Here is a 113,298-nt window from a genome sequence, read left to right as displayed (position 1 = left end):
AACGGGGGGGGGGCCCCCACCCTCTGGCCCCCCCCCCGCCCTCATTTCCGCGTTCTCTCGTTCCGCTCAGCGCATCTTTCCGCCGCGCGGCATCCGCATGCCCTTCGGCATGGGGCCCTTCGGCAGCGGCATGTTGCTCATCAGGTCGCCCATCGCACGCAGCCGGTCGTTGGCGGCCGTCACCTGCGGGCCGGTCAGGACGCGCGGCAGCTTCAGCATCTTGGTGCGCACCTTCTTGAGCGGCACCTGGCCCTCGCCGTTGCCGACGATGATGTCGTGCACGGGTACGTCGACCACGATGCGGGCCATCTTCTTCTTCTCGGCCGCCAGCAGGCCCTTCACCCGGTTCGGGTTGCCCTCGGCGACCAGCACGATGCCCGCCTTGCCCACGGCACGGTGGACGACGTCCTGGCTGCGGTTCATCGCGACCGCCGGCGTCGTGGTCCAGCCACGGCCCACGCGGTCCAGCACGGCCGCCGCGGCACCGGGCTGGCCCTCCATCTGCCCGAAGGCCGCCCGCTCGGCACGCCGCCCGAAGACGATCGCCATCGCGAGGAGAGCGAGCACGAAGCCCAGGATGCCCAGGTAGATCGGGTGGTCGATCACAAAACCGATCGCGAGGAGGACACCGAAGGTGACGATTCCCACACCCGCGACGACAAGACCGATCTTCGAGTCGGTCCGCCTGGTCATCTTGTAGGTCAGGGCGATCTGCTTGAGCCGCCCCGCGTTCTCGGCGCTGTCCGCGCCTTCAGTGGTTTTTGCCTTCCTCGCCATGCAGTGAAGTTTACGTGGCCTAGGAACGGTGGTCGGCCACGGCCTCCAGTACGTACTCGGACTCGACCCGGTCCTTGGCCCGGCGGCGGTCCTCGAGGACGGCCGTCCAGGCGTTGCGGCGGGCGGTTTTCTGGCCGCTGCTCAGCAGCAGCGACTCGACGGCGCGGAGGGCGTCGGTGACGGACGGAAGGGCGGTGGCGCGTACCGGCACGGCCTGCATCGTGGAAGTCCCCTCGGAACGGATGCGATCGCCGGACGGTGCCCGGCGGACGGAGTGTGCTGCGCGGACTGGATACGGGACGCGGGGCGACAGCGGCCCCTGCGAGCCACTGCGCTGCGTGCATCCAGGGTCACTGTTCGGTGTTACCAGCGCATGACCTGGCGGTCAAACACCAATGAAACCTTGTTATCGGCGCCGCGCACGTCGACGCGGCCCATACGCGCCCGCGACCTGCGAGGAGCGTACGGGCCGCGTCGATTCAGCCATTACTGTTCAGTAGCTTCTTGTGCCCGAATTCACACAGTCCGTGCTACGCGGTCGTCGCCGGGGCCACCGCGCCGCGCCGCTCGACCGCCTGCTGGAACAGCCGGCCCGCGCGGTACGAGGAGCGGACCAGCGGGCCGGACATCACGCCGGAGTACCCGATCTGATCGGCCTCCTCCTTGAGCTCCACGAACTCGTGCGGCTTCACCCAGCGCTCGACCGGGTGGTGGCGCGGGGAGGGCCGCAGGTACTGCGTGATCGTGATGAGCTCGCAACCCGCGTCGTGCAGGTCCCGGAGCGCCTGGCTGACTTCCTCGCGGGTCTCGCCCATGCCGAGGATCAGGTTGGACTTGGTCACCAGGCCGGCCTCGCGGGCGCGGGTGATGACCTCCAGGGAACGCTCGTAACGGAAGCCGGGACGGATCCGCTTGAAGATCCGCGGCACCGTCTCCACGTTGTGCCCCAGCACCTCGGGGCGCGAGGAGAAGACCTCGGCGAGCTGCCCGGGCTCCGCGTTGAAGTCGGGGATCAGCAGCTCCACCTTGGTGTGGCCGCCCTCCCGCTCCGCCGTCATCGCGTGGATCTGGCGGACGGTCTCCGCGTACAGCCAGGCGCCGCCGTCCTCCAGGTCGTCGCGCGCGACGCCCGTGATGGTGGCGTAGTTCAGGTCCATCGTGACGACGGACTCGCCGACGCGACGGGGCTCGTCCCGGTCCAGCGCCTGCGGCTTGCCCGTGTCGATCTGGCAGAAGTCACAGCGCCGGGTGCACTGGTCGCCGCCGATGAGGAACGTGGCCTCGCGGTCCTCCCAGCATTCGAAGATGTTGGGGCAGCCGGCCTCCTGGCACACCGTGTGCAGACCCTCGCTCTTCACGAGCTTCTGCAGCTGGTTGTACTCGGGGCCCATCTTCGCCCGGGTTTTGATCCACTCGGGCTTGCGCTCGATGGGGGTCTGGCTGTTCCGGACCTCGAGGCGCAGCATCTTGCGCCCGTCGGGTGCGACAGCGGACACTCCGGCACTCCCCTTTGCTTTCGCTGCATTGGATTCTTCGGCGAACACCAGGGTACGCCCGTTGTTCAAACGGCTTTACGTCTGCCCAACCTGTGGCCGGCAGGGCCTATTCCCGCAGAGGTGTTCCGAGGGTCACGCCGTGGCCACGGCATCCTCCGCGCGCTCGACGAGGCGCGGGGCGAGCTCGGCGTTCTCCAGGATGTCCCGGAGGTGCTTCTCGACGACCGGGAGCACCTCCGCGATCGTGATCTCGCGGCCGAGTTCGTAGCTGAGCGAGGTGACGCCCGCGTCCCGGATGCCGCACGGCACGATCCGGTCGAACCAGGTGTTGTCCGGGTTCACGTTGAAGGAGAAGCCGTGCATGGTGACGCCCTTGGCGACCCGGATGCCGATCGCGGCGAGCTTGCGGTCCTCGCGGCGCTGGCCGGCGTTGGACGGGGCGTACTCGGGGCCGTTGAGGCGGGCGTCGAACTCCTCGTCCCGCAGCCGGGGGTCGAAGTCGAGCGAGAGACCGCCGATCGCCGGGCGCTGCTCGACCGGGTCGCCCAGCACCCAGACGCCGCTGCGGCCCTCGACCCGGCTGGTCTCCACCCCGAACTCGGCGGCCGTACGGATCAGCGCCTCCTCCAGCCGGCGGACGTGTGCGACGACGTCCACCGGACGCGGCAGCTTCTGGATCGGGTAGCCGACGAGCTGGCCCGGGCCGTGCCAGGTGATCTTGCCGCCGCGGTCCACGTCGATGACCGGGGTGCCGTCCAGCGGGCGTTCGCTGTCGGCCGTGCGCCGGCCCGCCGTGTAGACGGGCGGGTGCTCCAGCAGCAGGCAGGTGTCGGGGACGGTGTCCTCGAACCGTGCCGCGTGCACCTCGCGCTGCTTCTGCCAGGCCTCCTGGTAGTCGACGGCGTTCTCGCCGAATCCCAGACGGACGAACCGAAGCTCAGTCACGACAGCAGCCTCTCTCCTCGCGGTGCCGGGGGCCGGGGTGTCCCGTCATCACGTCACCATGCACCGAATCGCGCCTTCGGCCACTGTACGACCGGCGTCGGAGCGGGGGCCCGGCAGGTGGTTCCTGTCAGCGCCGCCCCCAATCCTCACACGATCGGATGAATGTGAAGCGAGAGTGGCCGGGGCTGCCCCGGAGGCCGCTAAATTCGCGCCGTCCCCTGGGGCGTGCGTGCCCAGCACCGTGACCCGGCGGGAAGACTCCAGAGCAGGCCCTCAGGGCTGCCCGCCCGGCCCCGAAGGCAGGAGACCGTACAGCTGATGTCGGAACGACCTCCGCAGCGCACCCCCAACCGCCGACTCGCCTCGCTCATCACCGAAGCCGGATTCTCCAACGCCGGTCTCGCCCGGCGGGTGGACCAGCTCGGCCTCGAACACGGCCTCGACCTGCGGTACGACAAGACCTCCGTGACCCGCTGGCTGCGCGGCCAGCAGCCACGGGGCACCACCCCCGCGCTGATCGCCGAGGTCTTCACCCGGCGGCTCGGCCGCCGGCTCTCCGCGCAGGACCTGGGCCTGGACGCCTGCGCGCCCGTCTACGCGGGCCTGGAGTTCGCGGCCACGCCCGCCGAGGCGGTCGACATCGTCAGCGGACTGTGGCGCAAGGACTCCGGCAGCCACGCGGAGCTGCGGAAGATCGCCTTCACCCCGGCGGGTCTGGTGGTCCCCAGCCGCGACTGGCTGATCGGACGGGCGGACGAGTGGGTGGGGCGGGCGGGCGAGGCCGCCTCGGTCGCGGGCGGGGCCGGCAGGGCGCACGCGGCCGCCCAGGCGCACGCCGCCCCGCGCACGGCGCCCGGCCCGCACGGGACGTACGGCGGGGCGGTGAACGGGCAGCACGGCGGCGGGAGCGGCCTCCACGGACCGGGCGGCGGGCCCGTGCCCGGGCTGCCCGAACAGAGCGGCCTGCCCGGGCACGGCGCCCGGCACGGTCTGCGCGGGCCCACCCCGACCCGCCCCGCCGGACCGCACGCCCCCGGCAGCCCCCCGGCCGCCCTCGTCCCCGGCGGCCCCGGCGTCCCCCGGCAGCGGCAGACCGAGCGGGGCTCCGGGCTGAAGGTCAGCAGCGGGGACGTCGCCGCCCTGCGCTCGGTCGGCGAGCTCTTCCGCACCCTGGACAACGCCTACGGCGGCGGCCACGCCCGGCAGGCCCTCGTCCGCTACCTCGAACACGAGGCGGAGCCGATGCTGCGCGGCACCTACGGGGAAGCCACCGGGCGGCGGCTGTTCGCCGCCGCCGCCGATCTGACCCGGCTCGCCGGCTGGACCTCGTACGACATCGCGGCGCACGGGCTCGCCCAGCGCTACTTCGTCCAGGCGCTCCGGCTGGCCCAGGCCGCCGGCGACCGGGCCTACGGCAGCTTCGTCCTGATCACCATGAGCAGGCAGGCCGTCTACCTCGGGCACGGCCGGGAGGCGGTGCAGCTGGCGCGCGTGGCCCAGCAGGGCGTCGGCTCGTCCGCGCCCCACACCGTCCTGGCCCTGCTGCACGCGGTCGAGGCACGCGGCCACGGCGTCCTCGGCGAGGCCAAGGCGTGCGCCGCCTCGCTCGCGCGGGCGGAACACGCGCTGGAGGCCTCCCGCCCCGGAGACGAGGTGCCGCACTGGGCCCGCTACTTCGACGAGGCCCAGCTCGCCGACGAGTTCGGGCACTGCCACCGCGACCTCCAGCAGTACCGGGCCGCCGCCCAGCACGCGGAGCGCTCGCTCCAGCTGCGCGCCCCCGCGTACGCCCGCAGCCGGCTGTTCTGCCGGGTGGTCCTGGCCTCCGCCCGGCTGGGACTCGGCGAGCTCGACCAGGCGTGCCGGCTGGGCGCGGAAGCCGCGCAGCAGGCCGCCGAGATGCGCTCGGTGCGCGCCACGGAGTACGTACGGGACTTCGAGCGGCGCCTCGAACCCTTCCGCGACGCCGCCGCGGTGCGCGGCTACCGCGAGCGGGTGGCCGCGCTGGGATGAGGCCGCGCCCGGCAGGGGGCGCGGCCCCGGATCCCGGTGGCTACGCCGCCTCGGGGAGCACCGTGGCGTCCTCCCGGGCCGGCCGCACGCCCAGGTCGGCGAGGATCGCCCCGGCCGCGCGGCGGCCGGAGGAGAGGGCCCCCTGGACGGTGCCGGTGTCGCGGTGATCGCCGCACACGTACAGGCCGGCGAGCAACCGCACCGGGCGGCGCGGGTCGTGCGGCGGCGGCATCGCGGGCACCGCCTCCGGGTCGTGGTGGGCGGCCAGCAGCTCCCAGTCGTCGGTGGGTGTTCCGTAGAGCGCCGCGAGGTGCGCGCGGACCGTGCGGTCCAGATCGGGCGGCGGGGTGCCGAGCACCGTCGAACTGATCAGGACCCGGCCGTGCGGGGCACGTTCCGGGTCGACCTCGCTCATCACCGCGGTGTGGGCGACCGGGCCCGAACGGTCGGCGTCCAGGAGCAGGGAGGCGCCGGTCGGAGGGGGAGCGGGGGCGGTGTGGTGGAGCACCGTCACCGGGTGGAAGGGCGGTACGCGCAGACCGGGCAGCAGCTCGGCCGCGGCGCCCGCGCCGGTCGCCAGCAGCAGGGAACGGCACCCGAGTTCGCCGTGCTCCTTGGTGCGCACCGAGGTGATGTCCGCCGCCGTGACGTGCACACCGGTCCGTACGGTGCCGGGCGGCAGCGCGGCCGCCAGCAGATCGGGCAGGCTCGCCGACCCCCCGGACGGTACGCAGAGCCTGCCGCTCGCGTAGCCGCGCAGCGCGAGGTCGGCGCACCGGCTCGACGTGGTGAGCGCGGGATCGCTCAGCAGCGCCGTGAGCAGGGGGCGCACGAAGCCGTTGAGCGTCCGGGAGGACAGGCCGCGGCCGGACAGGGCGTCGAGCGCCGCCCGTTCGGGCCGGGCCAGGACGCGGGCCCGCGGGGTGGCGGCGAGCCGGGCCAGGGCCACGCCGAGCCGGGCCTGGTCGATCGCCCCGCCCATGGCGCCGGTGAGACCCCCGCCCGTCATCCCGGTGAGGTTGCCGCCCAGGGGCGCGCGGGGGGCGCTCGCGAGGGCGCGCGCTGCCTTGAATGCGCCCAGCGCGCTTCGCGAGCCCCGCGGGTTGCGCGTCTCCCCGGTCCGGAACCGGCGGACCTCCCCGGTCCGGAACCGGCGGACCTCCCCGGTCCGGTACCGGCGGCCCTCGCTGTGGACGAGGACGCCGGGATCGAAGTGGCGCAGGACGAGTCCGTCGAGCCCGGGTGTCGCGTACAGCTCCGGGTACGAGGTGTTGAGAAGCGGTCCGATGTGGTCGAGGCGGAAGCCGTCCACCTCGTCGGTCATCATCCGGCCGCCGGCCCGGGGGCCGGCTTCCAGGACGCTGACGTTCACTCCCGCACTGATCAGTCGGTGGGCCGCTGACAGGCCGGCGATCCCGGCCCCGATGATGACGACGTCCGCGTGGTGTGCCGTGCTGAGCACGTGCCCCTCCCCGAGTCGGCGCAACTGGTGGGAGGCTCTTGCCCTCAACAGGCCCCCGGAATGCGCGCGTTCGCCATGAGGCTAGGAGGGTGGCGGGATCGCGCGCAGTCGCGCGCGGGCCGGGGCACCGGTGCACGGGGTCGCACGCGCGTCTGAACGGGACGACGGGGAACGGGTCATGGGACGCGGGATCAGCGCAGAGCGGCCCGGATGGCGGCATCGATCCCGGGGAAGGCGAACGCGAATCCCGAGTCCAGCAACCGCGCCGGCAGGACCCGCTGACTGCCCAGCACGTCCCCGGCGAACTCGCCCAGGGCGATCCGCAGCGCCGGCGCGGGAGCGGTGAACAGGGTGGGCCGGCGCAGCACCCGGCCCATCGCCGCCGTCACCTCGCCGTTGGTGACGGGGGCCGGCCCCGTCAGATTCACCGGCCCGGACAGCTCCGGGGTGTCCAGGAGGTGCCGCAGCGCCGCGATGTGGTCGTGCAGCGCGATGAAGCTCCAGTACTGCCGCCCGTTGCCGAGCCGGCCGCCGAGCCCCGCACGGAACAGCGGGAAGAGCCGGCCCCACGCACCGCCCTCCCGGGCGACGACCAGACCGGTGCGCGCGTGCACGGTCCGCACGCCGGCCTCCTCCGCGGCGGCCGTGGCTTCCTCCCACTCCACGCACACCGACGGCAGGAACCCGTCACCGGGCGGCGCGCCCTCGTCGACCGCGCGGGCCCCGGTGTCGCCGTAGTAGCCGATCGCGGACCCGGCCAGCAGCACCTTCGGCGGTACGTCCAGCGAGGCGACGGCCTCGGCGATCGCGGCCGTGCCCAGCACCCGGCTGTCCCGGATCTCGCGCTTGTACGCCTCGGTCCAGCGGTGGTCGCCGACCCCGGCGCCGGCGAGATGGACGACTGCGTCGCAGCCCACCAGCCCGGCCACGTCCACGTAACCCCGCCCGGGGTCCCACTCCACCTCGTCGCCCGACCGTGCCGGGCGCCGGACCAGCCGGACCACCTCGTGCCCGTCGGCCCGCAGCGAGCGCACCAGCGCCGCTCCGATGAGTCCGGTCGATCCGCTGACGGCGATACGGGAGTGCGGCATGGAACTCATCCTGCCCCATGGGCCGCCGGCGACGCGTGGCACAGTGACGCCCATGGCCGAGTCCTTCACTCCTTCCGCCCCCTTCGTCCGACCCGCCGTCCTCGACGACGACTCCGCCCTCGCGGAGCTCGACCGGAGCACCTGGTCGACCCTGCACGAGGTGGTGGAGCGTCCGCAGCCGCCGTACGCGCCGTTCTTCGACGAGCGGCACCGGCCGCAGGACGTCCTGGTGGCCGAGGCGGTGAACGCGGGCGAGCGGGTCATCGCGGGTTACGTACGCGTGGTGCCGCCCACGCCGCTGGCCTGCAACGCGCACGTCCGGCAGATACAGGGCCTCGCCGTGGCCGGCTGGGCGCGCGGCCGCGGCATGGGCCGCTCACTGATACGCGCGGCGTGTGCGGCGGCACGCGGCCAAGGGGCGAGCCGGATCACCCTGCGGGTGCTGGGCCACAACGCCCCCGCCCGTGCCCTGTACGCGTCGGAGGGGTTCACGGTCGAGGGCGTACTGCCCGGCGAGTTCTTCCTGGGCGGGCGGTATGTGGACGACGTGCTGATGGGCCGGCCGCTCAGCCCGTGACCGGGCCCCGGCCGACCCCCGCTCACCCGGCGCCGAAGCGCTCCCACAACGCGGGCAGCCGCGCCGCGAGGGCGGCGTCGTCGTCGAAGCCGAACGGGGTGCCCTCCGGCTCGGCTGCCTGGGGCGGCAGCCCGAGATCCGGCGCCACCACCCCGGTGAGCTGCTCGTACGCCTCGTCGGCGGCGTAGCCCAGGTCCTCCGCGTCCCCGTCCAGCTCCTCGTCGAAGTCGTCGAGGAGTTCGGCGAGGCTGTCCGGATCGTGCACGGCGCCCTCGTACACCTCCCGGCCCTGGCCGATCAGCCAGCAGCGGAAGTAGTCGAAGGCGTCGTCGCTCGCCCCGCCGAGCAGCACGGACGCGGCGCCCCACAGGTCCCAGCGGTACGCGCGGTTGTAGCGCGCCTCGAAGTGCCGGGCGAAGTCCAGCACGGAATCGGGGTCGAGCTGCACCAGCCGTTCGACGAGCAGGTCGGCATGGTCCTCGGGGTCGCCGTCGGCGGCCTCGCGGGTGCTGTCGACGATCTCCCAGAACTCCGTCTCGTCCATCACGGGTCCAGCATCTGCCTTGGCGACAGGCGACGCACGCGGAGACACCGAAATGAAGCCTTAAGGCCGATGGTAGAGCGCGTACAGATGTGCGGCGGCGGCCTCGAACCTGGTGCGCAGGGATGCCGGTCCCAGAACCTCCAACTCCGGTCCCAGGGCCAGCAGCTGACCGTACGCGACGTCCAGGGACTCGACCGGCAGGGTGAGCGTGGTCCAACCGTCGGGGCCGGGCGGGCCGGCCGCGGCCAGGGCGTCCTGGGCCGCGCCCCGGTCCACGGCGTGCGGCAGCCGGCGCACGGCAGTCTCCGAGAGCCGCAGCGTCACCTCGGTGCGCAGGATCGACCGTGCGAACTGGGCCGCGCGCTCGTCCCAGAAGGCGGGCAGGTCGAAGTCCTCGTCCCGGACGAAGGGGGTGTCCGACACGGTCACGGCGGTGAACCGGTCGATCCGGTACACCCGGAAGTCGTCCCCCGCGCGGGCGCAGAGGTACCAGACGCCGGCCTTCAGGACGAGCCCGTACGGCTCGAGCTCCCGCTCCGCCTCGGTGTCCCGGCCTGCCCGCCGGTAGCGGGCGCGGACCGTCCGGTCACCCCGGACGGCCTCGGCCACGGCGGGCAGGAGCTCGGGCGTGACCGGCTCCTGGTACCAGCCGGGCGCGTCCAGGTGGAAGCGCCGGCCGGCCCCGGCGGGGGCGTCGCGGAGGGAGGGGAGGAGGGCCGCCGACACCTTCAGCCGGGCGGCGGACGCGGCGTCCGCCAGGCCCATCTCGCGCAGGGCGGAAGGGAGCCCGGAGAGGAAGAGGGCCTCGGCCTCGTCCCGGGCGAGACCGGTGAGGCCGGTGCGGTACCCGCCGACGAGCCGGTACCCGCCGGCCCGTCCCCGGTCCGCGTACACCGGGATCCCGGCCTCGGACAGGGCCTGGGCGTCCCGGGTGACGGTCCGCTCGGACACCTCCAGCTCCCGGGCGAGCTCGGCGGCGGTCATGGCGGGGCGGGACTGCAGGAGCAGCACCATTCTGATGAGCCGGACAGCACGCATGCGGCCATTGTGGCCGCGGCAGGGGGCGGGCGTGGCCCGGGCCGGGTGTGCGGCCTCAAGCGGCGGCCGGGCTGGGCATGGGGCCTCAAAGCGCCGGCCGGGCTGGGCATGGGGCCTCAAGCGCCGGCCGGGCTCAAAAGAAGATGTCCTCAATCGCCGGACGGGCTTGAAAACCAAGCCCGTCCGGCGATTGAGGACAAAGCCTCTGCCGGAGCGGGGCAGACGTGCGGAGAAGGGGAGCGGGGCAGGCCCGCCCCCCGTCCTCCGGGCCGTCAGAGCCCGTAGCGCTCCCGGGCCTCCTTGACCGCCGACGCGGGCACCTCACCGCGGCGGGCCAGCTGGGCCAGGGCCGCGACCGTGATCGACTGGGCGTCGACGCCGAAGTGGCGGCGGGCCGCGTCACGGGTGTCGGAGAGGCCGAAGCCGTCCGTGCCGAGCGAGGTCCAGTCCTGCTCCACCCACTGGCTGATCTGGTCCGGCACCTGGCGCATCCAGTCGCTGACCGCGACGACCGGACCCGGTGCGCCCTCCAGCGCCTGGGTCACGTACGGCACCCGCTGCTCACCGCGGAGCAGCGCCTCGTCGCACTCCAGCGCGTCCCGGCGCAGCTCGCCCCACGAGGTGGCGGACCAGACGTCGGCCGTGACACCCCAGTCGGCGGCCAGCATCTCCTGGGCCTCCAGGACCCAGTGGATCGCCGTACCGGAGGCCATCAGCTGCACGCGCGGCGCGTCCGCCTTCGCGGGCGTGCCCTCCTTGAACCGGTAGAGGCCCTTGAGGATGCCCTCCTCGACGCCCTCCGGCATCGCGGGCTGCGGCTTCGGCTCGTTGTAGACCGTCAGGTAGTAGAAGACGTCCTCGGCGTCGGGGCCGTACATCCGGCGCAAACCGTCCTGGACGATCACCGCGATCTCGTACGCGAACGCCGGGTCGTAGTTGAGCGACGCCGGGTTCGTGGACGCGATCAGGTGCGAGTGGCCGTCCGCGTGCTGGAGGCCCTCACCCGTCAGCGTCGTGCGGCCCGCGGTGGCGCCGACCACGAAGCCGCGGCCGAGCTGGTCGCCGAGCTGCCAGAACTGGTCGCCCGTGCGCTGCCAGCCGAACATCGAGTAGAAGATGTAGAACGGGATCATCGGCTCGCCGTGCGTCGCGTACGACGTGGAGGCGGCGATGAAGTCGGCCATGGCGCCGGCCTCGGTGATGCCCTCGTTGAGGACCTGGCCGTCCTTGGCTTCCTTGTAGTACATCAGCTGGTCGCGGTCGACCGGGTCGTACGTCTGTCCCAGCGGCGAGTAGATGCCGGCCGACGGGAACAGCGCCTCCATGCCGAAGGTGCGGGCCTCGTCGGGGACGATCGGAACCCAGCGCTTGCCGGTCTCCTTGTCCCGCATCAGGTCCTTGGCCAGACGGACGAACGCCATCGTGGTGGCCAGCTCCTGCTTGCCGGAGCCCTTCTTCAGCGCGGCGAACGCGCGCTCCTCGGGCGCGGGCAGCGCCACCGCGTGCACCCGGCGGGCCGGGGCGGGGCCGCCGAGGGCGGCGCGGCGCTCCTGGAGGTAGCGGACCTCGGGGGAGTCGGCGCCCGGGTGGCCGTAGGGCACCAGGCCCTCGTCCAGCTTCGAGTCCGGGATCGGCAGGTCGAGCAGGTCGCGCATGGCGCGGAACTGCTTGCCGTCCAGCTTCTTCATCTGGTGGTTGGCGTTGCGCGACTCGAAGCCCGGGCCGAGCGTGTAGCCCTTCACCGTCTGCGCCAGGATCACCGTCGGAGCGCCCTTGTGCTCCAGCGCCGCCCGGTAGGCCGCGTACACCTTGCGGGCCTCGTGGCCGCCGCGCGAGGTGTGGAAACACTCGGCGATCTTCGCGTCGGTGAGCAGTTTCGCCAGCTCGGCGAGCGCGGGCTCGGCGCCGAAGAAGTGCTCGCGGATGTAGGCGACGTCGCGGGTGGCGTACGTCTGGAACTGCGCGTCCGGGACCTCGCGGAGCCGGCGCACCAGCGCACCCGTGGTGTCGAGCTGGAAGAGCTCGTCCCAGGCGGTGCCCCAGAGCGTCTTGACGACGTTCCAGCCGGCGCCCCGGAAGGCGCCCTCCAGCTCCTGGACCACGCGGAAGTTGGCGCGGACCGGACCGTCGAGGCGCTGCAGGTTGCAGTTGATGACGAAGGTCAGGTTGTCGAGCTGCTCACGCGCCGCCAGCGCGAGGGCCGCGGTCGACTCGGGCTCGTCCATCTCGCCGTCGCCCAGGAAGGCCCAGACGTGCGAGTTCGACGTGTCCTTGATGTTGCGGTTGGCCAGGTAGCGGTTGAAGCGCGCCTGGTAGATCGCCGACAGCGGGCCGAGGCCCATCGACACGGTGGGGAACTCCCACAGCCAGGGCAGCCGCCGCGGGTGCGGGTAGGACGGCAGGCCGTCGCCGCCCGCCTCCTGGCGGAAGTTGTCGAGCTGCTGCTCGCTGAGCCGGCCGTCGAGGAAGGCGCGGGCGTAGATGCCGGGGGAGGCGTGGCCCTGGATGTACAGCTGGTCGCCGGAGCCGTCCCCCTCCTTGCCGCGGAAGAAGTGGTTGAAGCCGGTCTCGTACAGCCACGCGGCCGAGGCGAAGGTGGCGATGTGGCCGCCGACGCCGAAGCGGGAGCCACGGGTGACCATCGCGGCCGCGTTCCAGCGGTTCCACGCGGTGATCCGGGACTCCATCTCCAGGTCGCCGTCGAAGGCGGGCTCCGCGGCGGTGGGGATGGAGTTGACGTAATCGGTCTCCAGCAGTTTGGGCAGCGCGAGACCGGCGCCCTCGGCGTGCTGGAGCGAGCGGCGCATCAGATACGCGGCACGGTGCGGGCCCGCGGCCTTGGTGACGGCATCCAGGGAGGCCGCCCATTCAGCGGTCTCCTCCGGGTCGCGGTCCGGGAGCTGGTCGAGCTCGCTCGGAAGCTTTCCTACGGGGTCGGTCATGATCGCCGCCTTCCGGTGAGGAGGGGGGTGGAGAAGTCCCTGACTGGCAGGACAGGGCGATGGGGCCGGTGGGCCCGCGAAGTGAACTGTAAGTCGCCGATCGATGATCGATCAAAGGATGAACGGCAAAACTTCTCGATATGAAGAAAGTGGCATTCGGTGCCGCGAAACGGGGCACGCAGTGACGTGACTTATCAGGCGAAAAAGGGCGCTCGCCTGCACGAACGAGCGCCTCACGCGACACATGCGTACCGCGTCCGGATATCGGCCTCAGGGTCCGGGCTCTGGTCCCAGCCGGCCCGGACCGGTCCCGGCCGGCTCGGCGCCGGTCTCAGGCGCGCGGCGCGCAGCCCAGCACATGGGCCTTGACCAGCACCCCTATGTCAGGGTCCTTCCGCAGGAACGCCTCGATGAGCGCCTCGTGCTCCTCGGCGTACGACTTCTGCACCGTGCCCAGCCAGCGGATCGAGAGCGCGGTGAACACCTCGATGCCCAGCCCCTCCCAGGTGTGCAGCAGGACGGCGTTGCCGGCCGCCCGGACCATCTCCCGGTGGAAGGCGACCGTGTGGCGCACCTGCGCCTCGCCGTCGGCCCGCCGGTCGGCCTCGTACAGCGCCGCCACGTGCGGGGCGAGCAGCGAGCAGTCCTCGCCGAGCCCCGGGGCCGCCAGCTCGGCGGCGATCTGCTCCAGGCCCGCCCGCACCGGGTAGCTCTCCTCCAGGTCGGCCGCGGTGAGGTTGCGGACGCGGACGCCCTTGTTGGGCGCCGACTCGATCAGGCGGAGCGTCTCCAGCTCCCTCAGCGCCTCGCGCACGGGCGTCTGGCTGACCTCCAGCTCGGTGGCGATGCGCCGCTCCACGATCCGCTCACCCGGCTTCCAGCGCCCGCTGACGATCCCGTCCACGATGTGCTCGCGGATCTGTTCGCGCAGCGAGTGGACGACGGGCGGGGTCATGAGGGGCTCCTTCGGGGCAAACCGGTGCTGCCTGCACCGACACGGTGGCCGGAGCGACCGGTGGTGTCTAGACAATACGGCGGCGCCCCCGTCCGGGTGTGTTCCGGACGGGGGCGCCGCTGGTGAGGCTGGTTACAGCCGCGGTGCTCAGAGGCCGAGCTCGACCTCGAACTCACCGGCCTCCAGGATCGCCTTGACCGCGGTCAGGTAGCGGGCGGCGTCCGCGCCGTCCACCAGACGGTGGTCGTAGGAGAGCGAGAGGTACGTCATGTCGCGGACGCCGATGACGGTGCCCTCGGCGGTCTCGATGACCGCCGGACGCTTGACGGTGGCGCCGATGCCCAGGATGGCTGCCTGGTTCGGCGGCACGATGACGGTGTCGAACAGCGCACCGCGCGAGCCGGTGTTGCTGATGGTGAAGGTGGCGCCGGACATGTCGTCCGGCGTCAGGCCGCCACCGCGGGCCTTGCCGGCCAGCTCGGCGGTCTTCTTCGAGATGCCGGCGATGTTCAGGTCGCCCGCGCCCTTGATGACCGGGGTCATCAGACCCTTCTCGGCGTCCACGGCGATGCCGATGTTCTCCGAGTCGAAGTACGTGATGGTGCCTTCGCCCTCGTTGATCCGGGCGTTGACGACCGGGTGGGCCTTCAGCGCCTGGGCGGCGGCCTTGACGTAGAACGGCATCGGGGAGAGCTTGACGCCCTCACGCGCCGCGAAGGCGTCCTTCGCCTTGTTGCGCAGCTTCATCAGCTTGGTGACGTCGACCTCGACGACCGAGGTCAGCTGGGCCTGCGAGTGCAGCGCCTTCATCATGTTGTCGCCGATGACCTTGCGCATGCGGGTCATCTTGACCGTCTGACCGCGCAGCGGGGACGCCTCGAGCTTCGGCGCGGCCTTCGCGGCCGGGGCGGCGGCGGCCGGAGCCGGAGCGGCGGCGGCGGCCTTGGCGGCCTCCGCGGCGGCGACGACGTCCTGCTTGCGGATGCGGCCACCGACGCCGGTGCCCTTGACCTCGCCGAGGTCGACGCCGTTCTCGGAGGCGAGCTTGCGGACCAGCGGCGTGACGTACGCGCCGTCGTCACCGGAGGTCGCGGCCGGAGCGGCCTGGGCGGCCGGAGCGGCCTGCGCGGCAGGAGCCGGGGCAGGCGCGGCCGGAGCCGGAGCCGGGGCCGGGGCGGGCGCGGGAGCCGGGGCGGGCGCGGCGGGTGCCGGTGCCGGAGCCGCGGCGGGTGCCGGGGCCGGGGCGGCGGCCGGAGCCGGAGCAGCAGCGGCCGGAGCCGGAGCAGCAGCGGCCGGAGCCGCGGCCGGGGCGGCGCCGGGGGCGCCGATGACGGCCAGCTTGGCGCCGACCTCGGCGGTCTCGTCCTCGGCGACGACGATCTCCAGCAGCACGCCGGAGACCGGGGCCGGGATCTCGGTGTCGACCTTGTCCGTGGAGACCTCGAGGAGGGGCTCGTCCTCCGTGACCTCCTCGCCGACCTCCTTCAGCCAGCGGGTGACGGTGCCCTCGGTGACGCTCTCGCCGAGCGCCGGAAGGGTGACGTCGGTGCCGGAGGCGCCACCGGCCGGGGCGGCGGCCGGAGCCTCGGCCGCGGGGGCCGGGGCCGGGGCCGGAGCCTCTGCCGGGGCTTCGGCGGCGGGCGCCGGGGCCGGGGTGGCCTCGGGCTCGGCGGCCGGAGCCGCCGCGGCGGCGGGCGCGCCCGAGCCGTCGTCGATGACGGCCAGCTCGGCGCCGACCTCGACGGTCTCGTCCTCGGCGACCTTGATGGCGGCCAGGATGCCGGAGGCGGGGGCCGGGATCTCGGTGTCGACCTTGTCGGTCGACACCTCGAGCAGCGGCTCGTCGGCCTCGACGCGCTCGCCCTCGGCCTTCAGCCAGCGGGTGACGGTGCCCTCGGTGACGCTCTCGCCGAGCGCCGGAAGGGTTACGGAAACCGACATGGTTTCAGTTGCTCCTAACGAAAATGCGGAAGTGGTCGGTCGTCGCGCCCGGTCGACTGATCAGTCGTGGGAGTGCAGGGGCTTGCCGGCCAGGGCCAGGTGGGCCTCGCCGAGCGCCTCGCTCTGGGTCGGGTGGGCGTGGATGAGCTGCGCGACCTCGGCCGGCAGCGCCTCCCAGTTGTAGATCAGCTGGGCTTCGCCGACCTGCTCGCCCATACGGTCCCCGACCATGTGGACGCCGACCACGGCACCGTCCTTGACCTGGACGAGCTTGACCTCGCCCGCGGTCTTGAGGATCTTGCTCTTGCCGTTGCCCGCGAGGTTGTACTTCAGCGCGACGACCTTGTCCGCGCCGTAGAGCTCCTTGGCCTTGGCCTCGGTGATGCCGACGGAGGCGACCTCGGGGTGGCAGTACGTCACCCGGGGGACACCGTCGTAGTCGATCGGGACCGTCTTGAGACCGGCCAGCCGCTCCGCCACCAGGATGCCCTCGGCGAAGCCGACGTGGGCGAGCTGGAGGGTCGGGGCCAGGTCGCCCACGGCCGAGATCGTCTCGACGTTCGTGCGCATGTACTCGTCGACGAGGACGTAGCCGCGGTCCATCGCGACGCCGGCCTCCTCGTAGCCCAGGCCCTGCGAGACCGGGCCGCGGCCGATGGCGACCAGCAGCACCTCCGCCTCGAAGGTCTTGCCGTCGGCGAGGGTCACGCGGACGCCGTCCTGCGTGTACTCGGCGCTCTGGAAGAACGTACCGAGGTTGAACTTGATGCCGCGCTTGCGGAACGCGCGCTCAAGAAGCTTCGAGCTGTTCTCGTCCTCGACCGGGACGAGGTGCTTCAGGCCCTCGACGATCGTGACGTCCGTGCCGAAGGAGGTCCACGCCGAGGCGAACTCGACGCCGATGACGCCGCCGCCCAGCACGATCGCGGACTTCGGGACGCGGTCCAGCTTCAGCGCGTGGTCCGAGGAGATGATGCGGTTGCCGTCGATCTCCAGGCCCGGGAGCGACTTCGGCACGGAGCCGGTCGCCAGGAGCACGTGGCGGCCCTGGATGCGCTGGCCGTTCACATCCACCGAGGTGGCGGACGAGAGACGTCCCTCACCCTCGATGTAGTGCACCTTGCGGGAGGCGACGAGACCCTGCAGGCCCTTGTACAGGCCCGAGATCACGTCGTCCTTGTACTTGTGGACGGCCTCGATGTCGATGCCCTCGAAGGTGGCCTTGACGCCGAACTGGCCGGCCTCGCGCGCCTGGTCGGCGATCTCGCCGGCGTGCAGCAGGGCCTTCGTGGGAATGCAGCCGTTGTGCAGGCAGGTGCCGCCGACCTTGCCCTTCTCGATCAGGGCGACGTCCAGGCCCAGCTGCGCTCCGCGCAGGGCCGCGGCATACCCACCGCTACCACCGCCGAGGATCACTAGGTCGAAAACGGTGCTGGCGTCGTTCGCCACGTCACGTCCTCCATGCATGTGCGCCGTACGCCGGGCCCCGTCATCGGGGTGAGACCGGCCGGTCGGCTGGTGTTCGGCCGCTTTGTCATCGGCCCTGTGGTGGGGGCCCTGTCCTGCCGAGAACCCATCTTCGCACTTGTTGACGGTGGGCGGGACGCGGGGCCCGTGTCTGGGACGGATGATCGTCCGCCCCGACGGGTTACCGCTGCGTAGGGACGTTCGGATTTCGTCGAGAGCGAAACCCGGTCCGGCCCGGGCCGCGGCATCGTGGGTGCAACGCGTGCGGCCCCGGACGTATGCCCGGGGCCGTACGGCGGCGGCCTCAGAGGCGGCCGGGGGCCCGCGGCCGGGTGGCCGGGGTCACCCGGCCGCAGCTCAGCCCAGGTCTCCGGCCGCGGTGCGCTCCGCCAGCTTCACCAGGGTGCGGACCGAGGAGCCGGTGCCGCCCTTCGGCGTGTAGCCGTACGGCGCGCCCTCGTGGAAGGCCGGGCCCGCGATGTCCAGGTGCGCCCAGGCGATGCCCTCACCCACGAACTCCTTCAGGAACAGACCGGCCACCAGGCCGCCGCCCATCCGCTCGCCCATGTTGGCGATGTCGGCGGTCGGGGAGTCCATGCCCTTGCGCAGGTCGGCCGGGAGCGGCATCGGCCAGGAGGCCTCGCCGACCTCGTCGGCGATCTCGTGGATCGAGGTACGGAAGGCGTCGTCGTTCGCCATGATGCCGAAGGTCCGGTTGCCCAGGGCCAGCACCATCGCGCCGGTCAGGGTCGCCACGTCGACGATCGCGTCCGGCTTCTCCTCGGAGGCGCGGGTCAGCGCGTCGGCGAGGACGAGCCGGCCCTCGGCGTCCGTGTTGAGGACCTCGACGGTCTTGCCGCTGTACATGCGGAGCACGTCACCGGGGCGGGTGGCGTTGCCCGAGGGCATGTTCTCGGCGAGCGCCAGCCAGCCGGTGACGTTGACCTGCAGCCCGAGGCGGGCGGCCGCGACGACGGTCGCGAACACGGCGGCGGCACCGGCCATGTCGCACTTCATCGTCTCGTTGTGGCCGGCCGGCTTCAGCGAGATGCCGCCCGAGTCGTAGGTGATGCCCTTGCCCACGAGGGCCAGGGTCTTCTCCGCCTTCGGGTGCGTGTAGGCGAGCTTCACCAGGCGGGGGCCGTGGGTCGAGCCCTGGCCGACGCCGAGCAGGCCGCCGTAGCCGCCCTTGACGAGCGCCTTCTCGTCGAGGACCTGCACCTTGATGCCGTGCTCCTTGCCGGCGGCCGTGGCCACGGCGGCGAAGGACTCGGGGTACAGGTCGTTCGGCGGGGTGTTGACCAGGTCGCGGGCGCGGTTGATCTCCTCGGCCAGCGCGACGGCGCGCTCGGCGGCGGCCTTGAACGCCTTGTCGCGCGGCTTGGCGCCGAGCAGGGCGATCTCGCCGAGCGGCAGCTTCGCGCCGTCGGCCTTGGCGCCCTTGGGGGCGAGCTTGTTCTCGCCGCCCTGGTAGGCGGTGAAGACGTACGCGCCCAGCAGCGCGCCCTCCGCGATGGCCTCGGCGTCCTCGACGGAGCCGACGGGCAGCGCGAAGCCGGCCTTCTTCGCTCCGCCGAGCGAGCGGGCGGCCACGCCGGCGGCCCGGCGCAGCGCCTCGGCGTCGTACGTGCCGTCCTTCTCCGGGACCGGGCCGAGTCCGGCCGCGATGACGACCGGGACCTTCAGGCCGTCGGGCGCGGGGAGCTTGGTCAGTTCGCCCTCGGCACCGCAGGCGCCCAGGGTCTTCAGGACGGTGGCGAGCTTCCCGCCGAACGCCTTGTCCACGGCCTCGGCGCCCGGTGCGAGGACCAGGTCCCCGGACTTGGAGCCAGCGCCCTTGGCGACGCCGACGACGAGCGCGTCGGCGCGCAGCGTCGCCGCACCGGCAGTGCTGAGAGTGAGAGCAGTCACGGTGGTGAAATCTCGCTTCCGTTGAGTTCTTTGACGGACTGTGCTGGCCGAGGGGGTGGCCGACCGTGCCCGGCGCATCGTAGACGCCGCCGCGATGTGCCGGGAATGAGCCTACGCGCGCCTTTGCTGCCCGATTACGGCGGCGGGCCGTCAGGGCGCCGGGGCGGTCGTAGGGTGGTCACCCCGGGATGATCTTCCCGGGGTAACGGACGGCGACCGCCACGGCGTTGGCGGACGAGGGGGAACGATGCACGACCGGAGGGCCGCGCGGCCGACCGGCCGGCCGGCGGCGCTGCCCGTCGCCGTACTGATTCTGTTGGTGATGCTGGCCGGCTGCACCTCGGCACCCGGCTCCGCCCCGGCGTCCGCCCCGTCCGCCCCGGCCGAGCGGTCCGCCGCCGCGCGCTGGCAGCCGGCGCCGGGAACCGACTGGCAGTGGCAGCTCTCCGGGCGGCTGGACACGACGGTGGACGCCCCGGTGTACGACATCGACGGCTTCGACCACGACGCGGCCCAGGTGGCCCAGCTGCACCGCGAGGGGCGCAAGGTCATCTGCTACCTGTCCACGGGCGCCTGGGAGGAGTTCCGCCCGGACGCGGCGAGGTTCCCCACGGCGGTCCTCGGCAAGGGCAACGGCTGGGAGGGGGAGCGCTGGCTCGACATCCGGCGCACCGACGTCCTGGAGCCGCTGATGGAGAGCCGGATCTCCATGTGCGCGAAGAAGGGGTTCGACGCGGTCGAGCCCGACAACATGGACGGTTACCGCAATCCGAGCGGCTTCGCGCTGACCGCCGCCGACCAGTTGCGCTACAACCGGCTCATCGCCCGCGTCGCCCACCGCCACCACCTGGCCGTCGGCCTGAAGAACGACCTGCCCCAGATCCCCGAGCTGGTGGGCGACTTCGACTTCGCGGTCAACGAACAGTGCGCGCAGTTCGAGGAGTGCGAGGAGCTCTCCCCGTTCGTCGAAGCGGGCAAGGCCGTCTTCCACGTGGAGTACGAGCTGCCCGTGACGCGGTTCTGCGACCGGTCCCGGCGGCTCGGGCTGAGCTCGCTGCTCAAGAAGTACGAGCTCGGCGTCTGGCGGCAGCGGTGCCCGGCGGCGGCCGGGAGCTGACGGAGGGGCGACGCGCGAACTGCCGGGCGGGGGTCGGGCTCAGCCGAGGGCCAGCCCGACCAGCATCACCGTCGCCGCCGTCTCCGCCAGCGCGCCGAACACGTCCCCGGTCACCCCGCCGAAGCGCCGCAGGCAGTGCCGCAGCAGCAGGTGGGCCACCAGGAGCGCGGCCAGGGCGGCGAGGGCGTAGCGCAGCGCCCCGTACCCCCCGAGCAGCGCGCCGGCGCCCGCGCAGGCCGCCACCCCGAGAACCGCGACCGCCGCCGCGCCGGTCACCGGGACCGTGCCCGCGACGGCGGCTCCCAGCCCCTCCGGGCGGGCCGCCGGCACGCCCCGGCGGGAGGCCAGCGTGAGCGCGAGCCGGGCGACGGCCCCGGACGCGGCGGCCGCCACCGCACCCTGCGCCCAGCTCTGCGCGTACAACTGCTGGAGGACCGCCACCTGCGCGAGCAGGACGAACAGCAGGGTGATCACACCGAACGGCCCAATGTCCGACTGCTTCATGATCCGCAGCGCGTCGTCGGCCGGCTTGCCGCTGCCCAGGCCGTCGGCGGTGTCCGCCAGACCGTCCAGGTGCAGCCCCCGGGTGAGGGCCGCGGGCACCGCCGCCGAGGCGACCGCGGCGAGCAGCGACCCCGAGCCGAACAGCAGCGACAGGCTGCCGGGCACCGCCGCGAGCACTCCCACGACGAGGCCGGCCAGCGGGGCGCACAGCATCCCGGCCCGGGCGGTCCCGCGGTCCCAGCGGGTGACGCGGACAGGGAGCACGGTGAGGGTGCCGAAGGCGAAACGCAGGCCGTGGCTGTTCAGGGAGGTCACGGCGCGCAGGCTAATCGGTGCGCGCAGCCGCTAGATTGTCCGGAACGTGATGAAGCGGGGCACAAGCGGCTTATCGGGAGTGGGTGGGATGGGTCACTGGTTCGATCGGAACATCGTCGAGCCGGGCAAGCTGCCCCTGCTCCTGGCGCTGGCCGCCTTCGTGCTGACGTTCGCCATCACCCGGGTCATCACCCGGATGATCCGGGCCGGCAAGGGGCCGTTCGGCAACATCACCCCGGGCGGGGTCCATGTCCACCACGTGGTGCCGGGCGTGGTGCTGAGCGTGGTCGGCGGGTTCGGGGCGGTGGCCAGCGGGAAGCACGGCTTCACGGCCGGGATCTGCGCGGTCGTCTTCGGTGTCGGCGCGGGACTGGTCCTGGACGAGTTCGCCCTGATCCTGCACCTGGACGACGTGTACTGGACGGAGCAGGGCCGCCAGAGCGTGGAGGTCGTCGTCCTGACCGCCGCCCTCGTCCTGCTGGTGCTCGGCGGCTTCTCGCCGCTCGGCGTGAACGACCTGAGCGACGATCAGCAACAGGGCCGGCTCGGTGTCGTCCTCACCCTCGTCGTCAACTTCTGCTTCGTGCTGATCGCCCTGTTCAAGGGCAAGGCGAGGATGGCGGTGGTCGGCACCCTCGTCCCCTTCGTCGCCCTGGTCGGCGCGATCCGGCTGGCCCGGCCGACCTCGATGTGGGCCAAGCGGTTCTACCGCAAGCGGCACCGGGCCCGCTCCCGGTCGGTGCTGCGCGCCTACCACCACGATCTCCGCTGGGCCGGACCGCGCCGCAGATTCCAGGACCTGATCGGCGGGGCGCCGGACCGGGTCCCCACCCCCTCGTCCAAGCCCTGACGGCGGCGCGCCCGGCGCCGGCCGCGCAGGGACGGGAGCGCGCACAGCGCCAGCGCCGCCGCGACGGCCGCCAGATGCTCCTTGCCCGCCAGGTTGTCCTTGACCGCGATCTCCGCCGCCATCGCCACGATCACCAGCGTCCCGGTGAACCGGGCCCGGTAGGCGCAGCAGACGCAGAGGGCCAGCGCCACCACCGCCGCGGAGGGGCCGGTGTCGACGACCCGGGCGTCGGAGCCGGGCAGGCCCAGGAACCCGTCGGGGCCCACGGCGACGCCGATCCGCGCGTACAGCGTCCCGGCCAGCGTCGCGACGTACGCGATCAGCAGCGTCCGCCACCGGCCCAGGCAGATCTCGGCGATCCCGAACACCAGCAGCACCTGGGCCAGCGCACCCCACACCGGCAGGTCGAGCGCGGGGACGAACAGCGAGAGCGGGGTGCGCAGGAGCCCCGCCCAGAGCGGATCCCCGGCCCGCACCGCCCCGAGCGTCTGCACCGGCCCGTAACCCCAAGGCCGGTTCTGCACCACCTGGAGCAGCGCCGTCAGACAGACCGCGGCCAGGGTCATCGGGACGGCCCGCGGCCCCCCGGCGCCGAGTGCGGTCCGCACGTCGCTCCCCAGCGGGCCCCACTCCCGGCGGCCCGCCCGCAGCAGCGCGCCGCCGAGCGCGCGCACCCGTCTCATCCCCGCGGTCCGAGCTTCGAGCGGTGCAGCCACTTGGGCAGTCCGGGGGCCTCCAGGAAGCCTTCGGCGCGGCCTGCGGCGATGGCGATGCGCGGCAGGTCCGCGCTCTTCTCGAAGAGCAGGTAGCGCGGTTCCCAGATCGGCCGGTACTTGGCGTTCGCGCGGTAGAGCGACTCGATCTGCCACCACCGCGAGAAGAAGCTGAGCAGCGCGCGCCACAGCCTGAGCACCGGCCCGGCGCCGAGCCGCGATCCGCGCTCGAAGACGGAGCGGAACATCGCGAAGTTCAGGGACACCTGGGAGACACCGATCTGCCCGGCCCTTTGCAGGAGTTCGATGACCATGAACTCCATCAGGCCGTTCTCGGCGTCCCGGTCACGGCGCATCAGGTCCAGCGAGAGACCGTGCGGACCCCAGGGCACGAAGCTCAGTACGGCGCGCAGCTCACCGGCCCCGCCGCCCCCGGCGGGCGCCGTGCCGGCGTCGCGGCATTCCAGCATCACGCACTGCCCGTCGGCCGGGTCGCCGAGCCGCCCCAGGGCCATCGAGAAGCCGCGTTCGGTCGCGCCGTCGCGCCAGTCGTCGGCCCGGCGCACGAGTTCGGCCATCTCGGCCTCGGGGATGTCCGCGTGCCGGCGCACCGTCACCTGGTAGCCGGCCCGCTTCACCCGGTTGTACGCCTGGCGGACGGTGCGCATCGCCCGCCCGTCCAGGGTGAACTCGGCGGTCTCCACGATCGCCTCGTCACCCAGCTCCAGGGCGTCGAGGCCGTGCCGGGCGTAGACCGTGCCGCCCTCCTCGCTCACCCCCATGGCCGCCGGGATCCAGCCGTGCTCACGGGCCTCGGCCAGCCAGGGCCCGATCGCCCCGGGCCAGGCCTCGGGGTCGCCGATCGGGTCGCCGGAGGCCAGCGAGACCCCGCCGACCACCCGGTAGACGACGGCGGCCTTGCCCGTCGGGGACCGGACGACGCTCTTCTCGCGGCGCAGCGCGAAGTAGCCGAGCGAGTCCCGCTCGCCGTGCTGGTCGAGCAGGGCGCGCAGGGCCGCCTCGTCCTGCGGGCTGATCGGGTCGACGGCCCGCCGGGCGCGGAAGGCCGCGTACACGACGGCGATCAGCAGCAGGGTGGACAGGATGTTGATGGCGACGTTCACCCACCCCGGCACCGTGATGCCGGGGAAGCGGGAGTCGCTCGCGGTGACGGAGACCAGGCGCAGCACGCCGTAGCGCCAGCGGTCCGGGAACGTCGAACGGTAGTCGTCGTGCGCGGTGTTGGTCAGCGTGACCAGGCCGGCCGCGATCAGCGAGGTGACCAGCAGCCCGCCGACCGCCACCAGTGCGGCCAGCTTCGGGTTGGACCGGTCGCCCTTCGCGTAGAACTCGCGCCGGCCCAGGGCGAGCGCGAGGACGAAGGCGGCGGTCAGCGCCAGCGAGATCCAGTTCTGCGGGTACCGCCGGACCTCCGGGTAGCCGATCACCGCCGCGAAGAGCAGCAGCGTGAGACCGCTCAGCACCATGTTGACGATCCACGCGGCCCGTTTGCGCCGCCGCATCGTGACCGCGAGGAACAGGGCGACGACCCCGGAGGAGAAGCCCGCGGTGAGCAGGTAGGGCGTGAAGTAGTTCTCGGTGTTGTGGCGCCGGAGGTCCTGTCCGAAGGTGACCCAGACGGCGCTCAGGAAATTGATGAACGACACGACGCGCAGGTACCCGATGGCGAAGGCCGCGCCGCGTCGCGACCGTTCGCTGCTCTGCGGCCGGGCTGCGGCCCGCCCGGTTGCTTCGCTGGCCAATCGGACCTCTCCCATGAAAAGCGATCATATGGGGCATCGCGCTTCATGGAAGGGGCCGCGCTGCGGCCGGTCCGGACGGCCGCGCTCCGAAGGGTCAGCTGCCGCTCGTCACTCCCCGGCCGGGTCGCCCGGGCCGGCCTCTCCGTCGGCGGACGCCTTCTCGCCGTCGTCCTTCGTGTCGTCCTCGTCGGGTTCCGGTGCGCGTTCGGGCAGTTCCGCCGCCAGCGCGGCCGCGGCCTGGACGAACGGAAGCGCGAGCAACGCCCCGCTTCCCTCACCGACGATGACGCCGTGGTCCAGCAGCGGGTTGAGCGCCATCCGGTCCAGCGCCTTGGCCTGGGCCGGTTCACCGCTCAGCTGGCCCGCCAGCCACCAGTCCGGGGCCCGGAACGCCGCCCGCTGACCGACCAGGGCCGCCGCCGCGCAGACCACCCCGTCCAGGATCACCGGGAGCCGGCGCACCGCGCACTGCAGCAGGAAGCCGGTCATCGCCGCCAGGTCCGCCCCGCCCACCGTGGCCAGCAGCTCCAGCTGGTCGCCCAGCACCGGCCGCGCCCGGCGCAGCGCGTCTCGGACCGCCGCGCACTTGCGCATCCAGGCCAGGTCGTCGATCCCCGCGCCGCCACGTCCGGTGACCACCGAGGCGTCGGTGCCGCACAGCGCGGCGACCAGGGTGGCGGCGGCCGTCGTACCGCCGACGCTCAGATCACCGAGCACCACGAGATCGGTGCCCGAGTCGGCCTCCTCGTCGGCGATCGCCATGCCGAGGCGCACCGCCTGCTCGGCCTCCTCGACCGTCATCGCGTCCTCGACGTCGATCCGGCCGCTGCCCCGCCGCACCCGGGTCCGGACGACCGCCTCCGGCAACAGCTCGGGCGCGCAGTCCAGACCCGCGTCGACGATCCGCACCGGTACGGCGAACCGGCGGGCCAGCACGGCGAGCGGCGTCGAGCCCTCCAGCGTGGCCCGCACCAGCTCGTGCGCGGTGCCTGCCGCACGGCCGGACACCTTCAGCTCCGCCACTCCGTGATCACCGGCGAACAGCACCACGCGGGCCTGCTCGACCGGCCTCACGGGCACGGCCTGCTGGGCGGCCGAGAGCCATTCGCCCAGCTCGTCGAGGCGGCCGAGAGCACCCGGCGGCACGAGGAACCGCTCCCGGCGTTCCTCGGCATCACGCCGTACACCGCCGTCGGGGCGTTCGATCAGGTCGGAGAAGTCGTCCAGATTCACGGGGGTCTGCCTCGCGGGTCGATACGTGGTGGGGGCCGGTCAGCCCGGCGGCGGGCTCGGAGGGTCCGGCCATCGGGAAGGGGCGGAGGCGCGGGGCCGGGCATCCGCAACCACGGCGTCGTCGTCCCTCACCGTGGCTCCGTCGTGCTCGAACCGCGGTCCGGGGCTGCGCGTACCCGGCCCCGCTCCTCCGCCTCTTCCCCATGGCCGGACCCTCGTACTGCGGAACAGTACCTGCCGTGATTTCCGGCCCCCTCCCCGCGCCGTCGGGTGCCCGAGCCGCGGTGGGGCGATCGCGCGTGCGAGGGCCCGCAGCCCGGCGAGCCGGGCCCGGAACCCGCTCGGCCCACCCGTGGCGCAGAGTGCACGGGGAGTGCGACAACCCGCCCGTCGCGCGGGGTTCGTGCGGGGCCGACAACCCACCCGTGGCGCCAGGGTTCGCGCGGGGCGCGACAACCCACCCGTCGCGCCGGATTCGTACGGGTCAGGGTTCACATCAGCCCATCCGTCGCGCCGGGTCGGCGCGGATCAGGAGTCACATCCGCCCGCCCGTCGCAGGCATCGGCACGGCGGGCACGGCTCCCGCACCTGCGTGTGCCCGGACCCGCCGTTCCGTTCCGTACGTACGCGCCGTCGGGCGGGCCCGCCCCGGATCCGTCAGCCGCGCAGCGTCAGCGCCTGCCCGGCCACCACCATCAGCACCTGCTCGCACTCGTCGGCGACCGCGGCGTTCAGCCGGCCCAGCTCGTCCCTGAACCGCCGCCCGGCGGCGGTCGCGGGCACCACGCCGGAACCCGTCTCGTTGGTCACCAGGACGACCGTGCGCCGCGTCCCGCGGACCGCGGCGACGAGCTCGGCGGTCCGCTCGCGCAGCGCGCTCTCGCCGCCGCCCGCCCACGCCGCCTCGTCCCAGGCGTCCACCCGGTCCATCGCGTCCGTCAGCCACAGCGACAGGCAGTCGATCAGCAGCGGCGGCCCGTCCGACGTCAGCAGCCCCGCCAGCTCGCACGTCTCCTCGGTGCGCCAGGCCGCCGGTCTGCGCTCCCGGTGCAGCCCGATCCGGGCCGCCCACTCCGCGTCGCCCTTCCGGCCGCCGCCGGTCGCCACGTACACGACCTCGGGATACGTCTCCAGCCGCCGCTCGGCCTCGACCGATTTCCCGGACCGGGCGCCGCCGGTCACCAGCGTGCGCCGGGGGACGCCCGGTCCGGCGTGGTACCCGCCGACCGTCAGCGTCGTCCCGTCCGGCACGGCCCGGGCCCCGGCCGCGGCGAGGCGGCGGTCGAGTTCGGGGCCGGACGGCGCGTCATGGTCCAGGTGGACCGCGACCACTTCGGTGGCCGGCCCGATCGCCTCGACGGCCCGCAGCCGGGCCACCGCGTCGGGCCGTCCCACGACGTCGGCGACGACCATGTCGTACGGCTCCGCCATCCGGTCGGCGAGACCGGCCGGCGCGGCGCCCGGCGGCAGGTAGAGCAGCCGCTCGCCGTCCGGCGACGTGACCTCGTACCCGGTGCCGGGCGCGTCCATCGGCACGGCCCGCACCCGGTGCCCGCTGATCAGCGTCAGCTCCCGCCCGTCCGGCACCCGGCCCGCCGAGGGCAGCCCGGCGGGCAGTTCGACGGCGGGGCCGTCGTGCGGATGGGTGAGCAGCACCTGCCGTACGCCGGTGAGTGAATGCCCCGCGCGGGCGGCGGCGAAGACCGCCCCGGGGGTCAGATCGAGCAGCAGCGCGTCGTCGACCAGCAGTGCGGTCGCGGCGCGCGCCCACGCCCCGCGGGCGGTGGCGCAGGCGGCGCAGGGGCAGTCGGGCCGCGGCAGCCCGTCGGGGGCTCCGGTGCCGAGCAGGGTCAGTTCCACGCCCCGATCCTCCCGCGTCCCCGCACCGGGTGCGCGACGTGGGTGCGGCCGGGCGTACGCGGCCCCTTTCCGGGGCAGGTCCGGAGCACGGGCGCCGCTCCCGGCAGGCCTCGCCCCGGCGCACCGGTCCCGCCGTGAGGAGCGCGCGTGCCGGGCGGCGCGCGACGGGGCCGGGCCCGCCGGGAGGGGCACTAGGCTGCGGACGGAACAAAGTGACCCAGGAGGCGGACATGGCGTGGACGTGGCGGTTCGAGAAGTCCGACGGTACGGAGACGGAGCCGGCCCTGCAGCCGGAGGAGTTCACGACACAGGGCGACGCGGAGTCCTGGATCGGTGAGTACTGGAAGGAACTCCTCGACGGCGGGGCGGACCAGGTGACGCTCTTCGACGACACGACGAAGATCTACGGCCCGATGAGCCTCCAGGCCGAGCAGAGCTGAGCGGGACGACGGGCGCCCCTCCCCGGTCTGCGGGGAGGGGCGCCGGCGTTCCTGGCCCTCAGATCTCGCCGAGCGTGACCTGGGCCGTCTTCTTCGCGCCGCTGCGCACATACGTCACGGTGACCTTCTGGCCCGGCTTGTCCGGGGCCAGGGCCTCCGAGAGGGACGTGATCGTGGTGACGGGCGCGTCCCCGACCTTGGTGATGATGTCGCCGACGCGCAGCCCGGCCTTCTGCGCCGCGCCGCCCTCCGACACGCTCACGATCGCGACTCCGGCCGGCTGGTAGCTGTCGTCGACGACCGTGCGGCCGGTGATGTTCAGGGCGGCCCGGCCGGAGTCGGTGACCTTGCCGTTCTTGATGATCTGGTCGGCGACGGTCTTCACCATCGAGACGGGGATCGCGAAGCCGATGCCCGGCGCCGCGCTGTCACCCATCTGGGGGTCCGCCGCCGCCAGCGTCGGGATGCCGATGACCTCGCTGTTCAGGTTCACCAGCGCGCCCCCGCTGTTGCCCGGGTTGATCGCCGCCGAGGTCTGCACCATGTTCGCGATGGTCGCGCCGGTGCCGCCGCCCGCGCTGCTCTCGCTCACCGTCCGGCCGAGCGCCGAGACGATGCCCTGGGTGACGCTGCTGGACAGCCCGAGCGGTGAGCCCATCGCCAGGACGATCTGGCCGACCTCGACCTGATCCGAGTCGCCGAACTTCGCGGCCTTCAGGCCGTCCGGGACGTCGTTCAGCTTGATGACGGCCAGGTCCTGGTCGGGATAGGCGGCGACCAGCGAGGCGCTCAGCACCTTCTCACCGGTGGCCACGGTGACCTTGAACGTCTTCTCGTCACCGACGACGTGGGCGTTCGTGACGATGTGGCCCTTGGCGTCGTAGACGATGCCCGAGCCCAGACTGTGGGAGGCGTCGATCTGCACCACCGACGGAAGCACGTCCTCGATGACGGCCTGGTACTCGCTCTGCAGATCACCGGTGGCCTTCGAGGCCGAGCCCTGCTGGGTCGATCCGGACTCCGTCGCGGCGGCGTCCGGGGTGGGGGGATTCGAGTCGGAGCAACCGCTCACCAGCGCGATCGCGCAGACACCTGCGGACAGGGGCAGCAGCAGCCGGCGCGCGAGGCTGCGGGGGTGGAAGGCATCCATGTCCGGATTATTACGTTCCGCCCCCTTGGCGGCCCGTCGAGCGCGCCCGCCCGGGGCCTCCCCGCGCAGGCCTCGGGCACGCCCGGGTCCGCGCCGGAACCCGCGACCCGGCCTGATCCGGACAAGACGCCGAGAAGCGGCCCAGCCCCGTACCCCGCACGGACACAGCAGCGTGGGAAGGACCTAGCCCCGCGCGGACACAGCAGCGTGGGAAGGACCTAGCCCCGCACCCCGCACGGACACAGCAGTGCGGGAAGGACCTAGCCCCGCACCCCGCACAGGTGCAGCAGCGCGGCCACCCCGCGGTACGGATCCGTCCGCCCCGCCCGGTCCTCCGCCGACAGCACCCGCTCCAGCACCGCCGCGGGCGGCAGTTCCACGTCGTTGCCCACGTTGTCCGTGAAGACGCGTACCCCGTACCAGGCGTGCAGGGGGGCCGCGATCCCGGCGAGCGTGGCGGTGAGGGCGTCGAGCCGGTCCGCGCGCACGGAGAGCCCGAGACGGTTGGTGTACCGGTCCGTGTCGAACGCGGCCAGTGCCGTGTCCCAGTCCCCGGCTGTCCCCGGCCGCATCGCCAGCGCGTCGGCGTTGCGCACGAGCAGCGACAGCAGGCCGCCGGGCGCCAGCATCCTGGCCAGACCGGCGAGCATGGCGTCCGGTTCCTGGACATACATCAGCACGCCGTGGCAGAGCACCACGTCGAAGCTGCCGGGCAGGAAGTGGACCCCGGTGTCCTGGCCGTTGCCCTCGATGAACCGGACCCGCTCACGGATGCCCGCCGGCTCGCCGCCGAGCGCCTCGCGGGCGACCCGCAGCATCTCCGCGTCGGACTCGAGACCGGTGACGGTGTGGCCGGCCCGCGCCAGGCGCAGGGCCTGCGTGCCCTGGCCCATGCCGACGTCGAGGATCCGCAGCCGCTGCCCGACGGGGAAGCGTGCCGCGATCTGTTCGTCCAGCTGGCGGGCGACCAACTCCTGGCGCACGGTGTTGCGGAGCCCGCCGAGCCCCTTCAGCCACACCGACGAAGCCCCCGAGAACCCGAAGACCGCCTGGCCCGGCCGGCCCGCGGACACCCCGCCGGCCGGACCGGAAGAATCCGTACTCAGGGCCGCTCTCCGCGCTTGACCTGCGGCTTCGGCAGCCTGAGCCGACGCATCTGGAGCGTGCGCATCAGGCCGTACGCCACCGCGCCACGCTTGGGCGTGTCAGGGAAGCGCTCGTTCAGCTGCTTGCGCAGACGGAACGTGAGCCCGATCGAGTCGACGACGATCAGCACGATCACGCCGAGCCAGAGCAGCAGCGAGATGTTCTGGATGCCCTGCACCTGGATCACGCTGAGGATCAGGATGACCACGGCGAGCGGCAGGAAGAACTCCGCGATGCAGAAGCGCGAGTCCACGAAGTCGCGGACGAAGCGGCGCACCGGGCCCTTGTCACGGGCCGGCAGATAGCGCTCGTCACCGCTGGCGAGCGCCTCACGCTGCTTGGCCATGTCGACCCGGCGCGCTTCGCGCTGCCGCTTCGTGGCCTCCTTGCGATCGAGCGGCGCACCACTGGAGGCACGACGGCGCTGCGACTGGGCGTCGCTTCGCTTGGGGGTGGGGCGACCTTTGGGGGCCTGCGGGTCGCGGGACGTCTTGGAGAGGTCCGCCGTCACCTTGTCGGTGGGGGCCTTCTCTTCCTTGGAGCGGCTACGGAACACAAGGCCCAAGGGTACGGGGTCGATCGGCACGACCCCAGGCCGGCCGGGAACGATCCGGCAACGGCCTGCGTCCTTGCCCGTGTACGAGCGGGACGATACGGGCGCCCCCACCGGTTTCCCTGACCGTCACCTACTCCCTGGGCTGGAGCGGTCACCCGGGCAGTCGTCCTTGGGGAGGACCCCATCGCCGCTCGAACAGTGCGGTAATAGAGACAGGGCCCGTACTGTGGGTTCTGTTGGAGTGCTGGAGCCCAGTTGAGTCAGAAGGGGGCGCGCGCAGCCCATGAGCGGTGTCATGAAGCGTATGGGAATGATCTTCCGCGCGAAGGCAAACAAGGCCCTTGACAGGGCCGAGGATCCGCGCGAGACCCTCGATTACTCGTACCAGAAGCAGCTGGAGCTGCTTCAGAAGGTACGCCGCGGCGTCGCCGACGTGGCGACCTCGCGCAAACGGCTGGAGCTGCAGCTGAACCAGCTGCAGGGCCAGACGTCCAAGCTGGAGGACCAGGGCCGCAAGGCGCTCGCGCTCGGCCGCGAGGACCTGGCGCGTGAGGCGCTGTCACGCCGCGCCGCCCTCCAGCAGCAGGTCACCGACCTGGAGACGCAGCACACCACGCTGCAGGGCGAGGAGGAGAAGCTCACTCTCGCGGCCCAGCGGCTGCAGGCCAAGGTGGACGCCTTCCGTACGAAGAAGGAGACCATCAAGGCCACCTACACGGCCGCCCAGGCGCAGACCCGGATCGGGGAGGCCTTCTCGGGCATCTCCGAGGAGATGGGCGACGTCGGCCTGGCCATCCAGCGGGCCGAGGACAAGACCCAGCAGCTCCAGGCGCGCGCCGGCGCGCTCGACGAGCTGCTCGCCTCCGGCGCCCTGGACGACCCGACCGGCATGGCGAAGGACGACATCGCCGCCGAGCTGGACCGGATCTCCGGTGGTACGGATGTGGAGCTGGAGCTGCAGCGCATGAAGGCCGAACTGGCCGGCGGCTCCACCTCGCAGCAGGCCATCGAGGGCGGCCCGCAGGATGCCGCCCAGCAGCAGGACCGGTCCCCGCACAAGTTCGACAAGAATTAAGGCAGCGACATGATCGTACGGATCATGGGGGAGGGCCAGGCAGTCCTGGCCGACAGCCATCTCGCCGAGCTCGACAAGCTCGACAACGAACTGCTCGCCGAAATGGAGAGCGGCGACGGCCCCGGCTTTCGCTCCACGCTCCACGCGCTCCTCGCCAAGGTGCGCGAACTCGGCACACCCTTGCCGGACGACTCCCTGGAGCCGTCCGAACTGATCCTGCCGTCGCCCGACGCGACCCTCGAAGAGGTCCGCGCCATGCTCAGTGACGACGGGCTGATCCCCGGCTGACCGCCGGCAGCTCCAGCACCCCGCACCCTCGTGCCCCGTGGACCGGCCCGCCGGCCCACGGGGCACGGTGCTGGTACGCGCCGGGCGCCGGCCCGCTCCCCGTTACGGGTCCGCCGCCCGCGCGCACCGAGGTCGCTGCGACACGCCGTAACGTAGCTTGACGTGACCACCCTCGGAACCGGGGTTCTGCGCATGCGGAACTGGCTGCGCGACCATCCCCTCGCGCTGGACGGCGCGCTCGCCCTGGCCGTGTACGTGGCCATGGTCGTCGGATCGTTCGCCGATCCGGGCGCGCACCACGGGCCGACCTTCGGCACCCGCGCGCCCGCGCCCGGCAGCGTCGTGCTGATGGCGCTGGGCGCCCTCGCCCTGGTCTGGCGGCGCCGCCGTCCGATGGCCGTGCTCGCCGCCACCGGGGGGCTGGCCGTCGTCGAGCTGGTGGCGATCGATCCGCCGGCCCCCGTGGTGATGAGCACCGTCATCGCGCTCTACACCGTCGCCGCCCGCACCGACCGGCCGACGACCTGGCGGGTCGGCCTGCTGACCATGGCCGTGCTCACCGCGGCCGCGATGTTCTTCGGCTCGGCCCCCTGGTACAGCCAGGAGAACCTCGGGATCTTCGCCTGGACCGGGATGGCGGGCGCGGCCGGGGACGCGGTCCGCTCCCGGCGCGCGTTCGTCGGCGCGATCAGGGAGCGCGCCGAACGGGCCGAGCGGACCCGCGAGGAGGAGGCCCGGCGCCGGGTGGCGGAGGAGCGGCTGCGGATCGCCCGCGACCTGCACGATGTCGTCGCCCATCACATCGCCCTGGTCAACGTGCAGGCCGGGGTGGCGGCCCACGTCATGGACAAGCGCCCCGACCAGGCCAAGGAGGCGCTCGCCCATGTCCGGGAGGCGAGCCGCTCCGCGCTCAACGAACTGCGGGCCACCGTCGGGCTGCTGCGCCAGTCCGGCGATCCGACGGCGCCGACCGAACCCGCCCCGGGCCTCGCCGTCCTCGACGCACTCGTGGAGACCGTGCGGCGGGCCGGGCTGCCCGTCGAGGTGGCCTGCGCCGCGGAGGGCCCGCCGCTGCCGGCCGCCGTGGACCTGGCCGCGTACCGGGTGATCCAGGAGGCGCTGACCAATGTGCGCAAGCACGCGGGCCCCGGGGCGAAGGCCGAGGTCAGCGTCGTACGGGTCGGGGCCACGGCCGAGGTCATGGTGCTGGACAACGGCCGCGGCACCGCCGACCGCGCGGGCGGCGACCTCGCCGGCGGTGGCCACGGCCTCCTCGGCATGCGGGAACGGGTCACCGCTCTGGGCGGCACCCTCACCGCCGGGCCCCGTTACGGGGGCGGCTTCCGCGTCCATGCGATCCTGCCCCTCAAGGCCCGGGCGCAGGAGCCGGAACAGCCGGGCGCGGCGGGCCGGACGGGGGAGAACGCATGACACCGGCCATCAGGGTGCTGCTCGTGGACGACCAGGCGCTGCTGCGCAGCGCGTTCCGGGTGCTGGTCGACTCGGAGCCGGACATGGAGGTGGTCGGCGAGGCCGCGGACGGGGCGCAGGCGGTGGAGCTGGCCCGCTCGGCCCGCGCCGACGTGGTGCTGATGGACATCCGGATGCCCGGCACGGACGGGCTCACCGCGACCCGGATGATCAGCGCCGACCCGGAGCTCTCGGACGTGCGCGTTGTCATGCTCACCACCTTCGAGGTGGACGAGTACGTGGTGCAGTCGCTGCGGGCCGGCGCCTCGGGCTTCCTCGGCAAGGGGGCGGAACCGGAGGAGCTCCTCAACGCCATCCGGATCGCCGCGGGCGGCGAGGCGCTGCTGTCACCCGCCGCGACCAAGGGCCTGATCGCCACGTTCCTCGCGCAGGGCGGCAGCGCGGACGACGGGGGGCCGAGCGCCGCCGAGTACTCCGCGCGCCTGGAAGCCCTGACCACCAGGGAACGCGAGGTGCTCGTGCTCGTCGCGGGCGGGCTCTCCAACGACGAGATCGCCGAGCGCCTCGTGGTCAGCCCCCTCACCGTCAAGACCCATGTGAACAGGGCGATGGCGAAGCTGGGCGCCCGGGACCGGGCACAACTGGTGGTCATCGCGTACGAATCGGGCCTCGTGCGTCCACGGGTGGAGTGAGGGTGCAGCCGCGACGTACTCCACCTGCGGTATGCGCGGCATAAGAAAGCGACCTGGGACCGACGATTTCGGTCGTGGCGATGAGCGATCGTATAGCTGGGCCGGGTCTGTCCCCGTGTTACCCGCCCACCTGCCGCGTAAGCCACAGAAGAGAGACCTCACCCATGTCCTGGCTGTCCAGATTCAGCCTCGCGCAAAGGGCCCTGATCGGGCTGATCTCGATCGTCGCGCTCGTCTTCGGAGCGATCGCGATCCCGCAGCTCAAGCAGCAGTTGCTGCCCACCATCGAACTCCCGATGGTCTCGGTGCTCGCCCCCTACCAGGGCGCGTCCCCCGATGTGGTCGAGAAGCAGGTCGTCGAACCGCTCGAGAATTCGATCAAGTCCGTCGACGGTGTCACCGGCATCACGTCGACCGCCAGCGAGGGCAACGCCGTCATCATGGCGTCCTTCGACTTCGGTGACGAGGGCACCAAGCAGCTCGTCGCCGACATCCAGCAGGCGGTGAACCGGGCCCGCATCCAGCTGCCCGACGACGTCGACCCGCAGGTCATCGCCGGTTCGACGGACGACATCCCGACCGTCGTCCTCGCCGTCACCTCCGACAAGGACCAGCAGGCGCTCGCCGACCAGCTGGACCGCACCGTCGTCCCCGCGCTGGAGGACATCGACGGCGTCGGCCAGGTGTCCGTCGACGGTGTGCGGGACCTCCAGGTCTCCGTCACCCCCGACGACAAGAAGCTCGCGGCGGCCGGACTGAACAGCGGCTCGCTCGCCCAGGCGCTCCAGGCCGGCGGCGCGACCGTCCCGGCCGGCTCCTTCTCCGAGTCGGGCAAGAGCCGCACCGTCCAGGTCGGCGGGGCCTTCACCTCGCTGAAGGAGATCGAGGACCTGCGGGTCGCCGGCCAGGACCCGGCGACGGGCAAGCCCGGCAAGCCGGTCCGCGTCGGTGACCTCGCGACGGTGAAGCAGGAGCCCGCCACCGCGGTCTCCCTCACCCGTACGAACGGCAGGCCGAGCCTGGCCGTCATGGCGACGATGGACAAGGACGGCAGCGCCGTCGCCATCTCGGACGCCGTGCGGGACAAGCTCCCGGACCTGCGCAAGGACCTCGGCTCCGGCGCCGAGCTGACCGTCGTCTCCGACCAGGGCCCCGCCGTCTCCAAGGCGATCTCGGGCCTGACCACCGAGGGCGCGCTCGGCCTGCTCTTCGCGGTCATCGTGATCCTGGTCTTCCTGGCCTCCCTCCGCTCGACCCTGGTCACCGCGGTCTCCATCCCGCTCTCCGTGGTCCTCGCGCTGATCGTGCTCTGGACCCGCGACCTGTCGCTCAACATGCTGACCCTGGGCGCGCTGACCATCGCTATCGGCCGGGTCGTCGACGACTCGATCGTCGTCCTGGAGAACATCAAGCGTCACCTCGGCTACGGCGAGGAGCGCCACTCCGCGATCATCACCGCGGTGAAGGAGGTGGCCGGCGCGGTCACCTCGTCGACCCTCACCACCGTCGCCGTCTTCCTGCCCATCGGTCTGGTCGGCGGCATGGTCGGCGAGCTCTTCGGCTCGTTCTCGCTGACCGTCACCGCGGCCCTGCTGGCGTCCCTCCTCGTGTCGCTGACGGTCGTCCCCGTCCTGTCGTACTGGTTCCTGCGCGCCCCCAAGGGCAGCGCCGAGGACCCGGACAAGGCCCGGCGCGAGGCCGAGGAGAAGGAAGCGCGCAGCAGGCTCCAGCGGATCTACGTGCCCGTCCTGGGCTTCGCCACCCGGCGCCGCATCACCAGCGTCGTCATCGCCGTGGCGGTGCTGTTCGGCACCTTCGGCATGGCCCCGCTGCTGAAGACCAACTTCTTCGACCAGGGCGAGCAGGAAGTCCTGTCCATCAAGCAGGAGCTGACCCCGGGCACCAGCCTGGCGGCCGCCGACGAGGCGGCCAGGAAGGTCGAGAAGCTCCTCGCCGACGACGAGGGCGTCAAGGACTACCAGGTCACCGTCGGCTCGTCCGGCTTCATGGCCGCCTTCGGCGGCGGCACGGGCGCCAACCAGGCCTCCTACCAGGTCACCCTGAAGGACTCCGCCGACTTCGACGCCACCCAGGAGCGCATCGACAAGGCCCTGGGCGAGCTCGACGGCATCGGCGACACCACCATCGCCGCCGGCGACGGCTTCGGCAGCCAGGACCTGAGCGTCGTGGTCAAGTCGGCCGACGCGGACACCCTGAAGAAGGCGTCCGAGCAGGTGCGCGCCGAGGTCGCCGAACTCAAGGACGTCACCGACGTCCAGAGTGACCTGGCGCAGAGCATCCCGCGGATCTCGGTCAAGGCCAACGCCAAGGCCGCCGACGCCGGTTACACCCAGGCCACACTGGGCGCGGCCGTCGCCGGAGCGGTGCGGGGCACCCCCTCCGGCAAGGCGATCATGGACGACACCGAGCGCGACGTCGTCATCAAGTCCACCCACCCGGCCACCACCATGCAGGAGCTGAAGGACCTCCGGCTCGGCGGGGTCGCGCTCGGCACGATCGCCGAGGTGAAGCTGGTCCCCGGACCGGTCTCGATGACCCGGATCGACGGCCAGCGCGCCGCGACCATCACGGCCAGGCCCACCGGTGACAACACCGGCGCGGTCAGCGCCTCGCTGCAGTCGAAGATCAACGCCCTGGACCTCCCGGACGGTGCCACCGCCACCATCGGCGGCGTCTCCCAGGACCAGGACGACGCCTTCGTGAACCTGGGGCTGGCCATGCTGGCGGCCATCGCGATCGTCTTCATGCTGCTGGTCGCCACCTTCCGGTCGCTCATCCAGCCGCTGATCCTGCTGGTCTCCATCCCGTTCGCGGCGACCGGCGCGATCGGCCTGCTCGTCATCACCGGCACCCCGATGGGCGTCCCGGCGATGATCGGCATGCTGATGCTGATCGGCATCGTGGTGACCAACGCGATCGTGCTCATCGACCTGATCAACCAGTACCGCAAGCAGGGCATGGGCGTCGTCGAGGCGGTCGTCGAGGGCGGCCGCCACCGTCTGCGCCCGATCCTGATGACGGCGCTGGCGACGATCTTCGCCCTTCTCCCGATGGCGCTCGGCGTCACCGGCGAGGGCGGGTTCATCTCGCAGCCCCTGGCCGTCGTGGTCATCGGCGGTCTGATCAGCTCGACGCTGCTGACACTGCTCCTGGTGCCGACGCTGTACACGATGGTGGAGCTCTTCAAGGAGCGCCGCGCGAGGAAGAAGGCCGCGAAGCGGGCCCGGAAGGCCGGCCTCCCGGACCCGGCCGGGGCGGAGGAGACCTCCTCCGAGGAGCCGGAACCCGCGAAGGCCTGACCCGCCCGGTACGACAGAAGAGGCCTGCTCCACGCGCGTGCGTGGGGCAGGCCTCTTCGGCTGTGCGGGGTGCTTGAGCGGTACCTCTACGGCAGCGCCAGCATCCGCTCCAGCGCCAGCTTCGCGTACTTCTCCGTCTCCGGGTCGACCTCGATCCGGTTGACCAGCTTGCCCTCGGCCAGCGACTCCAGCGTCCACACCAGGTGCGGCAGGTCGATCCGGTTCATCGTCGAGCAGAAGCAGACCGTCTTGTCGAGGAAGACGATCTCCTTGTCCTCCGCGGCGAAACGGTTGGCCAGGCGGCGCACCAGGTTCAGCTCGGTGCCGATCGCCCACTTCGAGCCGGCCGGGGCCGCCTCCAGCGCCTTGATGATGTACTCCGTCGAGCCGACGTAGTCCGCGGCCGCGACGACCTCGTGCTTGCACTCCGGGTGCACCAGCACGTTGACACCGGGTATGCGCGCCCGCACGTCGTCGACGGACTCCACCGAGAAGCGTCCGTGCACCGAGCAGTGCCCGCGCCACAGGATCATCTTCGCGTCGCGGAGCTCCTCGGCGGTGAGGCCGCCGTTCGGCTTGTGCGGGTTGTAGAGGACGCAGTCCTCCAGCGTCATCCCCATGTCCCGGACGGCGGTGTTGCGGCCCAGGTGCTGGTCGGGGAGGAACAGCACCTTCTCGCCCTGCTCGAAGGCCCACTCCAGGGCGCGCCGGGCGTTGGACGAGGTGCAGATCGTGCCGCCGTGGCGGCCGGTGAAGGCCTTGATGTCGGCGGAGGAGTTCATGTACGAGACGGGCACGACCTGCTCGGCGACGCCGGCCTCGGTCAGCACGTCCCAGCACTCGGCGACCTGCTCGGCGGTGGCCATGTCGGCCATCGAACAGCCCGCCGCGAGGTCCGGCAGCACGACCTTCTGGTCGTCGGTGGTCAGGATGTCCGCGGACTCCGCCATGAAGTGCACGCCGCAGAAGACGATGTACTCGGCCTCCGGCCGGGCCGCCGCGTCCCGGGCGAGCTTGAACGAGTCACCGGTCACGTCCGCGAACTGGATGACCTCGTCGCGCTGGTAGTGGTGCCCGAGGACGAAGACCTTCTCCCCCAGCTTCTCCTTCGCCGCACGGGCGCGCTCCACCAGGTCCGGGTCGGACGGGGAGGGCAGATCGCCGGGGCATTCGACGCCCCGCTCGCTCCTGGGGTCGGCGTCGCGGCCGAGCAGGAGCAGCGCGAGGGGCGTCGGCTGGACATCGAGGTCCTGGACGGGGTGGGCCGTGGTCACGTCACGCACCCTTTCTTCTCTGCGGAGAAAGCCTTTTCGTCTAATTGACGCTATCTATCATATCCGGTTCACGTCACTTTGACGATGCCGATAGCGTCGATGTGACGCATCCGCCCGGGGGGCCGGTGTGCGAGCATGAATGGAACAGGCAAACGCTCGGCCCGGAATGAATCCGCGGTCCCGACGGTTGCAACGTCGGCAAGCAGTCTCCGTACAACCCGGGAGAGAAGCAGATGTCCGTATCGGACGAGACCACCACCGTGAGCGACGGCATCCTCCTGTCCGACGCCGCCGCAGCCAAGGTCAAGGGCCTGCTGGAGCAGGAAGGCCGCGACGACCTGGCACTGCGCGTCGCCGTCCAGCCCGGCGGCTGCTCGGGCCTGCGGTACCAGCTCTTCTTCGACGAGCGTTCGCTCGACGGTGACGTCGTGAAGGACTTCGACGGCGTCAAGGTCGTCACGGACCGGATGAGCGCCCCGTACCTGGGCGGCGCCTCCGTCGACTTCGTCGACACCATCGAGAAGCAGGGCTTCACGATCGACAACCCGAACGCCACGGGTTCCTGCGCCTGCGGCGACTCCTTCAGCTAGAGCGCGAAGCGGTAGCGGCACGACAGTACGGCGGCGGCCCCGGATCGGAGATCCGGGGCCGCCGCCGTCGTCGTGTGCGGGTGTGGTCTCAGCCGCGCGGAACCACGGTCCCCGACGCCGCGTCGACCACGTTCCGCTCGCCCAGCGGCTGGTCCAGCGTGACCGTACGGGTCAGCTCCTTGGCGATCATGATGCAGACCTTGCCCGCGGCCGGCTTCGACTCCGTCACGGACACCCGCACCGCGCCGCCGTCCTCGCTCGCGCTCGCCGCGTACGTGCTGCAGACGCCGCCCCAGAACGTCACCGAGAGCGTCCGCCCGTCGGTGCGGTACGACTGGACCGTGCGGCCGGACTCGGTCGTCCCACCGCCGTCCGGGGTCTTCTCCGAGGGACCGTCCTTCGTCAGGTACGCCGGATCCACCGCGACCTGCGTGACGGTGTCGCCCGTACCGCCGGCGCCCGGCCGGACCGTGAAGAGCCAGGACGGCACGAGCAGCTGCTTCCCGTCCACGTACCGGGCCGCCAGGCCGAACGTCGCCTTGTCGACCGTCACCGTCGTCGTGGGCGGCTCCGCCCCGGTCCGCTTGCCGCAGCTCATGCCGGGGCCCTTCGCGCCGTCCTCCAGCGGTGCGGGAGTGGCACAGCCCCCGATGTCCCCGCCGCTCGGCGGCTGGGCGGCGTTCAGCTGCTTCAGCGCGTCGTCCGCGCCGATCACCGGATACTCGGCGCCCTTCTCCAGGCCCTTCAACTGCCCGCTGCCACCGACCACTTCTCCGTCGGGGCCGACCTGAATGCCGGTCGCCCAGCCGTACGTGGGCAGCCCGCCCACCACCGGGTCGGCGTTGACCACCCGGACCGAGCCCATCAACTGGCGGGCGTCGAGGGCGGCGTCGTCCTGGCCGGCCGCCTTCAGTACCGGTACAGCGGCGGCCTTCGCTGCCTTCTCGCTCACCGGCGAGCCGGAGCCGCCCGGGGCCACGGGCTTGCCCGCGCAGGAGGCGCCCTTCGCGCAGTCGTCCGTGCCGCCGGAGCCGTACCGGGCGAACGTCCAGGTCCCCGGCGCCTGCTTCGTCACCCGCAGCACCGGCCCCGAGCCGTCCCCGCCGGAGCCCACGCTCCAGGACGTGCCCTCCGCCCGCGGGGTGCCCGGCACGCCCAGGGCCGCGGCCAGCCGGGCCACGTCGGACGCCGGGACGGTGCCGACGGCGCGCCGGACGGCCGCCTTGCCCGGGCCCTCCGGCAGGGCGCCGGACGCGCGGTAGACCAGCCGGCCGCCATGCGGATCGGGCTCACCCGGAGCGATGCCCTGCGTCGGGGCCGAGGGCCGGGGCGAGGGCGTGTCCGCGCCGCCCGCCGGCTCGTCCAGGGAGAGCGGCGGGGGAGTGCCGGTGGCGCGTTCCGCGGCGCTGTCGTTGCCGCCGTCCGCCGCCGTCGCCGCCCAGTACGCGCCGCCGCCACCGGCCAGGAGTACGGCCGCCGCCACCGAGGCCACGGCGAGCGGCGAGCGCCGCCGGGGGCCGGTCACATCGTTGTCGGGTCGCTCGGTGCTCACCGGTTCGCTCCTTCACCGTCGTAGGCCCGTCCGCTGGTGCGGACACGGTTGGGACGGGGCGCGGGCGCGCACGGTTCCCTCCTGGTGCGGCCGGTGCGACGAGCCACCCGGCCGGCTCAGTCGCCGTACTCCGCCATCGCGTCGATCAGCCGGGCCGAGGCGGGCGGCACGGTCACGCCGTGAATCAGCGAGGGCGTCACAGGGGCGGCGGCCGTCTTCGCGGGTACCACCCAGTGCGGGGCCATCCGCGCGCAGTCTCCGCGCAGCTCGGCCAGACCGGTCTCGGACTCGCGCGGGGCGATGTGGTTCGACATATCCGCACCGTAGGCACCGCCTGCCCCAGGAGGAAAGCCCTACTATCGGGTAGTTTTCCCCCTTCGCCCGACTGCGCGAACCGGTAGCGTTGACCACGCCGCCCCGGGAACGCGGTCACCGTTCCCCTCGACCACCGCAGGAGCAGCCTCCCCGTGCGTATCGCAGTCACCGGCTCCATCGCCACCGACCACCTCATGACCTTCCCCGGCCGATTCGCCGACCAGCTGGTCGCCGATCAGCTGCACACGGTCTCGCTCTCCTTCCTGGTCGACAACCTCGACGTGCGCCGGGGAGGGGTCGCCGCCAACATCTGCTTCGGCATGGGCCTGCTCGGCACCCGTCCGATCCTGGTCGGCGCCGCGGGCTCCGACTTCGACGAGTACCGGGCCTGGCTCGACCGGCACGGCGTCGACACCGGGTCGGTGCGGATCTCCGAGGTCCTGCACACCGCCCGCTTCGTCTGCACGACGGACGCCGACCACAACCAGATCGGCTCCTTCTACACGGGCGCCATGAGCGAGGCCCGCCTGATCGAGCTGAAGGCCGTCGCCGACCGCGTGGGCGGCCTCGACCTGGTCTCCATCGGCGCCGACGACCCCGAGGGGATGCTCCGCCACACCGAGGAGTGCCGCTCCCGCGGGATCCCGTTCGCCGCGGACTTCTCGCAGCAGATCGCGCGCATGGACGGCGACGAGATCCGCATACTGCTCGACGGCGCCACGTACCTCTTCTCCAACGAGTACGAGAAGGGGCTCATCGAGTCCAAGACCGGCTGGACCGACGCCGAGATCCTCGCCAAGGTCGGACACCGGGTCACCACGCTGGGCGCCCAGGGCGTGCGGATCGAGCGCGTGGGCGAGGAGACGATCGAGGTCGGCTGCCCGGAGGAGAACGTCAAGGCCGACCCGACCGGCGTCGGCGACGCCTTCCGGGCCGGGTTCCTCTCCGGTCTCGCCTGGGGTGTCGGCCTGGAGCGGGCCGCCCAGGTCGGCTGCATGCTCGCCACCCTGGTCATCGAGACCGTGGGCACCCAGGAGTACACGCTGCACCGCAACCACTTCATGGACCGCTTCACGAAGGCGTACGGCCACGAGGCCGCCGCCGAGGTGCGCGCGCACCTCGTCTGAGGCACTGCCGCCCGGACCGGGCCGGACTCGCCGTCCGTCCCGGTCCCGGCGCACGCCCCCGGTCGGGACAGCCGGCCGGCCGTGCGGGCCCGGTCAGGACAGCCGGCGGACCACATAGGCCACGCCCCGTTCCGCCGGCTGCTCGCCCACGTACTCCTGCTCCCGCATCGCGCACCAGGCCGGAATGTCGAGGCGCGCCGCCTCGTCGTCGGACAGGACCGTCACCGTGCCGCCCACCGGTACCTCCCCGATCACCTTTGCGAGCTCGATCACGGGGATCGGGCAGCGCCTCCCGAGCGCGTCGACGACCAGGGAGGACGCCGGGGCGGGGGAGGGGGTGCCGGCGGCGGGCGCTCCCAGCTTCTCCCGCACGCCCGCCACGGCCGCGGGCAGCACCGCCAGGAAACGGTCGACGTCCTCGTCCGACGTGCCCGCCGGAAGCGACACCCGGACATTGCCCTCCGAGAGCACCCCCATCGCCTTGAGCACGTGGCTCGGGGTCAGCGTGCTGCTCGTGCAGGACGAACCGGACGACACGGAGAAGCCGGACCGGTCCAGCTCATGCAGCAGGGCCTCCCCGTCGGCGTAGAGACAGGAGAAGGTGACCAGGTGCGGCAGCCGCCGCACCGGATCGCCGACCACCTCCACATCGGGCACCAGCTCCGGCACCCGGCTCCGGATCCGGTCGACCAGGGCCCGCAGCCGCGCCGACTCCGCGGCCGCCTCGGCCCGCACCGCCCGCAGGGACGCCGCCGCGGCCACGATCGCCGGAAGGTCCTCGAAGCCGGCGGCCCGCCCCGACTCCCGTTCGTCCGTGGGGCCTTGGGGCGCGAACCGCACGCCCTTGCGGACCGCGAGGAACCCGGCCCCGGCCGGTCCGCCCCACTTGTGGGCGCTCGCCGTCAGCAGCGACCAGCCGGCCGGGACCGGGCCCCACCCGAGTGACTGGGCGGCGTCCACCAGCAGCGGCACCCCGGCGGCCCGGCAGAGCTCGGCCACCTCGGCCACCGGCTGCTCGGTGCCCACCTCGTGGTTGGCGGTCTGCAGGCAGGCCAGAGCGGTGTCCTCGCGCAGCGCGCCCGCGTAGGTCCGCGGGCTCACCGCTCCCGTACCCTCCACCGGGACCTCGGTGAACGATCCGCCCGCGCTCTCGTGGGTGGCGGCCGCATGGAGTACCGACGAGTGTTCGACCGCCGAGACCACGAGATGGCGGCCGACACGCCGACGCCCCGCGAGAGCGCCGGAAATTCCGGAGTGGACCGCGCGCGTGCCCGACGAGGTGAAAGTCAGCTCGTCGGGACGGCAGCCGACGGCCTCGGCGGCCGTCTCCCGGGCCGCGTCCAGCAGCATCCGGGCACGCCGCCCCTCGCGGTGGAGGCGGGCCGGGTCGGCCCAGCCCTCGTCCAGTGCGGCAAGCAGCGCCTGGCGGGCGACGGGGTGGAGGGGGGCGGCGGACGCGGCGTCGAAGTAGGGCACCCGGCCACGCTAGCCCGGCCGCGGCCGCAGGCCGGGACCGGCTGCCCGGACGACCGGGAGAGGGGGCGTCAGATGGCGGCCGGAGTGCAGGATTCCACCCCTTCGGGGAGTCGGGCGGCGCGTTGGGCACCCTCCCCGCGCGACCCCAAATAGCGTCCAGTAGGGTTTGGTCCGCATAAACATCCAAACCCCTGCCCGCGACAGGGCCGGCGACCGACCAGCGAGACGGGCGCGCCGACCGTGCGGGCGAGACTCTCGGGAAGGCGCTACGTGAGTCCCAACGGCTCCGACCGCTCGTCGCGGCGCCCGATGCGGCGGAAGCTGCCGCAGGTGCTGACTGCGGGCCTGATCCTGGCGACCGCAACCGGTTGCACATACAAGGACTTCCCCCGCCTTGGTATGCCTACGCCGGTAACGGAAGAGGCCCCACGGATCCTTTCCCTCTGGCAGGGCTCGTGGGCGGCAGCGCTCGCCACGGGCGTGCTGGTCTGGGGCCTGATCCTGTGGAGCGTCATCTTCCACCGGCGCAGCCGCACCAAGGTGGAGGTACCTCCGCAGACCCGGTACAACATGCCCATCGAGGCGCTGTACACCGTGGTCCCTCTGATCATCGTCTCGGTGTTGTTCTACTTCACCGCGCGAGACGAGACGAAGCTCCTCACGCTCTCCCCGAAGCCCGCCCACACCATCAACGTGGTCGGCTACCAGTGGAGCTGGGGCTTCAACTACATCGAGAACGTGGGCGGCTCCGCCGCCACGGGCAACGAGGTCCCCAAGGAGCTCGACGCCATCCCGGACAGGTTCCGCAAGGACTTCCCCGCGAACGCGAACGGCGTCTACGACGTCGGCGTCCCGGGAACCCGGAACCCGCAGAACGGCAACCCCGGCCCGACCCTGTGGCTGCCCAAGGGTGAGAAGGTCCGCTTCATCCTGACTTCGCGTGACGTCATCCACTCCTTCTGGGTGGTGCCGTTCCTCATGAAGCAGGACGTCATTCCGGGCCACACCAACGCCTTCGAGGTGACTCCCAACCAGGAGGGCACCTTCATGGGCAAGTGCGCCGAACTCTGCGGCGTCGACCACTCCCGGATGCTCTTCAACGTCAAGGTCGTCTCCCCGGAGCGCTACCAGGCGCACCTGAAGGAGCTGGCGAAGAAGGGCCAGACGGGCTACGTGCCGGCCGGTATCGAGCAGACTGACCCGGCCAGGAATGCGGAGACGAACAAACTGTGAGCATCCTCAATGAATCTCAGGGTGCCGCGGCAGCAGACGACTCGTACGAGGATGAGCTGCCGGTCCGGCGCAAGCAGCCGGGAAACGTCGTCATCAAGTGGCTGACCACCACTGACCACAAGACGATCGGCACGATGTACCTGGTCACGTCGTTCGCGTTCTTCTGCATCGGCGGACTGATGGCGCTCTTCATGCGCGCCGAGCTGGCCCGTCCCGGCACGCAGATCATGTCGAACGAGCAGTTCAACCAGGCGTTCACGATGCACGGCACGATCATGCTGCTGATGTTCGCGACGCCGCTGTTCGCCGGGTTCGCCAACTGGATCATGCCGCTGCAGATCGGCGCGCCCGACGTGGCGTTCCCGCGGCTGAACATGTTCGCGTACTGGCTGTACCTCTTCGGCTCGATCATCGCGGTGGCCGGCTTCATCACCCCGCAGGGCGCGGCCGACTTCGGCTGGTTCGCCTACTCCCCGCTGTCGGACGCGGTCCGTTCGCCGGGCGTCGGCGCCGACATGTGGATCATGGGTCTGGCCTTCTCCGGCTTCGGCACGATCCTCGGTTCGGTCAACTTCATCACCACGATCATCTGCATGCGCGCCCCCGGCATGACGATGTTCCGCATGCCGATCTTCGTCTGGAACGTCCTGCTGACCGGTGTGCTGGTCCTGCTGGCCTTCCCGGTGCTGGCGGCGGCGCTCTTCGCGCTGGAGGCGGACCGTAAATTCGGTGCGCACGTCTTCGACGCGTCCAACGGCGGGGCATTGCTCTGGCAACACCTCTTCTGGTTCTTCGGGCATCCAGAGGTGTACATCATCGCCTTGCCCTTCTTCGGGATCATTTCCGAAGTGATCCCGGTGTTCAGCCGCAAGCCGATGTTCGGTTACATCGGCCTCGTGGCCGCGACGATTTCCATCGCCGGCCTCTCCGTGACCGTGTGGGCGCACCACATGTACGTCACCGGCGGCGTGCTCCTGCCGTTCTTCTCCTTCATGACGTTCCTCATCGCGGTGCCCACCGGGGTGAAGTTCTTCAACTGGATCGGCACGATGTGGAAGGGCTCGCTGTCCTTCGAGACACCGATGCTCTGGGCGATCGGCTTCCTGATCACCTTCACCTTCGGCGGTCTGACCGGCGTCATCCTGGCCTCACCGCCGATGGACTTCCACGTCTCGGACTCGTACTTCGTGGTCGCGCACTTCCACTACGTCGTCTTCGGCACCGTGGTGTTCGCGATGTTCTCCGGTTTCCACTTCTGGTGGCCGAAGTTCACGGGCAAGATGCTGGACGAGCGGCTCGGGAAGATCACCTTCTGGACGCTGTTCATCGGCTTCCACGGCACGTTCCTGGTGCAGCACTGGCTGGGTGCGGAGGGCATGCCGCGTCGTTACGCGGACTACCTCGCCGCGGACGGTTTCACCGCGCTGAACACGATCTCGACGATCTCCTCGTTCCTGCTCGGCCTGTCGATCCTGCCGTTCTTCTACAACGTGTGGAAGACCGCCAAGTACGGCAAGAAGGTCGAGGTCGACGACCCGTGGGGTTACGGCCGTTCGCTGGAGTGGGCGACCTCCTGCCCGCCGCCGCGGCACAACTTCCTCACGCTGCCCCGGATCCGTTCCGAATCCCCGGCGTTCGACCTGCACCACCCGGAGATCGCGGCGCTCGAGCAGCTGGATCACCTCTCCGAGGGTGACAAGGCCCTCGCCGGTGGCAAGGAGGCGGGCAAGTGAAGATCCAGGGCAAGATGTTCCTCGGTCTGGCGCTGTTCATCCTCGTCATGGCCATCACGTACGGCGTGTGGTCCAGGGAGCCGGTCGGCACCACCGCGCTCGTCCTGGCCTTCGGCCTGAGCGTCATGATCGGCTTCTACCTGGCCTTCACGGCCCGGCGGGTCGACGCGCTGGCGCAGGACAACAAGGAAGCCGACGTGGCGGACGAGGCCGGCGAGGTGGGGTTCTTCTCCCCGCACAGCTGGCAGCCGCTCGCGCTGGCGATCGGCGGCGCGTTCGGCTTCATGGGAGTCGTCTTCGGCTGGTGGCTGCTCTACTTCTCGGCCCCGATCCTTCTGATCGGTCTGTTCGGCTGGGTCTTCGAGTACTACCGCGGTGAGAACCGCACCCAGTGACACCGCTCCACCCGTGACACCGCTCCACCGACGGGGGGCCCGCACTTCCACGAGAAGTGCGGGCCCCCCGTTTGCAGTCACCCGGCGCGCTGAAACGGATGAATCTTCTTAGCGTGGGTTCATGAACCACACGCCGCGTATCCGTCCCGTCCTGAGCTGCGCCCTGCTGGCCGCGACCGTGGCCGCGGGGGCGACCGCCTGCGGGGAGTCCGACGGTCATCCGCTCTCGGCTCAGCCGTACGACGCGGCGGACGAGATCTCCTCCAACGCCCCGGGCGGCGGCGAGAAGGCCGATCCGGACAAGCCCCTCGAAGTCAGCGTCGACGGTGACGACGGCCGGATCACCGACGTGACCGCCGTGGACGCCGAAGGGCGCCACCTGGCGGGCGAGCTCGCCGCCGACGGACACCGCTGGCACTCCACCGCCCCGCTCGCCGCGGGCACCCGGTACACCGTCAAGGTCAGGATGGAGGACGACGACGGCGCTCCAGGCAGCCGTACGCTCTCCTTCGAGACCGCGGCGGCCCAGAAGCTGCTGAACGTCACCTTCGGCCCGCAGGCGGGCACCTACGGCGTCGGACAGCCCGTCACGGCGGTACTCAGCGCCCCGGTCGCCAACAAGGCCGCCCGCGCCACCGTGGAGCGCGCCCTGAAGGTGCGCTCCACGCCCGCCGTGACCGGCTCCTGGTACTGGGTCGACGACAAGACGCTGCACTACCGGCCGCGGGACTACTGGCCGGCCAAGGCCACCATCGAGGTCAGCAGCGAGCTGACGGGCATCAAGGTGGCCGGCGCGCTGTACGGGGCTCCGACGAAGGCGTTGAAGCTCACCACCGGGGACCGCATCGAGGCCATCACCGACGCCTCGGAGCACTCGATGACGGTCAAGCGCAACGGAGAAGTGATCAACACCATTCCGGTGACCACCGGCAAGCCCGGTTTCTCCACCCGCAACGGCGTCAAGGTCGTGCTGGGCAAGGAGTACTACGTACGTATGCGCGGGGAGTCCATCGGCATCGCGGAGGGCTCGGAGGACTCGTACGACCTGCCGGTCTACTACGCCACGCGCGTCACCTGGAGCGGCGAGTACGTCCACGCGGCCCCGTGGTCCACCGGATCACAGGGCTACGCGAACGTCAGCCACGGCTGCACCGGCATGAGCACCAGCGAGGCAGAGTGGTTCTTCAACACCGTCCGCGAGGGTGACATCGTCACGGTCGTCGGCAGCGAGGGCGAGACCATGACGCCGTTCGACAACGGCTACGGCGACTGGAACCTGTCCTGGGCCAAGTGGCAGAAGGGCAGCGCGCTGAGCAACGACACCACGCCCGACCGCGTCGACACGGTCCGGACGGCGCGGCTGCGCCCCGGGGTCTGACGGCGGTGTGCGCCGCCCCCCGGAGCGACCGCGGGAAGGCGGGGCCTCAGGCCCCCACGGACAGCCTGCTGCGCAGCAGGGCGGCCAGGGCGTCCGCGAACTCGACCGGCTCGACCGGAAGCGTCACCGCGGCGTCCGCGCGGCTCCACGTGGCCAGCCAGGCGTCCTGGGGGCGGCCCATCAGCAGCAGCACCGGCGGGCAGCGGAAGATCTCGTCCTTGATCTGCCGGCAGACACCCATGCCGCCCGCGGGCGCCGTCTCGCCGTCCAACACGCAGACGTCGACGCCCCCGTGGTCCAGCGCGTCCAGGACGGCGGGCAGGGTGGCGCACTCCAGGAACTCCACCTGCGGCACGTCCGCCGCAGGCCTGCGCCCGGCCGCCAGCCTCACCTGCTCACGGGTGTGCGCGTTGTCGCTGTAGACCAGGACCGTGGCGGTCGGCTGCATTGTTCCTCCGTGACATCTGTGTCTTCGGGGCTGTCGGGGCATGAACCGATGCGCGGATCGTACTCCGCCCGACAGCCTGTCAGCACCGCCCGGGACGCCCGATCCTTGGGCCGTTCGGGGAGGACACACCCCTCTGACACACCGAACGGCACCCCCCGGAGTGAGGGCGGGATAAGCGACCGACATAATGTCGGTCGTGGCGACAGCAACGACAGTAGAAACCGGGCACGCGCACCCGTCGGTCAATCGGCCGAACCTCACCAGCGTCGGAACCATCATCTGGTTGAGTTCCGAGCTGATGTTCTTCGCGGCCCTCTTCGCGATGTACTTCACCCTGCGATCGGTGACCGGACCGGAGCACTGGAAGGAAATGGCGTCAGCCCTGAACTTCCCGTTCTCGGCGACGAACACCACCATCCTGGTGCTCTCCTCACTCACCTGCCAGCTCGGCGTCTTCGCCGCGGAGCGGGGCGATGTGAAGAAGCTCCGTGCCTGGTTCGTGATCACTTTCGTGATGGGTTCGATCTTCATCGGAGGCCAGGTCTTCGAGTACACGGAGCTGGTGAAGAAGGACGGCCTCTCGCTGTCCTCGGATCCGTACGGCTCGGTGTTCTACCTGACCACCGGCTTCCACGGTCTGCACGTGACAGGCGGTCTCATCGCCTTCCTGCTCGTTCTGGGCAGGACGTACGCGGCCAAGAGGTTCACCCATGAGCAGGCGACCGCTGCCATCGTCGTGTCCTATTACTGGCACTTCGTCGATGTCGTGTGGATCGGCCTGTTCGCCACGATCTACATGATCAAGTAACCGGGCTCGTACCCGACCCACATCATCGACGCAGAAGATCCTGACACCGGGGTAATCCGTGAAAAAGCTCTCCGCACGACGACGCCATCCGTTGGCGGCGGTCGTCGTACTACTCCTCGCGCTTGCGGCTACTGGGGGGCTGTACGCCGCGTTTGCGCCCGCGAGTAAGGCGCAGGCCGACGACACCGCCCAGTCCCTCGCCATCGACGAGGGCAAGAAGCTGTACTCCGTCGGTTGCGCCAGCTGCCACGGAACCGGCGGTCAGGGCTCCACCGACGGGCCGAGCCTGGCCGGCGTGGGCTCCGCCGCCGTCGACTTCCAGGTCGGTACCGGCCGTATGCCGGCCCAGCAGCCGGGCGCGCAGGTACCGAAGAAGAAGGTCATCTACACCCAGGCCGAGATCGACCAGCTCGCGGCGTACGTCGCGTCGCTCGGCGCCGGTCCGATCGTCCCGACCAAGAGCCAGGTCAGCCCCGAGGGCGCGGACGTCGCCAAGGGCGGCGACCTGTTCCGCACCAACTGCGCCCAGTGTCACAACTTCACGGGTGAGGGCGGTGCCCTGACGAACGGCAAGTACGCCCCCAGCCTCGAAGGCGTGGACCCGAAGCACATCTACGAGGCCATGCAGACCGGCCCGCAGAGCATGCCGTCCTTCCCCGACTCGACGATGCCCGAGCAGCAGAAGCGGGACATCATCGCGTACGTCAAGACCGTGAACGGCTCCGAGTCCGAGTCCCCCGGCGGCCTCAGCCTCGGCGGCCTGGGTCCGGTCAGCGAGGGCCTGTTCGGCTGGATCTTCGGACTGGGTGGTCTGATCGCAGTTGCCGTATGGGTCGCGGCCCACACCGCTAAGGCCAAGAAGTCATGAGTAGCCAAGAGATGCCAGAAGAGAACCTGCCCGCAGAGCAGGGCCCCGCGCACGACGCGGTAGACAAGGCGCACGATCCGTTCGCCGACCCGGGGCTGCCGGCCCACAAGCCGCGCATCCAGGACATCGACGAGCGGGCCGCCAACCGGTCCGAACGCGCGGTCGCGTTCATGTTCACGCTGTCCATGCTGGCGACGGTCGGCTTCATCGCCTCCTACGTCATCTTCCCGGTCGACAAGATCGTCTTCATCTTCCCGTTCGGTCATGTCAGCGCGCTCAACTTCTCCCTGGGTCTGACCCTGGGCCTGGCGCTCTTCCTGATCGGCGCGGGTGCCGTCCACTGGGCGCGCACCCTGATGTCCGACGTCGAGGTCGCCGACGAGCGGCACCCCATCGAAGCCGCGCCCGAGGTGAAGGCCAAGGTCCTCGCCGACTTCAAGGCCGGTGCCGAGGAGTCCGTGCTGGGACGGCGCAAGCTGATCCGCAACACCATGTTCGGCGCGCTGGCCCTGGTGCCGCTCTCCGGCGTCGTGCTGCTGCGTGACCTGGGTCCGCTGCCGGAGAAGAAGCTCCGCAACACCCTGTGGGCCAAGGGCAAGCAGCTGGTCAACATGAACACCATGGAGCCGCTGCGTCCCGAGGACGTCGTCGTCGGTTCGCTCACCTTCGCCATGCCCGAGGGCCTGGAGGAGGACGCGCACGACTTCCAGACGCAGATCGCCAAGGCCGCGCTGATGATCATCCGCATCGAGCCGGACAACATCAAGGACAAGCGCGAGCGCGAGTGGGCCCACGAGGGAATCGTGGCCTTCTCCAAGATCTGCACCCACGTCGGCTGCCCGATCAGCCTGTACGAGCAGCAGACGCACCACGTGCTCTGCCCGTGCCACCAGTCAACCTTCGACCTCTCCGACGGCGCCCGCGTCATCTTCGGTCCGGCCGGTCACGCCCTTCCGCAGCTGCGGATCGGTGTGAACAGCGAGGGCAACCTCGAGGCGCTCGGTGACTTCGAAGAGCCCGTCGGTCCTGCATTCTGGGAGCGCGGATGAGTACTGCGACCGACACGAACCGCAAGGCACCCGCAGGTGAGCGGGTCGCCGACTGGGCGGACGGGCGGCTGGGGATCTACTCCCTCGCCAAGTCCAACATGCGGAAGATCTTCCCGGACCACTGGTCCTTCATGCTCGGGGAGATCTGCCTCTACAGCTTCATCATCATCATCCTCACGGGTGTGTACCTGACGCTGTTCTTCCACCCGAGCATGAACGAGGTCGTCTACCACGGCCCGTACGAGCCCATGCAGGGCATCCGGATGTCCGAGGCCTACGCCTCGACGCTGGACATCAGCTTCGACGTCCGCGGTGGTCTGCTGGTCCGGCAGATCCACCACTGGGCAGCGGTGATCTTCCTCGCCGGCATGTTCGTGCACATGTTCCGGGTGTTCTTCACCGGTGCGTACCGCAAGCCGCGCGAGATCAACTGGCTCTTCGGCTTCCTGCTGTTCGTGCTCGGCATGTTCACCGGCTTCACCGGCTACTCGCTGCCCGACGACCTGCTGTCCGGTACGGGTGTGCGCTTCACCCAGGGCGCGATCCTGTCGATGCCCGTCGTCGGCACGTACATCTCGATGTTCCTGTTCGGCGGGGAGTTCCCCGGCGGCGACATCGTCGCCCGGTTCTACTCGATCCACATCCTGCTGCTGCCGGGCATCATGCTCGGGCTGCTGGTCGGCCACCTGATCCTGGTCTTCTACCACAAGCACACGCAGTTCGCGGGTCCCGGACGCACGAACAACAACGTCGTCGGCATGCCCCTGCTGCCGGTGTACATGGCCAAGGCCGGCGGCTTCTTCTTCCTGGTCTTCGGCTTCATCGCGATCATCGCGGCCATCGCCTCCATCAACCCGATCTGGGCGATCGGCCCGTACCGGCCCGACCAGGTGTCCACGGGCGCCCAGCCGGACTGGTACATGGGCTTCGCCGAAGGCTTCGTCCGTGTGATGCCGGGCTGGGAGATCAACCTCTGGGGCCACACGCTGGTCCTGGGCGTGCTCATCCCGCTGGTCCTGTTCGGCGTGATCCTCGCCGCGCTGGCGCTGTACCCGTTCATCGAGTCCTGGATCACCGGGGACAAGCGCGAACACCACATCCTGGACAAGCCGCGCAACGCCCCGACCCGCACGGCGCTCGGCGTCGCCTGGGTGACGATCTACTTCGTCATGCTCATCGGCGGCGGCAACGACATCTGGGCGACGCACTTCCACCTGTCGCTCAACGCGATCAGCTGGTTCGTCCGCATCGCCTTCTTCGTCGGACCCGTCCTGGCGTTCATCGTCACCCGGCGGATCTGCCTCGGCCTTCAGCGCCGCGACAAGGAGAAGGTGCTGCACGGACGCGAGTCCGGTCTCATCAAGCGCCTGCCGCACGGTGAGTTCGTCGAGGTCCACGAGCCGCTCGGGCCGGAGCAGCTGCACACGCTCACCGCGCACGAGCAGTACAAGCCGGTCGAGATCGGCCCGACGGTCGACGAGAACGGCGTCGAGCGCAAGGTGTCCCCGGTGCAGAAGCTGCGGGCCAGGCTCAGCAAGGCGTACTACGGCGAGAACAACCAGATCGCCAAGCCCACCGCCGAGGAGTACAAGGAGATCACCAGCGGCCACGGCCACCACTGATCACCTGAACTGATCGCCACAGCAGGAGCCCCGTCCATTCGATGGACGGGGCTCTTCGCTGTCCACGGAGGCTCGATAGGGTGGCCCCATCCCTTTATCGGCTGTGGACCCAGGAGCGGACCATGAACGTTGTGACCCCGGACGGCGGCGACAGCGTGGCGGCTCGTACCTGGCCCGGCGTGCTGACCCCCCTGCTGCGCGGCCAGGACCTGACCGCGGACGACACCGCCTGGGCGATGGACCGCATCATGAGCGGCGAGGCGACCGATGTGCAGATCGCCGGGTTCGCGGTGGCGCTGCGCGCCAAGGGCGAGACCGTCACGGAGGTCTCCGGCCTGGTCCGCGCGATGTACGAGCACGCCACGACCATCCACGTCCCCGGCCGCACGGTCGACATCGTGGGCACCGGCGGCGACATGGCCAAGACGGTCAACATCTCCACCATGTCGGCGATCGTCGTGGCGGGGACCGGCGCCAAGGTCGTCAAGCACGGCAACCGCGCCTCGTCGTCGGCCAGCGGCTCCTCCGACGTCCTCGGCAAGCTCGGTGTCAACCTGGAACTGTCCCCGCAGCGCGTCGTCGAGGTCGCCGAGGAGGCGGGCATCACCTTCTGCTTCGCCGTGAAGTTCCACCCCGCCCTGAGGTACGCGGCGAAGGCCCGGTCGGAGCTCGGCGCGCCGACCACGTTCAACATCCTCGGTCCGCTCACCAATCCGGCCAAGGTGCGTTCGCAGGCGATCGGTGTCGCCGATCTGCGGATGGCGCCCATCGTCGCGGGCGTCCTCGCCGAGCGCGGCAACTCCGCGCTGGTCTTCCGGGGCGACGACGGTCTGGACGAGCTGACCACCACCGCGACCTCCCGGGTCTGGATCGCGAGGAACGGGGCGGTGCGCGAGGAGGCCTTCGACCCGCGCGACGTGGGCCTCGACCTGGTGCCGGTGGACGCGCTGCGGGGGGCCGACGCCTCGTACAACGCCGATGTGGCCCGCCGGCTGCTGGCCGGGGAGACGGGCCCCGTCCGGGACGCCGTCCTGCTCAACTCGGCGGCGGCGCTCGTCGCGCTGGACCCGGGGGAGGGCACGCTCGCCGAGCAGCTCACCGCGGGCATCGCGAAGGCCGCCGAGTCCATCGACTCGGGCGCGGCAGGCCGGGCGCTGGAGAGATGGGTCGTGGCCAGCAACGCCTGAGCGGCTGCCGTACGGCCCTGACCGGTCGTCCGGCCGTCCCGGAGCGCACGGAACACGAGGCGGGGCGCAGTCCAGATCATGGACTGCGCCTTGCGCGTTCGCGCACGTATGGCAAGATGCTGCGCAGGTCATGAGTGACAGCGACTACGGCCCCGGCCCGCTGTCCGGCAACCCTCCGTCCGTGGCGGGGTGCCCCGGGTGAAGACCAGGCCGCAGGCAGCGAGGTCTGCGGCAAGCGCGGACCCCTCGACATCGTGAGATGTCCACCCGTGGGGTCCTGGTCCTCAGGGAGCCTCTTGTGAGCACGCGAATGCGATAGGGCTTTTCGGCCCTTCTCCGCACACCCTCTTCTTCCCTCCGTGCTGCCGCGTATCCGCAGGCACGCGGAATTCGCCTGCCTGTTACGGGAGTTCGTCATGTCTGTCCTCACTGCTGCCACCGACCAGTCGATTTGTTCCCCCCTGCCGGTTCTGGGCAAGGATGTAACGGTTCCGCTGGTCACCGGCGGTGAGGTCACGTACGCCGCGCTGGACTACGCCGCCAGCGCCCCGGCGCTGCAGCGGGTGTGGGACGACGTGGCCGCGTACGCGCCGTACTACGGCAGCGTCCACCGGGGTGCCGGCTACCTCTCGCAGCTCTCCACGGACCTCTTCGAGTCCAGCCGCGAGACCGTCGCGGAGTTCCTCGGCTGCCGTGCCGAGGACCAGGTGGTCTTCACCCGTTCGACCACCGACTCGCTCAACCTGCTCGCCGCCGCCCTGCCCGCCGACTGCCAGGTGTTCGTCTTCGAGACCGAGCACCACGCCTCGCTGCTGCCCTGGCGCGACGCCCGCGTGACGTACCTGAACGCCCCGCGCACCCCGGCCCAGGCCGTCCAGACGCTGGAGCGGGCGCTCGCCGACCGCGAGCCCTACGGGCCCGCGCTGGTCTGCGTCACCGGCGCCTCCAACGTCACCGGCGAGCTGTGGCCGGTCAAGGAGCTCGCCGCCGCCGCCCACGCCCACGGTGCCCGCATCGTGCTGGACGCCGCCCAGCTCGCCCCGCACCACCCCGTCGACATCGCCGCGCTGGACGTCGACTGGGTCGCCTTCTCCGGGCACAAGCTGTACGCGCCGTTCGGCTCGGGCGTCCTCGCCGGCCGCTCCGACTGGCTGCGCGAGGCCGAGCCCTACCTGGCCGGCGGCGGCGCCTCCCGCCAGGTGGCCCGGCGGGCCGACGGCGGGGTGGACGTCGAATGGCACACCACCGCCGCCCGTCACGAGGCCGGCTCGCCGAACGTGATCGGCGTCTACTCCATCGCCTCCGCCTGCAAGGCGCTGACCGAGGCCGGGTTCGACAGCCTCGTCGCCCGGGAACAGCGGCTCGTCGCCGCGGTCCGCGCCGGACTCGCCGAGGTCCCCGAGGTCAAGGTGCTCTCGCTGTTCGGCGACGACGCCCCGCGGGTGGGCGTCATCTCCTTCGTGGTCGAGGGCTGGAACAGCTCGCACTTCGCCGCGGCGCTCTCGGCCGAGTACGGCATCGGGGTCCGTGACGGACTCTTCTGCGCCCACCCGCTCGTGCGCACCCTGCTCGGCAGCGACCCGCAGGACGTCGGCGAGTGCGGCGCGCCCGAGGCGGAGCCGGGCCAGAAGTCCCTCAACGCGATCCGGGTCAGCTTCGGCGCCGGCACGCCGGACGAGCACATCGAGCGCTTCCTGGGGGCGGTCAAGGAGCTCGTCAGCGAGGGTGCCCAGTGGAAGTACCGCACCGAGGGCGGCCGTTGCGTCCCGGACCGGGGCGCGGCCACCCAGATCTGAGCCCCTCAGCCGGTTCGGCCGGGTACGGACCGCGGTCCGTACCCGGCCGGACGTGCTGAGCCGACTACGCGTCCAGGCCGATGGCGAAGGCCGCCTCCAGGTCGTGCTGCGAGTACGTACGGAACGCCACGTGGGTGTCGGTTCCCTCGACACCCGGGATCTTGCTGATCCGGCCGGGGATGACGTCGGCGAGGTCGTCGTGCCTGGACACCCGGACCATGGCGATCAGGTCGTACGTGCCGGTGACCGAGAAGACCTCGCTGACACTGTCCAGCGCGGCGATGGCCTCGGCGATCTCCGGAATCCGGTCCACGCTGGTTTTGATGAGCACGATCGCGGTGATCACGGCTGGCTTTCTCCCTCTGTGGCCGTGGCTGGAGACTTCACTCTAGTCTCACGCCGGTAGCGCCCCCAGGCGTACAGGAACCCGGTGGCGAAGCCGACCACGTGGGCGAGGTAGGCCACGCCGGGACCGCTGCCCGCCCCCTCGGCCGCCAGCCACTGCAGGACGAACCAGAACACCAGCACGATCCAGGCGGGAAAGCGCAGCGGCAGGAACAGCAGGAACGGGAACAGGCTGGTGACCCGGGCCCGGGGGAAGAGGTAGAGGAAGGCTCCCAGGACCGCCGAGATGGCCCCCGACGCGCCGACCAGCGTCTGGTCGGAGGCGGAGTGCGCGGCCGCGTAGGCGAGCAGGGCCAGATAGCCGCAGCCGAGGTAGAAGAGCGCGAATTCGATGTGGCCCATGCGTTCCTCGGCCATCGCCCCGAACACGTACAGGAACAGTATGTTGCCGAGCAGATGCAGCCAGCTGCCGTGCACGAACAGCGCGGTGAGCGGGGTGAGCACGGCGTGCGCCGAGCCGTCCCACAGTTCGCTCGGGATCACGCCCCACCGCTCGAAGTACCCGGCCTGGGCGGCGAGCAGGGTGTCCGCGGTGCCGTAGACCGGATTGAACCCCGAGAGCGGGCTGATCACGAAGACCACGCAGCACAGGGCGATGAGGGTGTACGTCACCGGCGGCCCGCCCGAGGTGGCCGCCCGTACGATTCTGCCGGCCGCAGCCCGCCGATCGATCATGAACAGAGCATGACGCAAGCGGAGGGAACGGGACAGAGTGCCTCGCCGTGCCGGTGGGAAGCGCCGAGGCCGTAGGGTTACGAGAGGACATCCGCAGTTCGACGGTGCACCGCGAGATCCTTGTCCGGCAGCTCACGCTCGAGATAAGAGGACACAACGATGACGACGGTTCCCCAGCCGACCGACGGGACCCGCTGGCGCTGCACGCTCTGCGGAAACCTGACGAGGTTCGACGTGACGCGTTCGTCCAAGGTCGTCGAGTACGTCCACCTCGACCTGGCCGGTGAGTCCAGCGTCGAGGAACGCGAGGTGGTCAGTGAGACCATCGAGTCGGTGCGCTGTCGTTGGTGCAACGCGGTGGACCAGATCGAACTAGTCGACAGGCCGGGTGCCGACTCCTGACGGGGCCGTGCGGACATAAAAATGAGGTGACGGATGGTGGAGCAGCCCGCTGGCGGCGCCACGTCGGCCGACGGGGCCGACGACGCCGTGGAGGCGCTCGACCGCCCGCTGCCCGAAGGTGTGCGGCGTCGGGTCGTCGCGCTGGTCTCGGACGCGTTCGGCGGCCTCACGGTCACCGAACTCCCGTCCCAGCTCCGACAGTACGCCCGCTTCACGCCGAGCCGGCGTGCCAAGTTCGCGGGGAACGCGATGGCGGCCGCGCTGGAGGGCGACGCGTCCTTCCGCCGGCGCATCGGTGAACGGCTGAAGGAGACCCAGCCGGAGCTGGCCGCCGCGCTGGTGGCGGGGTCCGCGCCCGCCGCCGCCGATCCCGTCGACGTGGCCGCCGCTGCCTACGTGCTGCGCCCGGCCGGCTGGGTCAAGCTGGTCGCCGCCGCCGGCGAGGAGGCCGAGCGGGCCGGCGCCGAGCGGGCCGACGAGGAGATCCGGCTCGAACTGGAACGGCTGCGCGAGGAACTCACCCGGGCCCGCGCCCACACGAAGAACGAGACCGAACGGCTCCGCGCCGAGCTGGACGCCGCCCGCAAGGAGGCCGACTCCCTCCAGCGCAAACTGCGCAGCGCGGCCAACGAGGTGAAGCGCGGCGAGGCGGCGCTGCGCCGCTACAAGGCCGAGAGCGATGCCCTGCGGGCCGAGACGGCCGCCCAGGTGTCCGCGGCCGAGAGCGAGACCCGCCGGCTGCGGACGCGGCTCAGCGAGGCGGAGGCGTCCGTGGAGGCGGGCCGCAGGGCCGCCAGGGAAGGACGCTCGGTCGAGGACATGCGGCTGCGGCTGCTGCTCGACACGGTGCTCGAAGCGGCCGGCGGGTTGCGACGCGAGCTGGCGCTGCCGCCCTCCTCGATGCGTCCCGCGGACAGCGTGGACGCCGTCGAGCCAGGACGCATGTCGCCCAAGGACATTGCCGCCAGGGCCCTTTCGGAGACCGACCCGGCGCTGCTCGACCAGCTGCTGGCGCTGCCGCAGGCCCATCTGATCGTGGACGGCTACAACGTCACCAAGACCGGCTATCCGCAGATGCCGCTGGAGAAGCAGCGGCTGCGGCTGCTGGGCGGTCTGTCGGTGCTCGCGGCCCAGACGGGCGCCGAGATGACGTGTGTCTTCGACGGGGCCGAACTGGCGGCTCCGGTGCTGCTCGCGCCGCCGCGAGGCGTACGGGTGCTGTTCAGCAAGCCGGGTGTCACGGCGGACGAGGTCATCCGGCAACTCGCGCGTGCAGAACCGCCCGGTCGGCCCGTCGTGGTGGTCTCCACCGACCGTGAAGTGGCCGACGGAGTGGCGAAGGCGGGCGCCCGGCCCGTCGCGTCCGTCTTGCTCCTGAAGCGGCTTTCGCGCGTCTAGAGCGGGTTGGTGTGACTTGCCGGAAATCAGGGAACGGACCGTCAAGTCACCGCTACACCCTGTGTGATGTGAGTAACGAAGTGCCTCCTGGGACGAGATTTTTCCTGTGAGGATTTGAACTGATCACAAGATGGTCACTAAGGTCGGGCCTCGAACCTTCGCACGGTTGATCACCCACCCGGGGTGGCAGTGAAGGAACCGCCGAGGCCGTGACGTGCACGGAGCTGGGGATTCATCTCCCCCATAGCCCGGTAGGCGGCTCGAGGAAGAAGGAGCTCGCCTTCGTGGGGTCCCATCGTCGTCCCAAGCGTCCGAGCCGCACTCGCGTGACCGTGCTCACCGCGACCGCCGCCGCTGCCGTGGCCCTGACCTCCCAGGCCGCGCACGCCGACCCCAAGCCGACCAAGAGCGAGGTCAAGGAGAAGGTCGACAAGCTCTACCACGAGGCGGAGCAGGCGACCGAGCAGCACAGCCTGGCCAAGGAGAAGCAGGAGAAGCTCGAGAAGCAGATCGGCGCGCTCCAGGACAAGGTGGCCCGCGGTCAGCAGGAGCTCAACAACCTCCGCTCCGGCCTGGGTTCCCTCGCAGCCGCGCAGTACCGCTCCGGAGGCATCGACCCCTCCGTGCAGCTCTTCCTCGCCTCGGACCCGGACAGCTTCCTCGACCAGGCCTCCGCGCTCGACCAGCTGACGGCCAAGCAGGCCGAATCGCTGGCGAAGGTCCAGGAGAAGCAGCGGTCCCTCGCGCAGGAGCGCAAGGAGGCCCAGGACAAGCTGAGCGACCTGGCGGACGTCCGCAAGACGCTGGGCGAGAAGAAGAAGAAGCAGCAGGCCAAGCTCGCCCAAGCGCGCGAACTGCTCAACACCCTCACCCAGGCCGAGCGCGACAAGATGCGCCAGGACGACATCCGCGCCAGCCGCTCCGCCGGCGACCGGGTCGACCTCGGCAACGAGGTCCCCGCCTCCGGACTGGGCGCGGCCGCGCTCCAGGCCGCCGCCACCCAGATCGGCAAGCCGTATTCCCCCGGCCAGGCCGGCCCCGGTTCCTACGACTGCTCGGGCCTGACCATGTGGGCCTACGCCCAGGCAGGCGCCAACATCACCCGCACCACGTACACCCAGATCAACCAGGGCACGCGGATCGGGCAGAGCCAGCTGAAGCCGGGCGACCTGGTCTTCTTCAACGGCAACCAGCACGTGGGCATCTACGCGGGCAACAACACCGTGCTGCACGCCCCGCACTCGGGCGCCTACGTCCGCTACGAGTCGATGAGCACCATCGGCAGCTTCTACGGCGCGGTCCGCATCTGACCGCGCCCGAACGGGCGAATTCCCACGCCCCGCACTGACAGCCGCCCCGCCGGAGACCACAGGTCACCGGCGGGGCGTCACTGTGTGTGCCCCCTGTCCGGCCGGCGCCGTCTTTGTCCGCTCCGTGATCACGCGACTACTGTCTGCCTGCTGTGCAGCTCCCGTGCGTCGGTCCGCCCGCCCGGGTGGCAGGGGCTGCGCGCGTCTGCCTGTCAGCGGAAGGGAGTGCGGCGTCCTGTGGGGTCCCATCGCCGTTCCACACAGCCCGGCGTGAGCCGGAGCGTCCGGGTGACGATCGCGTCGGCTGCGGCGGCGACCGCCGCGACCACGCTCGGCGCGGTCACCGCGCACGCCGAGCCCCAGGACACACCCCAGACCCCCGGAGCCCGGCTCGACCGCCTCTTCACCGAGGCCGAGCAGGCGACCGAGCACTACAACGAGGCGGACGAGAAGGTCGGACGGCTGCGCGCCGAGGTGAGCCGGGCCCAGGACCGGGCCGCCCGGGGCCAGGAGCGCATCAACCGGATGCGGACGGAGATCGGCTCGGCCGCCCGTGAGCAGTACCGGGCGGGCGGCGTGGACCCCGCGCTCGTGCTGCTGCTCTCCTCCGATCCCGACAGCTACCTCGACCGCGCCGCCACCCTGGACCGGGTGCGCGACCGCCGGGCCGCCGCCCTGACCGGCCTCCGCAAGGCTCAGCAGGCCCTCGCCCAGACCCGTGCGGAGGCCGCCCGCTCGCTCGCCGCCCTGGAGCGCAACCGCGCGGCCGTCAGCCGCCACAAACGCACCGTCGAGCGCAAGCTCAGCCAGGCCAGGCAACTGCTGAGGGAGCTGCCCGGCGCCGAGCGGGCCGGTTTCGAGCGGGGCTCGCGCTCCGGCCGCTACGGCGGGGCCGGGCCGGTGGCCGGTCTGCCCGCGGGCTCGGCCCGGGCGGCAGCGGCCGTCCTGGCCGTTCAGCGGGCGCTGGGCCGCCCCTACGTCTGGGGCGCGAACGGGCCCTCCGGGTTCGACTGCTCCGGGCTGATGCAGTGGGCGTACGCCCAGGCCGGGGTCAGCCTGCCCCGGACCTCGCAGGCCCAGCGGTACGCCGGCCGCACCGTGCCGCTGTCGGAGGCCCGCCCCGGCGACCTCGTCACCTACCGCGCGGACGCCAGCCACGTGGGGATGTACGTCGGCAACGGCCAGGTCATCCACGCGCCGTACCCCGGTGCCCCGGTCCGCTACGACCCCGTCGGCATGATGCCCGTCTCCTCGGTCACCCGGGTCTGACCCTTACCCTCGGTCATGTGGCTGATCAGGGACGTACCGCGGGGCGGACACGCGGCGGACGGCGGCGGGCGGCGGGCGCCGTGCTCGCCGCGCTGCTGTGCGCGGCCGCCTGCACGGCCCCGGCCGCCCAGGCCCCCGACACCACCGGCCGCGAGGTCCGCGCCACGCTGGACCGCCGGGCCGCCGCCGTGCTGCACCACGACGAGGACGCCTACGTCGCCGTCGTGGACCCGGACGCCACCGCGCTGCGGAGCGCGCAGCGGAAGGAGTTCGGCCATCTCGCCGACGTGCCGATCGGCACCTGGACGTACCGGGTGACGGACCTCGACGCACACGGGGCCGACCGGGCCACCGCCGACGTTCGGCTCGGGTACCGGATCGAGGGCTACGACAGCGCGCCGGTCTCCGTGGACCGGGTGCTGGACCTCAAGCGCGACCCGGCCGACGGCCGCTGGTACCTCACCGCCGACCGGGCCGCCGGCGACGGGGGCGGGCAGCTCTGGGAGCAGGGCGACGTCGAGGTGGTGCGCGGCGCGTACAGCCTGGTGCTGGGGGTCGGCCGGTCCCGGGACGAGCTGGAGGAGATCGCCGCCACCGCCGACCGGGCGGTGCCCGACGTCTCCGCCGCCTGGCCGGAGCACTGGGCGGGGCGCGTGGTGGTGATGGTGCCGGGCACCGTTACGGACATGGCGGAGCTGCTCGGATCACCCGCCGCCAACTACCGGGGCATAGCGGCCGTCACGACCGGCGAGACCGGCGGCTCGGGGAAGGCGCCGGCCGACCGGGTGATCGTCAACCCGGAGGCGTACGCCCTGCTCGGCGCCTTCGGGCAGCGCGTCGTCCTCACGCACGAGACCACCCATGTGGCCACCCGCACCGACACCTCCGCCGCCACCCCCGCCTGGCTCTCCGAGGGCTTCGCGGACTGGGCCGCCTACCGGGACGGAGGGCGCACCGCCACCGAGATCGCCCCCGAACTGGGTGACGCCGTCCGCGGCGGCGACGTACCCGCCGCACTGCCCACGGACGAGGACTTCGGCTTCGCCGGCGACGCGGACCGGCTGGCGAGGGCGTACGAGGGCGGCTGGCTGGCCTGCGAGCTCATCGCCGACCGCTGGGGCGAGGCGAAGCTGTTCGCCTTCTACCGGGCCGTCGGGGGGCACTCCGGGCGGGACGGGGCGGTGGAGCAGGCCCTGCACGAGGTGCTCGGCACCACTCCGCAGGACTTCACGGTGCGCTGGCGGGAGTATCTGGAGAGCCGGCTCGGCTGAGCGCGGACGCGGAGGCCGTTCCCACGGCCACCCGGGCCGGCCGATCGGCGGACGGGCCGCGCACCGTGTCCCGCCACAGCCGCGCGCACGCGAGCAGGGACGCCGCGACCAGCAGCCCGTTGCGCACGAACATCAGGGTCACCCCCGTCGCGTCGCTGCTCACCACATGGCCGAAGCCGAGCGGGAACTCCAGCTGGGTCACCCCGGTCGCGACCAGCACGCATGCCGCGGGCCAGGCCATCCGGCTCTCCCGGAAGACCAGGCAGACCGCGGCCAGACCGACCAGCCACAGCATGTACTGCGGGCTGATCACCCGGCTCGTGGTGGTGAACAGCAGCACCGCGGTGAACGCCGCGTCCGCCGTCGTGCTCACCCCGAACGTGCGGGCCCGCAGCCGCCACACCAGCAGCCAGCCGAACGCGACCACGCTGAGCCCCAGCGCGAGCGTGCTCACCAGCGGCACGTGCGGCCCCAGGAACTCCAGCGAGCCGTAGTGCAGCTCCACCCGGCCCTGCCACCCGAACTGCCGCGCCACGTGGAAGACCAGCGCCCCCAGCGACTCGACCTCGGTGCCCCGGTCCCGCTGGAAGCCGAGGAACGCCAGCGCGCCGGGCGCCGCCGCGACGCACAGCACCAGCAGCCCGAGCGCCACCCCGGCCGCCGTCGTCCACGCCAGGCGGGTGCGGCGGCCACGGGCCGTACCGGCGAGCAGCAGCAGCGGCCACACCTTCAGCAGCGTCCCGAACGCCGCCAGCGCCCCCAGCACCCGTGGATGGCGGACCCCCGCCAGCAGCGCCGCCACGGCGACGGCCGTCACCATCACGTCGTAGCGGGCGTACGCGGTCGTGCCGAGCAGCGGCACCCCCGCCACCCACACCCAGGCCCCCGCCGTCCGCCGGGCGGCTCCCCGGCCCGCGTACAGCAGCAGGCCCAGCACCAGCGCGTCGCAGAGGAAGGCCAGGACGAAGAAGGCCGACGCGTAGTCCAGGAAGGGCAGCAGGCCCGGGGAGAGGATCGCGAGCGCCGCGAGGGGCGGGTACTGCCAGGTGACGTCGGACCGCGGGTAGCTGCCCGACGTGAGCACGTCGTACCAGCCGTGGTAGATCACCGACACGTCACTCGTCACGTCCGGGCCCGGCAGCGTGATCACCTTGACGACGCAGAGCAGGAGCAGGGACCTGGTGAGGGCCCATACCGCGAAGGCTGCCGGCCGTGTGCCGCTCGAACCCGTCATGAACCGCCCTCATCCGTTTCCCCGGTCGTACGAGGAACTCGTCGTACGAGGAGCCATGATGCCTGGCCGGTCCGTGCGGGAGCCATCAAGCAGGGCCGCCCGGTACTGTCGGCGGCGATGGACAAGACCTTGATCGTGACCAATGACTTCCCGCCCCGCCCCGGTGGCATCCAGGCGTTCCTGCACAACATGGCGCTTCGCCTGGACCCGGAACAGGTCGTCGTCTACGCCTCGACCTGGAAGCGCGGCGCCGAGGGCGCGGCGGCGACCGCCGCGTTCGACGCCGAGCAGCCCTTCACCGTGGTCCGCGACCGTACGACGATGCTGCTGCCCACCCCGCGGGTGACCCGGCGTGCCGCCCAACTGCTGCGCGCCCACGGCTGTTCGTCCGTCTGGTTCGGCGCCGCCGCCCCGCTCGGCCTGATGGCGCCGGCGCTGCGCCGGGCCGGCGCCCGCCGCCTGGTCGCCACCACCCACGGGCACGAGGCCGGCTGGGCCCAGCTGCCCGCGTCCCGTCAGCTGATGCGGCGGATCGGCGAGGGCACGGACACGATCACCTACCTCGGCGAGTACACCCGCTCCCGGATCGCCGCCGCCCTCACCCCGGCCGCCGCCGGCCGCATGGTCCAGCTCCCGCCCGGCGTCGACGAGAAGACCTTCCACCCGGACTCCGGCGGGGACCGCGTCAGGGCCCGGCTCGGGCTCACCGACCGGCCGGTCGTCGTCTGCGTGTCCCGGCTGGTGCCCCGCAAGGGCCAGGACACCCTGATCCTCGCGATGCCGGCGATCCTGGCCGAGGTGCCCGACGCGGTCCTGCTGATCGTCGGGGGCGGGCCGTACGCGGGGGAACTGAGGAAGCTGGCCGCGGAGACCGGGGTGCGGGACTCCGTGCGGTTCACCGGTCCCGTGCCGTGGGACGAACTGCCCGCGCACTACGGGGCCGGCGACGTCTTCGCGATGCCGTGCCGCACCCGGCGCGGCGGCCTCGACGTGGAGGGCCTCGGGATCGTCTACCTGGAGGCGTCGGCGACCGGGCTGCCGGTCGTGGCGGGCGACTCCGGCGGAGCCCCGGACGCCGTGCTCGACGGCGACACCGGGTGGGTGGTGCGGGGCGGCTCGGCCGAGGAGTCGGCGGAGCGGATCGCCGCACTGCTCGGCGACGCGGAGCTGCGGCAGCGGATGGGGGAGCGGGGCCGGGCCTGGGTCGAGGAGAAGTGGCGCTGGGACCTGCTGGCGGAGCGGCTGAAGGCGTTGCTCTGAGCGCCGCGGGGGCCCGCACCCGAACCGGGTGCGGGCCCCCGCGCACGCGTCAACCGGATCAGGCGCGGTAGATCGACTCCACCTCGTCGGCGAAGTCCTTCGCCACCACGTTCCGCTTCAGCTTCAGCGAGGGCGTGATGTGACCCGCCTCCTCGGTGAACTGGGCGGCCAGGACGCGGAACTTGCGCACCGACTCGGCCTTGGACACGGCCGCGTTGCCGTCGTCGATCGCGCGCTGAACCTCCGCCAGCAGCTCCGGGTCCTCGCGCAGCGACAGGGCGGTCGAGCCGACGGGCTTGCCGTGTTCCTCGGCCCAGTGGCCCAGAAACTCCTCGTCCAGCGTGACCAGCGCGCCCACGAACGGGCGGCCGTCGCCGACCACCATGCACTCCGCCACCAGGGCGTGCCCGCGGATGCGGTCCTCGATGACGGCCGGAGCGACGTTCTTGCCGCCCGCCGTGACGATGATCTCCTTCTTGCGGCCGGTGATCGCGAGGTAGCCGTCCTCGTCCAGCGTCCCGATGTCACCGGTGTGGAACCAGCCGTCGGCCAGCGCCTCGGCCGTCGCCGCGTCGTTGTTCCAGTAGCCCGAGAACAGGTGCTCGCCGTGCAGCAGCACCTCCCCGTCGTCGGCGATCCGCACGACGGAGCCGGGCAGCGGCTGGCCGACCGTGCCGATCTTCTGACGGTCCCACGGGTTGAAGGCGGTGGCCGCACACGACTCGGTCAGGCCGTAGCCCTCCAGGACGGTGAAGCCGATGCCGCGGTAGAAGTGGCCCAGCCGCTCGCCCAGCGGCGCGCCGCCGGAGATCGCGTACTCGCCGCGTCCGCCGAGCACCGCCCGCAGCTTGCTGAAGACCAGCCGGTCGAAGACCTTGTGCTTGAACTTCAGGCCGAGGGAGGGGCCCTGCGGGGTGGCCAGCGCCCGGCTGTAGGCGATCGCCGTGGTCGCGGCCTTGTCGAAGATCTTGCCCTTGCCGTCGGCCTGCGCCTTGGCGCGGGCCGAGTTGTAGACCTTCTCGAAGACCCGCGGCACCCCGAGGATGAGGGTGGGCCGGAACGAGGCCAGCTCATCGGTGAGGTTCTTGATGTCCGGTACGCAGCCGAGCTTGATCGGCGCCATCACGGAGGCGACCTCGACCAGGCGGCCGAAGACGTGCGCGGTGGGCAGGAAGAGCAGCACGGAGCACTCGCCGGTACGGAACAGCGGCTTCAGCCGCTCCACCACGTTGCCGCACTCCGCGAAGAAGCTGCGGTGCGTCAGCACACAGCCCTTGGGGCGGCCGGTGGTGCCCGAGGTGTAGACGATGGTGGCCGGATCGTCGGCCTTGGCGCTCACGCTGCGCAGGTCCACGGTCTCCTCGGAGACCGCCGCACCCTCCGCCCGCAGCGCGTCCACCGCGCCCTTGTCGATCTGCCAGACGTGGCGCAGCTCCGGCAGGCGGTCGCGCACCGAGGCCACGGCCTCCGCGTGGGCGTCGCTCTCCACGAGGACCGCGACCGCGCCCGAGTCGCCGAGGATCCACTGGACCTGCTCGGCCGAGCTCGTCTCGTACACCGGCACGGTGACGGCACCCGCGCTCCAGATCGCGAAGTCCAGCTGCACCCACTCGTAGCGGGTGCGGGACATCAGGGCGACCCGGTCACCGGGCTGGACGCCGGCGGCGATCAGCCCCTTGGCGGCCGCTCTGACCTCGGCCAGGAACTGGGTGGCGGTGACGTCCGTCCAGACTCCCGCCACTTTGCGGCTCATCACCGCGACATCGGCATGCTGAGCGGCATTGCGGCGGATGAGATCCGTCAGGTTGCCGTCCGAGGGGACCTCGTACAGGGCCGGAAGGCTGAACTCGCGCAAGACTGCTGCTCCTCATCGGGCTCCGGTGCCACGGCTCTGTGTGACGCACCGGCTGCGGTCCAAGACGGGGGGTGCTCAGTGGGGTGAGCACGACTGGACTGCCCGGACGTTACCCACCGGTACTCGGTTACGGATAGGGGGTTCAGGCCAGATGTCTTATGCGTCACACATCTCGCTCGTCCTCATCCGCACAGTAGTGCACCCCGTCGCGCCCCCGAAGGTAACCGCAGGTCCGGCCGCCCCTACCCACGTGGGCACCGGAGTCCTAGGGTGATCGTCATGCGAGCAGGACCGAACAGCCAGGGCGCCCCGACCGGACGGCGCACCCGCGTCCACGTGGTCAGCGACGTGCACGGGAACACCGAGGCGCTGGCCCGGGCCGGGGACGGCGCCGACGCCCTCGTCTGCCTCGGTGACCTGGTGCTCTTCCTCGACTACGCCGACCACTCGCGCGGCATCTTCCCCGATCTCTTCGGCGTCGAGAACGCCGACCGGATCGTCGCCCTGCGCACCGAACGCCGCTTCGAGGAGGCCCGGGACTTCGGCCGGGGGCTGTGGGCGGGGATGGACCGCAACGCCGCGATCGTCTCCGCGGTGCGCAAGCAGTACGCCGAGATGTTCGCCGCGCTGCCCACCCCGACGTACGCCACCTACGGCAATGTCGACATCCCCGGCCTGTGGCCCGAATACGCGGGGCCCGGCACCACCGTCCTGGACGGCGACCGGGTCGAGATCGGCGGCCGCGTCTTCGGCTTCGTCGGCGGCGGCCTGCGGACCCCCATGCGCACCCCGTACGAGATCAGCGACGAGGAGTACGCCGCCAAGATCGAGGCGGTCGGCCCGGTCGACGTGCTGTGCACGCACATCCCGCCCGAGGTCCCGGAGCTGACCTACGACACCGTGGCCCGCCGCTTCGAGCGCGGCAGCCGGGCGCTGCTCGACGCCATCCGCCGCACCCGCCCCCGTTACTCCCTGTTCGGCCACGTCCACCAGCCGCTGGCCCGCCGGATGCGGATCGGCCCCACGGAGTGCGTGAACGTCGGCCACTTCGCCTCGACCGGCCGCCCCTGGGCGCTGGAATGGTGACCCCACGCCCCGCCCGAACCGCCCGGTCCCTGGGACGAGGCGCCGCGCACACGCGATAGCCTTCTGGCGGCAGGCCTCTGCCGACCGACCGGTACACCGCACTGGAGGGCCACAGCGATGGCTGAACACACCAGCTCGAGCATCACGATCGAGGCGGCGCCGGCCGACGTCATGGGTGTGATCGCCGACTTCGACCGCTACCCGGAGTGGACCGGCGAGGTCAAGGAGGCAGAGGTGCTCGGCACCGACGACCGCGGCCGCGCCGAGAAGGTCCGCCTCGTCCTGGACGCCGGGGCGATCAAGGACGACCACACCCTCGCCTACACCTGGACCGGCGACTACGAGGTCAGCTGGACCCTGGTCAAGTCCCAGATGCTGCGCGCCATCGACGGCTCCTACGCCCTGGCGCCGCTCGGTGACGGCGACCGCACCGAGGTCACCTACCGGCTGACCGTCGACGTCAAGATCCCGATGCTCGGCATGATCAAGCGCAAGGCCGAGAAGGTCATCATCGACCGCGCCCTGGCCGGTCTCAAGAAGCGCGTCGAGTCCGCCCCGCAGGCCTGATCCGGTGCGTACGGTCCTGGTCACCGGCCTCGGCGGCGCCGGCCGTACCACCGTCGCGGCGGCCACCGCGCTGGCCGGCGCCCGCGGCGGCGCCCGTACGCTGCTGATCTCCGCCGACGCCGTACCCGGTTTCCCGACGGCCACCGAGCCCACCCGGGTGACCGGTGCGCTGTGGTCCGCCCGGATCGACTCAGGCGCGCACTTCCGCAGCGAACTCCTCACCCTCCAGGACCAGTTGTCCGGCGTGCTCGACCTCCTCGGCGGCAACCGCATGGAGGGCGAGGAGCTCACCGAACTCCCCGGCAGTGCCGAACTCGCCCTGCTGCACTCCCTGCGCCGCGCCGCACAGGGCGACTGGTCCCGCGACGGCTACGACCTCCTCGTCGTCGACCTGCCGCCCCTGCGCGAGGCCCTCGCCCTGCTGGCCCTGCCCGGACAACTGCGCCGCTACCTGCGCCGGCTGCTGCCCCAGGAACGCCAGGCCGCCCGCGCCCTGCGCCCCATGCTCGCGCACCTCGCCGGGGTGCCCATGCCCGCCCAGCGGCTGTACGAGGCCGCCGCCCGGCGCGACGCCGAGCTGGCGCGGGTCCAGGCGCTGATCGAGGACCGCGCGACCACCCTCCGGCTGGTCGCCGAACCGGGCCCCGCCGCCGAGGACGCCCTGCGCGCCGCCCGCACGGGGCTCGCCCTGCACGGTCTGCGGGTCGACGCGCTGGTGGCCAACCGGGTCCTGCCCCGGCACTCGTCCGACCCCTGGTTCGCCGCGCTCGCCGCGCAGCAGGAGAAGTGCCTCGACCACTGGCACGCGGAAGGGGCGGCCGACGCCCCGCCGCTGCGGGTGCCCCACCTCGGCCGGGACCCCCAGGGCCCCGACGACCTCACCGCCCTCGCCGTCCCGGACGACGCGCCGGACCTGTCCCCGGACAGCCGGGAGGGGGGCCGCGCCGACGACCCCTGGTGGATCGAGGAGGCCGCGGCCCCCGAAGGGCAGGACGGCGCCGACGGCATACTCGTCTGGTGCCTGCGCCTGCCCGGCGCCGTCAAGAAGGACCTCCAGCTGGTCCGGCGGGGGAGCGAACTGCTCCTCACCGTCGGCCCGTTCCACCGCATCGTGCCCCTGGAGTCCGCGCTCACCCGCTGCACCGTCTCCGGCGCGGCCCTCACGGACGGGGTGCTGCGGGTGCGCTTCACGCCGGACCCCGCGCTGTGGCCGCGCGCGAGCTGAACGGCGTACCACCGTTCAGGTACCGTCGTCGGTAGGGGTTCCGGATGCCGGGCCCCCGGCCCACCACGTCGCAGGAGTCCGCCATGAGCGAAGCCACCGATCGTCCCGCCGACGACGATGCGTGGGCACAGGCCTGCGCCGAGGACCTCGCCGCCGAGAAGGCCCGCCGCCGCGCCGAGTACGGCCCGCCGCCCGGCTCCGCCGCCGAGGAGCTGCGCAAGCTGGTCGACGCCGTGGCCGACAAGCTCGGGTCCCTCCAGACCCCGCTGTTCGGAGTGGCGGCCCAGGGTGCCGTTCAGCAGGTCATCAAGCAGGCGAAGTCCGCCGTCGAGCCCGTCATCGAACGTAATCCGGACGTTTTCGATCACATCGCCGCCGCCGGCAGCGAACTCCTCGCCGCCTACCGCTCTGCGGTCGAGGGCCAGGAACGCCGCTGGACCCAGGGTGCGGGGGACCCCGCGGGCACGGAAAAGAAGGCCGACGGCCCCACCGACCCCCGTGACGAGGGGCCCGGCGCAGGCGAACACATCGACCTGGACTGACCGGCGACGACAGGGCGGGGCCCGGCCTCGGGTACGGTTGGCTCAGCGGGGCTCGACCGAAACTGAGGGATTCATGGGACTCACCATCGGCGTCGATATCGGCGGCACGAAGATCGCAGCTGGAGTGGTCGACGAAGAGGGCCACATCCTCTCGACCTTCAAGGTGCCGACCCCGCCGACGGCCGAAGGCATCGTGGACGCCATCGCGGCGGCGGTGTCCGGCGCGAGCGAGGGGCACCCGGTCGAGGCGGTCGGTATCGGCGCGGCCGGATACGTCGACGACAAGCGGGCCACGGTGCTGTTCGCGCCGAACATCAACTGGCGGCACGAACCGCTGAAGGACAAGGTCGAGCAGCGCGTCGGCCTCCCGGTGGTGGTGGAGAACGACGCCAACGCGGCGGCCTGGGGCGAATACCGGTTCGGCGCCGGCCAGGGCCACGAGGACGTCATCTGCATCACGCTGGGCACGGGCCTCGGCGGCGGCATCATCATCGGCAACAAGCTGCGCCGCGGACGCTTCGGCGTGGCCGCCGAGTTCGGCCACATCCGGGTCGTTCCGGACGGGCTCCTCTGCGGCTGCGGCAGCCAGGGCTGCTGGGAGCAGTACGCCTCCGGCCGGGCGCTCGTCCGGTACGCGAAGCAGCGCGCCAACGCCACCCCGGAGAACGCCACGATCCTGCTCGCGCTCGGCGACGGCACGGTCGAGGGCATCGAGGGCAAGCACATCAGCGAGGCCGCCCGGCAGGGCTGCCCCGTGGCCGTCGACTCGTTCCGCGAACTGGCCCGCTGGGCCGGCGCCGGCCTGGCCGACCTCGCCTCGCTCTTCGACCCGTCCGCCTTCATCGTCGGCGGCGGCGTCTCGGACGAGGGCGAACTGGTCCTCGACCCGATCCGCAAGTCGTTCCGGCGCTGGCTGATCGGCGGCGAGTGGCGCCCGCACGCCCAGGTGCTCGCGGCCCAACTGGGCGGCAAGGCCGGACTCGTGGGTGCGGCGGACCTGGCCCGGCAGGGCTGATCCGACCGGATACGGACACACCGGACGCCCGTCGCGCCCCCTCGGGGAGCGGCGGGCGTCCGCCGTATCGTGAACCGCATGGCCATGATGTCGCTGCCCGACTCCCGTACCGAGCAGGACGGCTCGGCCGTCGTCAGAGTGCTCAGCTACAACGTCCGCTCGATGCGCGACGACTGCGAGGCACTCGCCCGCGTCATCAGCGCCTGCGCGCCCGACCTGGTCCTCGTCCAGGAGGCCCCGCGCTTCTTCCGCTGGCGAAAGCGCGCCGCCCGGCTCGCCGCGACCAGCGACCTGGTCGTCCTCGGCGGCGGAGCCACCGCGGCCGGGCCCCTGCTGCTCTGCTCGCTGCGCGCCACGGTGGAGCGCACCGAGGACATCCTGCTGCCGCTCACCCCGGGACTGCACCGCAGGGGCTTCGCCACCGCGGTGGTCCGGATCGCCGGCACCCGGATCGGCGTGCTGAGCTGCCATCTGAGCCTCGACCGAGCGGAGCGCCGCGCCCAGGCGGAGCGGCTGCTGGAGAGCGTGGAGGCGATGGGCGTGGACCACGTGGTCGTGGCCGGTGACCTCAACGACGTACCGAGCGGGCGCGCCTTCCGGCTGCTCGCCCGGCGGCTCCAGGACTGCTGGGCGGTACGGCCCCGGGGCGGTGAGCACACCTTCCCGCAGCACGACCCGCGCAGGCGGATCGACGCCGTCTTCGCGACCGGCGGCATCGAGGTGCTCGGCTGCGGGGTGCCGGCCGGGCTGCCCGGAGTGCACGAGGCCGACCTGCTGGCGGCGAGCGACCACCTGCCGGTGCTGGCCGCACTGCGCGTGCCGGGTCCCTCGCGGGGTGGCGGGGTTGCGTCCTCGATCGCCGGACGGGCTTGATCGCTGCGGGTCCTCCGCGGGGTGGCGGGGTTCCGTCCTCAATCGCCGGACGGGCTGGATTTGCGCGGGTCCCCCGCAGGGTCCCCTGCGGGGCGCTTCTGCCTGGTGGGTGGGGGTGGGGGCCCTCCGGGCAGACTCCTCAAAAATGGCGTGTGCACCCGATGACGAAATGGGACCCGGGTCGTACGCCATTTTCTGCGGGGACTGCCCTGCACGCCCCCACCCGCTTCGCTCGCGTCTGCACGCCGGCCCCGATGACCGTCGCAGACGCCAGGCGGCCGGGTTCGGGGGCGTGCAGGGGAGTCCCCGCAGGACGACGAACATCGACCCGGGTCCGCTGCGTACCCGCGGAACGTTCGTCGTTTGAGGAGACGCCCCGGAGGGACCCCGGACCCCCACCCACCGGGCAGGCGCCCACCCCGCGGGGCAAGCCGCACCAATCAAGCCCGTCCGGCGTTTGAGGACGGAACCCTCCGCCCCGGCAAGGGGCAACCACGACCAGGCGCCGCATCAGGACAAGGCACCGCCCCCCGCAGGGGACCCGCACCCCGCAGGGGACCCGCACCCCGCAAGGGGCCCGGTCAGACCACCGCGCCGCGGCCGGGGTCGTCGCCGTCCTCGTCGTCGTGCTCCATCCGCGCCACCAGCGTCACGAAACCGCCCAGGAAACCGCCGACACAGACCGTGGTCAGCCACCAGGTCATCTCCCACTGGAGCAGCACCGCGAGCAGCAGCAGGAGAGGGCCGCCGACCACCGCGAGCCAGGCGAACTTCGCCGTGACGTCGGCCTCCGGCAGCGGCGGCGGCTCCGGCGGCACGAAGTGCCCTTCGCCGCCGTCGTCGTCGATGTCACCCTCGGCGGGCTCCGCCGGCTCGTAGTCGCGCGGGCCGCCGACGCCCGGGGCGAAGACCACCGAGCTCCCGAGCGGCTTCTCCGGCGGCTTGGGCGCCCGCTTGCCGATGCCCTTGTCGGGGTCCAGAGCGGTGGTGTCGTCCTCCGGGAGCGCGAGGTCCTCGACGGACCGGAAGGGCCTGGCGCCCGGCGGATCCGGCGGCTCCTCCCCGTACCCGGCGACGATCGCCTTCCAGGCGGCGTCCTCGTCGATCGGGCGCTCGCCCTCCGCCCCCGCGGGCGCGGTCTCGGGCACCGGCGCACCGCCGTCCTCGTCGGGGACGGCCGGTCCCCCGGCGGGGAGCGGCTCGCGCTCCTCCTCGCTGCCTGTGCGCTCCGCGTCGTGCTCAGCCACCGGACGTGCTCCCCTTCTTTCCGACGCTCGGAGCGAGGCGGCCGATGAACGAGTAGCTCTCGTCGAAGATCCGCTCCGCATCGTGGTCCAACGTCGCGACGTGGTAGCTCTGTTCCAGGAGGATCTCCTCGACGTCCGTCGAGGAGATCCGGCTCAGGATCCGCGCGGTGTCGGCGGGCGGCACGACATGGTCCTGCGGGCTGTGCAGCAGCAGGACGGGCTGGGTCACCTGGGGCAGCTCGGCGTCCACCAGCCGGAAGAAATTCCGCACCGAGTGCGCCGCGTGCAGCGGCACCCGGTCGTAGCCCACCTCGCGGGACCCCTCCAGGGCGATGTCGCTCACCAGCCCCTTGGTCGTCCGCACCAGGTGGCGGGCGACCGGCAGCGCGTACGCCGACAGGCCGTGCACCTTGTTGGCCGGGTTGACCAGCACCAGACCCCGGACGGCGTCGCCGTGCTTCGCCGCGAGCCGCAACGACAGCGCGCCGCCCATGGACAGACCGCACACGAAGACCTGCTCGCACCGCTCCAGCAGCGCCCGCAGCTCCCGGTCCACCTCCGCGTACCAGTCCTGCCAGCCGGTCAGCTGCATGTCCTGCCAGCGCGTGCCGTGTCCGGGCAGCAGCGGCAGCGAGACCGTGAGCCCGCGCGCCGCCAGATGGTCGGCCCAGGGACGCAGCGACTGCGGGGAACCGGTGAATCCGTGACAGAGGAGGACGCCGACCTCTCCGCCCTCGTGGCGGAACGGCTCGGCTCCAGGAAGGACCGGCACCGGGGTCTCCTGTTCGTGAGGCTCGAAAGGGGAGCGAAAGGGGGAGTGCAGAAGGATTACTTCACCGTACGCGACCGGACCGACACCGACCAGGGCCGTCACCGGCCGGGGCCGTGGAGCGCGGCACCGGATGCTCTAAGGTCGGTCCGACAGCACACAGGAGGCACCCGAGTTGATCTACGGCGCTATGAAGTTCTCCATCGGCGGGTCTCTGAAGCTCGCCTTCAGGCCGTGGGTGGAGGGCCTGGAGAACATTCCCGCGCAGGGACCGGCGATCCTCGCCAGCAACCATCTGTCGTTCTCCGACTCCTTCTTCCTGCCGGCCGTCCTGGACCGCAAGGTCACCTTCATCGCCAAGTCCGAGTACTTCACCGCGCCCGGGGTCAAGGGCAAGCTGACGGCGGCCTTCTTCAAGGGCGTCGGACAGCTCCCGGTGGACCGCTCGGGCGCCCGCGGGGCCGGCGAGGCGGCGATCAAGGCCGGCATCGAGGTCATCGAGAGCGGCGGCCTCTTCGGCATCTACCCGGAGGGAACCCGCTCGCCCGACGGCCGCCTCTACCGCGGCAAGCCCGGCGGGCTCGCCCGGGTCGCGCTCGCCACCGGCGCCCCGGTCATCCCCGTCGCGATGATCGACACGGAGAAGATCCAGCCGCCCGGCCAAGTGATGCCCAGGCTGATGCGCCCGGGGATCAGGATCGGCGAGCCGCTCGACTTCAGCCGCTACCACGGCATGGAGGGCGACCGCTTCATCCTGCGCTCGGTCACCGACGAGGTGATGTACGAGATCATGAAGCTCTCCGGGCAGGAGTACGTCGACATCTACGCGACCGCGGCCAAGCGGCAGCTGGCCGACGAGGCGAAGCGCCGCGCGGAGGCCGCCAAGAAGGCCGCCGGCGGGCGGGACGAGTCGGGGACGGACAGCGGCGGCGTCTGAGAGGCTGTCCGAGGTCACCCGGCAGCCTCCGGGAGCGCGGCGGGGACCGTCCGGGGTGGGGGAGAAGAACATGGCCAGAGCCGTGCGCGTCGTGAGGATGTCGGTCGAGCAGCCGCTGTGGCGCGCCCTGACCGCGTACCGCATCCTGACGATGCTCTACGCGATCCTGCTCGCCGCCTTGGGGGGCGAGAAGTACGACCGGCCGTGGGTGGCCGTCGTCTTCCTGACGGTCATGGCCCTCTGGACGCTCGCCACCCTGCCGAAGGTCGCGGGCGCCGCGGCCTGCACCAAGCGCTTCCTGGGCGCGGACCTCACGCTCGCGCTCGCCGGCATCCTCGTCACCCCCCTCGCCGACTTCCAGGCCCAGCACGTCGACGGTTCGACCCTGCCGTCCATCTGGACCGCCGGATCCGTCCTGGCCTTCGCGATCAAGGGCGGCTGGCGGTGGGCGGCCTTCGCCTCCACCTTCGTCGGCGTCGCCAACCTGATCGAGCGCGGCGAACCCAGCCGCGACACCCTGCACAACGTCCTGCTGGTCTGGGTCGCCTCCATAGCCATCGGGTACGTCGTCGAGGTCGCCCGCGCCAGTGAGCGCACCCTCGCCCGCGCCCTGGAGATCGAGGCCGCCACCCGGGAGCGCGAACGCCTCGCCCGCGACATCCACGACAGTGTGCTCCAGGTCCTCGCCATGGTGCAGCGCCGGGGCACGGCCATCGGCGGCGAGGCCGCCGAACTGGGCCGGATGGCCGGGGAGCAGGAGGTCGCCCTGCGCACCCTCGTCTCCAGCGGCCTGGTGCCCCCCACCCGGGTCTCCGAGGACGCGGCCGAGGGCGCCGTCGTGCGGACCGTCGAGACGGACGACGACGACACCGGGGGCCCGGCCGAGACCGATCTACGGGCCCTGCTGGCCCCGCACGCCGGCTCCCGGGTGACCTTCGCGGAGCCCGGCGCTCCGGTGCTGCTCGCCCCCGCGGCGGCCGCGGAGCTGGCGGCGGCCGTCAGCGCGGCCCTGGACAATGTCCGGGTACACGTGGGGGAGAGCGCCCGGGCGTGGATCCTGGTCGAGGACTGGCCGGACGAGGTGATCGTCACGGTCCGGGACGACGGGCCGGGCATCCCGGAGGGCCGGCTCGCCCAGGCCGAGGGCGAGGGACGCCTGGGCGTCGCCCTGTCGATCCGCGGGCGACTGCGCGACCTGGGCGGTACGGCAGAGTTGATCTCGGTGCCCGGTCAGGGCACCGAAGTCGAATTGAAGGTGCCGAAGACGGCACGGGGGAAGGCGGGTTCAGTCCGATGAGCGCAGCAACCGAAGAGGGCTCCGGGCAGCGGCCCATCAGGGTGATGGTGGTCGACGACCACCCGATGTGGCGCGACGCCGTCGCCCGCGACCTCGCCGAGTCCGGCTTCGACGTGGTGGCGACCGCGGGCGACGGCCCGCAGGCCGTCCGCCGGGCCGGGGCCGTCACCCCGGACGTCCTGGTCCTCGACCTCAACCTGCCCGGGATGCCGGGCGTGCAGGTCTGCAAGGAGCTCGTCGGCTCGCAGCCCGGCCTGCGGGTCCTGGTGCTCTCCGCGAGCGGCGAGCACGCCGACGTGCTGGAAGCGGTCAAGTCCGGCGCCACCGGCTATCTGCTGAAGTCGGCGAGCACCCAGGAGCTGACCGATGCGGTCCGCAGCACCGCCGTCGGCGACCCGGTCTTCACCCCCGGGCTCGCCGGCCTCGTGCTCGGTGAGTACCGCAGGCTGGCCTCCGAACCCGCGCCCGTCGCCTCCGACGAGCCGAAGGCCCCGCAGCTGACCGACCGGGAGACCGAGGTGCTGCGGCTGGTGGCCAAGGGGCTCTCGTACAAACAGATCGCCGAGCGGCTGGTCATCTCGCACCGCACCGTCCAGAACCACGTCCAGAACACCCTGGGCAAGCTGCAGCTGCACAACAGGGTGGAGCTCGTGCGGTACGCCATAGAGCGCGGTCTCGACGACGTCTGAGACCAACGCCGGCGCATTGCACGGGAATTGACCGTCCGGCCCATCCCGAAGTGACCTGGGCCACCCTTAGCGTGGTGACGAGTGAGCTCACTTCGGCGAAGGGATGCTTCCATGCGGGTCGGAGTACTGACCGGGGGCGGCGACTGCCCCGGGCTCAACGCGGTCATGCGCGCCCTCGTCCGCAAGGGCGTGCAGGAGTACGGCTACGACTTCATCGGCTTCCGGGACGGCTGGCGCGGGGTGCTCGAGGGAGTGACGGTCCCGCTCTCCATCCCGGCGGTGCGCGGCATCCTGCCGCGCGGCGGCACCATCATCGGTTCCTCGCGCACCAACCCCCTCAAGGCCGACGACGGCGTGCGCCGGGTGCGGGAGACCCTCGCCGCGTACGAGGTCGACGCCCTCGTCACGATCGGCGGCGAGGACACCCTCGGCGTGGCCGCCACCCTGTCCGACACGCACGGCGTCCCCTGCGTCGGCGTACCGAAGACCATCGACAACGACCTGTCCGCCACCGACTACACCTTCGGCTTCGACACCGCCGTCTCCATCGCCACCGAAGCCATCGACCGGCTGCACACCACGGCCGAATCGCACATGCGCGTCCTCGTCGTCGAGGTGATGGGCCGCCACGCCGGCTGGATCGCGCTCCACTCGGGGCTGGCCGGCGGCGCCAACGTCATCCTCATCCCGGAACAGCGCTTCGACATCGACCAGGTCTGTGCCTGGGTGACCTCCCGCTTCCGGGCGAGCTACGCCCCGATCGTGGTGGTCGCCGAAGGGGCCGCGCCCGCGCAGGGCGAGATGGTCCTCAAGGACGGCTCGCACGACTCCTTCGGCCACGTCCGCCTCTCCGGCGTCGGCGAATGGCTGGCCAAGGAGATCGAGAGCCGCACCGGCAAGGAGGCCAGGACCACCGTGCTCGGCCATGTCCAGCGCGGCGGCACGCCCAGCGCCTTCGACCGCTGGCTGGCCACCCGCTTCGGACTGCACGCCATCGAAGCCGTGCGCGACGGCGACTTCGGCACGATGGTCGCCCTGCGCGGCACGGACATCGTGCGGGTGCCGATCGCGGAGGCCACCGCCCGGCTCAAGACCGTCGATCCGGCGCTCTACGCGGAGGCGGGGGTCTTCTTCGGCTGAGCGGCGGGCCGGGCGGGGCCTTATATTCGCGATGACCGGCCCCCGCGGGGCCCGCTCCCGGAGCGGGCCCCGCACCTCGCCCGCATCCGTCACGGGAGACGTCGTGGAAATCCTGGCCTTCGGTGTGCAGTCCGACGAGAAGCCGCTGATCGAGAAGGCCTTCGCCGGGAAGCACGAGGTGCGCTGTGTCGACGTCTTCCTCAACCGCGACACCGCCCCCATCGCGGCGGGCTACGAGATCATCTCCACCAGCGTCAACGCCGACCTGGGCGCCCAGGTCCTGCAGACCCTCGCCGCCGGCGGCACCCAGATGATCGCCCAGCGCTCCACCGGCTTCAACAACATCGACCTGGACGTCGCGGAGCGCCTGGCCCTGCGGGTCGCCCGGGTCTCCTGGTACTCGCCCTACTCGGTCGCCGAATTCGCCTGGACCCTCGCCCTGGCCGTCAACCGCCGCGTCGTCCGCGCCACGACCCGCACCAGGGACTTCGACTTCCGCCTCGACGGCCTCCTCGGCCGGGACATGCACGGCCGCACGGCCGGCGTCATCGGCACCGGCAAGATCGGCGAGGCCTTCACCCGGATCGCCCATGGCTTCGGCATGAACCTGCTCGGCTGGGACGTCGCCGAGAACCCGGCCTGCGTCGAGCTCGGCATGCGCTACGTCGACAAGGAGCAGCTCCTCGCCGCATCCGACCTCATCAGCCTGCACGTCCCGCTGCTGCCCTCGACCCACCACATCATCGGCAAGGACGCCCTGGCGCACATGAAGGACGACGCGATCCTCGTCAACTCCAGCCGCGGCGGCCTCATCGACACCAAGGCCCTGGTCGAGGAGTTGCGGGCGGGCCGGCTCCTCGGCGTCGGACTCGACGTGTACGAGGCGGAGGCCGGGCTGTTCTTCCTCGACAAGTCCCTGGAGGGCGTCGACGACGACACCCTGGCCCGGCTCGTCACCTTCCCGAACGTCCTCGTCACCTCGCACCAGGCCTACTACACCGAGGACGCGCTGGGCCAGATCATCGAGGCCACCGTCCAGAACGTCGACGACTACCTGGCCGGCCGCCGCAGCGGCAACGTGCTGGTCCCGGCGCCTCCCGGACCCTGACGACCTCGTCGGGGCCCGGGAGGCCGGAGCGTCAGCCGCGTACCGGAAGCCCCGCCAGGAGCTCGCCCACGATCGCCGATCCGCGCAGCGTCAGCACCGACTCGGGATGGAACTGCACCGAGGCGAACCCGTCCCCGCGCAGGGCGTGCAGTTCCCCGGTCGCCGGGTCCAGGCTCGTCTCGATGCCACGGGCTGCCAGTCCGGTGGCCGCCGCGTCGTCGCAGCGCGCGGTGAAACTGTTGTAGAAACCGACGGTCTCCGGGCGTCCGAACAGATCGATCCGGGTCTGCGCGCCCTGGTACGGGACGGTCTTGCGGACGATGTCCAGCCCCAGCTCCGCCGCGATCAGCTCATGGCCCAGGCACACCCCGAGCAGCCCGTGCCGGTGGTGGCGCACCAGCTCGGCGGCCAGCGAGCGCAGCAGCCGCATCTTGGGGTCGGCCGCGTCGCCCGGGTCCCCCGGGCCGGGGCCCAGCACGACGGGCCCCTCGTGCGCCCGAACGACCTCGCGCAGCCCCGGCTCGTCGTAGCGGCGCACCGACACCTGGAGGCCCGAGGCCTTCAGCAGATGCCCCAGCATCGAGGTGAAGGTGTCCTCGCCGTCGACCACCAGCGCATGACCGGACAGCGCGTCGGTGCGCTCCTGCATCCGCAGCCAGAACGGCGCCAGCCCCTCCCGCCGGGCATCCAGCGCCACCCGCACCCGCGGGTCGTCGGCCAGCCGGGGACGCGTCCCCTCCGCCCGCGGCCGTCCGGGCCGCACCCCCAGCGCGGTCAGCACCCCGGCCGCCTTCGCATGGGTCTCGGCGACCTCGCTCTCCGCGTCGGAGTGCCGCACCAGCGTCGCCCCGACCGGTACCCGCAGCTCTCCCCGGGCCGAGATGTCGGCGGTCCGGATGAGGATCGGCGAGTCCAGCGTCTGCGTACCGTCGGGGGCCTGCCGCAGCAGGGCCAGGGCGCCCGCGTAGTAGCCGCGCCCGCCGGACTCGTACCGCTCGATGACCCGGCAGGCGTTCTGCACGGGGGAGCCGGTGACCGTCGCCGCGAACATCGTCTCCTTCAGCACCTCCCGCACATCCAGCGAGGAGCGGCCGCGCAGCTCGTACTCCGTGTGCGCGAGATGGGCCATCTCCTTGAGCCGCGGCCCGATCACCACCCCGCCCATGTCACCGACGGTGCACATCATCTTGAGTTCCTCGTCGACCACCATGGAGAGCTCCTCGGTCTCCTTGCGGTCGCCGAGGAAGGCCAGCAGGTTCTCGGCGGTCGGCCCCTCGGCGGGGTAGCGGTAGGTGCCGCTGATCGGATTCATCACGACCGTCCCGCCCGACATCCGCACGTGCACCTCGGGACTGGCGCCGACCAGCGTCCGGTCCCCGGTGTGGACGACGAACGTCCAGTACGCGCCCCGCTCGCCGGCCAGCAGCCGCCGGAAGAGGGCCAGCGCGTCCGCCCGGCCGAACCCCGGGATCTCGCCCCGGAAGGTCCGCCGGATGACGAAGTTCGCGCCCTCACCCCGGCCGATCTCGTCCTCGATGACCCGCCGCACCGTCCCCGCGTACTCCTCGTCGGACACGTCGAACGCGCCGTCCTCGACCCGCACCGCGTGGGCGGGCAGCACGTCCAGCGTCTCGGCGAGGGACAGTTCGTACGTCTCGTCCGCGACCAGCACGGACAGCGGGGTGCCGTCGTCGCGGACGTCGAATCCGCGCTCGGCGATCTGCCGGAACGGCACCAGGGCCAGGGTGGGCCGCTCGCTCACGGGGATGTCGGCCAGCCGGCCGGCCTCCCGGACCCGGCCGATCAGCACCTCGACGGTGTCGTGGTCGTGGCCGGGGGTGCGCCTGCGCAACAGGGCGAAGGGCGGGCAGTCGTCGCCGAGGAGTCTCTGGACGATCGTGCGGGGTGTCGTGTGCGGTGCCATCTGGTGTTCCTTCCACTGGGATCAGCTGGGAGGAACGGCCCTGGACATGGGAAAGGCCGCCCCTCGGGCGGCCTCTGCGTCGGTGTACGCGCGATCAGTGGGCCGCCGGATGAGCGGTCCACCACCAGTTACGGGTCGAGTGCGCGAACATGCACGCACCTTAACCCATGACCGGGACACGAGGGGGCCCATTCCGCCGACCGGGCGGAATGGGCCCCCTCATAGATCAGGTCCGACGAGGTCAGACCAGCGTGTTGTAGATACCCCAGCCGCCGCCGACCTTCACCATCGGGGCGAACGGCTTCGTCATGTCGCCCGTGGACCGGTAGTACCAGAGCACGCCCGAGCTGTCCCGGGCGATCAGGTCCGGGATGCCGTCACGGTCCAGGTCGCTCGGGCCCAGGAGGTCCTTGTAGACCCCCCAGCCCCTGCCCACCTGGCTGCGCGCGGCGTACGGCGCGGCCGGGTTGCCGGTGCCGCTGTAGAGCCACAGCACACCGGCCGTGTCCCGGGCGACCAGGTCGGCCTTGCCGTCCCCGGTCAGGTCACCGGTGGAGACCAGCGTGTTGTAGACACCCCAGCCGCCGCCGACGCGGGCCTTCGTCGCGAACGGCTTCGCCGGGTCGCCGGTGCCCTGGTAGAACCAGAGGACGTTGGAGGCGTCGCGGGCGATGAGATCGGCCTTGCCGTCGCCGTTCAGGTCGCGGGCGCCCCACATGCCGTTGTAGACACCCCAGCCCGCGCCCACCTTGAGGCGGGTCTGGAACGGCTTGTCCGGGTTGCTGCCGCCCCGGTAGTACCAGAGCGTGCCGCCCGTGTCACGGGCCACCATGTCGCCCGTGCCGTCGGCCCGCAGCGCCGTCATCGCGGTGAGCGCGTTGTAACCCTGCCACCCCGGACCCACCCGGTAGCGGCCGTAGAACGGCGTCGTGGCGCTGCCGGTGCCCTGGTACTGCCAGAGCACACCGGCGGAGTCACGGCCCAGGATGTTGTACCGGTTCGTGCCCGCGTCCGGCGCGACGCTGGTGCCGGTCTGGACGTCGCTCGCCTTCACCCACGCGATGCGGTGGTTGTAGCGGATCGGGTAGAAGAGGTTCGTCTTCCCCTTCACCAGGGTGCGGTCGTTCGCGGCGGTACCCGCGAAGGTGCCCGCGAACCAGTAGTCGCCGGCCTGCGCGGGACCGACCTGGGGGTAGGCCTGGCCCGCGGGGACGGTGTACTTCGTCAGCGAGGCGTTGTTGCTGGCCTGCACCGGCACGCCGGTGCCCGTGTACGCCGCGTCCTCGGGGTAGGCGCGCCCGTACACCGGGATGGACGTCGCACCCGCCTTGGGCTTCAGCACCGTCTGGGCGGTCTTGCCGGCCGGGGCGGTGAACTGGCCGCTCGGGTTGTGGAACCAGGCCTTCTTGCCGCCGTACCAGATGGCGGTCCAGTCGGTCCGGGCCTCCGCGACGACGTACTTGCCACCGGCGACGACCTTGTTGCCCCAGTTCGGTCCGTCCGTGGACTTCACGTTGGGGATGTACGGGTCGGTGATCTTCGTGGCCGTGGTGGAGGGCGAGGTGTAGAGGTAGCCGAAGTTCGCCGGCTGCGTGGCGACGGTGCTGCCGCCGTACGTCAGCGCCGGCTGGTTGGCCGTGGTGAACGGGGGCACCACCTTGACCACCTGGCCGGCCTTGACCGGGCCGCCCGCGCCACTGGCGCCGGTCGGGGCGCCGATCAGGGACATGTAGTGGTTCCAGTCCCAGAAGGGGCCCGGGTCCCAGTGCTGGTTCGCGACGTTGCCGTCCAGCACGCCCGGCACCTCGTCGTGGCCGATGATGTGCTCACGGTCGAGCGTGATGCCGAAGCGCCCGGCCAGGTACTTCACGAGCGTCGCGGACGACTCGTACTGGGGCTCGGTGTACCAGCTGCCCGACTTGATCGCGTAGCCCTCGTGCTCGATACCGATCGAATGCATGTTCGCGGTCTTGTTGGCCGCGTGCCATGCCTCGTTCTTGGTCTCGACCATCTGGGTGACCAGACCGTCCTTGGCCCGGATCAGGTAGTGGGCGCTGGCGTAGGACGCCGGGTTCTGGAACGTCGCCAGCGAACCGTCGTAGCCACCCTCGGTGTCGTGGATGACGATGTAGCGGATGTCCTCGCCGCTGGCCGGGCGGTCGGCGACGTTGTAGTTGCCGAAGTCGTCCGGGGTGCTGCTGTTCTGCTTGAACCCGGCCGGCTTGAAGTCGCAGTTCAGCCCCGAGGGGCATTCCGGCGCGGGGACCGCGGTGATGCTCGCGTTCGTCGCCGCCAGCGGCATGTCCGCGGGCTTGACCGGGACGACCGACGGGTCGGCGGGCAGCGAGAGCTGCTGGCCGTCCGCGGTGAGGCGGCTCTCACCGCTCTTCACCGACTCGAAGACGCGGTTGGCGAAGAGCGTGGCGCCCTTGGTGTCGGAGGCCTGGCTGTAGCGCGCGACGGCCGGGTACCACTGGCCGGCCTCGTCGGGCAGCGAGTCGGTGGCCTCGCGCTGGTACTTCGCCAGCAGCGCCGCGCCCGCGCGGATGCTCTGCGCGGTGTCGTCCTGCACCTCGGTGGTCGACTCGTCGATCAGCTTCGCGGCCTCGTCGAGCGTGTGCAGCTCGGCGGCGTCGGTGTCGACCGGCTCCGGCAGGCCGCGCAGCGCGCGCTTGGCGTCGAAGTGCTTCATCACGGCCGGGTCGCCGCTCATGTTGAGGTGCGCGAGCCGCTCGGCGTCCGTCGGCTGCTCGATGTCGTCCTCGGTGACCCGGGTCAGACCCATCACGTTGTACGCGCCGCTGGTGCTCGGCTCGCCGTCGTGGCTCTCCCACAGCGTCTGCCGGTACGAGACCGCCATCAGCACGCTCTGGGGCACGTCGAACTCGGCCGCCGCCTCCGCGAACTGCTTCTGCAGCGCGCCGGCGGCGGGCACCGGCTTCCCGGCGGTGGTAGCGGTGCCCTGCGAGGCCATGGCCAGGGTGCCGATCGTGGCGGTCGCGACGACCGCCGCGCCGACCCCGTACAGCGCACGCCTTTTCTTGAGGTCCCTGCGGTGATTCCGCTTCAAAGCCCCACCCCTGTGGTCCACTTGTTCAATTCTGAAAGACGTGAGGCTAGCAGGCGCTTTCATGCTCCTCGCCACCGGCCGGTCCGAAGGGGCCGTCTCAGTCGTTGAGCACCCGGAAAACCAGTGGACGCGACCCCGTAATGTGGGAGCCGTGACCGTGAACGCCAATACCTCCGTCGCCGGTGGCAACACCTGGCGAGACCTTCCCGCGGCGCAGCAGCCCGAGTACCCCGACTCCGAGGCCCTGCGCGATGTACTCGCGGACCTCGCGTCGTATCCGCCGCTCGTCTTCGCCGGCGAGTGCGACCAGCTGCGCGCCCGCATGGGAGCCGTCGCCAAGGGCGAGGCGTTCCTGCTGCAGGGCGGTGACTGCGCCGAGGCCTTCGACGCCGTGTCGGCCGAGCACATCCGCGCCAAGCTGAAGACGCTGCTCCAGATGAGCGCCGTCCTCACCTACGCGGCCTCCGTGCCCGTCGTCAAGGTGGGCCGGATCGCCGGGCAGTACTCCAAGCCGCGCTCCAAGTCGACCGAGACCCGCGACGGCGTGACGCTGCCGACCTACCGCGGCGACTCGGTCAACGGCTTCGCCTTCACCGAGGCCGAGCGCATCCCGGACCCGGACCGGCTGAAGCAGATGTACCATGCATCCGCTTCGACGCTGAACCTCGTCCGCGCTTTCACCACCGGCGGTTACGCCGACCTGCGCCAGGTGCACGCCTGGAACCAGGACTTCGTGAAGTCGTCCCCGTCCGGCCAGCGCTACGAGGCCCTGGCCCGCGAGATCGACAACGCGCTGAACTTCATGAAGGCGTGCGGTACGGACCCGGCGGAGTTCAAGGCCGTCGAGTTCTACGCCTCGCACGAGGGCCTGCTGCTGGACTACGAGTCGGCGCTGACCCGCGTCGACTCGCGCACCGGTCAGCTGTACGACACCTCCGGCCACATGGTGTGGATCGGTGAGCGCACCCGCCAGATGGACGGTGCGCACATCGAGTTCGCCTCCAAGATCCGCAACCCCATCGGCATCAAGCTCGGCCCGACGACCACCGTCGACGAGGCCCTCGGCTACGTCGAGCGCCTCGACCCCGAGCGCGAGCCCGGCCGGCTGACCTTCATCGTCCGGATGGGCGCCGACAAGGTCCGCGACAAGCTCCCGGAGCTGGTCGAGAAGGTCACCGCGTCCGGCGCGACCGTGGCCTGGGTGACCGACCCGATGCACGGCAACACCTTCGAGGCCGCGTCCGGCCACAAGACCCGCCGCTTCGACGACGTCCTGGACGAGGTCAAGGGCTTCTTCGAGGTGCACAAGGGCCTCGGCACGCACCCGGGCGGCATCCACGTCGAGCTCACCGGTGACGACGTCACCGAGTGCGTCGGCGGCGGCCACGAGATCTTCGTGGACGATCTCCACCAGCGCTACGAGACGGCCTGCGACCCTCGGCTCAACCGCAGCCAGTCGCTCGACCTCGCGTTCCTGGTGGCCGAGATGTACCGCGACCAGTAGGACGTCACCGAACGCGACGCGCGTAGGACTGTGGGGCACGGATCGTTGTGATCCGTGCCCCACAGGGCGTCCCGGGGCTTTTGCCCGCCCTGAGCGCCGGGTAAGGTTAGGTAAGCCTCACCGATTATCGGGGCGGCGCCCATGACCTGTCCTGCCGGGAGGTGAACCGCATGTACGTCTGCTCGTGCTTCGGCGTTACGGAGCAGCAGGTCAGGAAGCATGCGGAAGAAGGCGCCTGCACGCCCCGCCAGATAGCCTCCGCCTGCAAGGCGGGGACCGACTGCGGCGGCTGCGTCCGCACCATCCAGGCGATGCTCGGCCGCGGCGCCTGCCCGCGCCGTGAGCTGCTCGACCAGAAGCAGGCCCCGGGCGCCGCGGACCGTGTCACGGCCGGAGCCGTTCCCGACGCCGGTCAGGGCAGCGCCCCCGGCGCGGACCCCGCCCTTCCCCGCACCGGCCCCGTTCTTCCCGGCGCCGCTCCGGGGCCGTTCGCCCTTCCTGACGCCGCCTGAGCCGGCGCGACCCGGCGGGACGGCCGGGCGGCCCCGCGCCGGTCAGCTCTCCGGCTGCTCGATGAGCTGCGCGATGTAGAGCGGTTCGCCCAGTTTCTCCACCAGTTCCAGCTGGGTGTCGAGATAGTCGATGTGGTGCTCCTCGTCCGCCAGGATCGACTCGAAGATGTTCGCGGACGTGATGTCGCCCTTGGCGCGCATCAGCTCGATGCCACGCTTGAGGCGGTCGATCGCCTCCACCTCGACCTGGCGGTCCGCCTGGAACATCTCGGTGACCGTCTGGCCCACCCGTACATGGAAGAGCCGCTGGTAGTTCGGCAGACCGTCCAGGAAGAGAATGCGGTCGGTCAGGATCTCGGCGTGCTTCATCTCGTCGAAGGACTCGGAGCGCGTGTACTTCGCGAGCTTCGTCCAGCCGAAGTTGTCCTGCATCTTCGCGTGCAGGAAGTACTGGTTGATGGCAGTCAATTCGGCGGTCAGCTGTTCGTTCAGGAACTCGAGGACCTCAGGGTCGCCCTGCATCGCGCAGGCTCCTTCCACACGGTGAACTGGGCACGTTGGCCGCATCCTCGCATCGCACCCGATGAGCGTCCAGTAAGTGCACACTTAGTATGAGTTGCCCGTATTGCCTCTGCCCTGGTCATGACCACCCCTGCCTGTCTGTCACCATGGAGTCATGGGTCAGCCGGAAAGCCGGGAACACCGCGCAGCAGAGCAGTCCGAGCTTCCGCCGGGACAGCGACTGCAGCGTGGCTGGCCGGTTACCCACTACGGGCCGGTACCCAAGTTCAAGCCCGACCGCTGGGAATTCCGGGTCTTCGGGGCCACGGCCGACGGCGAGAAGCACTGCTGGAACCATCAGGCGTTCTCCGCGCTGCCGTTCTCCTCGGTCGTCGCCGATCTGCACTGCGTGACGAAGTTCAGCATGCTCGGCGCCGAGTGGGGCGGAGTGCTCGCCCGCGACGTCGTGGCGCTGGCGCCGCCCGCGCCGCAGGTCACCCATGTGATGGTCTGGGCGGAGTACGGATTCAGCTCGAACCTGCGGCTCGACGACTTCACGTCCGAGCGGGCCCTGTTCGCCACCCACAAGGGCGGCGAACTGCTCACGGCCGAACACGGCTTCCCGCTCCGCCTCGTGGTCCCGCACCTGTATGCCTGGAAGGGCCCCAAGTGGGTCCGGGGCATCGAGTACATGAGCGCCGACCGCCGCGGCTTCTGGGAGGAGCGCGGCTACCACAACATCGGTGACCCGTGGAAGGAGCAGCGCTACTCCTACCAGGAGGAGCCCGGGGAAGGCCCCGAGCTCTGAACCGGTAGCGCGCTGCCCGTTTCCCGCCGCGCCGTCTCAGTGGTGGTAGCGGTGCACCACCGCGTGCCCCTTGCCGCGCCCGATCATCCACTTGTTCACCGGCGTGGTGACGACGAAGGCGACGGCGAGCGAGAGCGCGAGCGCCGCCCAGAAGAGGGCGTCCGAGAGGGTCGCGTCCATGGCGCCCGGCCACAGGACGATGACGCCGTTGTCGATCAGTTCCATCACCGCGATGGAGAGCGTGTCGGCCGCGAGCGCGACCCGGAACGCCGTCCGGAAGTCGACGCCGGCCCCCAGGATGGACCGCAGTGTCAGCGTGTAGCCGAAGAAGAACGCCAGGACGATCGCGAGGACCATCGTCGGCACGTTGCCCCAGCCGAAGGCCGTGCCGATCACCATGCCGAGGACCTCGCCGATGGCGCAGCCGGTGAGGCAGTGGAGCGTGGCACGTGCCGCCGTGGCCCAGCTCGCGCCGCCCGAGCCGTGGTCGGAGTGGTCAGCGTGGCCGGGGTGGTCGGCGTGGTCGAGACGGCCGGTGTGATCGTTGTGCTGGGCGTGCTCTTGCATGGTGATCCCCCAATGCCGAGGAGCGGTTCCTGCCGACAGCGGAAACCGTATACCCCCCTGGGGTATTCCTCAACACCTGTCCACCCGGTCAGTCCCGCCCGCGCAGCTCCTTGAGCCGGGCCACGTCCGCCGCATGGCCCTCCTTGCCGCCCGGCGTCTCGATGACGAGCGGAACGCCCTCGGTGGCGGGGTGGGAGAACAGCTGCCGGAACGGCTCCTCGCCGATGTGTCCCGCCCCGATGTTCTCGTGCCGGTCCTTGTGCGCCCCGGTCACGTCCTTGGAGTCGTTGGCGTGGATCAGCTTCAGCCGGCCCTCGCCCACTGTCTCCACCAGCCGGTCCAGCATCTCCTTCATGCCGGCCGGAGCGGCGAGGTCGTGTCCCGCCGCGAAGATGTGACAGGTGTCGAGACAGATACCGAGCTTCGGATGGGCGTCGAGCGCGTCGAAGTAGGGGCCGAAGTCCCAGGTCCGCGAGCAGAGCGAATACCCCTGCCCGGCGGTCGACTCCAGCAGCAGGAAGGGGTCGTCGTCGTGCGTCAGCTCGTCCAGCAGCGGCCGCATGTGGGTACGCACCTGAGCCAGTGCCTCCTCGCGCGGCCGGCCGTTGGTCGCCGAGCCGGTGTGCACCACGACGCCCAGGGCGCCGATCTCGCGCGCCCGGCGCAGGGAGTGGCGCAGGGAGTCCACGGACTTCTCCACGGTCGCCGGGGTGTGCGAGCCGAAGTTGATCAGATACGGGGCATGGACGTACGCGGGTATGGACTCGGCGGCGCACTCGGTGCGGAACAGATCGTCCTGCACCGGATTCCCGGCCGGCGTCGCCCAGCCGCGCGGATTGGCCACGAAGACCTGGACGGCCTCCGCGCCCATCTCGCGCGCGTAGGGCAGGCCGGCCTTGGCGAGGCCGCCGGCCACCGGGATGTGACCGCCGACGGGGTTGCGCATGCGGATCTAGAGCCCCTTGGTCTTGATGGTGATGGTGCTGCCCTCGGGCGCCTGGTCGCCGCCGTCGACGGACTGGCTCGCGATGGTGTCGCTGAAGGAGAGGAACGGGCGGTCGACCTTGACCTCGAAGCCCGCGTCCTCGAGCTCGCCGCGGGCGTCGTCGACGTCCTTGCCGGTGACGTCCGGGACGTCGATCATCCGCGGTCCCTTGGAGACGGTCAGCGTGATGGTGTCTCCCTCGGCGGCCTCGGCGCCCTCCTCGAGCGACTGGCGGGCGACGTCGCCCGCGTCCTCCGGCGAGTCGACCCGGCCGGGTGCGACGACGACCTTGAGGCCGGCGTCCTCCAGCTCCGCCCTGGCGTCGTCGACCGACCGGCCGGTGACGTCGGGGACGTCGACGGGACTGCCCTGGGAGACCACGAGCGCGACCGCCGAGTCCGGGTGGCGTTCGGCGCCCGCCTCGGGATCCGTACGCAGCACCTCGCCGGCGCTCACGTCGTCGCTGAACTCCTTGGTGATCATGCCGGGCACCAAGCCCCGGTTCTCCAGCCGCCGTCTGGCCTCGGCCAGCGCGACGCCGTGGACGTCCGGCACCTTCACGATCTCGGGACCGCGCGAGACGACCAGGGACACCGAGCCGTTGCCCCGGATCCGGGCGCCCGGCTCCGGGTCGCTGCTGACCACCTTGCCGCGGTCGACGGTGTCGCTGTAGGCCCGCCGTACGCCCTTCAGCTCCAGGCCGGCGTCCGAGAGCCGCCCCTTGGCCGCCTTCTCGCTCTGGCCCAGCAGCAGGGGGACGTGGGTGAACTGCCCGGAGTTGATGTACCAGACGCCACCGCCGATCCCCAGGACCAGCAGGACCGCGAGGACCGCCACGAGGACGCCGCGCGGGGGCCTGCCACGGCGCGGGCCCGCACGGCGGGCGGACGGCTGCGGGGGCGGCTGCGGTGGCATCTCCAGCCGGCTGGTGTGATGGGCGGTCCCCTGGTCCGGCGGCAGCACCCGCGGGATCACGCTCGTGCGGTCCTCGGCGGCATCGCGCACCTCCGCCAGGGCCTGCGGAGGAACGGCGTCGAGCTGGGTGTCGGTGAGGCCGGCACGGGCCTCGCGGGACCGGGCGAGCAGCGCGACGGCGTCGACCGGGCGCACCTCGGGGTCACGGGCGGTGGCGCTCGCCACCAGCGCGTCGAGCCCGGCCGCGAGACCCGGGACGATGTCCGAGGGCGCCGGGACGTCCTCGTTGAGGTGCTGGTAGATGACCTGCGCGGGGGTGTCCCCGGCGTGCGGCTTGGCGCCCGTGAGCATCTCGTACAGCACGACACCGCACGCGTACACGTCGGCGCGGGTGTCCGCGGTGCCGTGCTCGATCTGTTCGGGGGCGAGGTACGAGACGGTCCCCAGGATCGTCCCGGTGGTGTTCGTGACCGAGCCCACGGCACGGACCAGGCCGAAGTCGGCGACCTTGACCCGGCCGTCGTCGCCTATCAGCACGTTCTCCGGCTTCATGTCCCGGTGGACGAAGCCCGCCCGGTGCGCGGCCCCCAGGGCGGCGAGCACCGGCTCCAGGATGTCCAGCGCCGCCCGCGGCTGCAGGGCCCCCCGCTCGCGCAGCACATCGCGCAGCGTGCACCCCGCCACGTACTCCATCGCCAGGTAGACGTAACCCCCCTGGGCGCCCTGGTCGAAGACCGCGACCACATTGGGGTGCGCGAGCCGGGCCACCGACTTGGCCTCGCGGATGAAGCGCTCGACGAACGAGGCGTCGGTCGCGAGCGCCGGATGCATCACCTTGAGGGCGAGCACCCGGTCCAGCCGGGTGTCCATGGCCCGGTAGACCGTGGCCATGCCGCCCACGGCGATGCGGGCATCGACGCGGTAGCGGCCGTCGAGCAGCTGCCCGACGAGAGGGTCCTGGAGGGTCGTATCCACGCAGCCGAGTCTACGAGCCACCGCGGACACGGCCGACTGGCCGGGGCGATCCAGGCCCGTACTGCAGCCGAGCCGTGACAGGGACATGCGATCCCTGTCCACGGAATCGCCGTGTCCCGGGACCGGAGCGTGCCGTGGACACGGCGATGAGATCCGCCTCACGCACCGCCCCGGCCGGCGGGCTCAGGACGCGGGTGGCGATCGCCCCGCCCTGGCCGGGGGCTCAGGACGTCGACCGCTCCGTGGCACGGCAACGATCGCCCCGCCCCGGCCCGCGGGTCAGAACGCCGGGCGCTCCGGATCCAGTACCGCCCGCCCCTCGGCCGGCGACGAGGCCTCGGCGAAGTGGCGGCGGGGGATCCGCCCCGCGCGGTACGCGAGCCGCCCGCCCTCCACCGCGTGGCGCATCGCGGCGGCCATCAGCTCGGGTTCCTGGGCGCGGGTGACCGCCGACGCCAGCATCACGGCCGCGCACCCCAGCTCCATGGCCAGCGCGGCGTCCGACGCGGTGCCCGCGCCCGCGTCCAGGATCACGGGCACCCGCGCCTGCTCGGCGATCAGCTGGAAGTTGTGCGGGTTGCGGATGCCCAGGCCCGAGCCGATGGGGGAGCCGAGCGGCATGATCGCCGCACACCCCACGTCCTCCAGCTTCCGGGCCAGCACCGGGTCGTCGTTCGTGTACGGCAGGACGGTGAAACCGTCGTCCACCAGGGTCTCCGCGGCGTCCAGCAGCTCGATCGGGTCGGGCAGCAGCGTGCGCTCGTCCGCCACCACCTCCAGCTTGACCCAGTCGGTGCCGAGCGCCTCGCGGGCGAGCCGGGCGGTGAGCACGGCCTCGCCCGCCGTGAAGCAGCCCGCCGTGTTCGGCAGCACGCGGATGGAGAGCCGCTCCAGTACGGAGAGCACGGAGCCCTGCACGGTCGGGTCGAGGCGCCGCATCGCCACCGTGGTCAGCTCGGTGCCGGACGCGGCCAGGGAACGCTCCAGCACGTCCAGACTGGGCGCCCCGCCCGTCCCCATGATCAGCCGGGAGTCGAGGACCGTGCCGCCGAGGGAGAAGAGGTCGTCGGACATGGTTCAGCCTCCCTGGACCGCGGTGAGGACCTCGACCCGGTCGCCGTCGGCGAGCGCGGCCGCGCCCCACCGGCCGCGCGGCACGACGGTCTCGTTCAGGGCGGCCGCGACGCCCGAGGAAGCGCCGGTCAGCGAGGCGACCAGGGCGTCCAGAGTGGTCCCCGGCGTGAGGGAGACGGCCTCACCGTTCACGGAGACGGTCATGGAGGCGGGGGTGGAGGCGGAGGTGGAGGCGGGCTCGGTCATGCGGGCTGTTCCTGACGTACGGGGGCGGCGGCGGGCGAGAACCGGCCGGGGGAGAAGGGGCGGGCCACCTCGGGCAGCCCGCCGCCGGCCAGCAGCTGTGCCATGACGTCCCCGGTGACGGGGGTGAGGAGCACCCCGTTGCGGTGGTGGCCGGTGGCGAGGTGGAGACCGGGCAGCGCGGTGCGGCCGAGCAGCGGGGCGTTGTCGGGGGAGGCGGGGCGCAGACCGGCGCGGGTCTCGGTGAGCGGCAGCTCGGTGATGCCCGGCACCAGCTCGTGAGCGTCGCGCAGCAGCTCGTACACCCCGCCGGCCGTGACGGTGGTGTCCCAGCCCATCTCCTCGCTGGTGGCGCCGATGACCAGCTCGCCGTTCTCGCGCGGTACGAGATAGACGTGGCTGCCCCGGACCACGGCCCGCACGGTGCGGGAGAGGAAGGGGGCGTACGCGGTGGGCACGGTCAGCCGGAGGACCTGGCCCTTCACCGGGCGGACCGGGGGCAGGACGTGCTCCGGCACCCCCGCCAGCCGGCCGCTGAGGCTGCCCGCCGCGAGCACGACCTGGTCGGCCGCGGGCTGCGTACCGTCGGCCAGTACGGCTCCGGCGGCCCGGTCACCGGTGACCGCGAGCCGCTCGGCCCGTTGGCGGTGGAAGACGACCCCGGCCCGTTCGCAGGCCGTCACCAGCGCGGCGGCCAGCCGTCGCGGATCGACCTGGTGGTCGCCGTCGACCCGCAGCCCGCCGCGTACGCCCGGGGCGAGCATCGGCTCCAGGCGGCGGCACTCACGGCCGGTGAGCCACTCCGACTCCAGCCCCGAGCGGCGCTGCAGGGCGTGGAGTTCGCGCAGATGGGCACGGTCGTCGGCGTCGAGCGCGACGGCCAGGGTGCCGCAGGCCCGGAAGCCGATGTCCTGCCCGCTCGCCGCCTCCAGTTCGGCGGCGAACGCCGGATAACGCGCGGCGGAGGCGACGTTGAGACCGAGCAGCGTCTCCTCGCCGTAGTGGAGTTCGGTGACGGCGGCGAGCATCCCGGCCGCGACCTGGGCGGCGCCGCCGCCCGGCGCGGGGTCGACGACCGCGGTGGCCAGACCACGCTGCGCGGCCCGCCACGCGGTCACCAGGCCGATGACGCCGCCCCCGATGACGAGGACGTCGGACCCGTTCGCACGGTGCTTACGCATGGGCGTCCAGCCCCTCCCTTCGCCGGCATGACCCGGATCAGGTTCGTACGGTCGGAGGCCGCCCAGCCTCCCTCTCAGCCCGGTGCGTCCGGGCTCCCGCGAGTGTGTGGGCACCACCCTAGACCTCCGTCACCGGGCGCGGGCAAGGGAGCCGTCGGTGGGGTGCGCCCGGGCAAGGGCGCGGCGATCCGGTGGCCGGAAGGCGGCACCGATTCCTGACGATTCGTCAGGTGCTTATGGTGGACGGGTGGACGAGCAGACCGGACAACAGCAGACAGAGTCGCGGCAGAGCCGCCGCGTCGTGATCGTCGGAGCGGGCGTGGCGGGCGTGCAGACCGCCGTGGCCCTGCGCGAACAGGGCTTCGCCGGCCCCGTCACGCTGATCGGCGCCGAACCGCACCAGCCCTACGACCGGCCGCCGCTGTCGAAGGCGGTCCTCCTCGGCAAGGCCGAGGACTCGGCCTTCGACATCGACTTCGAGGCGCTGGACGTCACCCTGCGGCTCGGCCTCGACGTGACCGCCCTGCGCGCGGCCGAGCACGCACTGGACACCCCGGACGGTCCCGTCCCCTACGACGTGCTGGTCCTCGCCACCGGCGCCGAGCCCCTGGCGCTGCCCGGCTCCGAGGGCGTCTCGGGGGTCCACCTCCTGCGCACGCTGGACGACGCGGCCCGGCTGCGGCCGGTCCTCGAACGGCAGCACGACGTCGTGGTCGTCGGGGCGGGCTGGATCGGCGCCGAATTCGCCACCGCGGCCCGCGCGGCCGGCTGCGCGGTCACCGTCGTCGAGGCCGCGGACCGCCCCCTGGCCGGCGCCCTGCCCGCCGAGGTGGCGGCCCCCATGGCCGGCTGGTACGCCGAGAGCGGCGCCGCACTCCTCACCGGCGCGCGGGTCGCCACCGTCGAGCCCGGCCGGGTCGTCCTGGCGGACGGCCGCACGGTCCCGGCCGGCGCGGTCGTCGTCGGCATCGGCGCCCGCCCCGCCACCGGCTGGCTGGCCGGATCGGGGATCGCGCTCGGCCCGGACGGATCGGTGACCGCCGACGCGTCGCTGCGCACCTCGCTCCCCGATGTGTACGCGGTCGGGGACTGCGCCTCCTTCCCCTCGGCCCGGTACGGCGAGCGGCTGCTCGTCCACCACTGGGACAACGCCCTCCAGGGGCCCCGGACCGTCGCCGCCGCCGTCACCGCCCCCGAAGGCGCCGGGCAGCCCCCGGTCTACGACCCCGTGCCCTACTTCTGGTCCGAGCAGTTCGGCCGCTTCGTCCAGTACGCGGGCCACCACACGGCGGCCGACACCCTGGTGTGGCGCGGTGATCCGGCCGAGCCGTCGTGGACGGTGTGCTGGCTGCGGGCCGGCGCGCTCGTCGCCGTACTGGCGGTCGGCCGTCCGCGCGATCTGGCGCAGGGCCGCAGGCTCGTCGAATCGGGGGCGCGACTCGCCCCCGACCGGGTCGCCGACCCCTCCGTGCCCCTCAAATCGGCCACGCTCTGACCGCCTGACCGGCCCCCGTACGGCCGGGCCCGGGTACCGGCTGTCGGTCCGGGATGGCACGCTTGTCCCCGTGACCGAGATTGACGCAAAGATCGATGCTCTCGTCCCCGCCTGGCTCTACCTGCCCGACATCGCGGAAATGCTCGATGTCGAGGTGACGCGCGTGCGCCAGCTGGTCAAGGAGGGCCAGCTCATCGCCGTACGACGTGGTGAGAACCGGGCGCTCCAGGTGCCTGCCGCCTTCATCGACGGCACCAAGGTGGTCAAGGGCCTTTCGGGGACCCTGACGCTCCTGAGGGACGACGGCTACTCCGACGCGGAGATGCTGGAATGGCTCTTCACCCCCGACCCGACCCTGCCGGGCACGCCCGCGCAGGCGCTGAGTGAGAACCGTGGCACGGAGGTGAAGCGCCGCGCCCAGGCGCTCGCCGTCTGAGACGCCGCACAGGGGATGCGGGCCGCCCGACGCGGCCCGCATCCCGCGCGGCACCACACCGAACCACCGTCATCGTCGTCCCCGGGGGGAACCGCACCATGTCCACGCCTCGCGCGCTGCTGTCCGACGCCCGGCTCTACCTGTGCACGGACGCGCGCCGGCGCCAGGGCGACCTTCCCGCCTTCCTCGACGCCGTGCTCTCCAGCGGCGTGGACATCATCCAGCTGCGGGACAAGGGCATGGAGGCGGCCGAGGAACTCGAACACCTCGCGCTCTTCGCCGACGCCTGCAAGCGCCACGGCAAGCTCCTCGCGGTCAACGACCGGGCCGACGTCGCCCACGCCATCGGCTCCGACGTGCTGCACCTGGGCCAGGGCGATCTGCCGGTCCCGGCCGCCCGCGCGATCCTCGGCGGGGACGTCCTCGTCGGGCGCTCCACCCACGCCGAGTCCGAGGTCGACGCGGCCGTCGCCGAGCCCGGCGTGGACTACTTCTGCACCGGCCCCTGCTGGCCCACCCCGACCAAGCCGGGCCGCCACGCCCCCGGCCTGGACCTCGTGCGCTACACCGCCTCGCTCGCTCCCGCCCGTCCGTGGTTCGCCATCGGCGGCATCGACGCGGCCAACCTCGACGAGGTGCTGGACGCCGGGGCGCGCCGGATCGTCGTCGTGCGGGCCGTCACCGAGGCGTCCGATCCGGCCGCCGCCGCCGCCGGGCTGGCCGGAAGGATCCGGGACCGCGCCGGCGTGTGACCGCCGGGACCGAGGGCCGCTTTCGGGACAGGAGTGTCCGAAGCGTGGACAAACTTCGGGCAATCAAGCCAAATTGCCCCAGTTCGGTTGGGAGCCCGCCGCGCCCTGGTTAACCTGCCGGTATGGCCCTTGGCACACCCTCCACCAGGACAGATCACGCGCGCACCGTGCGTGAGATGCTCGCGACCGGCAAGACCTCGTACTCCTTCGAGTTCTGGGCGCCCAAGACCGAGAAGGGCGAGCGGAACCTCTGGAACGCGCTCCGCCGGGTCGAGGCGGTGCGACCGAGTTTCGTCTCCGTGACGTACGGAGCCGGTGGATCCACCCGGGCCGGGACGGTGAAGGCGACCCAGGACATCGCCGCGGAGTCCACGCTCACCCCCGTCGCGCACCTCACGGCGGTCGACCATTCCGTCGCCGAACTGCGCAACATGGTGGGCCAGTACGCGGACGCCGGAATCCGGAACATCCTCGCCGTGCGCGGAGACCCGCCGGGCGACCCGATGGGCCCGTGGGTGGAGCACCCGCAGGGCGTGCGGTACGCGGCGGACCTCGTCCGGCTGATCAAGGAATCCGGTGACTTCTGTGTCGGCGTCGCGGCCTTCCCCGAACGGCATCCGCGCTCGGCCGACTGGGACACCGACATCCGGCACTTCGTGGACAAGTGCCGCGCCGGTGCGGACTACGCGATCACGCAGATGTTCTTCGACCCGGAGAGTTATCTCCACATGCGTGACCGGGTGGTCGCCGCGGGTTGCGAAACCCCGGTCATTCCCGAGGTCATGCCCCTCACCAGCGTTCGGCAATTGGAGAGATTCGCGCAGCTCAGCAACGCGACCCTGCCCGAGGACCTGAAAGAACGCATCCTCGCCGCCAAGGACGATCCCGCCGCTGTACGCTCCATTGGCATCGACTTCGCAACGCGGTTCTGCGCGAAGCTGCTCTCCGAGGGTGTCCCCGGGCTGCACTTCATCACGCTGAACAACTCGACGGCGACGCTCGAAATCTACGAAAATCTCGGACTGCACAAGCAGTCGTGACCGGCCGTACCCGCCGCGACCCGGGGCGGTGGCCGTAGAAGGGGGCGGGCATGGGCTGGACGGTCCTCTACATCGCGTTCGGCATCGTCGCGCTGTGGCTGCTCGGCGAGGTGCTGCTGCAGTACAAGGCGCGCCTGCGCTGGCGTCTGCTCGCCTTCACCGGCTTCGTCGGTGTCGTCATCGGTGTCCTCGTACCGTCCGTGTTCGTCATCGCCGTCGGCGCGATAGCGTTCGCGACGGGCCAGACCTACGTCACGCTCTCCTTCCGCCGCGGCTTCTCGACCGGCTGGGCCATAGGGGGCAGCCCCGGGGTGAGCCGGCGCCGCCGCGGCGGCGCCGAGCGCGAGGCCACGCTGCAGGTCTCGGACCTGGAGATGGAGCCCGGCCCCGGGACACCGCCGCAGCCGGAGACCGCACCCCAGGCCGAGGCGGCCGCCGTCTACGCCCCGGAGCCGATGCCGGACGACACCGGGCAGTACGGCGTCTACACCGGCTTCCCCCGCCAGGACCAGCAGCAGGAACCCCAGCAGCCCCAAGGGCAGCCGCAGTACGCCGCGTACGACCCGTACACCGGCTACCCCGCGCAGGGTCAGGACACGTACGGCGGCCAGGACGCGTACACGGGAGCCGGTCAGTACGACTACGGAACGGACCAGCAGCAGTACGCCGCGTACTCCGACCCGTACATCGGCACCACCACGAGCACCCCGCAGTACGGCGCGTACGGGAACGAGGGGAGCTACGACGGCTACGGCGGCCGGCAGTCCGGCGACCCCTACGCCCAGCCCCAGGGGTACGCGTCCGACACCCCGCCCGGCGGTGTCTGGGTGCCGCAGCAGCGCGAGGGCGAGCAGTACCCGCCGGCGCCGCCGGAGCAGCCCGCCCAGCCGGCGCCGTACGCGAACGGCTACGACACGGGCTACAACGAGCAGTACCGCTACTGAGCCGGGAGCGCGCCGGATCTCTCCGCCGGGCCGGCAGGCCCTGCCGCCCGGGGGCGGGTGCCGCGGCCTCCGGGCCGCGCCCCTTCACCGCGACCCGCGGAATCCGTCCCCCTCGAGGATGAGCCCCGCGACCAGCGCCCCGGACATTCCCGCGTGCGCGGGACCGCCGCCCGGATGCGACCAGCCGCCCGCCAGGAACAGCCCCGGCAGCCGGGTGCGATTGCCCGCGTGCAGGTACCCGCCCCCGGCGCCCGCCAGCGCGGGCGGGGGGACCGCGCCGCCCGGCGCACCCGTCTCGGCCGCGGTCTCCGCGGGTGTCCGCACCTCCATGCGGAGCACCCGGTCCCGCAGATCCGGCACGGCCGCGCCCGCGGTGTCGATCAACGTGTCCGCGTAGCGCGCCCGCAGCGCCTCGTCCGTCCAGTCCACCGGGCCGTGCGGGGCGACCGTCGCCGTCAGCGTCAGCGCCTCGTGGGCCTCGTCGGGGCGGGTCGAGGGATCGTCCGGGCGCAGCACCGTCACCGTGGGGTGCGCGGCGAGCCGGCCGGCGAAGACCGCCTCGCGCTCGGCCGCACCGTCCGCCGGATGGACCAGCGTCCGGTGCGCGGCATCCGCGGGCCGGGCGCCGCGCAGCGACAGCAGGACGAGGAACCGGCCCGTCGGGCCGCAGCCCTCCGGCCGCGGCTGCACCGCCACGTCGCCGTCCTGCCAGAGCTCCTGACCGGGCATCAGGCCCGGGTGCGGCCGGACCCCCAGTACCACGTGAGCCGCCTCGGCGACCGTGCCGTCCGCCAGCTCCACGCCTGCCGCCCGGCCGTCCTTCTCCAGGACGCGGGCCACCTCGGCGCCGAAGACGAACTCCACCTTCCGGGCCAGGCACCGCTCGTACACCGCCTGCGCCAGCGCCCGCATGCCGCCGCTGACGTACCAACTGCCGAACGTCTCCTCCATGTACGGCAGCAGGGCCGTGCTCGCCGGGGCGCTCAGCGGATCGAGGCCGTACGACAGGGCGTACCCGTCCAGCAGGGCGGCCAGCCGGGGGTCCGCCAGCTCCCAGGAGCCGATCTCCGTCACCGTGCCGGCCTGAAGAGCAGGGCGCAGCAGCCGTCGCCGCACGGGCGCCGGATACGGATCGCGGGTCAGCACCTGCCAGTCGGGGCGCAGCGGCTCCTCCAGCAGCGGCCGCCGGGACCGGTCCCACGCCTCCCTGGCCCGGTCGAGGAACGCGCCCCAGCGCGCGCCCGCGCCCTCCCCGAGCGCGCCGTCCAGGGCCGCGACGACACCGGCCCGCGAGGCGTTCGGCAGGGACACGTCGGTGCCGTCCGCGAAGACGTGGCGGCTGGCGGGGTCGACCTGGGTCAGCGTCACGCACCGCTCCAGCGGCTCCTTGCCCGTCTTCACGAACAGGTCGCGGTAGACGGCGGGCAGATGCAGCAGACCGGGCCCCGTGTCGAACGCGAAGCCGTCCAGAGCATGGCGGCCGACCGAGCCGCCGTACGTCTTCGACCGCTCGTACACCGTCACCTGGTGGCCTGCCACAGCCAGCCGGGCGGCCGCCGACATCGCGCCCAACCCGGCGCCGATCACCGCAATACGTGCCATGACTGCGACTGTAACGGCCCCTGCCGACCGGTCAGCCGCCAGGCCAGGGGGAAGCGGAGCCGGCCAGGCGTTTCTCCTCGCGGCGCTGTGCCCTGCGGCGGCGGAACCGGCGGATCCGGGAGGCGAGGAAGGCCAGTGTCACCAGGCCGAGCAGCAGCAGTGCCGCGGCGAGGCCGGCCGCGATCCACGGGTGGAACAGGGCGAAGGCGACGAGCGCGGCGACCCCGAGGTCCTCCGCCGTGCTCACCGCGATGTTGCTGAACGGTTCCGGTGACGTGTTGACCGCCATCCTGGTCCCCGCCTTCACCAGATGGCTCAGCAGCGCGGTCGACCCCCCGATGGCCCCTCCGGCGAGCTCCGGCAGCGAACCGCTCCCACCCGCCAGCAGCGCCGCCACGACCGCACCGGCGAGCGGCCTGACGACCGTGTGCACCGAGTCCCAGACCGAGTCCACGTACGGGATCTTGTCCGCCACCAGCTCGCACAGGAAGAGCACACCGGCCACGACGAGGACGTCGGCGCGCTGCAGTGAGGCGGGCACCTCGTCGCTGACGCCGGTCGCGCCGAAGAGGCCGAGGAGGAGGACCACCGCGTAGGCGTTGATCCCGCTCGCCCAGCCGCTCGTGAAAACCAGGGGGAGTACGGACACGGGGGCGATCGTAACCACGGGGGCGCCGGCGCGGGAGGGCGCGCGTACGCAGGCGTGAGTACCGGTACTCAGGGCGGCAGATGAGTAGGCACGCGGATGGGGCGCGACCTGCGCGGACGGCAGAGTGTGGACCACGGGAGGGGCGCCGCGCCAGAACCGCCGGCACGGGGCGGCGGAGCGGGCGCGGCACTCTTCTCCGAACGGGGGTGCGCGGCACAGGACCCGGGACCACGGGGGAACACGGGGTCACGGGGGGAGGGTTCTCCGGCAGCACGGAAGGCGCCGGTCCGGCGAGGCTCGGGGGGATCGAGCCCCGTCGGACCGGCGCCTTCCGTGCGTCCGGGTGCCGGGGGAGCCGGGATCAGCGCCCGCTGACCCGTCCGTGCAGCAGCAGGGACAGCGCGGAGTGCACGTCGTCGATGGACCGCTCCGGCTGGAACGCCTGCCAGTCCAGCGCCGCCACCAGCACCATGCCGACCAGGGCGGCGGCTGTCAGCGGGATGTCGATCTCCTCGCTGAGCTCGCCGCCCGCGACGCCCTCCCTGAGGACGCCCTCGACCACGGCGACGGCCTCCTGACGCACCACCAGCAGGGTGGCCTGCCAGGCGCGGTTGGTGCGCCACAGCTCGGCCACGTACAGCTGGGTGAAGGCCGGGTAGCGGTCGATGAAGACCAGACCGGCCCGGATCATGGCGTCGAGTGCCTCGACCCGGCTGCCGCCGCGCTCGTCGGTCTCCTCCGCCGCCGCACGCAGCGAGGAGGTGAGCAGCCCGACGCCGTGGCGCAGGAGCTCTTCGAAGAGCTCGGTCTTGCTCTTGAAGTTGTAGTACACCGTGCCCTTGGCGACCCCGGCACGCTCGGCGATCTCGTCCACCGTGGTGGCCGAGAAGCCCTTCTCGGCGATGAGGGTCACGGCCGCTTCGTAGAGCTTCTGCCGGGTGGCCTGGCGGCGTGTGGCGCTACTGCTTTCCATGCTCCTGATTCTCACAGGTCCCGGAGCGCTCACAGACTCAGCTCCGGGTGCAGCCGGTCCAGGGTCCACATCTGCTTGCGGCGCGCGGAGAGGGCCGTCAGCGCGAGCGCCCCGGCGGTGAAGGCCGCGAGCACCGCGCAGGCCTGCCAGACCGGGCCGAGTCCGCCGCCCGTGATCAGCCGGCGCAGACCCTCGACGATGTAGCTCATCGGCAGGTACGGATGGATCGCGTTGAAGAAGCCGGGGCTCGTCTGTACGGGGTACGTGCCGCCTGCCGAGGTCAGCTGGAGCATCAGCGCCGCGAGGACGAGGATGCGGCCCGCCGCTCCGAACCGGGCGTTCAGCCACTGCACGAGCGCGCCGAAACAGCAGGCGACCAGGGCCAGGAAGCCGAGGGTCCCGGCGGCGTGGGCCATCTGCAGACCGAGCCCCCAGTGCAGTACGGACATCAGCGCGGCCACCTGGAGCAGGCCGATCGCGGCCACCGGCAGCCAGCCCGCCAAGGCGATGCGCCAGGCGGGCGCCCCGGCGGCCAGGGCACGCCGGTTCAGCGGCTGGATCAGCATGTACGCCACCATCGCGCCGACCCAGAGGGAGAGCGGGATGAAGTAGGGGGCGAAGCCGGTGCCGTAGTTGGGGGCCGCGTGCAGCGACCGGGAGGCCAGCTGCACGGGGTCGGCCATGACCTCCGTACGGGCGTCGCGGTCCTTCTTGCCGTAGTCGGGGATCTTGCCGGTCCCGTCGTCGAGCCCCTTGGCGAGCGTGGCCGAACCGTCGGCGAGCCGGAGCATGCCGCCGTCCAGGCTCGTCGCGCCCTTCTTGAGGTCGCCGACCCCGGTGTTCAGCTCGGCGGAGCCGGTCTTCGCCGTGGTCAGGCCGGTGTGCAGGCGGTCCGCGCCCTTGGCGACCTTGCGGGCGCCGGTGTTGAGCGCGTTGATCTTCTTGACGGCGCTCTCCAGGTCCTCGTCCAGGTGGGGCGAGCGGTCGGCGAGGGCGTCGGCCTGCTTCTGCAGGGTGGTCAGCTGACCGCGGAGTGCCTTGAGGTCGCCGTTCTGGTTCTTGACCAGGGCGTTCACGTCGTCGGCCACGGCGGCGACGTCCGCCGCCGCCGTCACGGCCCGCTTCAGCGGTGCGCAGACGGCCGGATCGGGGAGCGGCTGCTCCTCGCACCGGGCGCGGTGGACCTCGGTGAGGTCCTCGGAGGCCGTGTGGGCGGCGGTGGCGGCCGTGGGCGCCGCCTTCACCAGCAGGTCGAGGTTGTCCCGTACGGTCTGCGAGGTGTCGGCGACGAGGCGGGCCGTGTCGCCGATCGACTTGCCGTTGTCCTTGAGGAAGGGGCGCACGTCGGCGGCCACCCCGTTGACCTTGTCGGCGAGGAGCTGGGTGCCGTCCGCGACCTGGCGCGAGCCCGTCTCCAGGTCGCCGGCCCCCTTGTCCAGCCGCACGATGCCGGTGGCGAGGCGCCCGCTGCCGGCCTTCGCGTCCTTCAGTCCGTCCGCGAGGTCCTTCGAGCCCTTCTTCGCCTTGCCGATGCCGCTCTCCAGGTCGGCGGCGCCCTTGGCGGCCTTCGCGGTCGAGTCGTGCAGATCGGAGAAGCTGATGAAGATGCGGTCCAGGAAGCCCCGGGAGGCGTTGGCCGACGCGGCGGTGCGGACCTCGGAGAACACCGTCCGGGAGATCTGGCCGACGATGTAGTTGTTCGCGTCGTTGGTGCGCACCTGGAGCGCCCCCGTCTCGGGGGAGTCTCCGGCGCTGGAGGCGATGCGCCGGCTGAAGTCCGAGGGCATGGTCAGCGAGAGGTAGTACGTGCCGTCCTCGACGCCCTGGCGGGCCTCGGCCGCGCTGACCTCGTGCCAGTCGAAGACCTTGGAGTCGAGGAGCTTGCCGGTGATCTCGTCCCCGGCCTCGATGCGCCTGCCCGCGGCGGTGGCGCCCTTGTCGTCGTTGACCAGGGCGACGGGAATGCGGTCCAGGCGTCCGTACGGGTCCCAGAAGGACCACAGGTACAGGGCGCCGTAGAGCAGGGGCAGCAGCAGGAGCGCGGCCAGTGCGGCGCGCGGCAGTTTCCCCCGGCCGAAGCGCCGGAGCTCAAGCGCGGCCAGTCTCGGCGAACGCATCGGCCTTCCCTTCGTCGTGTCCCGGGGCCGCGGGCTCCACGGCGTCGTCGGGTGCGGTGGTGTCCGTGGCGCCGGGGACCGTCTCCCCGGTGCGCACGATGACGGCGTCCTCGGGAGCCTGGCTGCACACGGCCAGCACGGTCGTGCCGTCGGCGGCGAGTGAACGCAGCAGCTCCCACGCCTCGGCGCGTTCGGCATCGGAGAGCTTGAGGTCCGTGTCGTCCACGGCGAGCAGCCGCGGCCGGCCCATCAGCGCGAGGGCGACCGAGAGCCGCAGCGCCTCCAGCCGCTCCAGATCCCGTACGGAGGTCCGCTCACCCTTGGGCAGGGTGGCGGGGGCGAGTCCGGCCGCCTCCAGCGCGGCGTCGATCCGGGCCCGGGCCGTGGCGACGCGCTCGCGGCGCGGCCGCAGCAGGGCACGCGGCGAGCCGTCGAAGCGGCGCTGCAACAGGGCCCGTTCACGCAGGTGCTCGGCGACGGTGAACGCCGGGTCGAGCTCGCTGACCCCGGGCACCGGGCCCAGTGCCGCGATGCGGCGTACCGCGTCGGCCCGGCGTGGCAGGCGCAGACCGCCGGTGGTGGCCTCGCCCTCGGTGGGGCGCATCCGTCCGGTGAGGGTGAGAAGCAGGCAGGTGCGGCCCGAGCCGGACGGGCCCTCGATCGCGATCAGGGCCCCGGGGGCGCCACTGAAGGTCACGCCCCGGAAGGCCCATCCGCGCGGCCCTCTGAGGCCGAGACCGCCGGCGGTGACGGCTGCCCCGTGCGGGCTGTCCAGGCTGTCCACAGGTCCTCCCCGTCCATCTTTTAAACTGACCAGTCAGTGCAAAAAGGTAGCCGGAACGCGCGAATGAAGCAAAAAGGCCAGGTCAGATGGGGTTTGAGGCCGATTGTCAGTGGGGGCCGTCACGATGGATACAGACGGCCACGAAGCCGTTACGAGACAGGAGGTTCTGTCATGGCCCACTCGTCCGCAGCAGCCGCTCCGCGACGCCGCGCAGACGGCCCTGCCCCCTCACCGACCGGTCCGGCGCACGACGTCCACCCCGTCCTCCGGCGCGCCACGGCGCCGCCCGCCGCTCTCGATCTCCTCGCCCAGGCCCGCGCCGGCCTCGAAGAGGCAGCTGTTCTCGACGTACCGAACGAGCGCTACGCCACCGCCCACCTCGCCGCTCTGCGCACCGCGGCCGCGGTGCTCGCCGTCCGCGGGCGTCCCGAGACGTCCCGTCGGCGCCGGGAGCGGATCCGCAGCGCCTGGGAGGTCCTGCCCGAAGTCGCCCCGGAGCTCACCGAGTGGAGCGCCCTGTTCGCCTCGGGCGCACCGCGCCGGGCCCGGGCGGAGGCGGGGATACCCGGTGCGGCCGGCCGGCGTGACGCGGACGACCTGCTGCGTGACGCGGCGATGTTCCTGCGCCTGGTGGAGAGGCTGCTGGTGCTCCAGCCGGTCCTTCCGCAACCCCGCGGGGAGCGGTCCGACGCGGGATGACGGGGACGGCGGCGCGAGGCAATAGGGTGGGCGGGACCTATCACCTGCGCTGTTCACGCCCGCCCTCAGCGGCGGCGCCGTGCCGAGGAGTCAACTGCCGTGTCGGACCAGCTGCGCCCCCGCGCCTCCCTCCGTACCGCCGTGGTCTGGGAGGTCCTCAAGGACGCTCTCGACCGCCAGGTCAAGGCGACCGGCAGGGACGCCCTGGACGTACTGGACACCGGCGGCGGCACGGGCAACTTCGCCGTGCCCGTCGCGCGTCTGGGGCACCGGGTCACCGTGGTCGACCCGAGCCCCAACGCGTTGTTCGCGCTGGAGCGCCGCGCCGCCGAGGCCGGGGTCGACGACCGGGTCAACGGCGTCCAGGGCGACATCCTCGCCCTGTTCGACGTGGTGGGGCGCGGGGGCTACGACGCGGTGCTCTGCCACGGGGTCCTGGAGTACGTGGACGACCCCGCCGCCGGGGTGCGGCAAGCGGTGGAGGCGCTCCGTCCGTCCGGCGCGCTCAGCCTGCTCGCCGCCGGGCTCGGCGGTGCGGTCCTGGCCCGGGCGCTCGCCGGTCACTTCACCGAGGCCCGCCACGCGCTCAGCGACCCGGCCGGCCGCTGGGGCGAGGGCGACCCGGTGCCGCGGCGGTACACGGCGGAGCAGCTCACCGGGCTCGTCGAGGACGCGGACGTCGAGGTCGGCGCGGTCCACGGGGTGCGTGTCTTCGCCGACCTGGTGCCGGGCGGTCTCGTGGACACCGAACCCGGTGCGATGGAGGCCCTGCTCAAGCTGGAGGCCGCGGCCGCCGAGCTGCCCGCGTTCCACTCGGTGGCGACCCAGCTGCACGTCCTGGGCACGCGGCGGGCCTGAGCCGGTGCGAGCCGGTGACCGGTTCGTGACGGCAGCGCGGCTGATCAGCAACGCAGCTGCAGACGGAGTACGCCCCAGCAGCCCCGATCAGGGCCTTGGCCCCGTATGATCGGGGGACACCATCCGGCATGACGGATCGGAGGTTGGGGAATCAACGCCTCAGCAGCTGAGCCGTCGTGGCGGCCCGGACTGGCTGATTGGCAATGAGGGCGGGTTTCACGGGGGCGATTCCCTGCCTATCCTGGAAGGGCCGCATACCGGCCGCCCCCCGCGGCCGACGACGAGGAGGACTCCGTGCCGCTCTCGGAGCACGAGCAGCGAATGCTCGAGCAAATGGAGCGAGCGCTGTACGCCGAAGATCCCAAGTTCGCGACAGCGCTCGAGGGAAGTGGGCTGCGTACATACACCCGGCGACGGGTCTACCAGGCAATTGCTGGCTTCCTGGTGGGAATCGCGCTCCTCATGGCCGGAATGGTCGCCCAGCAGTTCTGGGTCATCAGCGTGGTGGGATTCCTCATCATGCTGGGCTGCGCGGTGCTCGCGGTGACGGGCTGGCGCAAGGCGCCCAAGCCCGGCGAGCAGCAGGCGGTCCGCGCGGGTGGTGCGGGTCGACAGCCCAAACAGCGCCGGTCCGTGATGAACCGGATCGAACAACGGTGGCAGCGCCGCCGTGACGAGCAGGGCGAGTAGACGCTCGGAGCACTTATCGCTCAGCACACTTATGGGTGAGGGGCGGTCGCATTTCTGCGACCGCCCCTCACCCATGCGTCCGCACGAAGGCCGGCCCCCCGGCCCACCTGGCCCGGTCCGGTCCCGGCTGGCCGCGCCCGGCCGTGCCGTTGTCCGTCGTCCCGCGCCCGGTCGGCCGTCTGTCCCGCGCCCGCGCCGTTGTCCGTCCCGCGCCCGGTCGGCCGTCTGTCCCGCGCCCGCCCGTGCTGTCTGTCCGTCCCCGGCCCGCGCTGTCCGTCTCCCGCCCGGCCCGTCGTCCGGCGGCGCTGCCGGGGTGCTCCGTACGCCGCCCGAGGACGAAGGGCGAAGCCCGCTGCCGGGCGCCCACCGCCGGGCGCCCGCTGCCCGGCCCCCTGCCGGGGCGGGCAAGAAGTGGGCCGGGCCCGGCGGGCGAGGTGTCCGCACACCGACCCGCTCCCCGAGCGGAGGACGGAAACCGGCCCGCTCCCCGGGCGGGGGACGCATGCCGACCCGCTCCCCGGGCGGGGGACGGACGCCTGCCCGCTCCCCGAGCGGAGGACGGACGCTGACCCGCTCCCCGAGCGGAGGACGGACGCTGACCCCCTCCCGGGCGGGGGACGGACGCTGACCCCCTCCCGGGCGGGGGACGCATGCCGACCCGCTCCCCGTGCGGGGGAGGGGCCCGAGGGGCCTCCCGGGCGGGGCGTCAGCCCTGCTGGCGGGAGGGGCGGCGCAGCCACGCGGGCCGTTGGGGCGCCCGCCACCGGCCAGCCAGCGCCGCCCGGCGCTCCGACACCGCCCACACCACTCGTACGGCCGATCGCGGTGCCACGACCGCGCGGAGCCGGGTGAACCGGTCGGCGGAGCCTCGCAGACCCGCCCGTACCGCCTGTGCGTCCTCCCCGAGCCCCGAGACCGGTTGCGGGTCCGGCGCGTAGAGCACCCGCTCCACCGCGCCCGCGACGCGGTGCACCGCCGCGGCCGCCTCGATGTCCAGCCGCCCGGCTTCGACCACCCGGGCCGCGGCCTTACGCGGGGTGCGGGACTCATCCGGTTCGATGCCGTGGTCCCAGGCGGTGTCGGTGATCTCCTGCCAGGCCGCCAGCGTTCTCGCGGTCGCGTCCGCCGGGGTCCGCCCGGTGGAGGATCCGAGCCGCCGGGCCCGCACGCGTATGCGCCAGAACATGGGCAGCAACGGGAGCAGCAGAACGAGCACGGTCACCAGGACCACTCCGAGCACGGTGCCCGCCGGTGTTCCCGTGTCCGTGGGCGCCGCCGCTCCCGGAAGCGCCGAGCTGCCGCACTCGCCCTGTCGCCGCATCTGTGCCGGGCAGCTGTCCGAGGGGGACGGACTGGCCGGCACAGCCGCCGAGGCGTTCGCCTCCGGCAGGGCCGGATCGGCGGAGTCACCGGTGGGCGCGTCCGGCACGGTGTACGACGGGGTGGAGCCACGCGTCGGCGTGGGCTCGAAGCGGGTCCACCCCACGCCCTCGAAATACAGCTCCGGCCAGGCATGCGCGTCACGCAGACCGACCGACACCGAACCGTCCGCCTGAGCCGTGCCGGGCGTGAAGCCCACGGCGACCCGGGCGGGAATGCCCAGCGTCCGGGCCATCGCGGCCATGGTGAACGAGAAGTGGACGCAGAAGCCGCGCCGGTCCTTCAGGAAGCGGCCGATCGCCGCGCTGCCCGTACCCGAGTTCACCGAGGTGTCGTAGGTGAACCCGCCCTCGGAGGCGAAGTAGTTCTGCAGCTTCACCGCCTGCTCGTAGGCGTTGGCGGCCCCCTTCGTCACCTCGTCGGCCGTGTTCCTGACCACCTCGGGCAGGGAGGCGGGCACCTGGGTGTACTCGCGGCGCAGGGCCGCCGGGGCCGCGCCCGCGCCCGCGAGCTGGTCGGCCGTCGGCTGTACGACGAGGCTGGAGACCTCGTACTGCGCGCCGCCGGTGGTCTCCCCGTCGTCCCCGACGAGGGTGCGGCCCTCGGGCTCGTACCTCCAGCGACCGCCGATCCGGACCTCGGTGGCCGGATAGGGCAGCGGCAGATAGGTCTGCCGGTACGAACGGGATGCGGAGATGTTCGTGCTGATCTCCGTCACGGCGACGTCCGGCGACAGACCCGCCGGTTCCGGGAGCCGCTTCGGTACGTCCTTCAGCCGACGGGTCGAGGCCCGCCACTCGTTCCCGTTGAACTGGTCCAGGGCCAGGATCCGGAGGTAGGAGTCCTGCGCACCGGAGGCGTTGGTGCGGTACGACATCACCTGCCGGTTCTCCGGCTGGTTGAGGTTGTTCTGCAGGGAGACCAGCGGGTTCACCGCGGAGATGGTGCCGCCACCGCCCCCCTTGCCGTTGCCGCCCCCGGTACCGGCCAGCAGCCCGCTGTCGAGCGCGGGCAGGGCCGCGGGCACGACCAGCGCGATGCCCAGGGCGAGGGCGCCGATGCGCCGCCCCGTGCGCACCGGGGCGAGCGCCCGGCCGCCGGTGCCCGAGGACAGACCTCCGCCCCGGGGCACGGCGGCCCCCGCGAAGACCCGCCCCCACTGGGAGAGCCGGTCACGCCCCTCGGCCAGCAGGAGGAGCAGATAGCCGCAGGCGGCCAGCAGGAACCACAGCCAGTCCGCGTCGCCGTCGGAGAGACCCGCGGCGACGGAGTAGAGGGCCAGCAGCGGCAGCCCGGCCGGAGCGGCGCTGCGGAACGTGACCGCGAGCGCGTCCACCGCGAGCCCGACCAGCAGCACACCGCCCACCAGCATCAGCCGGATGCCCGCCGTGGCCGGCGCCGGGATCGCGTACTGCCCGACGTCGTCCGCGCCCACCGTCAGCAGGTCCGCGAGCCGCTGCACGGACTGCGGACCGGGCAGGAAGCCCGCCAGCGCCTCCTGCCGGGCGAACGCCACGGTCAGCAGCACCACCAGGACCAGCGCCTGCGCGGCGACGGTCACCAGCCGCGGCAGCGACACCCGCCGGGCGAGCGCGCCCACGCCGCACTGGACGGCCAGCAGGAACGAGGCCTGCAGGATCCAGGTGACCGGGTCGACCAGAGGCAGCATCGAACAAGCCGCCATCAGCGTCGCCGCGAAGGCGCAGAGCGCCAGCCGACCACGACCGCTCATGACCGTCCCCTCATGACCGGCCACCGGAGAAACCCGTTGTGCCGTCCGTCGTGCCGCCCACCGAGCCGGTCAGCGTCCCCTGATGGCCCGCCTGCTGCCACAGCCGGGCCAGATCCATGCCGGGCCGGACCGGCACCGCCGTCCAGCCCGACTCGCGCAGCAGCCTGAGCCGCCGCTCGCCCGCCGCCTCGGAGGCGGGCGACTCGCCGTGTACCCAGGCGGCGCTGTCCAGGACGAAGGCCACGGCCCCGCCGCTGCGCTGCCGCATCCGGGCCGCCACCGCGGCCTGCTCCTCGTCCAGCTCGCCGAGGAAGGCGATCAGCAGGCCCTCGTCGCCGCCGCGCAGCACGTCGTACGCGCGGGCGAGACCGCCGCCGTCGGAGTGGTCGACCACGGCGAGGGTGTCCATCATCAGTCCGGCGGAGTCGGCCGAGTCCTGGGTGGAGCCGGCGAAGCCGCTCCCGCCCTCGCCCGGCACCGCCGTGCCGTCGTCCGTCAGCAGCCGGACCGCGAAGCCCCGCTCCAGCATGTGCACCAGCGCGGACGCCGCACCGGAGACGGCCCACTCGAACGCCGAGTCGGGGCCCGTCCCCTGGTAGGCGATCCGCCGCGTGTCCAGCAGCACCGTGCACCTCGCCCGCTGCGGCTGCTCCTCGCGGCGCACCATCAGCTCGCCGTAGCGCGCGGTGGACCGCCAGTGGACGCGGCGCAGATCGTCCCCGTGCCGGTAGCCGCGCGGGATGACGTCGTCCTCACCGGCCAGCGCGAGCGACCGCTGCCGCCCCTCGCCGTAACCGGAGGCCTCGCCCGCCAGCCGCACCGGGGGCAGCGGTTCGGTCCGCGGGATGACGACCAGCGTGTCGTACGCGCTGAACGAACGCGTCAGCTCGCACATCCCGAACGGGTCGCTCAGCCGCAGCTGCAGGGGACCGAGCGGGTAGCGCCCGCGCAGATCCGACCGCACCCGGTAGGACACCTCGCGCCGGCCGCCCGCCTCCACCCGGTCCAGGACGAACCGGGGCCGGGGCCCGAGCACGTACGGAACCCGGTCCTGGAGCATGAGCAGGCCGGTGGGCAGCCGAGAGACGTTGTCCACCCGCAGGTGGACCCGCGCCTCGGAGCCCGCGGGCACCCGGGACGGGGAGAGCCGCCGGGTGCCGGCGACCCGGTAGCGGGTGCGGAAGAGCACCGTCACACAGACCAGGGGCAGTACGGCGAGCAGCAGGCCGACCCGCAGCAGATCCCCCTGGCCCAGTACATAGGCGCAGACCGCGGCGGCCACGCCGGCCGCGAGGAAGGACCGTCCGCGGGTGGTCAGGCCGCCCAGGGCGGCCCGCAGACCGCCCTTGTCGTCGCTGTCGTCCATCGCGGCCGGCCCCCCGGCGGCCATCAGATCCGCCGCGCGCCGGGCTGCTGCCGGCCGCCGTACTCCGCGCCCGGCCGGTGCTGGGGCGCCGGGACGGCCGCACCGCCCGACGCCGTCGGCACGGGGGTCTGCTGAAGGATCTCCAGCACCACCTGCTCGGCGGTGCGGCGGTTCAACTGGGCCTGGGCGGTGGGCAGCAGCCGGTGGGCGAGCACCGCGACGGCGAGGGCCTGCACATCGTCCGGCAGGCAGTAGTCCCGGCCGCTCAGCGCGGCGGAGGCCTTGGCGGCGCGCAGCAGGTGGAGGGTGGCACGGGGCGAGGCGCCGAGTCTGAGATCGGGGTGGCCGCGGGTGGCTCCGACGAGCTGCACCGCGTACCGCCGGACGGCCTCGGCGACGTGGACCGTGCGCACCGCCTCGATCAGCTTGACGATGTCGTGGGCGTGCGCCACCGGCTGGAGGTCGTCGAGAGGCGAGAGGCCGCCGTGCACGTCGAGCATCCGCAACTCGGCCTCGGCGCTGGGGTAGCCGATCGACACCCGGGCCATGAACCGGTCGCGCTGGGCCTCGGGCAGCGGGTACGTGCCCTCCATCTCCACCGGGTTCTGCGTGGCCACGACCATGAAGGGGTCGGGCAGCTCGTAGGTGTGCCCGTCGATGGTGACCTGGCGCTCCTCCATCGACTCCAGGAGCGCCGACTGGGTCTTGGGCGAGGCGCGGTTGATCTCGTCGCCGATCACGATCTGGGCGAAGATCGCGCCCGGCTTGAACTCGAAGTCACGGCGCTGCTGATCGAAGATGGACACACCCGTGATGTCCGAGGGCAACAGGTCCGGTGTGAACTGGATGCGCCGCACCGAACAGTCGATGGACCGTGCCAGCGCCTTGGCCAGCATGGTCTTGCCCACCCCGGGGACGTCCTCGATCAGCAGATGGCCCTCCGCGAGCAGCACGGTCAGCGAGAGGCGGACGACCTCGGGCTTGCCCTCGATCACACCTTCCACCGACCTGCGTACCCGCTCCGCTGTGGTGGTCAGATCTGTGAGGCTCGCTCGATCGTCATAGGTCGTCACCCGGCCCTCCTCGGCCCTGCCCCGCGCCCACCAGGAGCGCGGGAATTCCCCAGTCACGGGCCGGCGCACTCGTGCGGCCCGGCCCACCCCGAAACACGGACACCGCGCCGGACGGGGTCCGGCGGGGTGCCACACCCGCATTCTTGTTGCCGTTACCGCTTCGTGTCACTCGCCTGTGGATAACCGGGGCCGATATGCCGGGTTGGGGAGGATTTTCACTGCGGGAGGGTGCGGGAGGCGACCCTCCCGCACCCCCTGATCAGGAAACCGGGAGGATCTCGCGCAGCAGGCCGGTGGTCACGTCGAAGACGAAACCGCGCACGTCGTCGGTGTGCAGCAGGAACGGCGAGGTGCGCACGCGCTGCATCGACTGCCGCACGTCCTGGTCCGCGTCGGTGTAGGCCTCCACCGC

At 72.1% G+C, this 113,298-nt stretch carries 101 protein-coding genes and 2 riboswitches (1 of these 103 running past the window's edge); of the genes, 50 read left to right on the top strand and 51 right to left on the bottom strand.

Features of this window, described 5'->3' with window-relative positions; genetic code table 11:
* Nucleotides 1-66: 66 nt before the first annotated feature.
* The 4 genes from ABZ454_RS08965 to lipB form a co-directional block, all read right to left on the bottom strand.
* Complete coding sequence (locus ABZ454_RS08965) at nucleotides 67-777, bottom strand: DUF4191 domain-containing protein (RefSeq protein ID WP_356323205.1); 711 nt, start codon at nucleotides 775-777, stop codon at nucleotides 67-69.
* Between the two features lie 19 nt (nucleotides 778-796).
* Entirely contained in the window at nucleotides 797-997 is a 201-nt protein-coding gene (locus ABZ454_RS08960) for a hypothetical protein (RefSeq protein ID WP_356323203.1), read from the bottom strand.
* A 310-nt stretch (nucleotides 998-1,307) separates the two neighbouring features.
* The gene (gene lipA, locus ABZ454_RS08955) at nucleotides 1,308-2,273 is read right to left on the bottom strand and encodes a lipoyl synthase (RefSeq protein WP_356323201.1); all 966 of its coding nucleotides are present in this window, start codon (nucleotides 2,271-2,273) and stop codon (nucleotides 1,308-1,310) included.
* 132 nt (nucleotides 2,274-2,405) lie between these two features.
* The gene (lipB, locus tag ABZ454_RS08950; protein ID WP_356323199.1) at nucleotides 2,406-3,218 is read right to left on the bottom strand and encodes a lipoyl(octanoyl) transferase LipB; all 813 of its coding nucleotides are present in this window, start codon (nucleotides 3,216-3,218) and stop codon (nucleotides 2,406-2,408) included.
* A gap of 318 nt (nucleotides 3,219-3,536) precedes the next feature.
* Here lipB and ABZ454_RS08945 point away from each other — a divergent pair, with 318 nt between their 5' ends.
* Entirely contained in the window at nucleotides 3,537-5,231 is a 1,695-nt protein-coding gene (locus tag ABZ454_RS08945; protein ID WP_356323197.1) for a regulator, read from the top strand.
* Between the two features lie 40 nt (nucleotides 5,232-5,271).
* On the opposite strand, the gene ABZ454_RS08940 is transcribed toward ABZ454_RS08945, so the two are convergent.
* Nucleotides 5,272-6,693 carry an NAD(P)/FAD-dependent oxidoreductase gene (locus ABZ454_RS08940; protein ID WP_359536705.1) on the bottom strand — a complete coding sequence of 474 codons (1,422 nt, stop codon included), beginning with the start codon at nucleotides 6,691-6,693 and terminating at the stop codon, nucleotides 5,272-5,274.
* 191 nt (nucleotides 6,694-6,884) lie between these two features.
* The gene (locus tag ABZ454_RS08935; RefSeq protein WP_356323193.1) at nucleotides 6,885-7,784 is read right to left on the bottom strand and encodes a TIGR01777 family oxidoreductase; all 900 of its coding nucleotides are present in this window, start codon (nucleotides 7,782-7,784) and stop codon (nucleotides 6,885-6,887) included.
* A gap of 52 nt (nucleotides 7,785-7,836) precedes the next feature.
* Between ABZ454_RS08935 and ABZ454_RS08930 the strand changes: the two genes are divergently transcribed.
* Nucleotides 7,837-8,361, top strand: a complete 525-nt coding sequence (locus tag ABZ454_RS08930; protein ID WP_356323190.1) for a GNAT family N-acetyltransferase — start codon at nucleotides 7,837-7,839, stop codon at nucleotides 8,359-8,361.
* 22 nt (nucleotides 8,362-8,383) lie between these two features.
* Here ABZ454_RS08930 and ABZ454_RS08925 read toward each other — a convergent pair whose 3' ends face one another.
* The 7 genes from ABZ454_RS08925 to ABZ454_RS08895 form a co-directional block, all read right to left on the bottom strand.
* On the bottom strand, nucleotides 8,384-8,905 hold the full coding sequence (locus ABZ454_RS08925; RefSeq protein WP_356323209.1) for a DUF4240 domain-containing protein: 522 nt from the start codon (nucleotides 8,903-8,905) through the stop codon (nucleotides 8,384-8,386).
* A 60-nt stretch (nucleotides 8,906-8,965) separates the two neighbouring features.
* Nucleotides 8,966-9,943 carry a YafY family protein gene (locus tag ABZ454_RS08920; RefSeq protein ID WP_356323188.1) on the bottom strand — a complete coding sequence of 326 codons (978 nt, stop codon included), beginning with the start codon at nucleotides 9,941-9,943 and terminating at the stop codon, nucleotides 8,966-8,968.
* 272 nt (nucleotides 9,944-10,215) lie between these two features.
* A complete protein-coding gene (gene aceE / locus ABZ454_RS08915) occupies nucleotides 10,216-12,885 on the bottom strand; it encodes a pyruvate dehydrogenase (acetyl-transferring), homodimeric type (RefSeq protein WP_356323186.1) in 2,670 nt (889 codons plus the stop codon).
* Nucleotides 12,886-13,216: 331 nt separating this feature from the next.
* The gene (locus ABZ454_RS08910; protein ID WP_356323184.1) at nucleotides 13,217-13,840 is read right to left on the bottom strand and encodes a GntR family transcriptional regulator; all 624 of its coding nucleotides are present in this window, start codon (nucleotides 13,838-13,840) and stop codon (nucleotides 13,217-13,219) included.
* A 147-nt stretch (nucleotides 13,841-13,987) separates the two neighbouring features.
* Nucleotides 13,988-15,781 carry a 2-oxoglutarate dehydrogenase, E2 component, dihydrolipoamide succinyltransferase gene (sucB, locus tag ABZ454_RS08905; protein WP_359536702.1) on the bottom strand — a complete coding sequence of 598 codons (1,794 nt, stop codon included), beginning with the start codon at nucleotides 15,779-15,781 and terminating at the stop codon, nucleotides 13,988-13,990.
* A gap of 60 nt (nucleotides 15,782-15,841) precedes the next feature.
* A complete protein-coding gene (gene lpdA, locus ABZ454_RS08900; protein ID WP_356323179.1) occupies nucleotides 15,842-17,230 on the bottom strand; it encodes a dihydrolipoyl dehydrogenase in 1,389 nt (462 codons plus the stop codon).
* A 375-nt stretch (nucleotides 17,231-17,605) separates the two neighbouring features.
* Nucleotides 17,606-19,159, bottom strand: a complete 1,554-nt coding sequence (locus ABZ454_RS08895; protein WP_356323177.1) for a leucyl aminopeptidase — start codon at nucleotides 19,157-19,159, stop codon at nucleotides 17,606-17,608.
* A gap of 247 nt (nucleotides 19,160-19,406) precedes the next feature.
* On the opposite strand from ABZ454_RS08895, the gene ABZ454_RS08890 reads away from it, so the two are divergent.
* Nucleotides 19,407-20,276 (top strand): endo alpha-1,4 polygalactosaminidase, encoded by an 870-nt coding sequence (locus tag ABZ454_RS08890; protein WP_359536700.1) that lies wholly within the window; start codon nucleotides 19,407-19,409, stop codon nucleotides 20,274-20,276.
* Between the two features lie 39 nt (nucleotides 20,277-20,315).
* Here ABZ454_RS08890 and ABZ454_RS08885 read toward each other — a convergent pair whose 3' ends face one another.
* The gene (locus ABZ454_RS08885; RefSeq protein ID WP_356323173.1) at nucleotides 20,316-21,095 is read right to left on the bottom strand and encodes an adenosylcobinamide-GDP ribazoletransferase; all 780 of its coding nucleotides are present in this window, start codon (nucleotides 21,093-21,095) and stop codon (nucleotides 20,316-20,318) included.
* An 88-nt stretch (nucleotides 21,096-21,183) separates the two neighbouring features.
* Here ABZ454_RS08885 and ABZ454_RS08880 point away from each other — a divergent pair, with 88 nt between their 5' ends.
* Nucleotides 21,184-21,945 carry a hypothetical protein gene (locus ABZ454_RS08880; protein ID WP_359536698.1) on the top strand — a complete coding sequence of 254 codons (762 nt, stop codon included), beginning with the start codon at nucleotides 21,184-21,186 and terminating at the stop codon, nucleotides 21,943-21,945.
* Here the strand turns inward: ABZ454_RS08880 and ABZ454_RS08875 are convergent.
* The 4 genes from ABZ454_RS08875 to ABZ454_RS08860 form a co-directional block, all read right to left on the bottom strand.
* The gene (locus tag ABZ454_RS08875) at nucleotides 21,846-22,628 is read right to left on the bottom strand and encodes a hypothetical protein (RefSeq protein WP_359536696.1); all 783 of its coding nucleotides are present in this window, start codon (nucleotides 22,626-22,628) and stop codon (nucleotides 21,846-21,848) included. The two genes, ABZ454_RS08880 and ABZ454_RS08875, sit on opposite strands and share 100 nt — an antisense overlap.
* Complete coding sequence (locus ABZ454_RS08870) at nucleotides 22,625-24,436, bottom strand: phosphatidylglycerol lysyltransferase domain-containing protein (protein WP_359536694.1); 1,812 nt, start codon at nucleotides 24,434-24,436, stop codon at nucleotides 22,625-22,627. Before ABZ454_RS08870 ends, ABZ454_RS08875 begins: the two co-directional genes overlap by 4 nt.
* Before the next feature lie 93 nt (nucleotides 24,437-24,529).
* Nucleotides 24,530-25,654, bottom strand: coding sequence for a nicotinate-nucleotide--dimethylbenzimidazole phosphoribosyltransferase (gene cobT, locus ABZ454_RS08865; protein ID WP_359536692.1), 1,125 nt, complete (start codon nucleotides 25,652-25,654; stop codon nucleotides 24,530-24,532).
* A 657-nt stretch (nucleotides 25,655-26,311) separates the two neighbouring features.
* A complete protein-coding gene (locus ABZ454_RS08860; protein WP_359536691.1) occupies nucleotides 26,312-27,514 on the bottom strand; it encodes a bifunctional adenosylcobinamide kinase/adenosylcobinamide-phosphate guanylyltransferase in 1,203 nt (400 codons plus the stop codon).
* Between the two features lie 230 nt (nucleotides 27,515-27,744).
* Here ABZ454_RS08860 and ABZ454_RS08855 point away from each other — a divergent pair, with 230 nt between their 5' ends.
* Nucleotides 27,745-27,954 carry a hypothetical protein gene (locus ABZ454_RS08855; RefSeq protein WP_356323161.1) on the top strand — a complete coding sequence of 70 codons (210 nt, stop codon included), beginning with the start codon at nucleotides 27,745-27,747 and terminating at the stop codon, nucleotides 27,952-27,954.
* A gap of 58 nt (nucleotides 27,955-28,012) precedes the next feature.
* Here the strand turns inward: ABZ454_RS08855 and ABZ454_RS08850 are convergent, their stop codons facing one another.
* The 3 genes from ABZ454_RS08850 to ABZ454_RS08840 form a co-directional block, all read right to left on the bottom strand.
* On the bottom strand, nucleotides 28,013-29,104 hold the full coding sequence (locus ABZ454_RS08850; protein ID WP_359536690.1) for a trypsin-like peptidase domain-containing protein: 1,092 nt from the start codon (nucleotides 29,102-29,104) through the stop codon (nucleotides 28,013-28,015).
* Between the two features lie 260 nt (nucleotides 29,105-29,364).
* A complete protein-coding gene (locus ABZ454_RS08845; protein ID WP_359536731.1) occupies nucleotides 29,365-30,117 on the bottom strand; it encodes a methyltransferase domain-containing protein in 753 nt (250 codons plus the stop codon).
* An 89-nt stretch (nucleotides 30,118-30,206) separates the two neighbouring features.
* A complete protein-coding gene (locus ABZ454_RS08840; protein WP_356323157.1) occupies nucleotides 30,207-30,806 on the bottom strand; it encodes a DUF3043 domain-containing protein in 600 nt (199 codons plus the stop codon).
* A 295-nt stretch (nucleotides 30,807-31,101) separates the two neighbouring features.
* Here ABZ454_RS08840 and ABZ454_RS08835 point away from each other — a divergent pair, with 295 nt between their 5' ends.
* The 5 genes from ABZ454_RS08835 (at nucleotide 31,102) to ABZ454_RS08815 (ending at nucleotide 37,612) form a co-directional block, all read left to right on the top strand.
* The gene (locus ABZ454_RS08835) at nucleotides 31,102-31,881 is read left to right on the top strand and encodes a PspA/IM30 family protein (protein WP_356323155.1); all 780 of its coding nucleotides are present in this window, start codon (nucleotides 31,102-31,104) and stop codon (nucleotides 31,879-31,881) included.
* 9 nt (nucleotides 31,882-31,890) lie between these two features.
* Nucleotides 31,891-32,169 carry a hypothetical protein gene (locus ABZ454_RS08830; protein WP_356323153.1) on the top strand — a complete coding sequence of 93 codons (279 nt, stop codon included), beginning with the start codon at nucleotides 31,891-31,893 and terminating at the stop codon, nucleotides 32,167-32,169.
* A gap of 162 nt (nucleotides 32,170-32,331) precedes the next feature.
* Nucleotides 32,332-33,600, top strand: coding sequence for a histidine kinase (locus ABZ454_RS08825; protein ID WP_359536686.1), 1,269 nt, complete (start codon nucleotides 32,332-32,334; stop codon nucleotides 33,598-33,600).
* Nucleotides 33,597-34,292 (top strand): response regulator transcription factor, encoded by a 696-nt coding sequence (locus tag ABZ454_RS08820; RefSeq protein ID WP_359536684.1) that lies wholly within the window; start codon nucleotides 33,597-33,599, stop codon nucleotides 34,290-34,292. Before ABZ454_RS08825 ends, ABZ454_RS08820 begins: the two co-directional genes overlap by 4 nt.
* 164 nt (nucleotides 34,293-34,456) lie before the next feature.
* A complete protein-coding gene (locus ABZ454_RS08815) occupies nucleotides 34,457-37,612 on the top strand; it encodes an efflux RND transporter permease subunit (RefSeq protein ID WP_359536682.1) in 3,156 nt (1,051 codons plus the stop codon).
* Nucleotides 37,613-37,698: 86 nt separating this feature from the next.
* Here the strand turns inward: ABZ454_RS08815 and nadA are convergent, their stop codons facing one another.
* Nucleotides 37,699-38,895, bottom strand: a complete 1,197-nt coding sequence (gene nadA, locus ABZ454_RS08810; RefSeq protein ID WP_359536681.1) for a quinolinate synthase NadA — start codon at nucleotides 38,893-38,895, stop codon at nucleotides 37,699-37,701.
* 224 nt (nucleotides 38,896-39,119) lie between these two features.
* Between nadA and ABZ454_RS08805 the strand changes: the two genes are divergently transcribed.
* Nucleotides 39,120-39,476, top strand: coding sequence for an iron-sulfur cluster assembly accessory protein (locus ABZ454_RS08805; protein ID WP_030970782.1), 357 nt, complete (start codon nucleotides 39,120-39,122; stop codon nucleotides 39,474-39,476).
* An 88-nt stretch (nucleotides 39,477-39,564) separates the two neighbouring features.
* Here the strand turns inward: ABZ454_RS08805 and ABZ454_RS08800 are convergent, their stop codons facing one another.
* Nucleotides 39,565-41,028 carry a hypothetical protein gene (locus ABZ454_RS08800; RefSeq protein ID WP_359536679.1) on the bottom strand — a complete coding sequence of 488 codons (1,464 nt, stop codon included), beginning with the start codon at nucleotides 41,026-41,028 and terminating at the stop codon, nucleotides 39,565-39,567.
* Nucleotides 41,029-41,144: 116 nt separating this feature from the next.
* Nucleotides 41,145-41,342: a hypothetical protein gene (locus tag ABZ454_RS08795; RefSeq protein ID WP_356323813.1), complete on the bottom strand. Its 198-nt coding sequence runs from the start codon at nucleotides 41,340-41,342 to the stop codon at nucleotides 41,145-41,147.
* Between the two features lie 153 nt (nucleotides 41,343-41,495).
* Here ABZ454_RS08795 and ABZ454_RS08790 point away from each other — a divergent pair, with 153 nt between their 5' ends.
* Nucleotides 41,496-42,470 carry a carbohydrate kinase family protein gene (locus tag ABZ454_RS08790; protein WP_356323811.1) on the top strand — a complete coding sequence of 325 codons (975 nt, stop codon included), beginning with the start codon at nucleotides 41,496-41,498 and terminating at the stop codon, nucleotides 42,468-42,470.
* A gap of 93 nt (nucleotides 42,471-42,563) precedes the next feature.
* Here the strand turns inward: ABZ454_RS08790 and ABZ454_RS08785 are convergent, their stop codons facing one another.
* Nucleotides 42,564-43,946, bottom strand: a complete 1,383-nt coding sequence (locus ABZ454_RS08785) for an aminotransferase class V-fold PLP-dependent enzyme (RefSeq protein ID WP_359536677.1) — start codon at nucleotides 43,944-43,946, stop codon at nucleotides 42,564-42,566.
* A gap of 270 nt (nucleotides 43,947-44,216) precedes the next feature.
* On the opposite strand from ABZ454_RS08785, the gene coxB reads away from it, so the two are divergent.
* The 4 genes from coxB (at nucleotide 44,217) to ABZ454_RS08765 (ending at nucleotide 48,685) form a co-directional block, all read left to right on the top strand.
* The gene (gene coxB, locus ABZ454_RS08780) at nucleotides 44,217-45,179 is read left to right on the top strand and encodes a cytochrome c oxidase subunit II (RefSeq protein WP_359536675.1); all 963 of its coding nucleotides are present in this window, start codon (nucleotides 44,217-44,219) and stop codon (nucleotides 45,177-45,179) included.
* Nucleotides 45,176-46,912, top strand: coding sequence for a cytochrome c oxidase subunit I (gene ctaD, locus ABZ454_RS08775; RefSeq protein WP_359536674.1), 1,737 nt, complete (start codon nucleotides 45,176-45,178; stop codon nucleotides 46,910-46,912). Before coxB ends, ctaD begins: the two co-directional genes overlap by 4 nt.
* Nucleotides 46,909-47,307 carry a cytochrome c oxidase subunit 4 gene (locus ABZ454_RS08770; protein WP_356323802.1) on the top strand — a complete coding sequence of 133 codons (399 nt, stop codon included), beginning with the start codon at nucleotides 46,909-46,911 and terminating at the stop codon, nucleotides 47,305-47,307. Before ctaD ends, ABZ454_RS08770 begins: the two co-directional genes overlap by 4 nt.
* A 121-nt stretch (nucleotides 47,308-47,428) precedes the next feature.
* Entirely contained in the window at nucleotides 47,429-48,685 is a 1,257-nt protein-coding gene (locus tag ABZ454_RS08765) for an Ig-like domain-containing protein (protein WP_356323800.1), read from the top strand.
* Between the two features lie 46 nt (nucleotides 48,686-48,731).
* Here the strand turns inward: ABZ454_RS08765 and ABZ454_RS08760 are convergent, their stop codons facing one another.
* On the bottom strand, nucleotides 48,732-49,133 hold the full coding sequence (locus ABZ454_RS08760; protein ID WP_356323798.1) for a hypothetical protein: 402 nt from the start codon (nucleotides 49,131-49,133) through the stop codon (nucleotides 48,732-48,734).
* A 187-nt stretch (nucleotides 49,134-49,320) separates the two neighbouring features.
* On the opposite strand from ABZ454_RS08760, the gene ABZ454_RS08755 reads away from it, so the two are divergent.
* From ABZ454_RS08755 to ABZ454_RS08730, 6 genes are all read left to right on the top strand, one after another.
* Nucleotides 49,321-49,941 carry a heme-copper oxidase subunit III gene (locus ABZ454_RS08755; protein WP_026171689.1) on the top strand — a complete coding sequence of 207 codons (621 nt, stop codon included), beginning with the start codon at nucleotides 49,321-49,323 and terminating at the stop codon, nucleotides 49,939-49,941.
* Between the two features lie 58 nt (nucleotides 49,942-49,999).
* A complete protein-coding gene (locus ABZ454_RS08750) occupies nucleotides 50,000-50,809 on the top strand; it encodes a c-type cytochrome (protein ID WP_356323796.1) in 810 nt (269 codons plus the stop codon).
* Nucleotides 50,806-51,858, top strand: a complete 1,053-nt coding sequence (locus ABZ454_RS08745; protein ID WP_356323794.1) for a Rieske 2Fe-2S domain-containing protein — start codon at nucleotides 50,806-50,808, stop codon at nucleotides 51,856-51,858. The genes ABZ454_RS08750 and ABZ454_RS08745 overlap by 4 nt, the downstream gene beginning before the upstream one ends.
* Nucleotides 51,855-53,480, top strand: a complete 1,626-nt coding sequence (locus ABZ454_RS08740; protein ID WP_359536671.1) for a ubiquinol-cytochrome c reductase cytochrome b subunit — start codon at nucleotides 51,855-51,857, stop codon at nucleotides 53,478-53,480. The genes ABZ454_RS08745 and ABZ454_RS08740 overlap by 4 nt, the downstream gene beginning before the upstream one ends.
* A gap of 122 nt (nucleotides 53,481-53,602) precedes the next feature.
* The gene (trpD, locus tag ABZ454_RS08735) at nucleotides 53,603-54,667 is read left to right on the top strand and encodes an anthranilate phosphoribosyltransferase (protein ID WP_356323790.1); all 1,065 of its coding nucleotides are present in this window, start codon (nucleotides 53,603-53,605) and stop codon (nucleotides 54,665-54,667) included.
* 126 nt (nucleotides 54,668-54,793) lie between these two features.
* Nucleotides 54,794-54,911, top strand: a riboswitch (SAM riboswitch).
* Between the two features lie 172 nt (nucleotides 54,912-55,083).
* On the top strand, nucleotides 55,084-56,463 hold the full coding sequence (locus tag ABZ454_RS08730; RefSeq protein ID WP_359536670.1) for an aminotransferase class V-fold PLP-dependent enzyme: 1,380 nt from the start codon (nucleotides 55,084-55,086) through the stop codon (nucleotides 56,461-56,463).
* 64 nt (nucleotides 56,464-56,527) lie between these two features.
* Here the strand turns inward: ABZ454_RS08730 and ABZ454_RS08725 are convergent, their stop codons facing one another.
* Nucleotides 56,528-56,809: an Lrp/AsnC ligand binding domain-containing protein gene (locus ABZ454_RS08725; protein ID WP_356323786.1), complete on the bottom strand. Its 282-nt coding sequence runs from the start codon at nucleotides 56,807-56,809 to the stop codon at nucleotides 56,528-56,530.
* Complete coding sequence (locus ABZ454_RS08720; protein WP_359536669.1) at nucleotides 56,806-57,543, bottom strand: rhomboid family intramembrane serine protease; 738 nt, start codon at nucleotides 57,541-57,543, stop codon at nucleotides 56,806-56,808. Before ABZ454_RS08720 ends, ABZ454_RS08725 begins: the two co-directional genes overlap by 4 nt.
* A gap of 159 nt (nucleotides 57,544-57,702) precedes the next feature.
* On the opposite strand from ABZ454_RS08720, the gene ABZ454_RS08715 reads away from it, so the two are divergent.
* The 5 genes from ABZ454_RS08715 (at nucleotide 57,703) to ABZ454_RS08695 (ending at nucleotide 63,193) form a co-directional block, all read left to right on the top strand.
* A complete protein-coding gene (locus ABZ454_RS08715) occupies nucleotides 57,703-57,945 on the top strand; it encodes a hypothetical protein (protein WP_014156692.1) in 243 nt (80 codons plus the stop codon).
* Nucleotides 57,946-57,981: 36 nt separating this feature from the next.
* Nucleotides 57,982-59,343, top strand: a complete 1,362-nt coding sequence (locus tag ABZ454_RS08710; protein ID WP_359536667.1) for an NYN domain-containing protein — start codon at nucleotides 57,982-57,984, stop codon at nucleotides 59,341-59,343.
* 284 nt (nucleotides 59,344-59,627) lie between these two features.
* The gene (locus tag ABZ454_RS08705) at nucleotides 59,628-60,653 is read left to right on the top strand and encodes an NlpC/P60 family protein (protein WP_356323781.1); all 1,026 of its coding nucleotides are present in this window, start codon (nucleotides 59,628-59,630) and stop codon (nucleotides 60,651-60,653) included.
* 237 nt (nucleotides 60,654-60,890) lie between these two features.
* Entirely contained in the window at nucleotides 60,891-61,922 is a 1,032-nt protein-coding gene (locus ABZ454_RS08700) for an NlpC/P60 family protein (RefSeq protein WP_359536665.1), read from the top strand.
* Between the two features lie 17 nt (nucleotides 61,923-61,939).
* Nucleotides 61,940-63,193 (top strand): hypothetical protein, encoded by a 1,254-nt coding sequence (locus tag ABZ454_RS08695; protein ID WP_359536664.1) that lies wholly within the window; start codon nucleotides 61,940-61,942, stop codon nucleotides 63,191-63,193.
* Here ABZ454_RS08695 and ABZ454_RS08690 read toward each other — a convergent pair.
* Nucleotides 63,150-64,427, bottom strand: coding sequence for a glycosyltransferase 87 family protein (locus ABZ454_RS08690; RefSeq protein ID WP_359536662.1), 1,278 nt, complete (start codon nucleotides 64,425-64,427; stop codon nucleotides 63,150-63,152). The two genes, ABZ454_RS08695 and ABZ454_RS08690, sit on opposite strands and share 44 nt — an antisense overlap.
* A gap of 117 nt (nucleotides 64,428-64,544) precedes the next feature.
* Between ABZ454_RS08690 and ABZ454_RS08685 the strand changes: the two genes are divergently transcribed.
* A complete protein-coding gene (locus ABZ454_RS08685; protein WP_359536660.1) occupies nucleotides 64,545-65,687 on the top strand; it encodes a glycosyltransferase family 4 protein in 1,143 nt (380 codons plus the stop codon).
* Between the two features lie 58 nt (nucleotides 65,688-65,745).
* Here ABZ454_RS08685 and ABZ454_RS08680 read toward each other — a convergent pair whose 3' ends face one another.
* Nucleotides 65,746-67,542, bottom strand: coding sequence for an AMP-dependent synthetase/ligase (locus tag ABZ454_RS08680; protein WP_356323771.1), 1,797 nt, complete (start codon nucleotides 67,540-67,542; stop codon nucleotides 65,746-65,748).
* A gap of 279 nt (nucleotides 67,543-67,821) precedes the next feature.
* On the opposite strand from ABZ454_RS08680, the gene ABZ454_RS08675 reads away from it, so the two are divergent.
* The 6 genes from ABZ454_RS08675 to ABZ454_RS08650 all read left to right on the top strand — a co-directional run bounded on the left by ABZ454_RS08675 (nucleotide 67,822) and on the right by ABZ454_RS08650 (nucleotide 72,850).
* The gene (locus ABZ454_RS08675; protein WP_359536658.1) at nucleotides 67,822-68,628 is read left to right on the top strand and encodes a metallophosphoesterase; all 807 of its coding nucleotides are present in this window, start codon (nucleotides 67,822-67,824) and stop codon (nucleotides 68,626-68,628) included.
* 117 nt (nucleotides 68,629-68,745) lie between these two features.
* Entirely contained in the window at nucleotides 68,746-69,195 is a 450-nt protein-coding gene (locus tag ABZ454_RS08670; RefSeq protein WP_356323767.1) for an SRPBCC family protein, read from the top strand.
* A gap of 4 nt (nucleotides 69,196-69,199) precedes the next feature.
* Entirely contained in the window at nucleotides 69,200-70,420 is a 1,221-nt protein-coding gene (locus ABZ454_RS08665) for an ArsA-related P-loop ATPase (protein WP_359536656.1), read from the top strand.
* A gap of 83 nt (nucleotides 70,421-70,503) precedes the next feature.
* Entirely contained in the window at nucleotides 70,504-70,962 is a 459-nt protein-coding gene (locus tag ABZ454_RS08660; RefSeq protein WP_359536654.1) for a DUF5304 domain-containing protein, read from the top strand.
* A 73-nt stretch (nucleotides 70,963-71,035) separates the two neighbouring features.
* Nucleotides 71,036-71,977: an ROK family glucokinase gene (locus tag ABZ454_RS08655; RefSeq protein WP_356323761.1), complete on the top strand. Its 942-nt coding sequence runs from the start codon at nucleotides 71,036-71,038 to the stop codon at nucleotides 71,975-71,977.
* A gap of 78 nt (nucleotides 71,978-72,055) precedes the next feature.
* Complete coding sequence (locus ABZ454_RS08650; RefSeq protein ID WP_359536652.1) at nucleotides 72,056-72,850, top strand: endonuclease/exonuclease/phosphatase family protein; 795 nt, start codon at nucleotides 72,056-72,058, stop codon at nucleotides 72,848-72,850.
* Between the two features lie 581 nt (nucleotides 72,851-73,431).
* Here ABZ454_RS08650 and ABZ454_RS08645 read toward each other — a convergent pair.
* Together ABZ454_RS08645 and ABZ454_RS08640 are read right to left on the bottom strand one after the other, a co-directional pair.
* The gene (locus ABZ454_RS08645; protein ID WP_356315250.1) at nucleotides 73,432-74,097 is read right to left on the bottom strand and encodes a hypothetical protein; all 666 of its coding nucleotides are present in this window, start codon (nucleotides 74,095-74,097) and stop codon (nucleotides 73,432-73,434) included.
* Nucleotides 74,090-74,869 carry an alpha/beta fold hydrolase gene (locus tag ABZ454_RS08640; protein ID WP_359536650.1) on the bottom strand — a complete coding sequence of 260 codons (780 nt, stop codon included), beginning with the start codon at nucleotides 74,867-74,869 and terminating at the stop codon, nucleotides 74,090-74,092. The genes ABZ454_RS08645 and ABZ454_RS08640 overlap by 8 nt, the downstream gene beginning before the upstream one ends.
* A 172-nt stretch (nucleotides 74,870-75,041) precedes the next feature.
* On the opposite strand from ABZ454_RS08640, the gene ABZ454_RS08635 reads away from it, so the two are divergent.
* The 5 genes from ABZ454_RS08635 (at nucleotide 75,042) to ABZ454_RS08615 (ending at nucleotide 80,037) form a co-directional block, all read left to right on the top strand.
* On the top strand, nucleotides 75,042-75,803 hold the full coding sequence (locus ABZ454_RS08635; protein ID WP_356315244.1) for a lysophospholipid acyltransferase family protein: 762 nt from the start codon (nucleotides 75,042-75,044) through the stop codon (nucleotides 75,801-75,803).
* Between the two features lie 70 nt (nucleotides 75,804-75,873).
* Nucleotides 75,874-77,100: a DUF5931 domain-containing protein gene (locus ABZ454_RS08630; protein WP_359536648.1), complete on the top strand. Its 1,227-nt coding sequence runs from the start codon at nucleotides 75,874-75,876 to the stop codon at nucleotides 77,098-77,100.
* The gene (locus ABZ454_RS08625; RefSeq protein ID WP_356315238.1) at nucleotides 77,097-77,789 is read left to right on the top strand and encodes a response regulator transcription factor; all 693 of its coding nucleotides are present in this window, start codon (nucleotides 77,097-77,099) and stop codon (nucleotides 77,787-77,789) included. Before ABZ454_RS08630 ends, ABZ454_RS08625 begins: the two co-directional genes overlap by 4 nt.
* A gap of 111 nt (nucleotides 77,790-77,900) precedes the next feature.
* Nucleotides 77,901-78,929, top strand: a complete 1,029-nt coding sequence (locus ABZ454_RS08620; RefSeq protein WP_356315235.1) for a 6-phosphofructokinase — start codon at nucleotides 77,901-77,903, stop codon at nucleotides 78,927-78,929.
* A 103-nt stretch (nucleotides 78,930-79,032) separates the two neighbouring features.
* Nucleotides 79,033-80,037 (top strand): 2-hydroxyacid dehydrogenase, encoded by a 1,005-nt coding sequence (locus ABZ454_RS08615; RefSeq protein WP_359536646.1) that lies wholly within the window; start codon nucleotides 79,033-79,035, stop codon nucleotides 80,035-80,037.
* Between the two features lie 31 nt (nucleotides 80,038-80,068).
* Here ABZ454_RS08615 and ABZ454_RS08610 read toward each other — a convergent pair whose 3' ends face one another.
* The 3 genes from ABZ454_RS08610 to ABZ454_RS08600 form a co-directional block, all read right to left on the bottom strand.
* Complete coding sequence (locus tag ABZ454_RS08610; protein WP_359536645.1) at nucleotides 80,069-81,961, bottom strand: anthranilate synthase family protein; 1,893 nt, start codon at nucleotides 81,959-81,961, stop codon at nucleotides 80,069-80,071.
* A gap of 94 nt (nucleotides 81,962-82,055) precedes the next feature.
* On the bottom strand, nucleotides 82,056-82,112 hold the full coding sequence (locus ABZ454_RS08605) for a trp operon leader peptide (protein ID WP_073735655.1): 57 nt from the start codon (nucleotides 82,110-82,112) through the stop codon (nucleotides 82,056-82,058).
* Nucleotides 82,113-82,202: 90 nt separating this feature from the next.
* Nucleotides 82,203-85,031 carry an N-acetylmuramoyl-L-alanine amidase gene (locus ABZ454_RS08600; RefSeq protein ID WP_359536644.1) on the bottom strand — a complete coding sequence of 943 codons (2,829 nt, stop codon included), beginning with the start codon at nucleotides 85,029-85,031 and terminating at the stop codon, nucleotides 82,203-82,205.
* 151 nt (nucleotides 85,032-85,182) lie between these two features.
* Here ABZ454_RS08600 and ABZ454_RS08595 point away from each other — a divergent pair, with 151 nt between their 5' ends.
* Complete coding sequence (locus ABZ454_RS08595) at nucleotides 85,183-86,535, top strand: class II 3-deoxy-7-phosphoheptulonate synthase (RefSeq protein WP_356315222.1); 1,353 nt, start codon at nucleotides 85,183-85,185, stop codon at nucleotides 86,533-86,535.
* A gap of 170 nt (nucleotides 86,536-86,705) precedes the next feature.
* Nucleotides 86,706-87,047, top strand: coding sequence for a (2Fe-2S)-binding protein (locus tag ABZ454_RS08590; protein WP_359536643.1), 342 nt, complete (start codon nucleotides 86,706-86,708; stop codon nucleotides 87,045-87,047).
* Nucleotides 87,048-87,089: 42 nt separating this feature from the next.
* Here the strand turns inward: ABZ454_RS08590 and bfr are convergent, their stop codons facing one another.
* Nucleotides 87,090-87,569: a bacterioferritin gene (gene bfr / locus ABZ454_RS08585; protein ID WP_073735557.1), complete on the bottom strand. Its 480-nt coding sequence runs from the start codon at nucleotides 87,567-87,569 to the stop codon at nucleotides 87,090-87,092.
* A gap of 154 nt (nucleotides 87,570-87,723) precedes the next feature.
* Here bfr and ABZ454_RS08580 point away from each other — a divergent pair, with 154 nt between their 5' ends.
* Entirely contained in the window at nucleotides 87,724-88,356 is a 633-nt protein-coding gene (locus ABZ454_RS08580) for a sulfite oxidase-like oxidoreductase (RefSeq protein WP_359536642.1), read from the top strand.
* Between the two features lie 36 nt (nucleotides 88,357-88,392).
* Here ABZ454_RS08580 and ABZ454_RS08575 read toward each other — a convergent pair whose 3' ends face one another.
* From ABZ454_RS08575 to thiO, 6 genes are all read right to left on the bottom strand, one after another.
* The gene (locus ABZ454_RS08575) at nucleotides 88,393-88,923 is read right to left on the bottom strand and encodes a DUF4396 domain-containing protein (protein WP_359536641.1); all 531 of its coding nucleotides are present in this window, start codon (nucleotides 88,921-88,923) and stop codon (nucleotides 88,393-88,395) included.
* A gap of 88 nt (nucleotides 88,924-89,011) precedes the next feature.
* Nucleotides 89,012-89,869, bottom strand: a complete 858-nt coding sequence (locus ABZ454_RS08570) for a deoxyribonuclease IV (protein ID WP_356315207.1) — start codon at nucleotides 89,867-89,869, stop codon at nucleotides 89,012-89,014.
* A 6-nt stretch (nucleotides 89,870-89,875) separates the two neighbouring features.
* Nucleotides 89,876-91,798 carry a Stk1 family PASTA domain-containing Ser/Thr kinase gene (gene pknB / locus ABZ454_RS08565; RefSeq protein ID WP_359536640.1) on the bottom strand — a complete coding sequence of 641 codons (1,923 nt, stop codon included), beginning with the start codon at nucleotides 91,796-91,798 and terminating at the stop codon, nucleotides 89,876-89,878.
* A 279-nt stretch (nucleotides 91,799-92,077) separates the two neighbouring features.
* Nucleotides 92,078-92,872, bottom strand: a complete 795-nt coding sequence (locus ABZ454_RS08560) for a thiazole synthase (RefSeq protein WP_359536638.1) — start codon at nucleotides 92,870-92,872, stop codon at nucleotides 92,078-92,080.
* A gap of 3 nt (nucleotides 92,873-92,875) precedes the next feature.
* Nucleotides 92,876-93,118, bottom strand: coding sequence for a sulfur carrier protein ThiS (gene thiS, locus ABZ454_RS08555; protein ID WP_359536636.1), 243 nt, complete (start codon nucleotides 93,116-93,118; stop codon nucleotides 92,876-92,878).
* Complete coding sequence (gene thiO, locus ABZ454_RS08550) at nucleotides 93,115-94,296, bottom strand: glycine oxidase ThiO (protein WP_356315195.1); 1,182 nt, start codon at nucleotides 94,294-94,296, stop codon at nucleotides 93,115-93,117. The genes thiS and thiO overlap by 4 nt, the downstream gene beginning before the upstream one ends.
* Nucleotides 94,294-94,406: riboswitch (TPP riboswitch) on the bottom strand. It overlaps the preceding gene by 3 nt.
* Nucleotides 94,407-94,543: 137 nt before the next feature.
* Between thiO and ABZ454_RS08545 the strand changes: the two genes are divergently transcribed.
* From ABZ454_RS08545 to ABZ454_RS08525, 5 genes are all read left to right on the top strand, one after another.
* Nucleotides 94,544-95,791: an FAD-dependent oxidoreductase gene (locus tag ABZ454_RS08545; RefSeq protein WP_356315192.1), complete on the top strand. Its 1,248-nt coding sequence runs from the start codon at nucleotides 94,544-94,546 to the stop codon at nucleotides 95,789-95,791.
* 70 nt (nucleotides 95,792-95,861) lie between these two features.
* Nucleotides 95,862-96,227, top strand: coding sequence for an Rv2175c family DNA-binding protein (locus tag ABZ454_RS08540; protein ID WP_356315189.1), 366 nt, complete (start codon nucleotides 95,862-95,864; stop codon nucleotides 96,225-96,227).
* Nucleotides 96,228-96,325: 98 nt separating this feature from the next.
* The gene (gene thiE, locus ABZ454_RS08535; protein ID WP_359536635.1) at nucleotides 96,326-96,979 is read left to right on the top strand and encodes a thiamine phosphate synthase; all 654 of its coding nucleotides are present in this window, start codon (nucleotides 96,326-96,328) and stop codon (nucleotides 96,977-96,979) included.
* Nucleotides 96,980-97,101: 122 nt separating this feature from the next.
* On the top strand, nucleotides 97,102-98,019 hold the full coding sequence (metF, locus tag ABZ454_RS08530) for a methylenetetrahydrofolate reductase [NAD(P)H] (RefSeq protein WP_359536634.1): 918 nt from the start codon (nucleotides 97,102-97,104) through the stop codon (nucleotides 98,017-98,019).
* 50 nt (nucleotides 98,020-98,069) lie between these two features.
* Nucleotides 98,070-98,963 carry a hypothetical protein gene (locus tag ABZ454_RS08525; RefSeq protein WP_359536633.1) on the top strand — a complete coding sequence of 298 codons (894 nt, stop codon included), beginning with the start codon at nucleotides 98,070-98,072 and terminating at the stop codon, nucleotides 98,961-98,963.
* Nucleotides 98,964-99,047: 84 nt separating this feature from the next.
* On the opposite strand, the gene ABZ454_RS08520 is transcribed toward ABZ454_RS08525, so the two are convergent.
* The 5 genes from ABZ454_RS08520 to ABZ454_RS08500 form a co-directional block, all read right to left on the bottom strand.
* A complete protein-coding gene (locus tag ABZ454_RS08520) occupies nucleotides 99,048-100,565 on the bottom strand; it encodes an NAD(P)/FAD-dependent oxidoreductase (RefSeq protein ID WP_359536632.1) in 1,518 nt (505 codons plus the stop codon).
* Between the two features lie 31 nt (nucleotides 100,566-100,596).
* Entirely contained in the window at nucleotides 100,597-101,214 is a 618-nt protein-coding gene (locus tag ABZ454_RS08515; RefSeq protein WP_359536631.1) for a DUF4126 domain-containing protein, read from the bottom strand.
* 361 nt (nucleotides 101,215-101,575) lie between these two features.
* On the bottom strand, nucleotides 101,576-102,187 hold the full coding sequence (locus tag ABZ454_RS08510; protein WP_356315171.1) for a TetR/AcrR family transcriptional regulator: 612 nt from the start codon (nucleotides 102,185-102,187) through the stop codon (nucleotides 101,576-101,578).
* Between the two features lie 29 nt (nucleotides 102,188-102,216).
* Nucleotides 102,217-104,304: a YhgE/Pip domain-containing protein gene (locus ABZ454_RS08505; protein ID WP_359536630.1), complete on the bottom strand. Its 2,088-nt coding sequence runs from the start codon at nucleotides 104,302-104,304 to the stop codon at nucleotides 102,217-102,219.
* Nucleotides 104,276-105,079 (bottom strand): ATP-binding cassette domain-containing protein, encoded by an 804-nt coding sequence (locus tag ABZ454_RS08500; RefSeq protein ID WP_359536729.1) that lies wholly within the window; start codon nucleotides 105,077-105,079, stop codon nucleotides 104,276-104,278. The genes ABZ454_RS08505 and ABZ454_RS08500 overlap by 29 nt, the downstream gene beginning before the upstream one ends.
* A gap of 180 nt (nucleotides 105,080-105,259) precedes the next feature.
* Here ABZ454_RS08500 and ABZ454_RS08495 point away from each other — a divergent pair, with 180 nt between their 5' ends.
* The 3 genes from ABZ454_RS08495 (at nucleotide 105,260) to ABZ454_RS08485 (ending at nucleotide 107,335) form a co-directional block, all read left to right on the top strand.
* A complete protein-coding gene (locus ABZ454_RS08495; protein ID WP_356315165.1) occupies nucleotides 105,260-105,787 on the top strand; it encodes an SAV_6107 family HEPN domain-containing protein in 528 nt (175 codons plus the stop codon).
* A gap of 99 nt (nucleotides 105,788-105,886) precedes the next feature.
* The gene (locus ABZ454_RS08490) at nucleotides 105,887-106,645 is read left to right on the top strand and encodes a methyltransferase (RefSeq protein ID WP_359536629.1); all 759 of its coding nucleotides are present in this window, start codon (nucleotides 105,887-105,889) and stop codon (nucleotides 106,643-106,645) included.
* Nucleotides 106,646-106,939: 294 nt separating this feature from the next.
* Nucleotides 106,940-107,335, top strand: a complete 396-nt coding sequence (locus tag ABZ454_RS08485; protein ID WP_359536628.1) for a DUF3040 domain-containing protein — start codon at nucleotides 106,940-106,942, stop codon at nucleotides 107,333-107,335.
* A 706-nt stretch (nucleotides 107,336-108,041) separates the two neighbouring features.
* Here ABZ454_RS08485 and ABZ454_RS08480 read toward each other — a convergent pair.
* The 4 genes from ABZ454_RS08480 to ABZ454_RS08465 all read right to left on the bottom strand — a co-directional run.
* On the bottom strand, nucleotides 108,042-110,447 hold the full coding sequence (locus ABZ454_RS08480; protein WP_359536627.1) for a DUF3488 and transglutaminase-like domain-containing protein: 2,406 nt from the start codon (nucleotides 110,445-110,447) through the stop codon (nucleotides 108,042-108,044).
* Between the two features lie 10 nt (nucleotides 110,448-110,457).
* Nucleotides 110,458-111,837 carry a DUF58 domain-containing protein gene (locus ABZ454_RS08475; protein WP_356315153.1) on the bottom strand — a complete coding sequence of 460 codons (1,380 nt, stop codon included), beginning with the start codon at nucleotides 111,835-111,837 and terminating at the stop codon, nucleotides 110,458-110,460.
* Nucleotides 111,837-112,886 (bottom strand): MoxR family ATPase, encoded by a 1,050-nt coding sequence (locus ABZ454_RS08470; RefSeq protein ID WP_359536626.1) that lies wholly within the window; start codon nucleotides 112,884-112,886, stop codon nucleotides 111,837-111,839. Before ABZ454_RS08470 ends, ABZ454_RS08475 begins: the two co-directional genes overlap by 1 nt.
* 259 nt (nucleotides 112,887-113,145) lie before the next feature.
* On the bottom strand, nucleotides 113,146-113,298 hold the end of the coding sequence (locus tag ABZ454_RS08465) for a carbonic anhydrase (RefSeq protein ID WP_356315147.1). Its footprint extends 411 nt past the window's final position; the window shows 153 of its 564 coding nt (coding positions 412-564); its start codon lies beyond the right edge, outside the window; it ends in the stop codon at nucleotides 113,146-113,148.

The sequence above is a fragment of the Streptomyces sp. NPDC005803 genome (genome assembly GCF_040630435.1).
Lineage (GTDB): Bacteria > Actinomycetota > Actinomycetes > Streptomycetales > Streptomycetaceae > Streptomyces.
Note: the sequence above shows the minus strand (reverse complement) of the source record. Positions and strands in the feature narration are given on the sequence as shown.

Coding starts and splice junctions, on each gene's coding strand:
- ABZ454_RS08965 (WP_356323205.1), bottom strand. CDS start 777: ATGGCGAGGAAGGCAAAAACCACTGAAGGCGCGGACAGCGCCGAGAAC.
- ABZ454_RS08960 (WP_356323203.1), bottom strand. CDS start 997: ATGCAGGCCGTGCCGGTACGCGCCACCGCCCTTCCGTCCGTCACCGAC.
- ABZ454_RS08945 (WP_356323197.1), top strand. CDS start 3,537: ATGTCGGAACGACCTCCGCAGCGCACCCCCAACCGCCGACTCGCCTCG.
- ABZ454_RS08935 (WP_356323193.1), bottom strand. CDS start 7,784: ATGCCGCACTCCCGTATCGCCGTCAGCGGATCGACCGGACTCATCGGA.
- ABZ454_RS08930 (WP_356323190.1), top strand. CDS start 7,837: ATGGCCGAGTCCTTCACTCCTTCCGCCCCCTTCGTCCGACCCGCCGTC.
- ABZ454_RS08925 (WP_356323209.1), bottom strand. CDS start 8,905: ATGGACGAGACGGAGTTCTGGGAGATCGTCGACAGCACCCGCGAGGCC.
- ABZ454_RS08920 (WP_356323188.1), bottom strand. CDS start 9,943: ATGCGTGCTGTCCGGCTCATCAGAATGGTGCTGCTCCTGCAGTCCCGC.
- aceE (WP_356323186.1), bottom strand. CDS start 12,885: ATGACCGACCCCGTAGGAAAGCTTCCGAGCGAGCTCGACCAGCTCCCG.
- ABZ454_RS08910 (WP_356323184.1), bottom strand. CDS start 13,840: ATGACCCCGCCCGTCGTCCACTCGCTGCGCGAACAGATCCGCGAGCAC.
- sucB (WP_359536702.1), bottom strand. CDS start 15,781: ATGTCGGTTTCCGTAACCCTTCCGGCGCTCGGCGAGAGCGTCACCGAG.
- ABZ454_RS08890 (WP_359536700.1), top strand. CDS start 19,407: ATGCACGACCGGAGGGCCGCGCGGCCGACCGGCCGGCCGGCGGCGCTG.
- ABZ454_RS08880 (WP_359536698.1), top strand. CDS start 21,184: ATGGGTCACTGGTTCGATCGGAACATCGTCGAGCCGGGCAAGCTGCCC.
- ABZ454_RS08875 (WP_359536696.1), bottom strand. CDS start 22,628: ATGAGACGGGTGCGCGCGCTCGGCGGCGCGCTGCTGCGGGCGGGCCGC.
- ABZ454_RS08870 (WP_359536694.1), bottom strand. CDS start 24,436: ATGGGAGAGGTCCGATTGGCCAGCGAAGCAACCGGGCGGGCCGCAGCC.
- ABZ454_RS08855 (WP_356323161.1), top strand. CDS start 27,745: ATGGCGTGGACGTGGCGGTTCGAGAAGTCCGACGGTACGGAGACGGAG.
- ABZ454_RS08850 (WP_359536690.1), bottom strand. CDS start 29,104: ATGGATGCCTTCCACCCCCGCAGCCTCGCGCGCCGGCTGCTGCTGCCC.
- ABZ454_RS08835 (WP_356323155.1), top strand. CDS start 31,102: ATGAAGCGTATGGGAATGATCTTCCGCGCGAAGGCAAACAAGGCCCTT.
- ABZ454_RS08830 (WP_356323153.1), top strand. CDS start 31,891: ATGATCGTACGGATCATGGGGGAGGGCCAGGCAGTCCTGGCCGACAGC.
- ABZ454_RS08820 (WP_359536684.1), top strand. CDS start 33,597: ATGACACCGGCCATCAGGGTGCTGCTCGTGGACGACCAGGCGCTGCTG.
- ABZ454_RS08815 (WP_359536682.1), top strand. CDS start 34,457: ATGTCCTGGCTGTCCAGATTCAGCCTCGCGCAAAGGGCCCTGATCGGG.
- ABZ454_RS08805 (WP_030970782.1), top strand. CDS start 39,120: ATGTCCGTATCGGACGAGACCACCACCGTGAGCGACGGCATCCTCCTG.
- ABZ454_RS08795 (WP_356323813.1), bottom strand. CDS start 41,342: ATGTCGAACCACATCGCCCCGCGCGAGTCCGAGACCGGTCTGGCCGAG.
- ABZ454_RS08765 (WP_356323800.1), top strand. CDS start 47,429: ATGAACCACACGCCGCGTATCCGTCCCGTCCTGAGCTGCGCCCTGCTG.
- ABZ454_RS08760 (WP_356323798.1), bottom strand. CDS start 49,133: ATGCAGCCGACCGCCACGGTCCTGGTCTACAGCGACAACGCGCACACC.
- ABZ454_RS08755 (WP_026171689.1), top strand. CDS start 49,321: ATGTCGGTCGTGGCGACAGCAACGACAGTAGAAACCGGGCACGCGCAC.
- ABZ454_RS08745 (WP_356323794.1), top strand. CDS start 50,806: ATGAGTAGCCAAGAGATGCCAGAAGAGAACCTGCCCGCAGAGCAGGGC.
- ABZ454_RS08740 (WP_359536671.1), top strand. CDS start 51,855: ATGAGTACTGCGACCGACACGAACCGCAAGGCACCCGCAGGTGAGCGG.
- trpD (WP_356323790.1), top strand. CDS start 53,603: ATGAACGTTGTGACCCCGGACGGCGGCGACAGCGTGGCGGCTCGTACC.
- ABZ454_RS08730 (WP_359536670.1), top strand. CDS start 55,084: ATGTCTGTCCTCACTGCTGCCACCGACCAGTCGATTTGTTCCCCCCTG.
- ABZ454_RS08720 (WP_359536669.1), bottom strand. CDS start 57,543: ATGATCGATCGGCGGGCTGCGGCCGGCAGAATCGTACGGGCGGCCACC.
- ABZ454_RS08715 (WP_014156692.1), top strand. CDS start 57,703: ATGACGACGGTTCCCCAGCCGACCGACGGGACCCGCTGGCGCTGCACG.
- ABZ454_RS08690 (WP_359536662.1), bottom strand. CDS start 64,427: ATGACGGGTTCGAGCGGCACACGGCCGGCAGCCTTCGCGGTATGGGCC.
- ABZ454_RS08685 (WP_359536660.1), top strand. CDS start 64,545: ATGGACAAGACCTTGATCGTGACCAATGACTTCCCGCCCCGCCCCGGT.
- ABZ454_RS08675 (WP_359536658.1), top strand. CDS start 67,822: ATGCGAGCAGGACCGAACAGCCAGGGCGCCCCGACCGGACGGCGCACC.
- ABZ454_RS08670 (WP_356323767.1), top strand. CDS start 68,746: ATGGCTGAACACACCAGCTCGAGCATCACGATCGAGGCGGCGCCGGCC.
- ABZ454_RS08660 (WP_359536654.1), top strand. CDS start 70,504: ATGAGCGAAGCCACCGATCGTCCCGCCGACGACGATGCGTGGGCACAG.
- ABZ454_RS08655 (WP_356323761.1), top strand. CDS start 71,036: ATGGGACTCACCATCGGCGTCGATATCGGCGGCACGAAGATCGCAGCT.
- ABZ454_RS08650 (WP_359536652.1), top strand. CDS start 72,056: ATGGCCATGATGTCGCTGCCCGACTCCCGTACCGAGCAGGACGGCTCG.
- ABZ454_RS08630 (WP_359536648.1), top strand. CDS start 75,874: ATGGCCAGAGCCGTGCGCGTCGTGAGGATGTCGGTCGAGCAGCCGCTG.
- ABZ454_RS08625 (WP_356315238.1), top strand. CDS start 77,097: ATGAGCGCAGCAACCGAAGAGGGCTCCGGGCAGCGGCCCATCAGGGTG.
- ABZ454_RS08620 (WP_356315235.1), top strand. CDS start 77,901: ATGCGGGTCGGAGTACTGACCGGGGGCGGCGACTGCCCCGGGCTCAAC.
- ABZ454_RS08610 (WP_359536645.1), bottom strand. CDS start 81,961: ATGGCACCGCACACGACACCCCGCACGATCGTCCAGAGACTCCTCGGC.
- ABZ454_RS08590 (WP_359536643.1), top strand. CDS start 86,706: ATGTACGTCTGCTCGTGCTTCGGCGTTACGGAGCAGCAGGTCAGGAAG.
- bfr (WP_073735557.1), bottom strand. CDS start 87,569: ATGCAGGGCGACCCTGAGGTCCTCGAGTTCCTGAACGAACAGCTGACC.
- ABZ454_RS08580 (WP_359536642.1), top strand. CDS start 87,724: ATGGGTCAGCCGGAAAGCCGGGAACACCGCGCAGCAGAGCAGTCCGAG.
- ABZ454_RS08575 (WP_359536641.1), bottom strand. CDS start 88,923: ATGCAAGAGCACGCCCAGCACAACGATCACACCGGCCGTCTCGACCAC.
- ABZ454_RS08570 (WP_356315207.1), bottom strand. CDS start 89,869: ATGCGCAACCCCGTCGGCGGTCACATCCCGGTGGCCGGCGGCCTCGCC.
- ABZ454_RS08560 (WP_359536638.1), bottom strand. CDS start 92,872: ATGTCCGACGACCTCTTCTCCCTCGGCGGCACGGTCCTCGACTCCCGG.
- thiS (WP_359536636.1), bottom strand. CDS start 93,118: ATGACCGAGCCCGCCTCCACCTCCGCCTCCACCCCCGCCTCCATGACC.
- thiO (WP_356315195.1), bottom strand. CDS start 94,296: ATGCGTAAGCACCGTGCGAACGGGTCCGACGTCCTCGTCATCGGGGGC.
- thiE (WP_359536635.1), top strand. CDS start 96,326: ATGTCCACGCCTCGCGCGCTGCTGTCCGACGCCCGGCTCTACCTGTGC.
- metF (WP_359536634.1), top strand. CDS start 97,102: ATGGCCCTTGGCACACCCTCCACCAGGACAGATCACGCGCGCACCGTG.
- ABZ454_RS08525 (WP_359536633.1), top strand. CDS start 98,070: ATGGGCTGGACGGTCCTCTACATCGCGTTCGGCATCGTCGCGCTGTGG.
- ABZ454_RS08520 (WP_359536632.1), bottom strand. CDS start 100,565: ATGGCACGTATTGCGGTGATCGGCGCCGGGTTGGGCGCGATGTCGGCG.
- ABZ454_RS08510 (WP_356315171.1), bottom strand. CDS start 102,187: ATGGAAAGCAGTAGCGCCACACGCCGCCAGGCCACCCGGCAGAAGCTC.
- ABZ454_RS08505 (WP_359536630.1), bottom strand. CDS start 104,304: ATGCGTTCGCCGAGACTGGCCGCGCTTGAGCTCCGGCGCTTCGGCCGG.
- ABZ454_RS08495 (WP_356315165.1), top strand. CDS start 105,260: ATGGCCCACTCGTCCGCAGCAGCCGCTCCGCGACGCCGCGCAGACGGC.
- ABZ454_RS08480 (WP_359536627.1), bottom strand. CDS start 110,447: ATGAGCGGTCGTGGTCGGCTGGCGCTCTGCGCCTTCGCGGCGACGCTG.
- ABZ454_RS08475 (WP_356315153.1), bottom strand. CDS start 111,837: ATGGCCGCCGGGGGGCCGGCCGCGATGGACGACAGCGACGACAAGGGC.